Source organism: Methylobacterium sp. BE186 (assembly GCF_031457035.1).
Classification (GTDB): domain Bacteria; phylum Pseudomonadota; class Alphaproteobacteria; order Rhizobiales; family Beijerinckiaceae; genus Methylobacterium; species Methylobacterium segetis.
Genome location: NZ_JAVDVV010000005.1, coordinates 55,097 through 166,984 on the forward strand (window position 1 = coordinate 55,097; position 111,888 = coordinate 166,984).

The following is a 111,888-nucleotide window of genomic DNA, read 5'->3' on the forward strand; positions in this document are numbered from 1 at the left end:
GCCGTATCGGCCTTCTCGACGAGGAGCTTCGAGAATTCGAGGCTGCCGAGTTCCTTGAACCGGTCGGGGATCGGCACCCAGGCGAACATCGAGGCCGAGGGCGCAGGGACCTTCCAGCCGGCCTTGGCGAAGGACTCGATCATCACGTCGCGCCGCTTCTTGTAGATCGCGCGCATCTCCGCGATGCAGGAATCCGGGCCGTTGATCGCGGCCGTCGCCGCCACCTGGATCGGCGTGAAGGCGCCGTAATCGAGGTAGGATTTCACGCGCGTCAGTGCGGCGAGCAGTCGCTCGTTGCCCACCGCGAAGCCCATCCGCCAGCCCGCCATCGAGTAGGTCTTCGAGAGGGAGGTGAACTCGACCGTGCAGTCGATCGCGCCGGGCACCTGCAGGACCGAGGGCGGCGGCTCGCCGTCGAAATAGACCTCCGCGTAGGCGAGGTCCGACAGGATGATGATCTCGTGCCGCTTCGCGAAGGCGACCAGGTCCCGGTAGAAATCGAGGGAGGCGACGTAGGCCGTCGGGTTCGACGGGTAGCAGACGACGAGGGCCACCGGCTTCGGGATCGAGTGCTGCATCGCCTTCTCGACGGCCGGGAAGAAGGCCGGCGTCGGCTCGGCCGGCACGGAGCGGATCACGCCGCCCGCCATCAGGAAGCCGAAGGCGTGGATCGGGTAGCTCGGGTTCGGCACCAGCACCACGTCGCCCGGCGCCGTGATGGCCTGCGCCATGTTGGCGAAGCCCTCCTTCGAGCCGAGCGTCGCCACGACCTGCGTGTCGGGGTTGAGGCTCACGCCGAACCGGCGCTGGTAATAGGCCGCCTGCGCCCTCCGGAGGCCGGCGATTCCCTTCGAGGCGGAGTAGCGGTCGGTCCGCGGGCGTCCGGCGGTCTCGACGAGCTTGGCGATGACGTGGCGCGGGGCATCCAGGTCGGGATTGCCCATGCCGAGATCGACGATGTCGGCGCCGTTGGCGCGCGCGGCGGCCTTGATCCGGTTCACCTGCTCGAAGACGTAGGGCGGCAGTCTCTTGATGCGGTGGAAGTCGGTCATGATCTTCGCGTTGTCCATCGGCGCGGGTCCCGTGTGATTCGCGCGTGCAGCGTCATCGAACAGCGGGATCGGCCTGTCTAGCACCTCGGGGTGCGTCCGCCGACCCGAAAAATATCACTCGGGGCCGGCCCCCTGGCTCGCCCCCTTGCCCGCACCTTTGGCGGCGCCCTCCGCGGCGCGCCCGCGGGCCTCGTTGCGGTTGCGGGCGCCTTCGAGCTCGGCCTCCAGGGCCTTCTGGCTCTCGGCCGATTTCGCCCGCGCCGGCCGCCTCGGCGCCGAGACGCCCACGGGCAGGTAATCCCCACCCGTGCGGGACTGGGCGACGAAGTCGGGCGTTGTCACTGGCTTGGGCTCGGATCCCGCCAGACGCAGCGGGCTCGTGTCGGCCGAGCAGGCCGCCGTCAGCGCCGTCCCGGCGACGGCGAGGGCGCGCAGGACGTGTCGGGCTGAGTCCATGGGCTTTCTGTAGCGGTAAACAGATCCGGCGGGCTGGCGAAACTTTGAGGTGAAGCGTTAATTTGTCGGAAACGAGGCCCCCGGAACAGTCGCGGCGGGCGAGCGTGTCGCGGGACCCGGAACCCCGCGGCGACAGGGAGAGACAAGCGCGTGACGGAGCACAAGACGCCGGCGCAGATGCCCGATTTCGAGGCTCTGTCGCGCAATGCGAGCCTGTTCGTCGAGGAGTTCGGCCGGACCGCCGCCACCTATTTCAAGCCTCTCGACGGCGATGGCGCGAAGGCGGGCGGGTCCGACGAGGTCGGCGACGTCGTCAAGACGCTCGGCACGGTGGCCGAGAAGTGGCTCTCGGACCCGCAGAAGACGCTGGAGGCGCAGACGGCGCTGAGCGAGGCCTTCGTCAATCTTTGGGGCTCGACGTGGTTTCGGATGCAGGGCGAGAACCCGCCGCCCGTCGCCGTGCCCGAGCCGAAGGACAACCGCTTCGCCCACGCAGAATGGTCCACGAACCCGGTCTTCGACTTCCTCAAGCAGAGCTACCTGATCACGTCGCGCTGGGCGGAGGGCCTCGTCGAGCGGGCGGAGGGGATCGACGAACACACCCGCCACAAGGCGCAGTTCTACCTGCGGCAGATTACCGGGGCGCTCTCGCCCTCGAATTTCGTGATGACGAACCCGGAGCTGATCCGGCACACCCTGGAGGAGAACGGCGCCAATCTCGTGCGCGGGCTGAAGATGCTCGCGGAGGATATCGAGGCGGGCAAGGGCGAATTGCGGGTGCGCCAGACCGACCCGTCGGGCTTCGAGGTCGGCGTCAACGTCGCCGTCACCCCGGGCGAGGTCGTGTTCCGCAACGACCTGATGGAGTTGATCCAGTACGCACCGCAGACCGAGACGGTGCTCAAGCGCCCGTTCCTGATCGTCCCGCCCTGGATCAACAAGTTCTACATCCTCGATCTGAACCCTCAGAAGAGCCTGATCAACTGGATGGTCTCGCAGGGCCTGACGGTGTTCTGCATCTCCTGGGTGAACCCGGACGAGCGCCACGCCGACAAGGATTTCGAGAGCTACATGCGGGAGGGCATCGAGGCGGCGATCGACGCGATCGGTGCGGCCACCGGCGAGACCGAGGTCGCCGCGGCGGGGTACTGCGTCGGCGGCACGCTGCTCGCCGTGACGCTCGCCATGCAGGCGGCGACCGGCAACCGGCGCATCAAGAGCGCGACGCTCCTGACCACCCAGGTCGACTTCACGCATGCGGGCGACCTGAAAGTGTTCGCCGACGAGCCGCAGATCCAGGGCATCGAGGCGCACATGAAGCAGCGCGGCTATCTCGACGGCTCGCGCATGGCCAACGCCTTCAACATGTTGAGGCCGAACGACCTGATCTGGTCCTACGTCGTCAACAATTACGTGAAGGGCAAGGCGCCGATGGCCTTCGACCTTCTCTACTGGAACGCCGACGCCACCCGGATGCCGGCGGCCAACCACTCCTTCTACCTGCGCAACTGCTACCTCGAGAACAACCTCTCCAAGGGGAAGATGGTGCTCGGCAACGTGCGCCTCGACTTGAAGAAGGTGAAGGTGCCGGTCTTCAACCTCGCGACCCGCGAGGACCACATCGCGCCCGCCCGCTCGGTCTTCGAGGGCTCGGCCCGGTTCGGCGGCAAGGTCGATTACGTGCTGGCGGGCTCCGGCCATATTGCGGGCGTCGTGAATCCGCCTGCGAAGCCGAAATACGGCTTCTGGACCGGTGGCCCCGCCAAGGGGCGCCTGGAGGACTGGATCGAGGCGGCGACCGAGACCAAGGGGTCCTGGTGGCCCTACTGGTTCGCGTGGCTGGAGAAGCAGGCGCCCGAACGCGTGCCGGCCCGCAAGCCCGGCAGCGGCGCCCTCCCCTCACTCGGGCCGGCGCCCGGCACCTACGTCCGCATGAAGGCGTGACGGACGGCAGAACTCTGCCTTGCCGGGCGAGCCTCGGCGGACATTGCCGGTGCCGCAGGGCGCTCTCTAAGCCGCATCGCCTCGCCCGTTCAGGCGAGGCGATGCGTGGTGCACGTCGATCCCGGCGTTCTCAGTACTTGCGCACCAGGGGCGTGGCCGCGATTGGCGCGGCCGGCTCGCCGAAGACGTAGCGGAAGCCCACCGACACGATGTCGGCGCTGCCGTCGGCGACACCCGCGAAGGTGATCGGGATCGCGGGCGCGGCGATGTAGCGGCTGTCGTAGTCCCGGCCCGGTCCAGCGAGCAGGCGGCCGCGATCGACGAACAGGTGCGAGTAGGCCGCGTTGAGCGTCAGCTTCTCGCTCCAGCGATAGCTCGCGCCGATGGCCACGTTCACGCGGTCGGCGTCGGGCAGACGGGCCGAGCGGTTCGAGAAATCGATGGGGGATTCCTCGTAGGACACGCCGGCGCGCAGGGTCAGGGCCGGCGACCAGTCGTACTCGGCGCCGACCGAGTAGGTGAAGCCGTCCTTGTAGTTCAGCGGCAGGGCCTGAACGGCCGCGCCCGTGACGAGCGAGCGCACGGGGACCACGCCGAGCCTCGACCAATTGTCCCACTCGAAGCCGAAATTCACACGCGCGACCGGGCTCAGCGCCTGCGTGATGCCGAAGCTGACCTTGTCGGGGGTGTCGAGGATCGCCTTGACGGCGGTTCTCGGCGCGATGAGCGGGTTGATCGGCGGCAGGAGCAGCAGGCCCTCGATGCCGTGATTGACCGAGGAGCGGTAGCCGACGCCGACCTGCGTGCCGGCCCAGGGCGTGACGAGCACGCCTGCCGTGAAGCCGACGCCCCAGGACTCGCCCTTCAGGATGGCGGTCGGCAGGTTGGCGGGCGGAATCAGCGGGCTGAACGGAAATGCCGACTTCAAGTTGAGCTTGAAGTATTCGAAGGTCGGGCCGGCGGCGACCGACAGCCACTCGTTGACCTTGTAACCGATCACCGGGTTGATGTTCAGCGAGAAGATGCGGCTCGACCGGGCATAGACCTCTCCGGCCCAGACCGGATTCGGCTTGGTGACGAGGCCGAACGGCGCGCCGGTCTGCAGGCCGACCCAGAGCCGGTCGTTCAGCTGGTAGGAGGTCGCACCGGAGGGCACGACCGCGCCCTGCCCGATGTCGCCCGAATCGCCGAGCGCCGCGAAGCCCGGCGTCGTGCCCGGCTGCGTGCGGATGTCGCCCGACAGGTTGATGAAGGTGAAGTTCTGCTCGCTGACCCAGCCCGGCCGCATCGTCACCGTGGCGGGGTTCCAGAACATCGACGAGACGCCGCCGGCGCCGGAGGCGGCACCGGCATCCGCCAGGCCCGCCGCGATCGTGCTCTGTTCCCGGATGCCGAAGGCACCCGCCATCGCGTCTCCCGCTCCGAGGGCGAGCACCGCCCCCGATACACCAGCCAGCGCGAGCGCGCGCAGATTCCCCATCATGGTCGTCCCAGCCTTGTTTGCGGCGCTCGATTGTCCCGTCCCCAGAACGGGCACGACGCCTTAAAACGAAGATTGCCCTGCGCGGTGAGACTTCGCAATCCCGCGTTGTGTGCGGTTACGAACGCAACTATACTATACGAATACACGGACAGTGCGAAAAAATTGCTAATCGATAGTGAGGATTCGCGCAATGGCGAGATTCGTTCACATCTAAACCTTCTGCATGATTATGCAGGTCGCGGTCGCTGAAACGCCGGGTTCTGCGTTTTTGTGCAGGGCATGTGTGGTTTGCGCAACATCCCGAAACCTGGCCCCCACAGACCTCGCTTGACCGGCCCGCTGCGGGAACCACTTGGCTCCGCCAGGAGTCACGATCGGGTTCGGAGGGCGTGTGCGATGAAGCTGGTGCGTCATGGTGAGATCGGTGACGAGAAGCCTGGCCTGATCGACCGGGACGGGGAGCTTCGCGACCTCTCGGGCGTGCTCCGCGACCTGTGCGGGGCGGCCCTGGCGCCCGCAGCGCTCGACCGGCTGCGCCTGATCGACCCGGAGACGCTGCCGCTGCTGCCCCCGGAGACGCGGCTCGGCCCCTGTGTCGGTGGCACCCGCAACTTCATCGCGATCGGCCTCAACTACGCGGACCATGCGGAGGAAACCGGGGCGCCGATCCCAGCCGAGCCCATCGTCTTCAACAAGGCGCCGTCCTGCCTGTCCGGACCGAACGACCCCGTGATCCTGCCGAAGGGCTCCGCGAAGACCGACTGGGAGGTGGAGCTCGCCATCGTGATCGGGACGCGGGCCTCCTACGTCCACGCCAACGAGGCGCTGAACTACGTGGCCGGGATCTGCGTCTGCAACGATCTCTCGGAGCGCGAGTACCAGTTCGATCGCGGCGGCACCTGGACCAAGGGCAAGGGGTGCCCGACCTTCGGGCCCCTCGGCCCCTGGCTCGTTACCCTCGACGAGGTGCCGGACCTCAAGAACCTGAATCTCTGGCTCGACGTGAACGGCGAGCGGATGCAGACGGGCTCGACGGGGACGATGATCTTCGACGTGCCGCAGATCGTCGCCTACCTCTCGCATTTCATGATGCTGGAGCCCGGCGACGTCATCACCACGGGCACGCCGCCCGGCGTCGGGCTCGGGCGCAAGCCGCCCCGCTACCTCCAGAGCGGTGACGTGGTGACGCTCGGCATCGACGGTCTCGGCGAGCAGCGCCAGGAAGTCGTCGCCTTCGACGACTGGACGGCCAAGGTCGCGGCGGGCGAACCGACGAACTGAAGGGAGTTGGCGCGGCGCGTGCCCGTGCGGTGAGGGATGCGGCCAGAGGCGGCTTGATTTTCCGGCCGAGTTCCGCTCGATGGGGCCATGACGCTGTCTCCGGCCCCCCTGCCCGCTTCCCCGAACCCCGCGATCCGGCACGACTGGACGGTCGCCGAGATCCAGGCGATCCATGACCTGCCGCTGCTCGATCTCGTGTTCCGGGCGGCCGAGGTGCACCGGACCCACAACGACCCGGCCGACATCCAGCGGGCGAGCCTGCTCTCGATCAAGACGGGTGGCTGCCCCGAGGATTGCGCCTATTGTCCGCAATCGGCCCACCACAAGGGCGCTGGGCTGGCGCGCGAGCGGCTGATGCCGGTGGACGCCGTGCTGAAGGAGGCGGCCGCCGCCAAGGCTGCCGGCGCCCACCGCTTCTGCATGGGTGCCGCGTGGCGCCAGCCGAAGGACGGGCCGGAATTCGATGCCGTGCTCGCCATGGTGCGGGGCGTGCGCGGCCTCGGCATGGAGGCTTGCGTGACGCTGGGCATGCTGACGCCGAGCCAGGCGCAGCGCCTCGCCGAGGCGGGGCTGACCTCCTACAACCACAACCTCGATACCGGGCCGGACTTCTACGGCGACATCATCTCGACGCGGACCTACGAGGACCGCCTGCGGACTCTGGAGAACGTGCGCGAGGCCGGCATTGGCGTCTGCTGCGGGGGCATCGTCGGCATGGGCGAGGGCGTGAAGGACCGCGCCGCCATGCTGCAGGTCCTGGCCAACCATGCGCCCCATCCGGAGAGCGTGCCGATCAACGCCCTCGTCGCCGTCGAGGGCACGCCCCTGGAGGGGCAGGCGCCGGTCGATCCGCTCGACCTCGTGCGCATGTGCGCCACCGCCCGCATCGTGATGCCCCGCGCCCGGGTGCGCCTGAGCGCCGGCCGCCGCGGGCTCACCCGGGAGGCGCAGATCCTGTGCTTCCTCGCCGGTGCCAACTCGATCTTCTACGGCGAGCGCCTCTTGACGACCGCGAACAACGAGACGGATTCCGATGCCGAACTCCTGCGCGACATCGGCGTGCCCGTGCCCGGGATCACCCTCGCCGCGGCCGAGTGAGCGGGCCTTAAGCGGCCTCCGTCGGGCCGGGGATCCAATCGGGCACCGTGATGCGGAAGCTCGCGCCGGGCACACCGTCCTCGAGGCGCAGGGTCCCCCCGTTGAGCTGGACGAGCTCGGCGGCGATGGCGAGGCCGAGGCCGGTGCCGCCGGCGCGCATCGAGCCCTGGAAGGGCGCGAACAGGTGAGCCTTGGCCCGCTCGGGCAGGCCCGGCCCGTTATCCGCCACGAGGATCGTCACGAACCCTGAGCCGACGCCGCCATGGCGCGAGGCCGTCACCCGCACTTCCGGCGCCTCGCGGCCCGCTCCGGCGGCATCGAGCGCCTGGACCGCGTTGCGGACGAGGTTGGTGAGTGCGCGCGAGAGCTGTTCCGGGTCGGCGCAGATCTGAAGGCCGGGCTGAACCTGCTCGCGCACCGAGACGCGCGAATCCGTGGAGAGGCCGGCAAGCTCCGGCAGCTCCGCCAGGATCGGTCCGAGCAGGACGAGGCGGCGCTGCGGATGACGCTCCGTCGCCCGGCCGTAGGCGAGCGTCGCCTCGCAGAAGCGGATCGCCCGGCCGAGGGTCGCCACGAGGCGGGGCGCTACCCGTTGGACGGTCGGATCGGCGGCGCCCTCCAGGCGGTCGACGAGGAGTTGCGCCGTGGTGAGGAGATTGCGCAGTTCGTGGTTGATCTTGCTCACCGCGAGGCCGAGTTCGGCAAGCCGGCGCTTCTCGCGCAATTCCCCCGCGAGCGCCTGTTCCATCTTCGCCAGCGCCGTCTCGGCATGGCCGATCTCGTCGGTGCGCCGCGAGGGCGCGATCACGCGTTCCAGGCTTTCCGGATCGTCGGCGAAGGCGGTGATGTTGTGGGCGAGCCGGCGCACGGGCGCGACGATCACCCGCTGCAGCACGATGAAGACGAGGCCCGCCGCCGCGGCCGCGATGATCAGCGAGGACAGGAGGAGGCGGATCGAGAAATCGACGATCGCGGCGCGCAGCGGCGCCTCGTCGATCAGGATCTCGACCACGTCGAAGCCGTCGCGGCCCTGCCCCACCACGCGCAGCGGCTCCTCGCCGGGCGCGATCAGCGTGCGCCAGGACCCGTGGATCGATTCCCACCAGGAATCCTCGCGCAGGTCGACCGTCTCGACGACGGCCTCGGGCATCGCGGCGTTGGAGAGCAGGCGCCGGGTGCCGCCGCCGCTCACCACGATGGCGCGGGCGCCGACCCCCCCGAGCAGGCGCCGGGCGAGATCCTCCGAGACCGGCTGCCCCGGAGACGCATCGAGCACCGTGGCAGCCACCTGCGCGGCCGCGATCCGGTCCGAGAGCCAGCCCAGGCGGTAATTCGCGACCGCCGGCACGTAGATCAGGATCTCGGCCGCAGCGACGAAGGCGACGGTGATCAGGAACAGGCGGCCGGACAGACCGAAATGCCGCCCGAGCCCGCGCGGCGCGGCCGGCGCGACCTCGGCGCCCGAGCCGAGGATCGGCGCCGTCTCGGTCTCCGAACTCGTACTCACGCCCATCCCGATCCCTGTGGATCCTGATCCTGCTCTTGTCGGCGCCTCTTGGCCGAGGCGCCCCGGGACTGCCTGAGATGCGCGCCGTCCGTCGTGGCCCGCGCGAAATCGAGTCGCGCTCGACCGCAAACAAATGACAGATCAACCCCGACCTTCGTACGCGTCCTCAAGCGCGGCGTCGAGAGGCCAGCTTGGCAGGACCAGGGCCGAACACGATCAGAGCGCCCTCTACTGGTATAACCGGAGGTTGATGGTACGATTAGACCATCCCTCAGGGTTGTGATTAGTCGGGCGATCCGAGCCCAATACCGTCCTGCAACGGTATCACATCGTCCGCGGCGCGTCGTCGGGCCGGAAACGGCGGCGCAGCACCACGCTGACGAGGGCGAAGACTGCAAGGCCGCCGAGCCCGGCCACCATCTTCGGGGTGACGAGGGCCGAGATGGCCAGGGCCTCGTCGCAGGCGAGGGTTCCGGCGGCGCGGCAGGCGGCCTTCGCGCTCTCGTGGGCGGCGACCACGTCCTCGATCGCCGCCCCCGTCGCGGCGTAGACGAAGGCGCCGGGCAGCAGGCCGAACATCGTGGCGAGGACGAAGGTCCGCAGCCGCACGCCGCAGGCGGCCGGCGCGAGGTTCGTCATCCAGAACGGGAAGATCGGCAGCAGGCGCAGGAACGCAATGTAGCCGAAGGCGTCGCGCCGGAATCCCTCGGCGAGGCGGCTGAGCCGAGGCCCGGCCGTCCGCCGCAGCAGGTCCGCCGCCGGGCCGCGCCCGATCGAGAACACGATCGCCGCGCCCGTCGTCGCCGATGCGACGGCGAGAAGCGCGCCGGTGACGATGCCGAACAGGAACCCGCAGATGATGGTGAGGACGAGCGAGGCGGGCACCGAGAGCACGACCGCGCAGACGTAGACGAGACCGGCCACGACAATCGCGCGGGACCGGTCCGCCTCGACGAAGCCCTGCAGCCAGGCGCGCGAGGCGAGCAGTCGGTCGAGGCTGAGGAGATGGTAGGCGCCCGAGACCAGAACGGCGAGCGAGGCGAACACGAGAATCGCCAGCGGCAGCCAGCGGAGGACCGCGCCTCGGCGTGCCCGCCCCGATGAGGGCTGCGGCCCCACCGCCCTCAGCCGGCCTTGCGCATCCGCAGGATCTTGAAGAACCCGCCCGGGAAGGTCGGCGCGACGCCGATGAACTCGACGCCGTTGCGCCGCGCCCAGGCCTCGATCCGGGTCGACTTGAAGTCCGACGACCAGCCGATTTTGGTGCAGAGGGGTGCCACGATCTCCTCGACGCGGGCGACAGGCCCTTCCGTCTGCCCGAAATGATTCGCGAGCACGATGCCGCCACCCGGCCGCACCACGCGCAGGAACTCGGAAAGGGCCGCCTCCGGGTCCGGCACCAGCGTGATCAGGAATTGCGCCACCACGGCGTCGAAGGACGCGTCGGCGTAGCCGAGGCGGCAGACGTCCATCACCTGAAGGCCGCGCACCTGGGAGAGGCCCCGGCGCTGCACCTTGCGGCGGGCGCGCCTCAGCATGTCCTCGGAGAGATCGACGCCGCAGACGAAGCTGCCGGCGGGGTAGTAGCCGAGCGACAGGCCCGTGCCGACGCCGGCCTCCAGGATGCGCGGCCCGTGGGAGACGGCAGCCTCGACGGCGGCGCGGGCGGCGGGCTCCGTGAGCTTGTCGTAGACGACGTCGTAGACCGGCGCCCAGCGGGCGTAGGCCTTGCGCATCAGGGCGGTGCTCGGCCCGGCCGCCTGCGGCTCGCTCAGCATGTGCTCTCGGCTTCCTGTTCTGGGGATCGGATCGTCAGGCCGCTCGGGCGGCGCCTGCCTGCAACGCGTCGATGCGCCGGATGGTGCCGCCGCCGAGGACGCGGGCGCGCGGTCCATCGTCGGCGTAGATCGCGCAGGCCTGCCCCGGAGAGACCCCGTCCTCCGGCGTCACGAGGATCACCTCCGTGATGCCGGACGCGGGATCGTGGTGGAGCGTGGCCGGCCGCGGTTCGCGGGTGGAGCGGACGCGGACGGCGACCGGCTCGTCGGCCAGGTTCGCCAGCGGCCCCTCGCCGAGCCAGTTCACCGCGTCGAGACGGATGCGGCTCGTCGCCAGCGCGGCGCGGGGGCCGACCACGACACGCGCGGTCTCCGGCTCCAGGCGGATCACGTAGAGCGGCTCGCCGACCGCGAGACGCAGTCCCCGGCGCTGGCCGACCGTGTAGTGGATGATGCCCTCGTGCCGGCCGAGCACGCGTCCGCCCGCATCGACGATCTCGCCGGGGCGCGCCGCATCCGGGCGCAGCCGCGCGATCACGTCGGCGTAGCGTCCCTGCGGCACGAAGCAGATATCCTGGCTGTCGGGCTTCTCGGCGACCGCGAGCCCGAGCTCGCGCGCGAGGCGGCGCGTCTCGTCCTTCGGCAACTCGCCAAGGGGAAAGCGCAGGAAGTCGAGCTGCTCGGGCGTCGTCGCGTAGAGGAAGTAGCTCTGGTCGCGAGCCGGATCGAGGGCGCGGTAAAGGGCGCGCCGGCTCGATCCCGGCGCCAGGGGCCGGCTCGCCACGTAATGCCCGGTGGCGAGCGCGTCGGCATCGAGGTCGCGGGCGGTGGCGAGCAGGTCCCGGAACTTGATCGAGCGGTTGCACTCGACGCAGGGGATCGGCGTCTCGCCCGCGAGATAGCTCTCGGCGAAGCGATCGATGACGGCGTCGCGGAAACGGTCCTCGTAATCGAGGACGTAGTGCGGGATCCCGAGCCGCTCGGCCACCCGACGGGCGTCGTGGATGTCCTGGCCGGCGCAGCAGGCGCCCTTGCGGTGGGTCGCGGCACCGTGATCGTAGAGCTGCAGCGTGATGCCGACGACGTCGTAGCCCTGCTGCTTGAGAAGGCCCGCGACGACGGAGGAATCGACGCCGCCCGACATGGCGACGACGACGCGCGTCTCGTGTGGGGGCTTCGGAAGGTCGAGCGAGTTCATCGGGCCAAGTTTCGTCGGCGCGCACGACCCGCGCGCTGCCTGCGGGGATCTATAGTGACTGTCGCCGGCAAGTTCCAGGGAGCGGGCGAGAGGTCGACGGGACCGGCAATTTGTGCCCAACGGGCGGCAGCTTCGGCCCGGTGCGACCGTCGGGATGACCGTTGTCCGGGAAAATACCCCGACTTTCCAAAGGTTTGTAGAGGCAGGCCAGTGGCCTGCCGCTTGCTGTTGCCTGGCCCAGGGAGTGTGGCATGGGCTTCACGGCAGCAGATCTGATGGATGCGACGGCGCGCCGGCCGTCGCTGGGCGCGACGCAGGACCTGCGTCAGGCGCGCACGAGCGCGCCGGCGCGGGAGCGCTTCAGCCTCGATCTCGGCCTGCGCGAGCGTCCGGCGGTTCGCGAGACGCCTCGGCCGGCCGAAGGGCGTGCCGCGGACCGTGCGGGCGATCCCAAGGCTACGACACGCCGGGATCTCGAGCCCGGGCGGCCCAAGGCGGCCTCCGCCGATCGCGCGCCGACGGCCGCTATTGGAACTCCGGCGCGTGCCGGCCGGGGCGCGGAGGCCGCGCCGCGCCCTGCCGTCCCGCAAGCGGGCGCAGGGCAGGACGCTCCCATCGCGCCGACCACGGCGAAGGCGTCCGCCGCCGCACAGGCGCCACCCGCTGGCCCGGGCGAGGCGGTGGTCGAGGCGCAGGTTCTGGCCGAAATCGCGATTCCACAGGACGAGACCGAGACGGCCGATGAGGAAGCGGCCGACGAGGACACGGGCCAGCCAGCGGGCGGCCTGCTCACGCTCCTCTCCGCGCTCCAGGCGCCGCCGGTCCCGACGCGTCTAGCGCCCGGCCAGGACGGTGCCGGCTCGAGGGAGCCGACCGGGGAAGGCCTGGAAGCCCCTCGACCCGCGACCGCGGACGGCCTGAATGGGCCGAACCTGCCCGGCCTCGAATCCGAGGCCAAGCTCGGAGCCGCCGCGAACGCTGCCGCTCAAGGCGCGCGCCGTGCCGGTGCTTCCGCCGAGGTGGTGCCGGCCGCGACCGAGACCGAGGCCAATGCGAACCGGCTCGATTTCTCTGCGGACCTCGCGGCAACGCTGCCGCCGGCGCCGCCGGCCGATCCCAAGATCCTGGGAAGGGAGGCCGCGGCATCCGGCGCTCCCGCGCACGCCGCACAGGGCGCCGAGAAGGCCGCGGTCCAACCTCCCTCCCCTCCCGTATCGATCGGGCAGGTGCCGATGACGATCGGCCTGCGGTCCCTCGGGGGATCGAGCCAGTTCGAGATCCGCCTCGACCCGGCCGAACTCGGGCGTGTCGACGTGCGGCTCGAGATCGACAAGGAGCGCGGCACGGTGACGACGCATCTCGTCGTCGAACGCGTCGAGACGCTCGCCATGCTTCAGCGGGACGCGAACGGCCTGCAGCAGGCCCTGACCCAGGCCGGCCTCGACCCGAGCGAGGGCGGCATCAACCTGTCGCTGCGCGGAGACGGGCAGCCGGGCTCCGGCGCTGAGCAGCGCGAGGGGCAGCGCCGCGGCGCCCAGGCCTTCGCGGAGAATCCCGAGATCCGCGCCCTGGACGCGGCGCCCCTGCGCAGCCTGAGGGGCCTCGGCGGCCTCGATATCCGGATCTGAGGAGACGACCATGGCCACCGCCATCAGCAGCGCGACCACCAGTGCCGCCGCGTCGAGCGCGAGCGGCACGAAGACCGACTCGCAGCAGATCGCGGGCAACTTCACGCAGTTCCTGACTCTGCTCACCACGCAGCTCAAGAACCAGAACCCGCTCGACCCGATGGACACGAACCAGTTCACGCAGCAGCTCGTGCAATTCGCGCAGGTCGAGCAGCAGCTCAAGGGCAACGACCGGCTCGACTCCATCCTGAGTAATGCGAAGGCGGCGAGCGCCGCCTCGGCCACGAGCTTCATCGGCCAGACCGTGACCTCGGACGGCAAGACCGCGCAGCTCAAGGACGGGGCGGCGACCTGGAACCTGACCCCGGCCCGCGCGGTCTCGAAAGCGACGATCACGATCCTCGACGCGAAGGGCAACGTCGTCGGAACCCAGACGAAGGCCCTCACAGCCGGCTCGCAGACCTTCAGCTGGAACGGGCGCAATTCGGCGGGGCTGTCCGCGACCGAGGGTCAGTACACGCTGAAGATCGACGCGTTCGACGCGACCGGTCAGAGCGTGACCGTCGATACGGCGGTGAGCGGACGGGTCGATGGCGTCGATCTCAGCGGCAGCGAGCCGGTCCTCACGATCGGCGCGTCGCGGGTTCCCGTGTCGAGCGTACGGTCGATATCATCCGAGTTGTCCACATAGCTGGGGAAAACCGAATCATATCCGAGGGATGCGCTTCAACATATTTTAAGCGGACGCAAGTAGCGTCGGTCATCGATAGGTCAGTCGAGTGTAGAGCGTATCTGATGACCGAACCGCACCGCCCGAGAGTGAAATACGTGATCGGGCCCGATGGCAGCCCCCTGACGATCGCCGATCTGCCGCCGACCACGACCCGCCGCTGGGTCATCCGTCGCAAGGCCGAGGTGGTCGCCGCCGTGAGGGGCGGCCTCCTGAGCCTGGAGGAAGCCTGCCAGCGATACACCCTCACCACCGAGGAGTTCCTGAGCTGGCAGTTCTCGATCGACCAGCACGGTCTGGCCGGTCTGCGCACCACGCGCATCCAGCATTACCGTCACTGAGGCTTCGTCCGCCGGACGGCTCCGCCCGGGCCGGCGCACGGGAGAGATATCCGAAGCCGCGCCCGTTCCCCGGGCGCGGCTTCGCTCGTTCCGGGCTCCGTGAAGCGGGATGTTAACCCGGCGCTAACCACGAACCGGGCAACTTTTGCCGAGCGGAGGCGGCCCGTCGGCTGCGCGGCTTGGGGTGGGTGCGTCGCGTCGTGAAGCCGGTTCTCGATCTCGTGACGAAGCTGGGACCGGCGCGGCTCGCGGCGATGGCGGCGGTGACGCTCACCCTCGTCGGCTTCTTCGCCTTCGTGATCCTGCGGGTCTCGCGCCCCGACATGGGCGTGCTCTTCTCCGATCTCTCGATGCAGGATTCGGGGGCGGTGATCCGTGATCTCGACGCCCGCGGCATCCGCTACGAGGCCCGGGGCGATGCCGGCCAGACGATCCTGGCGCCACGGGCCGACCTCGCGCGGCTGCGGATGGATCTCGCCGGCAAGGGCCTGCCGACGCAGGGCGGCGTCGGCTACGAGATCTTCGACAAGGGCGACGCCTTCTCCTCCACGAACTTCGTCCAGAACGTGAACCATCTCCGGGCGCTCGAAGGCGAGCTCGCCCGCTCGATCCGGGCGATCGGGCGCGTGCAGGCGGCGCGCGTCCACCTCGTCCTGCCGGAGCGCCGCCTGTTCGAGCGCGACCGCGAGGCGCCGAGCGCGGCGATCGTCCTCAAGCTGATGGGCGATCTCGACGCCGGGCAGGTTCGGGCCATCCGCCACCTCGCGGCCTCGGCGGTCGAGGGGCTGAAGCCGGAGCGGGTCTCGATCGTCGACGAGCGCGGGCGGCTCCTCGCCGACGGCGCCCGCGGCGCCGATGCCCGCGCCGGCGCCGATTTCGAGGAGAAGCAATCGGGCCTCGAGCGGCGCCTGCGCCAGCAGATCGAGGAGATCGTCGCCGGCATCGTCGGGCAGGGGCGCGCCCGCGTGCAGGTGAGCGCCGAACTCGACATGAACCGGGTCGAGAGCCGCTCCGAGACGTTCGACCCCGAGAGCCGGGTCGTCCGCTCGAGCCAGACCCGCAACGAATCCTCGCTGACCGGCGGCGCCGAAGGGCAGGTCACCGTGGGCAACGAATTGCCCGGAGCCAACCAGCAGGACAAGGCGCCCGCCCAGAAGGACCAGACCAACAAGACCGAGGAAACCACGAATTACGAGATTTCCCGCGTCACCAAGACCGAGGTGGTGGAGGGCGGGCGCCTCAAGCGCCTCTCGGTGGCGGTTGCCCTCGACGGGATCTACGCGCCGGGCGCCGACGGCAAGGCCGCCTACCAGCCACGCCCCGCCGCCGAGATCGAGCGGATCGCGGCCCTGGTCCGCACCGCGGTCGGCTTCGACAAGGGCCGTGGCGACCAGGTCGAGGTGGTCAACCTGCGCTTCGCCGAAGCGCCGGCCATGGCCGAGTTCGCCGAGCCGTCCCTCGTCCAGTCGCTCCTCGCGCCGACGAAGGAGGACGTGCTGCGGATCGTGGAGCTCGGCGTGCTCGCGCTCCTGACGCTGATCGTCCTGATGGCGGTGGTGCGCCCGCTCCTGCGCCGCGTGCTCGAGGCGGAGCCGGCACCGGCCGCCCTCCTGGCCGCGCCGGCCCTCGCGGGGGCGGAGGGGATGGCCGTCGACATGCCGGTCCTGTCCCGCGACAACCCGACGGCGCGGCTCGTCGAGTTCGCGAAGATCAACGGGCAGGTGCAGGCGGAGACGGTCCAGCGCGTCGTCGACATGGTGCGGGCGAGCCCGACCGAGACCGTCGAGGTGCTGCGTAATTGGATCCAAGAGAACTGAGACGCGGCGCACCGAGAGACCAGAGAGCGGAGGCGGGGTAGAGGACGATGGCGGCGGGGCCGAACATTTCGCGGGCGATCGAGCAACTGGGCGGGACGGCGTTCGCCGCCATGCCCGGACCCCAGCGCGCGGCCGCCCTGCTGCTGCTCCTCGGCGAGACCGAGGGCGCGCCGATCTGGCAGATGCTGGAAGAGGAGGAGGTCAAGAAGGTCTCCCACGCCATGGTCCAGCTCGGCTCCCTCGACGCGGAGGTGGTCGAGAAGCTGATCGTCGACTTCGTCTCGCGCCTGTCCTCGGGCGGCGGCATCACCTCGAATTTCGAGCGGACCGAAACGCTCCTCCTCAAGATCTTCCCGACCGACCAGGTCTCGGCGATCATGGCCGAGATCAAGGGCGCCTCCGGCAAGCGCGTCTGGGCGAGCCTCACCCAGATCGACCCCGAGATTCTCGCCTCCTTCCTGCGCAACGAATATCCGCAGACGGTCGCCGTCGTGCTCTCGAAGGTGCGCTCGGACTACGCCGCCAAGGTGCTGACCATCCTGCCCGAGGAATTCGCCATCGACGTGCTCAACCGGATGCTCCGGATGGAGACGGTGCAGAAGGAGGCGCTCCGCCACATCGAGGAGACGCTGCGCGTCGAGTTCGTCTCGACGATCTCGCAGGCGACGCGGCGCGACGCGCACGAATTGATGGCCGACGTCTTCAACGCCTTCGACCGGCAGACGGAGGGCCGCTTCCTCGCCGCCCTCGACCAGGCGAATCGCGGCTCGGCCAAGCGCATCCGCGAGTTGATGTTCACCTTCGAGGACCTGCTGAAGCTCGATCCGGGCAGCGTCCAGACCCTGATGCGCAAGATCGACAACGACACCCTCTGCCGGGCGCTGAAGGGGGCCGACGAGCGCGTGCGCGGCTTCTTCATGAGCCAGATGTCGACCCGCGCCGCCAAGAACCTGACGGACGAGATGGGCTCGATCGGCCCGATCCGCCTGAAGGAGGTCGATGAGGCTCAGGCCAAGATGACCGAGCTCGCCAAGGACCTCGCGGAGAAGGGCGAGATCATGATCGCCAAGAACAGCGCCGAGGAGGAGCTGGTCTATTGAACGCCAGGCCCTTCCTGTTCGACACGGATTTCCGGCGCCCGCAGGCGAGCCCGGCGGCGACCGCCGCGGCGCAGGAAATCGCCGCCGCCACGGCCGCCGCGCATGCCAGCGGCATGCAGGCGGGTCGCGCCCAGGCCGAGGCGCAGGTGCAGGGGCGCCTGTCCGACGCCCTGACCCGCCTCAGTCTCGCCGCGGCCGGACTCCTCGCGCAGGCCGACGCCCGCGATGCCGAGCGCGAGGCGCAGGCGATCGAGGTGGCGGCGCTGCTCGCCGCCCGCATCGCCGGCGACGCCCTCGACGCGCGGCCCCTCGCGGCAATCGGGGAGGCGGTGCGTGCGGCGCTCCATCACCTGCGCGGCGTGCCCCACCTCGTGGTGCGGGTGAACGACGCCCTCGTCGACGAGACCGAGGCCCTGATGAAGGGGCTCGCCCGCGAGCGGGGCTACGAGGGCCGCCTCGTCGTCCTCGGCGAGCCCGACCTCCTGCCCGGTGACGCGCGCCTCGAATGGGCGGATGGCGGCATCGTCCGCGACCGTGCCCGCATCGAGGCTGCCTGTCTCGACGCTCTCGGGCTCACGCCCGATCCCGCCACCTGATCCTGAAGACGAGCGATGTCCGACGATTTCAACCTGCCGCAGCTCAGCGACGGCGATCACGGCTTCGAGGGCGGCTCGATCCGCGAGGCGCCGACCTCGGCCAAGAGCGCGGGCGACCTCGAGCAGGTCTTCGACGTGCCCGTCGTGGTCTCGGCCGTGCTCGGCTCCTCACGGATGCCGATCGGCGACCTGCTCCGCCTCGGCCCCGGCACCGTGCTGGAGCTCGACCGCAAGGTCGGCGAGGCGATCGACATCTTCGTGAACAACCGCCTCGTCGCCCGCGGCGAGGTGGTGCTCGTCGACGAGCGCCTCGGCGTCACCATGACCGAGATCGTCAAGAGCGATCACTGATCCTGCCGGGGCGCTGCCGCCCCACTTCCGCCTTGAGAGAATGGAGGGCCCGCGATGCGGCTCCTGATGATCGGACGGCTCAACGGCGAGCTCGTCACCGCCTCGAAGATCGCCATGAGCCGGGGGGCCGCGGTGACCCAGGCCGACGGCGTCGACCAGGGGCTCGCGGCATTGCGCGCCAAGGGCGCCGACCTCGTGATGATCGATGTCGGGCTGTCGGTGCGCGATCTCGTCACCGCGCTGGAGGCGGAGCGCATCCGCACGCCGGTCGTGGCCTGCGGCGTCTCCGCCGACGCGCGGGCGGCCGTCGCGGCGATCCAGGCGGGCGCGAAGGAGTACATCCCCCTCCCCCCGGACCCGGAGCTGATCGCGGCGGTTCTGGAGGCGGTGGCGGCGGACGGGCGCAGCTTCGTCTGGCGCGATCCGGCGATGGAGCGGGTCGTGAAGCTCGCCGAGCAGGTCGCCCGCTCGGAGGCCTCCGTGCTCATCACCGGCGAGAGCGGCACCGGCAAGGAAGTCCTGGCCCGCCACGTCCACGCCCGCTCGAACCGGGCGGCCAAGCCGTTCGTGTCGGTCAATTGCGCGGCGATCCCCGAGGCGCTCCTCGAATCCGAACTGTTCGGCCACGAGAAGGGCGCCTTCACGGGGGCCGTCGCCCGGCGCATCGGCCGCTTCGAGGAGGCCAACGGCGGCACCCTGCTGCTCGACGAGATCTCCGAGATGGACGTGCGCCTCCAGTCGAAGCTCCTCCGGGCGCTTCAGGAGCGGGTGATCGACCGCGTCGGCGGCTCGGCGCCTGTCAAGGTCGACATCCGGGTGCTCGCCACCTCGAACCGCAACCTCGTCGAGGAGGTCCGCAAGGGCACGTTCCGCGAGGACCTGTTCTACCGCCTCAACGTCGTGCACCTGCGCCTGCCGGCCCTGCGCGAGCGCCCGGCCGACATCCTGGAACTCGCCGCGCACTTCGCCCGGAAATACGCGGAGGCGAACGGCCTGCCCGCCCGCCCCCTCGGACGCGCCGCCCAGGCGCTCGTTCGCGAGAATCCCTGGCGCGGCAACGTGCGCGAGCTGGAGAACACGATCCACCGCGCCGTTCTCCTCGGGACCGGCACCGAGATCGGTCCCGAAGCGATCCTGACGCCGGAGGGCGAGGCGATCACGGCCGGCGCGGCGGCCGGCCCCGCCGCCCGCGCAGCGGCGACGGCCGAGGCCGCGACACGCGGCCTCGTCGGGCGCACCGTGGCCCAGGTCGAGTGCGATCTCATCCTCGACACGCTCGACCATTGCCTCGGCAACCGGACCCACGCCGCCAAGATTCTCGGCATCTCGATCCGCACGCTGCGCAACAAGCTCAACGAGTATGTCGGGGCGGGCCTCGACGTGGCGGAGCCGGGCAGCGCTCGCGCCGCGGCCGCCTACGGCTAGGGAGCCGGGACGCTCCGCGAGCGGTCTTTCGCGGCCTCAGCCGCGCTCCTCGGCGTGGGCGACGGCCTGGGCCTCGGAGGCTTCGTCGAACTTGCGCAGGGAATGATAGCGCGCGATGTCGCCCTCGACGTCGCGGATCGTCTCCTCGACGAGGTGGCGCTGCAGCGCCACGCGCGCATCTTCCGGCGGGAGCGCCTCGCGCTCCTGCAGGCGCAGCACGGCCTGCCGCACCACGGCGTAGACCTGTTCGCGCTCGGCGCGGCTCATCGCAGGCGTGATCGCGCGGGCGACGAGATCGGCGAAATCGGACATGCTCGGGTCAGGGATTTCCAGGCGGCGGCGGGGTCGCGCTGCGCCCCCGTCCGCATCGGCGCACGAATAGCAGATCCGCGCTCGCGCGATCCAGCCTTCCCTGAGGGATGGCCCTAGAGCCGCTGATCCTTCACGCCGGCGGCGACCAGGGAGACCGAGCTCCAGACCACGAGGAAGCAGAAGAACGCGATCAGGATGCCGTAGCCGCGCTGGGGATAGAGCGAGTAGGTCGGCAGGACCGGCGGAACGAAGGTCGCGAGGTAGATCTGCTGCTTGCCGGCCGAGACGCGGGCCCGGTCGAGGAGCGTGTTGGCGGATTCGTTGAGCTTTTCGGCGATCGTGCGCTCGATCAGCAGGCCCTCGTATTCGAGGAGCGCCTGCGTCATGTTCGGCATGCCGCCCGTGCCGGAATTCTCGCTGGTGAGCTGGTCCTGCAGCTGCTTCATCTGCTGGTCGATCGCCGCGATGTGGGCGACGAGCACTTGAATGCCGCGGGCGTTCTCGTTGAGGCTCGATCCGCGCAGGACCTGAAGGTCGTTCTCGGCCTTGAACTTGTCCTTGCGCAAGCCGGTCAGGGTGATCAGCGTCGATTCCGCGGACTTGATCGGGTCGATGATGCCCCAGCGGTTCCGGTACTGCTGGATCGCGAGGTGGGCCCGCTTCAGCCGTTCCTGCGCTTCGGTCGCATCCTGCTGGGCGTGCGCGACCATGTCGGCCTGAGCGCGCTTCGAGATCTGGTTGATGAGGCCCTCGGACTTCGCCACCACCTCCCGCGCGATGGCGAGGGCATCTCCGGGTGTGAAGGCACGGGCGGTCAGCGTGATCACGCCCGACACCGCCTCGATCTGTGCCTCGACGTGCCGGCGCCAGTAGCGGGACAACTCCTCGATCGGCTGGGGCGGGTTGAAGCGCGCCCAGAAATCCGCCTCGCTGCGGGAGAACATCTTCGAGACGCCGATCTCCTTCTCCGCCAGCTCGACCATCGTCTGGCTGTGGATGAAGTCCCGGACGATGAAGCTGTCCTGGCTGTTGTGCTTCTGGATGAGGCTCGTGAACTCGCCGAGGTTCACGTCGCCCATCGGCTCGACGTTGCCGCGCACGGCGAATTGCGCCTCGGCAACGTACTGGTCGGAGGCGAACACGAAGAGATAGACGGCCACGACCGCGGTCGGCAGCAGGACGAAGAGGGAGAAGCGACGGATGAGGAGCGGGAGAAGGTTCTCCTCCCTGCGCACCCGCGGGCGCAGGCCCGGCACACGCGTCCAGTCGAGCTTCTCCCGGGCCTGCCGCAGCAGAGCGGGAAGCCGTCGATCCGGGATCGGCTCGATGGTCTCGGCATCGCGGCGCAGTTCCGGCACCGAGCGCGGCGCGACGTCGATGATGCCGCGGAGCCGCTCCTCTTGCTTGACCTCGTCGACGTTCATCCGATCGTGTTCCTGGGCGCTGGCGCGCCGGCTTCCTGGGGGGCGCTCGCGCGCCTGCGGGCCGGCGAAGCTCGCGGTCCAAGTCCCGTTCTTTTCGGCCCTTTTTAAGGCATCGCGCGGGGGCAGCCGGCACTGGCACGGCGAGCACAGGGCCGGGGACTGGCATCTCGCGCCGGTCAACCGTGTCCGTCCCGGGCGCGGCCCTGTGCCGCCGGCGCCGCGGTTGCGCGGCCGGGGATCGCGGCCTAGGGCAGGTCGCATGAGCGACCCTCTCCCGGCTTCCGCCCCGCGGCCCCGCACGGCGAAGACCAAGCTGACCGAGATCGTCGCCGTCTGCGCGAAATGCGCCAAGCGCCAGAGCCTCGGCAAGCGCGCGGTTCGCGGTCTCCTGAAGGCCGGCCTGAAGCGCAGCCACCCGAAGCGGAAGATCCGCGTCGTCGAGACCGGCTGCCTCGGCCCCTGCCCGAAACGGGCGCTCGCCGTCGCCACCGGCGCGAGCCTCGCCCGCGGGCGGGTCGTGCTTCTCGATCCTGCGGCCACGCCCGACGAGGCGCTGGCCGCGATCCTCCCCGAATTCGGCCCCAAAGCCGCGCTAGCGGCCGGCTCGGGAGCAGGCGAGAATCCGGCTCCCTGACGCGAACGAAACCAGCCGGCTCCGCGCCGGGCCCGAGGCCTCCGCCATGCCGGCTCATCGAAGACCCGCCCGAATCGCCCCGCTCTCGCGGCGCCTGCGGCGGATGCCGTGCCGATGACCGCCGGAACCCACGACCCGGCGGGCGGCGGCATCGGCCGCGCCCTGATCCGACGCCTGCCCTTGGTCGGGACCGCCCTCGGGCTGGTGCTCGCGATCTGGCTCGTGGCGACGAACGATGTCGGCGCGGTGGCCGCCGCCTTCGGGCGCATCGGGCTCCTCGGGCTCGCGGCGGTGGTCCTGGTGCGGGCGATCATCGTCCTCCTGTGCGGCTTGGCCTGGGCGCGGCTGCTGGCGGGGCTCGCCCCGGCGGAGACCGCCGCCTTCCTCGTGCTGCGCTTCGTGCGCGAGGGCATCAACGTGCTGCTGCCCGTGGCCTCGGTCGGCGGCGACGTGGTCGGCGGGCGTCTCCTCACCTTCTGGGGCGTCACGGGGGCTCTCGCCGCCGCTTCCATCCTCGCCGATCTCCTGATCCAGGCCGGCACCCAGGCGCTGTTCGCCCTCGTGGGCGCCCTGCTCCTGACGCGGCTCGACGGCGCGTCCGCGGCCGCCCTCGCCTCCTGGATGCTCCACGCTTTGGCGGTCGCCGCCCTCGCCCTCTGCGCGTTCTTCGCGGTCCAGCGCAGCGGGGCCGCCCGCTTCATCGAGCGGCACATCGCCGGCCTCGCCCGCCGCTTCGCCCGGGAGGCCGCGCCGTCGGCTGCCGGCGGTGCATCGGGCGTCCAGGACGCCCTCGACACGGTCTGGGGCCGCCGCCGCTGGGGGGCGCTCGCGCAGGGGATCGTCCTGCATCTCCTCGCCTGGGGCCTCGGAGCGGCCGAGATCTGGATCGTGCTCTCCTGCATCGGCGTGGAGGGCGTCACCGTCCCCGAAGTGCTCGTGATCGAGGCTCTGGCGCAGGCGGTGAAGTCGGCGGCCTTCCCGATCCCGAGCGGCCTCGGCGTGCAGGAGAGCGGCTTCGTCGTGGTCGGCGCCCTGTTCGGCATCGATGCGGGGACGGCGCTCGCCGTCTCGCTCGCCAAGCGCGTGCCCGACGTGGTGCTCGGCCTGCCCTCGCTCCTCGTCTGGCAGAGCCTGGAGGCGCGTCGTTCCGCGGTGATCACCGGGTGAGCGGCGTCTTGCGTCCGAACGCGGCCCCGACCACCGTGCCCGCCGCCATGATCCGATCGAATCGACGCTTCCCCCGCCGCGCGGCCGGGCTTGCCGCCGCCGCGCTGCTCCCGGCCCTCGCGGCCGGACCGGCGCTCGCCCAGAGCGTCACAGTCGATCTCGGCGCCGGCGGGGTGACCGAGCGGGCCCTGCAGCTCGTCGCGCTGATCACGGTCCTGGCGCTCGCGCCCTCCGTCCTCGTCATGGCGACCTCCTTCACGCGGATCGTGGTGGTGCTCTCGATCCTGCGCTCGGCGCTCGGGACCCAGACGGCCCCGCCGACCGCCGTGATCGTCAGCCTCGCCCTGTTCCTGACCGCCTTCGTGATGGCGCCGACCGCGCGGGAGGCCTACCGGGCCGGGATCGAGCCGCTGGTCGCGGGCCAGATCACGCAGGGCGTCGCCTTCGAGCGCGCCTCGGCCCCGTTCAAGACCTTCATGCTGCGCAACGTCCGCGAGAAGGACCTCAAGCTCTTCCTCGACATGGCCAAGGTCCCGACGCCATCCGGGCCGGAGGGGGTCGGGCTCGAGGTGGTGACCCCCGCCTTCATGATCTCCGAGCTGCGGCGAGCCTTCGAGATCGGCTTCCTCCTGTTCATCCCCTTCCTGATCATCGATCTCGTCGTCGCCTCGGTGCTGATGGCGGTCGGCATGATGATGGTGCCGCCCGCGACCGTGGCCCTGCCCTTCAAGCTGATCTTCTTCGTGCTCGTCGACGGCTGGACCCTGGTGGCGGGTTCCCTCGTCCAGAGCTACGGCGGCTGACGGACCTCAACCGGGAGGCGATCCGTCGCCGCCGGTCTCGGCCCGGCTCTCCGGCTTGGCCGGGGCCTTGCCGCGGTCCGGCACGCCGGTCTCGGGATAGCGCCGGCGGTACTCGGCGAGGAAGGCGGCGAGCGTCTCGGCGCTGGTGGCCCGCTGCGCGATCTCCCGGAAGCCCGGGTTCCGCAGGGCGTTGGCGGCGGTGAGCAGCGCGAAGGTGCGCGCGTCGGCGCTCTCCGACATCGGGCCCGCGAACTTCCCCTTCAGCCGTTCGAGGCCGATCGTCTCGGCGGAGAGATCGTAGGCGATCGCCGCACGGATCACATCCGCCCGGGCCGCGTCGTCGAGGGGCTTGCGACCGCGCCAGACCTCGCCGAGGAGCGCCTCGTGCGCCTCGCCCGCCTCCCGCCAGCGGCGGGCACCCCACAGGATGTCGGCGCGCAGGCGCTGCGCATCCGGCGCCATGTCGCCCTCGATGGTCTCGAGCGCCAGATCGGTGCGGGAGAGGTCCGACAGGGCGCGGGCGCGGATCAGGCCGCGCGCCCGGGTGAGCCCGGCCGTCAATTCGGGCAGGTGGGTCGCCTCCAGGACCTCGAGCGCCATCAGGGGCTTGCCGTCCATCAGGCGGATCGCGGCAAGGCGCGCGGCGACGCCGGCCCGCGCGGCCCCGGTGAGGCGGTTGTCGACCTGATGCTGCAGGAGCTCGGCCGCCGAGTCGAGCAGGTCGAGCCCCACGAGCCGGTCGGCGAGCCGTCGCACGATCTCGTCGCCGCGCCGGCCGATCGGGGCGAAGTCCTTGAAGTCGAAGTAGAGCGCCACCGCCTCCACGCCCGACATTCTGTCGGCGAGCGGTCCGAGGAAGAGGTCGTCGAACAGGGCCTGTGCCTCGGCATGGAGGCTGCGCGAGACGGCGGAATCGGGTGCCGTCGCGTTGGCCCGCCGCGTCGCCTGGAAGGCCTCGCGGTAGCGGCCGGTCTCGGTGTAGAGATGGGCGAGCCCCGCGGTCATGGCGTCTTCGGTCTCGCCGCCGTGCCACGTGATCGCCTCGCGCTCCAGGCGCTCGATCGCCGCCTTGGCGGGGAGCTTTCCGGTCGCCTGGGCGAGGAGCGTGTTGCGCAGGCTCGCGGCGACCGCGACCGGCCGTTCGCCCTCCGCGCCCAGTCGCTCGTAGGTGGCGAGGGCGGCGACGGTCTGGCCCGTCGCCTCCTCCATCCGGCCGCGCAGGAGAGCGAGCCGGTCCCGGACCAGGGGCGTCGAGGAGAGCCGCCCGACGGCGACGAGCGCCCGGCTCGCGCTCTCCAGGTCGCCCGTCTCGATCGCCGCCTCGATCATGGCCGCCCTGAGCGGGCCCTGCAGGTCCTCGGGATAGCGCTCGACGAGGGTCCCGGCGGCGCGGAAGGCGTTGTCGGCGTCGACCCAGCGCCCCGCCTGGGCCTCCGCGAAGCCGCGCCAGAGCGCGGCCTCGGGGTCCTGGGCGAGGCTGTCCGAGCCGAGGATGCGCTTGGCCTCGGCGGCGCGGCCAATCCGGGCGGAGGCGAGGCCGCTCAGGATCGCGACCTCGCGCTGTCCGGCGAGAACGGGATCGTCGGCGGCCGCCGCGCCGAGCACGGCCAGGGCCTCCGGGTCGAGGCCGTTGGCGAGGAGGGCTCGTGCGAGGTCGAGCCGCGGCGGGCCCCGCATCGCCACGGTGGCGTCGAGGATCGCGCGGGTGCGCTCGCGCAGGGTCTCGCGCACGTCGCCGCGGCGCGCCAGCTCCCAGGCGTTGCGCTCGACGGCGAGCGTCCCGACCGGCCCCACGGCGACCTCCGGGTCGCGCATGACGGTCGAGACGGCGAGGCCGCCCTCCCGGCCGATGCCGACGCCGTCGATGTCCGGGCGCACGACGAGGTCGTCGGCCTGCGCCGCCACCGCGACGCCGAGGCGGCTCGGGAGCAGCTCGAAATCCACGAAGCGCTGACGCTTGGCGACGCCGGCCGGCCTGCGGGCGCGGCTCGTCACCACGGCCACCCGCTCGCCGTCGAGATCGAGCCAGGTGGCGCTGCCGGGCTCGGGCAGCCTGAGCCCGATGCCGAAGCGGGCGCCCGCGCCGGTGCGGGCGGCGACGAGGGATTCGCTCGGGCTCAGGGTCTCGCCGGTGACGAGTTCCCAGCCGCCCGGACCCTGGGCCGGCCCGACGGGCAGCAGGTCGACGAGGCGGCCGGGCGGCGCGGCAAATCTCAGGGCCACCACGCCGCCCGTCCGCTTCGGCTCGCCGAGGAGGGTGAGGCCGAGGCGCGAACCATCGGGGGCGGCCACCGCCTCGTCCGTCTCGAACACGAGGGTCGTGACGCCCGCCCGCTCGAACAGGGCGGCGGGCGGGATCTTGCGAAAGGCGAAGACGAGGCCGTCCCCGGCCGCCCGCACCGGATCCGAGGGCGGGGGGGCGCTCGGGGCCGGGCGGACCTCCGGCTTGGCGGCCTGTTGGACGGCCGCGGTGCCGGGCTCGGAGGGCGAGGCCGGCGCGACCGGCTGAGGCAGCGCCGCGGCCTGACGCGGCGAGGGCGTGCGGGGCGCGAGGTCGATCGTCAGGCCGTCGTCGTCGCGCTCGGTCGTCAGGAGGTAGCCCTCGCCCGGCGTCACGAGGAGGGCGGCGGCGCCCTCCTCCTCCTCGACGGTGACGTTCGACGCGGCGGGTTTCGTGCGCCCGCGGATCTCCGCCCCGTCGATGCGCCAGGGGCCTGCGATGCGGATCCGCGTCGCCGGGCCGGCGGGCTCGGAGGAGGTCTCCGTGCCCGGCGGCAGGCGCAGCGAGAGGCGGGTCAGGGCGGGCAGATGGGCCACCTCGACCGCGAGCGCCTTGCGTACCGGCGCCGGCGTGGCGGCCTTGAGCGCGGCTTCCGCCCGCTGCACCCGGCGGGCGAGTTCCGCCACGACCTCGGGTGGCAACGGGGGCGGCAGGCCGGACCAGCCCTCCGGCAGAAGGTCGATGAAGACCTGCTCGCCGGCCTCCTGAACGTTGACGCGGTAGGATCTCTGGAGGGCGAGCCGCAGGCCGCTGCCGTCGGGGTCGCGCCGCACCGTGGTGACGTAGGCCGGCAATTCGGCCGCCAGGCGTTCCGCCCCGCCCTGCACGCGCTCGCCGTAGCTCAGCACCAGCACCGTGCCGAGCATCTTCGCCCGGACCGAGACCGGCGCGTCGAAGGTGAGCGCGATGCGGCCGTAGCGGTCCGGCTGGCTGCCCTTGGCCGCGAGGAGACGCGCCGCCTCCGCCGCGCCGCCGGGCAGGCACAGGGCGAGGCCGAGCGCGGCCAGAGCCGCGCGCCTCCGCATGCCTGTTGCGAGCCCAGCCGCCATCGCGAACGCCACACCCGAGAGCGGCGGGCACCCCGGCCTGGGGCGCTGCGCCGGAACGTCATTTCGGGTTCGGACTGTGCCTGAGCAGGGATAACGGCGGCTTAATCGCGCCGCGCACGCGCCGCGGGGACGGGCGGCCGCGCGACGTTCACTTCCTGATGATCAGGCCGGGAATCGCCCGACCGGATTCGCCGAAGGTCTCGACAGCGCGCTGGCAGCTCGCTTCCGCATCCTTCTGGTAGATCTCGGTGTAGGCCTTCGCCCGCAGGTGGAGGTCACCCTGCGTCAGCTCGGTCGGATCGATGCCGAGCCGGGTCACGGCCATCTCGAGCTTGTCGGGATCGGCCTTGAGCCCGGGACAGGACGCGTCGACGAAGGCAGCGAGGCCCGCGAGCTTGGCGGCGTTGTTCCGCTGCCGGTCGGCCTTGGAGGGCGGACCCGGCTCGGAGGGCGCCTCCTGCGCCGCCAGAGGCCCGGCGAGCAGCCCGAGCAGGGCGACGATGATCCATCCGCGCATCTGTGTTCACCCTCGTCCGTCGATCGATGTCCGGGCCTCTGCCCGCGTCAGATGGTGAAGGCGATCGCCCGCGCGAAGGCGGCGGCGAAGCCCGCGAGCGGCACCGTGACCACGGTCGGCTCCTGCCCCTCCGGCCGCGGGGCGGTGATCGTGAGCTTCTGCGCCGTCTTCATGGCGTCGGTGGCGAGCGTCGGGAAGCTGATCGGGACGATGCAACCCTCCGACCCGCAGGCGAGGTAGGGCGCGCCCTTGCCGAGCACGGTCTCATCGAGCTTGAACGTGACGCCGGGCTCGATCGAGAGGCCGAACGGCATCAGGATCAGCCCCTCCGAGCGGCCGTCCTTCGGCGCCTTCAGCTCGATGGCGAATTGCCGCCGCCCGGTCTTCCGGTCGCCCTGGCTCTGCGTCATCGTGCATTGCGTGGCCGCGTTCTCGCGGCTGCAGTTCACGGTCCAGTTGTCGTAGGTCTCGCTCACCGCCGCGGCGCCCGCGGGCCAAGCGACCCCGCTCGACCCGGCCGGGGTGTCCACTGGCTTCGGTGCGGCCTCGGCGGGCTTCGGCGCGGGCTTGCGCGGCTGCGGCTTGGGTTTCGGCTTGGCGGCCGGTGCCGGGCTCTCGGGGGCCGGAGCATCCTCCTGCGCCTGAGCGCCCGCACCCATCGCGCAGGGCAGGAGGGCGAGCGCCCCGATCAGGGTGAAGGTGCGGATCGCGCGGATCGGCTTCATACGGCGGGTCCCCCGGCGCGACGCGTGAGAGCGTCGCCACTCGGGAATGCCGCCTAACCGCCCCGGCGCCGCGACGCAATCGCGGGCCGGCGGTTTCCCTCAGCGGCTCGGCGCTTCAGAAAGCCGCGTCGAAGCGGTGCCCCCGAGCCTGGGCGCAGCGCCGCGCGAACGCGGCCTCGTGCCCGCGGCGGAGGGCACGGAGGATCGAGGCGGCGAGGGTGAGGAAGCCGGGATCGCGGTCGAGGGGCTCCTCGACGGGACGGGCAATGTTCGAGACGAGTACCGCGAGCATGGGAGGCTCCATGAGAGAGGGCCGCGCGCGGGCGTTTCCGCCGGATTTTCGGTTTATGTTGCAATGCAATATGCTGTCTGCTGCCCGACCCCGCAACGCGACGGCAGGGAGACCCGCCATGCAGCGGGCTCATGCGTCGGTAACGAAGTCTTCACACCTGCCGGCTTCCCGGCGGTTGACCGCAGGGGTTTGAGGCGCCAGTGAGCGCGTCGCTCATTCGTCATGTCCACTGCTTATGGACGCCGCTTCTCCCGACGAAGCGACGTGAGAGGAAGGATTGCCCGCCCGATGACCGACCCTTCGACCCAGCACCCCGTCCATGGCCGCATCAGCGGTCCCATCGTGATGATCGGGTTCGGCTCGATCGGCCGCGGCACGCTTCCCTTGATCGAGCGTCATTTCGCCTACGACAAGGCCCGTTTCACGGTGATCGACCCCTCCGACAAGGACCGGGCGCTGGCCGAGAAGCACGGTCTGCGCTTCGAGAAGGTGGCGCTGACCAAGGAGAATTACCGGGCGATCCTGACCCCCCTCCTCACCGAGGGCGGCGGCCAGGGATTCTGCGTGAACCTCTCGGTCGACACCTCCTCCCGCGCCATCATGGAGCTCTGCCGTGAGCTCGGCGCGCTCTACATCGACACGGTGGCCGAGCCCTGGCCGGGCTTCTACTTCGACAAGACGAAGAGCCAGGGCGACCGCACCAACTACGCCCTCCGCCAGCAGATCCTCGACGCCCGTGCCGCGAGCCCCGGCGGCCCGACGGCCGTGTCGTGCTGCGGCGCCAATCCCGGCATGGTGTCGTGGTTCGTCAAGCAGGCGCTCCTCAACATCGCGGCCGATACCGGCCTGTCCCGTCCGGAGCCGACGAGCCGCGAGGAATGGGCGGCTCTGATGAGGGATCTCGGCGTCAAGGGCATCCACATCGCCGAGCGCGACACCCAGCGCGCCAAGTCCGAGAAGCCGATGGGGGTCTTCGTCAACACGTGGTCGGTCGAGGGCTTCGTCTCCGAGGGCAACCAGCCGGCCGAGCTCGGCTGGGGCACCCACGAGACCTGGAAGCCCGACAACGCGCGCGAGCAGGAGAAGGGCACGCGCTGCGCGATCTACCTGCTCCAGCCGGGCGCCGATACCCGCGTGCGCTCCTGGACCCCGACCGCCCAGTCGCAGTTCGGCTTCCTCGTGACCCACAACGAGGCGATCTCGATCGCCGACTATTACTCGGTGACGGAGGGCGCGACCGTCGTCTACCGGCCGACCTGCCACTACGCCTATCACCCCTGCAACGAGGCGGTGCTGTCCCTGCACGAGATGTTCGGCAATGCCGGCAAGGTGCAGGAGGAGCACCACATCCTCGACGAGAACGAGATCGTGGACGGGATCGACGAGCTCGGCGTGCTCGTCTACGGCCATGCCAGGAACGCCTACTGGTACGGCTCGCAGCTCTCGATCGAGGAGACGCGCCGGGTCGCCCCCTATCAGAACGCCACCGGCCTTCAGGTGACGAGCGCCGTGCTCGCCGGCATGGTCTGGGCGCTGGAGAACCCGGAGGCCGGCATCGTCGAGGCCGACGAGATCGACTTCCGCCGCTGCCTCGAGGTCCAGACGCCGTATCTCGGCCCCGTCGTCGGCGTCTACACGGACTGGACGCCGCTCACCGACCGGCCGGGCCTCTTTCCCGAGGACATCGACGCGAGCGACCCCTGGCAGTTCCGCAACGTGCTGGTGCACGGCTGAGGCCGAACGGACTGGCGGGGCGCGGCGCGCACCCCGCCAGCCGCGAATGCCTGTCGCGCATTCGCAGCGAGTGATAAGCTCCCGCCGAGGATCGGGAGAGTGCGATGGTGCTGGCCGTCCGACGCGATGCGCGTCTGCGGATCGACGGTTTCCTGGCGATGCTCGAAGCGGCGCCCGAGGGTGATCGCTGGGAGCTGATCGACGGCGAGGCCCTCCTGATGTCGCCCCCTTCCGAGCGGCATCGGCAGATCACGGCGGATCTGATCCGCCGCTCCGGCGCGACATGGGCCTTCGTCTCGGCCGGCCTCGATGGCACGATCGATCTGCCCGAACCGGCCGCGAGCCTCCCGGTTTCCGCGATCGACGCGGGCCTTGATCCCTGACCGCTGCGCAAACCCAGGTCCCTGCCCTTGCCCCACTTCGAAGATTTCTACGCCGACAAGCTGCGCGGCTCCCTCGGCCTCACCGACGCGGAATCGGTGCTCGACCTGCGGGGCACCAATCGCCCGACCGCGGAAGCGTCGCTCAAGGACATGCTGGAGCGAAGCCGCTTCGCGAAGGGAAAGACGGTGGCGATCCGTCTCGACCCACCACCGGAGGGCGGCGGCGAAACCCTGTTCCAGCCGGCAGGCCGCCTCCTCCTCGACGCGAAGAAGCGCGGCCTGATCGAGCGGCTCCAGACGCTTCCCGCGCAGGACGGGCTCGGCTTCTACGTATCGCTCGCCGGCAAGGCCGCCCGCGCGGCGGATTAGCCCGTTTCAGGCCGTCGCGCGCGCCAGCGCCGCGAGCCCGTCTCGGGAGGTCGCCGCCGGTGTCCAGCCGAGCGCCGTGAGCCCGTCCGACCGGGCGACGAGGCTCGTGGAGAGGCTGGCATAGGCGTCGGGGCGCCCCGCCATCCGGCAGGCGAGGCCGAGGAGCGGCGCCGGCATCGGCAGCAGGCCGGGGCCGCGCCCGAGCCCGTGGCGGAGCGCCGCGATCATCTCAGGGAGCGAGAGGGCGTCGGGATCGGCGACGATCATCGGCCGCCGCAGCGGCGCGCCCGTCCGCAGCACGGTCTCGACCGCCCCGGCGAGGCTCTCGACCGAGACGAGCGAGCGCCGCTCGCGCAAGCCGCCCAGCGGGAGCGGATAGGGCAGCCTGGCGAGCCGCAGGAGCTCGGCCATGTTGCCCTTCACGCCGGCGCCGTAGACGAGGACCGGGCGCAGCGCCACCCAGTCGAGGTCGGCCTCCGCGAGCGCCCGCTCCGCATCGAGCTTCGAGCGCCCGTAGGCCTCGGTCGGCGCGGCCTCGTCGGCCTCGGTGACGATGCCGCTCGCGCCGGCCCCGCACTGCGCCCGGATCGAGGAGAGGAAGACGAAGCGGCGCACCTTCGCGCGGGCGGCGGCCTCGGCGAGGCGGCGCGTCGCCTCCGTGTTGAGGGTGCGGTAATCGTCCTCGGGTGCCCCCGACATCGGGTGGGCGATGCCGGCCGAATGCACCACCGCGTCGACGTCCGAGAGCGCCGCCGCCATGTTCATCGGCCGGGTGAGGTCGCCGACGACGGCGCTCGCCGCGCCGTCCGGCACCTCGACCGGCCGCCGCAGGAGCACCCGCACCCGGAAGCCCCGGGCCGAGAGCGAGCGCAGCAGGTGACGGCCGATGAACCCGGTTGCCCCGGTCAGTGCGACGAGCGGTGCGCTCAAGGCCCGGACCTCACCCTCTCCGCTTTCATCGCCGACCGCGGCGCCCCGTCAGTAGACCTGGGCCGCGCCCTCGCCGGTGCGGGCTTGGCCGTCCTGGCGGCGGGACTTGGCGGTGTCGAGGGACTTCTCCACGACCTTGGCGAGGCCGACCATGATCCGGTCGATGGCGTAGTCCTTCGGCGTGTAGACCGCCTGCACGCCCATGTTCTTGAGGACCAGTTCGTCCTCCGGCGAGATGATGCCGCCGACGACCACCGGAACGTGGTCGAGCCCGGCCTCGCGGAGCTTCGCCTTCACGTCGCGCACCAGCGGCACGTGGCTTCCGGACAGGATCGAGAGGCCGACGACGTGGGCACCCGTCTCCTTCGCCTTGGCGACGATCTCGGTCGGCGTCTGGCGGATGCCGTCGTAGGTCACGTCGAAGCCGACGTCGCGGGCGCGCAGCGCGATCTGCTCGGCGCCGTTCGAGTGGCCATCGAGGCCGGGCTTGCCGACGACGAGCTTCGGGGTCTCGCCGAGGCGCTCGCCGAGATCGGCGATGAGCAGGCGCGCCTCCTCGGCCGCGCCGGCCGAGACCGTCTCCAGGGTCACGCCGGTCGGCGCCCGGTACTCGCCGAAGACCTGCCGCAGCCGCTCGCCCCACTCGCCCGTGGTGACGCCGGCCTTCGCCGCGGCGATCGAGACCGGCATGATGTTGGCGCCCGAGCGCGCGGCCTGCTCCAGATCCGCCAGCGCCCTGTCGACGGCTCCCTGGTCGCGCTCGGCGCGCCAGGCGCGGATGCGCTGCTCGGCCTCCATCTCGACCGTCTCGGAGACGGTGAAGATCGCGCCCTCGCCCGCCGTCAGCGGCGAGGGCTCGCCGCTCTGCCACTTGTTGACGCCGACGACGATCTGCTCGCCCGCCTCGATCGCCGAGATGCGCTTGGCGTTCGATTCGACGAGCGCGCGCTTGAGCGCCCCCGTCTCCACGGCCGCGACCGCGCCGCCGATGCCGCCGATCCGCTCCAGCTCCGCCCGGGTCTCGGCCTTCAGGGCCTCGACCTTCGCGTCGATCACGCGCGAGCCGTCGAAGATGTCGTCGTATTCGAGGAGATCGGTCTCGAAGGCGAGGATCTGCTGCATGCGCATCGACCATTGCTGGTCCCAGGGGCGCGGCAGGCCGAGTGCCTCGTTCCAGGCGGGGAGCTGCACGGCGCGCGCCCGCGCGCGCTTCGAGAGCGTCACCGCCAGCATCTCGATCAGGATGCGGTGGACGTTGTTCTCCGGCTGCTGCTCGGTGAGCCCGAGGGAATTCACCTGCACGCCGTAGCGGAAGATGCGCTTCTTCGGGTCGGTGATGCCGTAGCGCTCCTGCGCGATCTCGTCCCAGAGCTCGGAGAACGCCCGCATCTTGCAGATCTCGGTGACGAAGCGCAGGCCCGCATTCACGAAGAACGAGATGCGCCCGAACACGTCGGCGAAGCTCGCCTCGTCGAATTCGGGGTCGTCGCGCACCGTATCGAGCACGGCGATGGCGATGGCCAGCGCGTAGGAGAGTTCCTGGACCGGCGTCGCCCCCGCCTCCTGCAGATGGTAGGAGCAGACGTTCATCGGGTTCCACTTCGGCACTTCCTTGGTCGTGAACAGGATCACGTCCTTGGTCAGCCGCAGGCTGGGAGCCGGCGGGAACACGTAGGTCCCGCGCGACAGGTACTCCTTGATGATGTCGTTCTGCGTCGTGCCCTGCAGGGCCGAGATCGGCGCGCCCTGCTCCTCGGCCACCGCGAGGTAGAGCGACAGCAGCCAGGGCGCCGTCGCGTTGATGGTCATCGAGGTGTTCATCTGCGCGAGCGGGATCTGGTCGAACAGGGTCCGCATGTCGCCGAGATGCGCGATCGAGACGCCGACCTTGCCGACCTCGCCGCGGGCGAGCTCGTGGTCCGGGTCGTAGCCGGTCTGGGTCGGCAGGTCGAAGGCCACCGAGAGGCCGGTCTGCCCCTTGGCGAGGTTGCCGCGGTAGAGCTTGTTCGAATCCGCGGCCGTCGAGTGCCCGGCATAGGTCCGGATGATCCACGGCTTGTCGCGCTTCACCTCGGCGATCGCTGCCTGCCCGCTCATCCGCTCCAACTCCGATTCCCTGAGACCGTGGCGCGGCATACGCGTGACGCGCCTTTGCGCGCACCGTAGCCGAGGGCGCCGCCCCCGTCATCCGCCCCGAAGGTCCGAGAGGGGCGCGAAGGCGCCGGGGGATTCGGAGAAAAATTCACGCGGGGTCTGAACCGGATTTGCCTCCGCCGCGACGGACGCTCCGGGGGCCGCGCGGCGTGGTCCTTCTTGAAGGGAGCCCGGCCACGTCCCCGACCCTGCGCATTCTCCTGGCTGCCGTCGCCCACGATGGCGCCGCGCTCGCAGCCTCCCTGGCCTCGGCCTCGCGAACGGCGGCGAGAGCGAGCCCCCGCTCCCGCACGGGAGGGGTGGGTTGCGCCCGATTCATGGGGCGCCGATGCGGTGCACCCGGCAGGTCTCGAGGCCCCGCTCGCAGGTCGGCGGAAGGCGGGCCAAGATCGGAATATTGTATACAAGAACCGTCGTGATGAGCCGGCGTCCTTTTTTCGTGGAAAGAGCCGCGACACTAGCCTTTGGTGCCACTTGGAGCGCAGAAACATCGTCGCTATAGGGGCCGAACGACAGTGTCAGGGAGAGCTCAGATGGCTGCGAGTGCGGCGGTGCAGGCGGAGACCGAGGTCAAGGACCTCTACGAGATGGGCGAGATCCCGCCCCTCGGTCACGTGCCGGCCAAGATGTATGCCTGGGCGATCCGTCGCGAGCGCCACGGGCCGCCGGAGCAGTCGCACCAGCTCGAAGTGCTGCCGGTCTGGGAGATCGGCGACGACGAGGTGCTGGTCTACGTCATGGCCGCCGGCGTCAACTACAACGGCGTCTGGGCCGGCCTCGGAGAGCCGATCTCGCCCTTCGACGTGCACAAGGGCGAATACCACATCGCTGGCTCGGACGCGTCCGGCATCGTCTGGAAGGTCGGCGCCAAGGTGAAGCGCTGGAAGGTCGGCGACGAGGTCATCGTCCACTGCAACCAGGACGACGGCGACGACGAGGAGTGCAACGGCGGTGACCCGATGTTCTCGCCGACCCAGCGCATCTGGGGCTACGAGACCGGGGACGGCTCCTTCGCGCAGTTCTGCCGGGTGCAGTCCCGCCAGCTGATGGTGCGCCCGAAGCACCTCACCTGGGAGGAGGCGGCCTGCTACACGCTGACGCTCGCCACCGCCTACCGCATGCTGTTCGGCCACGCGCCGCACACCGTGCGCCCGGGCCAGAACGTGCTGATCTGGGGTGCGTCCGGTGGCCTCGGCGTGTTCGGCGTGCAGCTCTGCGCGGCGTCCGGCGCCAACGCCATCGCGGTGATCTCGGACGAGTCGAAGCGCGACTACGTGATGAGCCTCGGCGCTAAGGGCGTCATCAACCGCAAGGATTTCAACTGCTGGGGCCAGCTCCCGAAGGTGAACTCGCCGGAATTCCACGCCTGGACCAAGGAGGCGCGCAAGTTCGGCAAGGCGATCTGGGACATCACGGGCAAGGGCAACGACGTCGACATCGTGTTCGAGCATCCGGGCGAGGCGACCTTCCCGGTCTCGGCGCTGGTCGTGAAGCGCGGCGGCATGGTGGTGTTCTGCGCCGGCACGACCGGCTTCAACATCACCTTCGACGCCCGCTACGTCTGGATGCGCCAGAAGCGCATCCAGGGCTCGCACTTCGCCCACCTGAAGCAGGCCTCGGCCGCCAACCAGTTCGTGCTCGACCAGCGCATCGACCCCTGCATGAGCGAGGTCTTCCCCTGGGACAAGATCCCGGCGGCCCACACCAAGATGTGGAAGAACCAGCACCCGCCGGGCAACATGGCCTGCCTCGTCAACTCGCCGCGCGCGGGCCTGCGCACGGTCGAGGACGTGATCGAGGCCGGGCCTCTGAAGCGCTGACACGGTCGCCCCTCCCCGCATCGGGGAGGGGCTCGCCCATCACGGGCTAACGTGGCGGGCTAACGTGACGGGCTAACGGCCCTTCGGCGGATCCTGCGGCAGGTGCCGGCCGTAGGTCTCCTCCTTCTGCTCCCGCTCCTGAATCATCTTCGCGTAGGCCTCCCGCATCTCGGGCGAGACGGCCACGCTCTTGCCGCGCATCGGCTTGCGCTTGGGCGCCTTCTTGAAGGTATTGCTCGGCTCACTCATCCCGCCTCGCCTCGTCGGACCGTACCGGTGGCACCATAGGCTGCGCGCACGACATCGGCGAGACGCGCTGGCGAGGCTTTGAGACCTTTCCGGCGGCTGCTAGAACCCCGGCATCGCGCCGGTTCGCGGGAACCCGGCCCCATCCTCACGGCACCGACCATGGACAAGTTCACCACCCTGGAGGGCGTCGCGGCGCCCATGCGGATCATCAACGTCGACACCGACCGCATCATTCCGAAGCAGTACCTGAAGACCATCAAGCGCACGGGACTCGGCAAGGGCCTGTTCTCGGAGATGCGCTACCACGACGATGGCTCCGAGAACCCGGATTTCGTGCTCAACCAGCCGGCCTATCGCAACGCCAGGATCCTCGTCGTCGGCGACAATTTCGGCTGCGGCTCGTCGCGCGAGCACGCGCCCTGGGCGCTCGCCGATTTCGGCATCCGCTGCGTGATCTCGACGAGCTTCGCCGACATCTTCTTCAACAACTGCGCCAAGAACGGCATCCTGGCGATCGTGGTCTCGCCGGAGGATCTGGAGAAGCTGTTCGAGGATGCCGAGCGGGGCGCCAACGCGACGCTGACCGTCGATCTCGCCGCGCAGACCATCAAGGGGCCGGACGGCGGCACGCTGCATTTCGACATCGACGAGGGCCGCAAGCACAACCTGCTGAACGGGCTCGACGAGATCGGCCTGACGCTGGAGCGCGCGCCGAAGATCGACGCCTTCGAGGCGCGGCTCGCGGAGCGCGGCTGGGCCTGATCACCGGACCGTCGTCACGGTTCGTTTACCATCAGGGCGCCTTAAAGATGGGGAATCGCTCGGATTCCCCAGGAGACGCCCCATGACGTCGCGCGCGAAGACCACCGCCCTCCTCTGCCTCGCGAGCCTCGCGGCGACGGGGAGCGCCCGCGCCGACTTCCAGTCGTGCCTCGCCGGCATCCAGGCGCAGGCGGCCGGCGCGGGTGTCTCGGCCCAGACGTTCCGGGCGGCGACGAGCGGCATCAGCTACGACGACAAGGTGATCGAGCTCTCGCAGGCGCAGCCCGAGTTCAAGACGCCGATCTGGGACTACATGGCGGCCCTCGTCGACGACGAGCGGGTCGACGACGGCAAGGCCGCGATGCGCCAGCACGCGCAGGCGCTCGCCGCCGCGGAGGCCAAGTACGGCGTCGACCGCTACACGATCGCGGCGGTCTGGGGCGTCGAATCGAATTTCGGCAAGAACCTCGGCAAGATGCCGCTCGTGCAGTCGCTGGCGACGCTGGCCTGCTCGAGCAATCGCCGCCGCGACTTCTTCCGGGGCGAGTTGATCGCCACCCTGAAGATCATCGAGCGGGGCGACATCGACGCCTCGCGCCTCTACGGATCCTGGGCCGGCGCCTTCGGCCAGACCCAGTTCATGCCCTCGACCTACCAGCGCCTCGCGGTCGACCTCGACGGAGACGGGCGCCGCGACGTGGTCGATTCGGCCGCCGACGCGGTGGGCTCCACCGCGAACTTCCTGCGCGTCGCCAAGTGGTCGAACGGGCATGGCTGGGGCTATGAGGTCCGCCTGCCGCGCGGCTTCAACACGGCCGCCGCCGGCCGCAAGAACAAGAAGCCGGTGGCGCATTGGGCGAGCCTCGGCGTCACCCGCATCGACGGGCGCCCCCTGGCGGCGGAGGGGCCGGTGGGCATCCTGGCGCCGGCCGGCGCGGACGGCCCGGCCTTCCTCGTGACGAGGAATTTCGACGCGATCTACTCCTACAACGCCGCCGAATCCTATGGGCTCGCCATCGCCGTCCTGTCGGACCGCCTGCGCGGCCGTCCCGGCATCCAGGCCGAATGGCCGACCGACGACCCGCCGCTGTCGCGCGCCGAGCGCCGCGATCTCCAGGCCCGCCTCGCCCGCCGCGGCTACGACGTCGGCGAGCCGGACGGAAAGGTCGGCGCCAAGACCCGCGAGGCGATCAAGGAGATCGAGGCTCAGCTCGGCATGCCGCGCACGGGCCGGCCGGGCGCGAAGGTGCTGGAAGCGTTGCGGCGGGGGTGAGGCCGTTGCGGACTGGTCCGATTCGAATTATGTACATTATCCTGTACAGATCGGATGTTGGTCATGTCGCATGTCAGCTTCACCGAGTTGCGCCGTAACCTCGCCAGCCACCTCGACAGGGTCGAGCACGACCGCTCCGAACTGGTGGTGACCCGCCAGAATCATGCCGACATGGTGATCCTCCCGCTCGCCGAGTGGGAAAGCCTGCACGAGACGCTGCATCTTCTCGGGACGCTCGCGAATGCGCGCCGCTTGCAGGAATCGATCGCGCAACTCGATGGCTCCGAGGGACACGAACGCGGCTTGATCGAGGAGTGAGGCTGATCTGGTCGGATCACGCCTGGGAGGACTACCTGTCCTGGCAAACGAGTGACGCGGTGGTGCTGCGCCGGATCAACGATCTCATCAAGGAGACGATGCGCACGCCCTTTGCCGGGATGGGCAAGCCCGAGCCTCTACGCGGCAATCTTAAGGGCTTCTGGTCACGCCGGATCAACGGCGAGCACCGGCTCGTGTACCGGGTCAGCGGAAAGGGAGCCGAGCAGGCACTCGAAATTGCGCAGTGTCGGCGGCACTACGAACAATAGGTTCTCTGAAGCGCGATCGACGCCGGCCGGGTGGCCGATGCTGCACGCTGCCGATTGATGCATGACGGCGCGCGAGTGCGGTATCCCGGTCCCGAACCGGCCGCATCGGGCCTTCAGGATTGCGCCGCCGGATCGGGCAAAGAAAAAACCCGCCGCGACGCTGTCGGGGCGGGTTCTCACGAGCGGGCGAAGACGGTGCCCCATCGGACTCCGGCTTCGCAAAAAGGGTCACTCCGCGGCGGCGGGGGCCTTCTCGGCCTTGGCGGGGCGATCGTTCCGCTCGACAATGCGGGCCGACTTACCGCGGCGGTCGCGCAGGTAGTAGAGCTTGGCGCGGCGGACCTTGCCGCGGCGGGCCACCTTGATCGAGTCGATCATCGGGGAATGCACGGGGAAGACGCGCTCGACGCCCTCGCCGTAGGAGATCTTGCGGACGGTGAAGCTCTCGTTGAGGCCGCCGCCGGAGCGCGCGATGCAGACGCCCTCGTAGGCCTGCACGCGGGTGCGGTCGCCTTCCTTCACGCGGACGTTGACGATGACGGTGTCGCCCGGCTCGAAATCGGGGATCGTCTTGGCAAGACGAGCGACCTCTTCCTGCTCAAGCTGCTGGATGATGTTCATGGCAAAGCTCCGGCCGTTGCGCCCGCGCCCCGAGACGGGAATCGAGCGTCAGGATTTCGGCATCCTGTTGTGAGTTGGCGCTGCCCCTACACGAACCCGGCCCGCTTGTCGATTGCCCCTGCGCAGTTTTCGGCCCGCCGCCGCCGGGTGGACCCGTTGAGAAAATCCGCCCGGCGGTCCACATGGGACGGGGCGCCCCCGCGCGCCGTTCCCGGCCGGCCTTGAACCGGCGCAGAGGACGAGGATCCAGCCAAGCCATGTTCATCCAGACCGAAGCCACCCCGAACCCGGCCACCCTGAAATTCCTGCCCGGCCGCGTCGTGCTGCCGGAATCGACCTTCGAGGCGCGCGATGCCGAGGCCGCCGCCCGCTCTCCGCTGGCCCAGCGCCTGTTCGACGTGCCGGGCGTGACCGGCGTCTATTTCGGCCACGATTTCATCTCGGTCACCAAGGCCGAAGGCGGCGACGGCTGGCCCCAGGTGAAGCCCGCCGTGCTCGGCGCGATCATGGAGCATTTCCAGTCGGGCGCTCCGGTCCTCGCCGAGGGTGCCTCCGCCGCCGAGGCGGACACGGAGGAGTTCTTCGACGAGGCCGATGCCGATACGGTCGCGACGATCAAGGACCTGCTCGAGACCCGCGTCCGGCCGGCCGTGGCGGGCGATGGCGGCGACATCACCTTCCGCGGCTACAAGGAGGGCGTCGTCTACCTCGAGATGAAGGGCGCCTGCTCGGGCTGCCCCTCCTCCACCGCGACGCTCCGGCACGGCGTGCAGAACCTGTTCCGCCACTTCCTGCCGGACGTCCGCGAGGTCCAGGCGGTCTGACCGCCCTGGGCCGCCGCGAGCCCGGGGCGACGCAAGTCGGCAACACTCGCCGCCCGCCTGACGCCTCGGGGGCCGCGCCGCGCTGACGGGGCGGCCCTTTTGCCATACCATTCCCTGCGCGCCCGCAGCGCGTGCGCCATCGAGGGAACGACCGCCCGGCCCGTCGCCGGCGGCAGCTGGAGTGAGCGTGCGTATCCTGGCCATCGACACGGCGCTCGACGCCTGCTCAGCCTGCGTCGCGACGGACGCGTCGGACGATCTTCTGGCCGAGGAGAGCATGGTGCTGTCCCGCGGGCACGCTGAGGCGCTGCTGCCCCTCGTCGAGCGGGTGATGTCGCGGGTCGAGGGCGGCTTCGAGAGCCTCGACCGGGTGGCGGTCACGGTCGGGCCGGGCAGCTACACGGGCCTGCGCGTCGGGCTCTCGGCGGCCCGGGCCGTGGGCCTCGCCGCGGGCATCCCGGTCGTCGGCGTCACCACCCTCTCGGCCCTGCTCGCGCCGCTCCTGGCGCTCAACGGCGACGGGCTGATCGCGGCCGCGATCGATGCCCGCCACGGCGCCGTCTACCTCCAGGCGATGAGCGTCGGCGAGGGCATCGTCGTGCCGCCGAGCCACCTCCCCGTCGAGGCGGCGCTGGACCTTCTCGGCGATGGTCCCCTCACCCTCGTCGGCTCCGGCGCGCCCGCCCTCGCCGCCGCCGCGAAGGCCCGCGGCGTCGCGGCGGAGATCGCCGGCACCCACCCGCCCGAGATCGCCTGGGTCGCCTCCCTCGGCCTGCTCGCCGATCCGGCCCAGGCGCTCGCCCGGCCCCTCTACCTGCGCGGCGCCGACGCCCAGCCGCAGGATCATGCGAGGCTCGCCCGCCGATGACGCGCCCGGTCTCCCCGTTCTGGCCCCTCGAATGGTGGCTCGCCTGGTGGGATGCCTGGGGCCCCGAGCCCTACGTCGCCCCCTTGCGCGATTCCGGGCAGGCCCGGACGCTCGCCCGCATCCACGCCACCGCCTTCGCCCGCCCCTGGGACGCGCACGAATTCGAGCGGATGCTGTGCGAGCGCTCGACCGAGGCGCATGCCCTCTGGCGGGCGGGCGCGGTGCAGGGCTTCATCCTCTCCCGCCGGGTCGCGGACGAGGCCGAGATCCTCACCCTGGTGCTCGCCCCCTCCGCCCGCGGCGGTGGGCTGAGCCGCCGGCTCCTGCGCGAGCACCTGACGCATCTCGCCCATGCGGGCGTGCGCCACGTGCATCTCGAGGTGGACGAGGGCAACGGCCCGGCTTTGCGCCTCTACGCGCGCCAGGGCTTCACGCAGGTCGGCGAGCGCACCGGCTACTACACCCGCGCCGATGGCAGCCGGACGACCGCGCTCACCATGCGCGCGACGCTGGCGTGAGCGGGCCCGCGCGCGCCGGGCGATGACCGGCCTCCTCACGGCCCTGCGGCTCGCCGTCTGCGCCCTCGCCTTCCTGGTGCTGATCGGCCCGCACTGGCTGAGCCTGCGCTTCGGGCGCGGCCGCGTCGCGGCCCATGCGCCGGCCCTGTTCCACCGGGTCGCCCTGCGCATGTTCGGAATCCGCGTGACGCAGAGCGGCACGCCGCCGGCCGCCGGAGAGCCCGCCCTCGTCCTGTCGAACCACATCTCGTGGCTCGACATCGTGGCCCTCGGCTCGCTCCGGCCGCTCTCCTTCGTGGCGAAATCCGAGATCGCGGGCTGGCCCCTGATCGGCACCTTCGCGCGCCTGCAGCGCACCGTCTTCATCGACCGGGCTCGGCGCGCGGCCACCGCGAGCGTCAACGCGACGGTGGGCACGCGCCTCGCCGCGGGCGACCTCATCGTGCTGTTTGCCGAGGGCACGACGGGTGACGGCAACCGCATCCTGCCCTTTCGCTCCTCCCTCGTCGGCGCCGCCCGCGCCGCGATCCAGGCCGAGGGCGCGCGGCTCGACCGGATCCGCCTGCAGCCGCTGGCCATCACGTACCCGCGCCGGAACGGCCTGCCGCTCGACCGGAAGGAGCGGCCGGAAGTGGCGTGGTACGGCGACATGGACCTCGCGCCCCACCTCGCCCGGTTCGTGCGCCGCGGCCCGATCGACGTGCACGTGGTCTGGGGCGCACCGATCGCCTTCGAGGCCGGCACCGACCGCAAGGCCGCGACGGCGCTCGCGGAGGCCGAGGTTCGCGCCGCCCTGCGTCGGGCCGTGACCGGGCGGCCGGAGGCGGCGCCGCCGCGCGGGGAGCGCGCGCCATCGGGCTCGCGAGCGGCAGCCCCGCCGGATTTCGAGGCGGCGGACCTGCCCGCCGCCTGAACGGGAACGGGCCGCCACCTCGCGGCGACGGCCCGTTCCGGACGTGAGGGCGCGGCCTTCGCGGCCCGCGCCCCGTCTTTTCGATCAGGCCGCCGCCTTCGAGGCGGTGTCGGTCGGCACCGACGCGATCGTCTTCAGGACCTGCGAGGCGATCTGGTAGGGGTCGCCCATGGAGTTCGGGCGGCGATCCTCAAGGTAGCCCTTGTAGTCGTTCTTGACGAAACTGTGCGGCACGCGGATCGAGGCGCCGCGATCGGCCACGCCGTAGCTGAACTTGTTCCAGGGCGCGGTCTCGTGCTTGCCGGTCAGGCGCATGTGGTTGTCCGGTCCGTAGACCGCGATGTGCTCCTCGATGTTCTTGTCGAAGGCGGCCATCAGCGCCTCGAAATACGCCTTGCCGCCGACCTCGCGCATGAACGTGGTCGAGAAGTTGCAATGCATACCCGAGCCGTTCCAGTCGGTGTCGCCGAGCGGCTTGCAATGGTACTCGATGTCGATCTCGTACTTCTCGCAGAGGCGCTGCATCAGGTAGCGCGCCATCCACATCTCGTCGGCGGCTTTCTTGGAGCCCTTGCCGAAGATCTGGAACTCCCACTGGCCCTTCGCCACCTCGGCGTTGATGCCCTCGTGGTTGATGCCCGCGGCGAGGCAGAGGTCGAGGTGCTCCTCGACGATCTGGCGCGCGATCGAGCCCACGTTCGAGTAGCCGACGCCCGTGTAGTAGGGACCCTGCGGGGCCGGGAAGCCGGTCTCGGGGAAGCCGAGCGGGCGGCCGTTCTTGTAGAAGAAGTATTCCTGCTCGAAGCCGAACCACGCGCCCTCGTCGTCGAGGATGGTGGCGCGCTTGTTAGACGGGTGCGGGGTCGTGCCGTCCGGCATCATGACCTCGCAGAGCACCAGCACGCCGTTGCTGCGGGCCGGGTCGGGGAAATGGCGCACGGGCTTGAGCACGCAGTCGGACGAGCTACCCTCGGCCTGCTTGGTCGAGCTGCCGTCGAAGCCCCAGAGCGGCAGCTGATCGAGCGCCGGGAAGCTGTCGAAGTCCTTGATCTGGGTCTTGCCGCGCAGATTCGGGGTCGGCGTGTAGCCGTCGAGCCAGATATATTCGAGTTTGAATTTCGTCATTGGGGATCTCTCGTCACTTGCTCATGCGATTATTGCGTTGATTCTGACGATCTGTCGCAGCCTCCGGCCGAGCCCTCGTTAGCATGAATTATGCCAGCCCCGTCCCGTGGCCATCTCCTCCGGCGGCGTCCGCCCGCACCCGCGCTTCTGCCCGCAGGCCCGTTAACGAAGGCTGTGGCGCTCACCGAACAGGCTGCCGGACGGAACGCCTCGTTCGTCGGCAGGCTTCCTGCACGAATCGGATGCAGGTCAAAAATGCGCCATGAGCCTATGCCGAGCGAATTGGCAATAGCTTGGCTGCGCAAATTACTGGCAAAGCGTGATTTTTCTGGAAGCAGGCCGTGCAAACACTGTGCAGCGCCGATATCTTGAACCGGAGCCTCGGTTCGAGGTTGTCGCGTCACAGGGAGATACGGTCCGATGACAGCGAGCCCCCGTCGCGAGACGGCCAAGATCTACCCCTTCCCCGTCCGGCCCCGGGTCGCGGCCGGCTGGCAGCCCGGCAGCCCGAAGGGCGGCGCGGCGTCCTACCCCGTCGTGGAGACCGGCGCGGGCGCGTGGTACCACGAGGCGGCCATCCAGGAAGCCGAGCGCTCCCGCAAGCCCTGAGCCGCCTAGACCCCGAAGATCGACCAGCCCATCCGCCGGGTCAGCGCCTCGAGCGCGATCCGGCCGAGATGCGAGTTGCCGGCCGCGTCGAGGCCCGGCGACCACACCGCGATCGACGCCTTGCCGGGCGCGACCGCGAGGATGCCGCCGCCGACCCCGCTCTTGCCGGGAAGGCCGACGCGGTAGGCGAATTCGCCCGAGCCGTCGTAATGGCCGCAGGTCAGCATGATCGCGTTGATGCGGCGCGCCCGCTCCGGCTGCACCACGGAGAGGCCGGTCGCGGGGTTGCGTCCGGAATGGGCGAGGAAGCGCCCGGCTCTGGCGAGCTGGCGGCAGGTCATCGCGATGGCGCAATGGTGGAAGTAGACGCCGAGCGTGTAGTCGACCGGGTTCTCGATCACGCCGAAGGACTTCATGTAGTTGGCCAGCGCGCTGTTGCGGAAGCCCGTGCGCTGCTCGGAGGCCGCCACCGCCTCGTCGATCGCGATCGACGGGTCGTCGGCCACGAACTGCATGAAGCGCAGGATCTCGCCCAGCGCCTCCCGCGGCCGGTGGCCCGACAGGATCACGTCGGTCACCGCGATCGCGCCCGCGTTGATGAAGGGATTGCGCGGGATGCCGCGCTCGCGCTCGAGCTGCACGATCGAGTTGAACGGGCTGCCCGAGGGCTCGCGCCCGACGCGCCGCCACAGCCGGTCGCCGACCGTGCCGAGGGCGAGGGTGAGCGTGAACACCTTCGAGATGCTCTGGATCGAGAAGGCGACGTCGCTGTCGCCGCCCGCCGCCACGTTCCCGTCCGCGTCGATGACGACGAGGCCGAAGGCCTGCGGATCGACCCGCGCCAGCTCCGGGATGTAGGTGGCCACCTCGCCCCGGTCCGGCCGTTGCCGCATCTCCTCGGAGATCTCCTGCACGGCACGCTCAAGCTCGGTCACGGGCATCCTCGTCGTTGCGGCCTCGCCGGCAAGCAAGCCCGGCGCCAGCGCCGAGGTCATCAGGCCGCGCGACGATCGGCGAAAACTGTGGTAGACGCGCGCCCTCGAAGATCCATTCCGGCCTCCGCGACGCGCGAACGGGGCCGCAGACCACGCCGTCCGGGACCCGAATCGTTGAAGAAAGCCTTCGTCCGATCCTACGGATGCCAGATGAACGCCTACGACGCGGCCCGCATGGCGGACGTGCTCGGGCAGCAGGGCTACGCGGCGACGGATTCCGTGGAGGACGCGGACGTCGTCATCCTCAACACCTGCCACATCCGCGAGAAGGCCGCCGAGAAGGTCTATTCGGAGCTCGGGCGCCTGCGCGTGCTGAAGGGCGAGCGCCGGGCCGAGGGGCGCGACACCCGAATCGTCGTGGCGGGCTGCGTCGCCCAGGCCGAGGGCGCCGAGATCCTCGCGCGTGCCCCTGCCGTCGACGTGGTGGTGGGCCCCCAGAGCTACCACCGCCTGCCGGAGCTTCTGGAGCAGTCGCGGGGCAAGCGCGTCGTCGACACCGAGTTTCCGGTCGAGGACAAGTTCGACCACCTCCCCGTCCGCCGGAACAAGGGCGTCTCCGCCTTCCTCACCGTGCAGGAGGGCTGCGACAAGTTCTGCGCCTTCTGCGTCGTGCCCTATACCCGGGGGGCCGAGGTCTCGCGCTCGGTCCCGGCCGTGCTCGCGGAGGCGCGGGCGCTCGCCGAGGGCGGCGTGCGCGAGATCACGCTGATCGGGCAGAACGTGAACGCCTATCACGGCGCCGGTGCGGACGGTGAGCCCGCCACCCTCGCCGACCTGATGCGGGCGGTGGCCGGGATCCCCGGCATCGCGCGCATCCGCTACACGACGAGCCACCCGAATGACATGGGCGAGGACCTGATCCGGGCGCATGCCGAGATCCCGGCCCTGATGCCCTACCTGCACCTGCCCGTGCAATCGGGCTCGGACCGGGTGCTCGATGCGATGAACCGGCGCCACACCGGCGACGCGTATCGCCGCCTGATCGACCGAATCCGGGCGAGCCGGCCCGACATCGCCCTCTCCTCCGATTTCATCGTCGGGTTCCCCGGCGAGACCGACGCGGATTTCGCGGACACGATGCGGCTCGTGGCCGATATCGGCTTCGAGAGCGCCTTCTCCTTCAAGTACAGCCCGCGCCCCGGCACACCCGCGGCCGAGCGTGCCGACGCCGTGCCGGAATCCGTGAAGAGCGAGCGCCTCGCCGCGCTGCAGGCGCTCCTCGACCGGCAGCGCCACGCCTACCAGAACGCGGCGGTGGGCCGGACGACCGAGATCCTCGTCGAGAAGCCCGGCCGCCATCCGGGTCAGGTCGCCGGCAAGACGCCGCACATGCTTGCCGTGCAGGTCGATGCGCCCGCCGCCAGCATCGGCACGATCCTGCCCGTGCGCATCGTCGAGGCCGGCGCCAACAGCCTGTTCGGCGAGATCCCGGCCGAAGCGGCCGCCGCGTGAGACCCGCGATCAGAAGGACATCCGCGTGAGCCCGAGTGACGGAGCCTCCGGCCGTGGGGGTGCCCTACGCGGGCGCGGACCCGCCTCCCGGCCCGGCGAGATCATGGAGACGGTCGAGGTGTCGCTGACCTTCGACGACAACCGCCTCGCGAGCCTCGTCTTCGGCCAGTACGACCAGAACGTCGCCCATATCGAGCGCCGCCTCGGCGTGACGGCGACGGCGCTCGGCAACCACCTCGTCGTCAAGGGCGCGCCGGATGCGGCCGAGCGGGCGCGCCGCGTCTTCGAGCGGCTCTACGCCCGCGTGCAGGGCGGCGGCACCGCGCTGACGCTCGGCGACGTCGACGGCGCCATCCAGGAGGCGACGGTCCAGGGCAGCCTCTTCCCCACGGCCGAGATCGCCGCCGAATCGGACCGGCCGCAATTCGAGCAGATCGCCACTCGCCGCCGGGGCGCCGTGCGCGCCCGCAACGCCGCGCAGGACGCCTACATCAAGGCCCTGCGCACGAACGAGCTCGTCTTCGCGGAGGGGCCCGCCGGCACCGGCAAGACCTGGCTCGCCGTCGGCCACGCGGTCTCGCTCCTGGAGCAGGGGCATGTCGAGCGCCTGATCCTGTCGCGCCCGGCGGTCGAGGCCGGAGAGCGGCTCGGCTTCCTGCCCGGCGACATGCGCGAGAAGGTCGACCCGTACCTGCGCCCGATCTACGACGCCCTCTACGACTTCATGGAGGCGCGCCACGTCGATCGCGGCCTGCAGACCGGGCAGATCGAGATCGCGCCGCTCGCCTTCATGCGCGGGCGCACGCTGACGAACGCCGTGGTGCTGCTCGACGAGGCGCAGAACACGACCTCGATGCAGATGAAGATGTTCCTGACGCGGCTCGGCGAGAATTCGCGCATGATCATCACCGGCGATCCGAGCCAGATCGACCTGCCGCCCGGCCAGCGCTCCGGCCTCGTCGAGGCGGTCTCGATCCTCGACGGCGTCGAGGGGATCGGCCGCGTGACCTTCAAGGACGTGGACGTGGTCCGCCACGACCTCGTCCGCCGCATCGTCACGGCCTACGAGCGGGCCTCCCACGGCGAGACGGAGGCCGACCGCAACCCGAACCCGCGCCGCCGGCCGCTCGCCTGACCATGCCCCTCGACATCGACGTCGCCGTAGAGGATCCGCGCTGGGAAGGGGTCTCGCCCGACCTCGAGGCGCTGGTGATCCGCGCGGTCGAGGCGGGGTACGCCGCCGCACCCGAGGCGCCCGCGGGGCCGGCCGAGATCAGCGTGCTGCTGACCGACGACGCCTCCGTGCAGGCGCTCAACCGGACCTGGCGGGGCAAGGACAAGCCCACCAACGTCCTGTCCTTCCCGGCCCCGCCGCAGCCCGTCGTCGCCGGGATGGCGGCGCCGCTCGGCGATGTCGTCCTTGCGTATGACACGATGCTGCGCGAGAGTGCCGAGCAGTCGAAGCCGCTCGCCGATCATCTCGCGCACCTGCTCGTTCATGGCACGCTGCACCTTCTCGGCCAGGACCATGAGACCGGCGAGGCCGAGGCCGATTCGATGGAAGCCCTCGAAGTGGCGGCCCTGCGCACCCTCGGCGTGCCCGACCCCTACGCCGATTGAGGCGGACGCCCGGCGCCTATCCCAGACCCGAGAGACATGACGAACGATCGAAGTCGCGGCGCGGCCCAGGCCGCGCTCCCCTCCGCGGACGGTGAGGCCGGCTCCCGCGAGCCCTGGTACGACCGCCTGCTCCAGGCCCTGCACTTGAAGCCGCGCGATTCCCTGCGCGACGACATCGAGGGCGCCCTGTCCGAGCCCGACAACGGCGAGAACGCCTTCTCGCCCCTCGAACGGGCCATGCTCAAGAACGTGCTCGGCCTGCACAAGGTGCGCGTCGACGACGTGATGATCCCGCGGGCGGACATCGTCGCGGTGTCGATCGAGACGAGCCTCGGCGACCTGCTCAAGCTGTTCCGCACGGCCGGCCATTCGCGCCTGCCCGTCTACGGCGAGACCCTCGACGACCCCCGCGGCATGGTCCACATCCGCGACTTCGTCGACCATATCGCCGCCCGCGCCGAGGCCGGGACGCGCCGCGCGGCGGCGGGCGCCGCGATTCCCGAGCCCGTCGTCGCCGAGGAGAAGCCCGCCCCCCGCGGCCGGCGCAACGGCGGCGCGCGGGCGCTGCGCTCCCTCAACCTCGCCCATGTCGACCTCTCCGCGACGCTTGCGGCGACGCGCATCCAGCGGCCGGTCCTGTTCGTGCCGCCCTCGATGCCGGCGATCGACCTGCTCGTGCGGATGCAGGCGACGCGCACCCACATGGCCCTCGTCATCGACGAGTACGGCGGCACCGACGGCCTGATCTCGATCGAGGACCTGATCGAGATGGTCGTCGGCGACATCGAGGACGAGCACGACGTGGCCGAGGGCCGGCTCGTGCAGCGGCTCGACGGCGAGGGGGAGGTCTTCGTCGCCGATGCCCGCGCCGGCCTCGCCGAGGTCTCGGAGGCGACCGGCGTCGATCTCGTCGCCGCCGTCGGCGAGATGGCCGAGGAGATCGACACGATCGGCGGCATGATCGTGACGCTCGCGGGTCGCGTGCCCTCGCGCGGCGAATTGATCGCCGGGCCGGGCGACCTCGAATTCGAGGTGCTCGACGCCGACCCGCGCCGCCTCAAGCGCCTGCGCTTCCAGCGCGGGCCGGCCAAGATCGAGGCGGTCGTCCCCCTCGCCCTGCCGCCGCCGAAGCCCGCCCCGAGCGTCGAGACCCACGGCTCGTGACCGCGGGCGAGGCGTATCTCCGGGCGGACCTGCCCCCGCGCGACCATGCGGGCGGCCCCCTCGCGGCGCCGGTCCGCTGGCTGGCGCTCGCCCGCGGCTGGCGCCGGGTCTGCGTTGCGATGCTGGCCGGCGCGCTGGGCGCGCTCGCTATGCCGCCCTTCGGGCTGGTGCCGGCGCTCGTCGTCTCGCTCACCGTCGCGGTCTGGCTGATGGACGGGGCGGCCGCGAGCCGGGCGGGCCTCGCGCGCACGCTCGGACCCTGCTTCCTCGTCGGCTGGGCCTGGGGCTTCGGCTACCTCACGGCCGGGCTGTGGTGGCTGGGCGCCGCCTTCCTCGTCGAGGCCGACGAGTTCGCCTGGGCGCTGCCGCTGGGCGTCGTCGGCCTGCCCGCCGTGCTCGCCATCTTCTACGGCGCGGGCTTTGCGGCCGCGCGCCTGCTCTGGTCGCGCAAGGCCGGCCGCATCGCCGCGCTCGGCGTCGGCCTCGCCGGGGCCGAATGGCTTCGGGGCCACCTGTTCACGGGCTTTCCCTGGAACACGCTCGGCATGGCGCTCGGCCAGGATCTCTGGCTGATGCAGGCGGCGGCCTATATCGGCCTCTACGGGCTGACGCTCCTCGCGGTCCTGATCTGCGCCGCCCCCGCGACGCTCGCCACCGGCACGCTTCCGCGCGCCCGCTACGGCCCCACCGCCGCGGCCGCGATCGGGCTCGCGGCGCTTGCCCTGTGGGGCGCCGAGCGCGTGCCCCCCGCCCCCTCGGCGCCGGTCGCGGGCGTGCGGCTGCGCCTCGTCCAGCCGAACCTGCCCCAGGACGCCAAGTTCCGCCCCGAGAACCGGGAGGACATCGTCGACCGCTACGTCGAGCTGAGCCAGCGCCCGGCCGAGGCCGGCGCGCCGGCGCCGACCCACGTGATCTGGCCCGAATCCGCCTTCCCCTTCCTGATCCAGCGCGATCCCGCCTCGCTCGCCAAGGTCGGCTCCGGCCTGCCGCCGGGCGCCCGGCTCGTCACGGGCGCGGCGCGGGCCGAGGAGCCCCTGCCCGGCGAGCGCCTGCGCTTCTTCAACGCGATCATGACGATCGAGGCCCCCGCCCGCATCAGCGACACCTACGACAAGGTCCACCTCGTGCCCTTCGGCGAGTACCTGCCCGGGCCCCTCGACGCGGCGCTGCGGGCCGTGGGCCTGCGCCAGTTCGTGTCGGTGCCGGGCGGCTTCTCGGCCGGGAGCCGGGAGGGGCAGCGCATCCTCACCGTGCCCGGCCTGCCCCCCGCCGCCGCCACGATCTGCTACGAGGCGATCTTCCCCGGAGGTATCGTGCCCGCCGCCCATCCGGGCGCCGCGGAGCCGGTGCCGGGCCTGATCCTGAACGTCACGAACGACGCGTGGTTCGGCGACACGCCCGGCCCCCGCCAGCACTTCGCGCAGGCGCGGCTGCGCGCCGTCGAGGAGGGCCTGCCCCTGGTGCGCGATGCCAATACCGGCATCTCGGCGGTGGTCGACGCCTATGGGCGCGTCACCGCGAGCCTTCCCCTCGGCCGCGAGGACATCCTCGACGCGGACCTCCCCGCCCCCGTGCCCGGCCGCACCCTCTATGCCCGGCTCGGCGACATCCCCTTCGCCCTGATGCTCGCGGGCGCGCTCCTCTGCGCGCTGGCGGCCTGGCGCCGGGCGTGAGCCCGGGCGAGAGCCGGCCGCCCACCCTCCTCCTCGGGGCCGGCCTCCTCCTCGTCGCGTTCAACCTGCGCCCGGCCCTGACCACGGTCGGGCCGCTGCTCGCCGGCATCCGCGCCGAGACGGGGCTCGGCGCGGCGGGTGCCGCGTTCCTCACCACCCTGCCGGTCCTGTTCCTGGGGCTCGCCAGCGCGCTCGGGCCGGCGATCAGCCGCCGCCTCGGCCCCGACCGCGGCGTGCTGCTGGCGATCCTCGTCGTGGCGGCGGGCCTGGCCCTGCGGGCGCTCGGCGGCCTCCTCCCCCTGTTCCTCGGCGCCTGCGTCTCGGCCGCCGGGATCGGCCTCGCGGGCGGCCTGCTGCCGGGCCTCGTCAAGCGCGACTTCCCCGGCCATGTCGGGCTGGTGACGGGCCTCTACACCATGACGCTCTGCCTCGGCGCCGCGGCGGGCTCGGGGCTCACCGTGCCGCTCCTCGACATCCTGCCCGGCGGCTGGGCGATGGCGCTCGCGGCCTGGGCGGTCCCGGCGCTCCTCGCGAGCCTCGCCTGGGCGCCGCTGGCGCTGGCCCGCACGCACGGCGCCGCCTCCGCAGCCGGCGGCGCGATGATCCAGGGAATCGCCCGGCACCGCCTCGCCTGGCAGGTGACGGGCTTCATGGGCCTGCAATCCTCGCTCGCCTACATCGCCTTCGCGTGGCTGCCGAGCGTGCTGCTGGACCGCGGGCTCGGGCCGGCCGAGGCAGGCTTCGTCGCCTCGCTGATGAGCCTGGGGCAGGCGCCGAGCGCCCTCCTCGTGCCGACGCTGGCCGCGCGGGCTCGGGAGCAGCGCGCCTTCGTCGCCGCCCTCGTGAGCCTGACGCTCGGCGCCTTCCTCGGCATCCTGCTCGCCCCGGTCGCGCTCGTCGCGCCCCTCGCCGTCGCCCTCGGCTTCGGCCTCGGCGGCACGTTCGGCCTGGGGCTCACCCTCATCGTGCTGCGCGCCCGCGATCCCGGCAGCGCCGCCGCGCTCTCGGCGCTGGCGCAGGGCGTCGGCTACGCCATCGCGGCGCTCGGCCCCTTCGGCTTCGGCCTCGCCCACGAGGCGGGCGGCTGGAACCTGTCGGCTTGCGTCTTCGCCACCTTCGCCCTCGGCGCCCTGCTGTTCGGCCTGCACGCGGGCAAGGCCCGGACGATCGCCGCGGGCTGAGGCCCGCTCGCGGCCCTCAATCGACCTCGCTCCAGCCCCCGAACCCTTCCAGCGGCTCCTGGTCGTAGCGGCGCATCAGCCGCTCCATCGCCGCCTCGTCCGCGAGCCTGTTCTCGGCCGCGAGCTTGGCGAGCCCCTCGAAGAAGCCCTCCCGCTCCAGGGCGGGCGTGAAGCTCAGGGTGAAGCGCACGGCCGCCTCCGAGCGGTTGGCGAAGGCGTGGGGCTGCCCGGGCGGGATCAGCACGAAGTCGCCGGGCCCGAGATCGACGTCCCGGCCGTCGATGCGCATGGCGAGCGTGCCCGCATGCACCTCGAAGGTCTCGGTGAGCCGGGCATGCCGGTGCAGGCCCGCGCCCGGGGAATGCGCCGCGAGCGTGACGCCGTAGATCCCCATCGCGTCGTGGGTAGAGCCGCTGCGGGCGAGATAGGTGATCTCCATCCCGTTGATGCGGACATGCGCGCCCTCCCCGGCCCTGAGGATCTGGCCCATGGCATCTCTCCCGGATCGATGGCCGGCCCCGGCGGGGCCCTCCCGCCCCATGTGCGCATCGGCCTGCCAAACGAAAACCCCGCCCGGTCGGGGACCGGGCGGGGCGTGAATCGTCTCGGATCCGGAGTCCGCCTTACTCGGCGGCGACCTTGTGGGCCTGCGAGCCGTCCGTGTAGGTCTCGGCCGTCAGGCGCTTGCCCGGGGCCGCGCGGCCCGGCAGCGGCGGAAGGGCCTTGGCCTTCTCGAGGTCGATCCCGGCGCCTTCCGCGACGCGGCGGCCGTAATCCTCGTCCGCGTGCCAGAAGTGCCAGACCATCCGGAGCTGGATGGGCTCGGGGCACTGCTTCATGTCGGCCACGAGGTTGGCGATCAGGTCCTCGCGCTCCCAATCCTCGAAGGAGCGGTAGCGGATTCCGGCCTGGGTGTAGTCGTCCTCGGTCCGCGAGGTCTGGTAGCGGCCGAGATTGCCGCTCACGGGCTGGTGGTAGTCCTTCGCGGGCTTGGGCGCCTCGCGCAGGCCCTCGGCCAGCGTCGAGGGCTCGTAGTTGATGTGCCGGTTCGGCCCCGTACCGTCGACGCCGTAGGTCATCTGGCCGTCGCGCTGGTTCGAGTAGACCTTCACGCCGGGCTGCGGCGCGTTGATCGGCAGCTGCAGGTAGTTCGCGCCGACGCGGTAGCGCTGCGTGTCCGAGTAGGACAGCGTCCGGCCCTGCAGCATCTTGTCGTCCGAGAAGTCGATGCCGTCGACGAGCACGCCCGTACCGAAGGCCGACTGCTCGACCTCGGCGAAGAAGTTGTCCGGCACGCGGTCGAGCACCATGCGGCCCACCGGCAGCAGCGGGAACTGGTCGACGGGCCACAGCTTGGTGTCGTCGAGCGGGTCGAACGACAGGTGGTCGTTCGGGCCGTCCGGCATGATCTGCACGCACAATTCCCACTCGGGAAAATTGCCGGCCTTGATGTTGTCGTAGAGGTCCCGCGTCGCGTGGCCGACATCCTTGGCCTGGATCTCGGACGCCTGGGCCGAGGTCAGGTTGCGCACGCCCTGCTTCGGCTCCCAGTGGAACTTGCAGAGCACCGCCTCGCCCTGATCATTGACGAGCTTGTAGGTGTTGACGCCCGAGCCCTCCATCTCGCGGTAATTCGCGGGGATGCCCCAGGGCGACTTCAGGTGCGTCACCATGTGGATCGATTCGGGGTGCTGGGCCACGAAGTCGAAGAAGCGCCACGCCTCCTGGCGGTTCGTCACCGGGTCCGGCTTGAACGCGTGGATCATGTCCGGGAACTTGATCGCGTCGCGGATGAAGAAGACCTTCAGGTTGTTGCCGACGAGGTCCCAGTTGCCGTCGACGGTCTTGAACTTGACCGCGAAGCCGCGCGGGTCGCGCTCGGTCTCGGGGCTCTCCTTGGCGCCGGCGACGGTGGAGAAGCGCACGAACATCGGCGTCTTCACGCCGGTCTCGGTGAGCACGCGGGCGCGGGTGTACTTGGAGGCCGGCTCGTCGCCGATCTTGCCATAGGCCTCGAAGTAGCCGTGGGCGCCGGCGCCGCGGGCGTGGACCACGCGCTCGGGAATCCGCTCGCGGTCGAAATGGGTGATCTTCTCGATGAACTGGTAGTTCTCGAGGGTCGCCGGGCCCCGCTCGCCGACCGTCCGCGTGCTCTGGTTGTCGCGGACCGGATGGCCCTGGCGGGTCGTCAGAATGGGACGTTGGTCGCTCATGCGTCGCGCCTCTCTGGGAATTCGGGTGAGATGTGCAGGATGCCAGGGCAACGCCCGGCAAGCTGGAACTGTTCTGGGCTGCCGTTATGACCGCGGCGTGACCCATTGGCAAATGCATCGTCGCAAAGATCGTGATAGACGGCGTCTATGAATGTCGCCGGTCTGTCCCTTCGCGATCTCGAATACGTGGTGGCGATCGCCGACGAGGGCCATTTCGGCCGGGCGGCCGATCGCTGCAATGTGAGCCAGCCGACCTTGAGCGTTCAGGTCCGCAAGCTGGAGGAGGCCCTGGGCCTTGCCCTGTTCGAGCGCTCGAACCGGCGGGTCCTGCAGACGCCCGCCGGTCAGGTCATCGTGCGGCAGGCCCGGGCGGTGCTGGCGGAGGCGCAGCGCCTGCTGACCCTGGCGAGCGAGGGCCGCGGCGCCCCGCTCACCGGCCGCCTCGTCCTGGCCGCGATCCAGACGCTCGGCCCCTATTTCTTCCCCCTGGTGCTACGCCTGCTGCGCCAGGAATTCCCCCTCCTCTCGCTGGCGCTCAGCGAGGCGCGCACCGCCGAGATCCTCGAGGGCCTGCGGGACGGGCGCATCGACGCCGCCCTCGTCTCGCTGCCGCTGGCCTCGGCCGGGCTCACCGTCTCGCCGCTCTTCGTGGAGCCGTTCTGGCTCGCCTGCCCGGCCGACCACGCGCTTGCCCAGGGGGGCGCCCTGCGCGCCACGGACATCGCGGGGCCGGGCCTGCTGCTCCTCGACGAGGGCAATTGCCTGCGCGACCAGACGGTGGCCGCCTGCGGCGCGGGCAGCGGCGTCGGCCGCCACGCGACGAGCCTCGAGACCCTGCGCTCGATGGTGGCGGCGGGCTCCGGCTACACCCTTCTGCCGGCGCTCGCCGTGCCCGCCGGCCCGGACCCGAGCGGCCTCGTGGTGACGCGGGGCTTCGACGCGGACGGCCCCGGCCGCACCATCGCGCTGGCCTGGCGCTCCAGCGACCCCCGCGCCGCCGGCCTCTCGCACCTCGCCGCGTTCTTCAGGGCGCACGCGCCGCCGAGCACGGCGGCCTGCCGGGACGACGAGGGCCTCCCCTAGCCGCAGAGCCTTCTCGCCGGTCCATCGGTCGGGGAGACGGCGACGCCGGCCTGTCGAGCACGGGTCCCCTCTCGTTCCGAGAGGGACAGCGTGAGGGGTGCGCCGTATCCGGAGAGGTCGCACCCCTCACCCGGTCGGCTGCGCCGACTCGACCTCTCCCGGCCGGGAGAGGTGATGCGGGCTCGGTTTTGGGAGCGCGGTAGCGACGCCGTACAGGGCTCGGCGGGCGCCGACGCGCGGTCGCCCGGCGGCCTCACACCGTGACAGGCCGGCCATTCCGGTGTAGCGCCGCGCCTCGGTTCGCACGGCGCGCGGGCCCCCAGGAATCATAGCCCCGCCTTGCCCGCACCCCGTTCCCTCGGCCGCAGCCTCGGTCTCTGGGCGCTGCTGATCGCCGCGTCCGGCATCCTCGCCTACGGCCTCGCCCTCGCCCGCTTCCCCGCAGCCCTCTTGCTCGGGCCGATGCTCGCCGCCATCGCCTTCGGCGTGCGCGGTGCCGGAATCACCCTGCCCAAAGCCCCCTTCCAGGCCGCCCAGGCCCTGATCGGCTGCCTCGTCGCCCACGCCGTCAATGCCGAGATCACCGGCACCCTGCTGGATGACGGGTTCCTCATCCTCCTCGTGGTGCTCGTGACCGTGGCGGCGGGCGCGGTGGTCGGGGTCATCCTGACCCGGATGCGGGTCCTGCCCGGCACCACCGCCGCCTGGGGCTCCTCGCCCGGAGGCGCCGCCGCCATGGTGGCCATGGCCGAGGAATACGGCTCCGACCCGCGCCTCGTCGCCTTCATGCAATATGTGCGGGTCGCGGCCGTCGTCCTCTCCGCCTCGCTCGTGGCTCGCCTCCTCACCGATGCCGAGTTGCCGGCCGGAGCGGCCCAGGCCGCATCCCCGGCCGCGCCCCTGGGCGCCGTCCTGGCGACGCTCGCGGTCGCCGCCGTCGGCGCGGGCGTCGCGCTGGCTCTGCGCCTGCCGGCGGGCGCCCTCGTCGGCCCGATGCTGCTCGGCTCGGCGCTGCACGCGACGGGGCTCGCCAGCATCAGCCTGCCGCCCTGGCTCCTCAACGGGGCCTACGCCGTGATCGGCTGGTATGTCGGCCTGCGCTTCACCCGCGAGACCCTGGCGGAGACCCTGCACGCCTTCCCCGGCATCGCGGTGGCGACGCTCGCCGTCATCGCCCTCTGCGCCGCCTGGGCCTTCGGCCTGACCCGCATCCTGCCGATCGACTTCCTCACCGCCTTCCTGGCGACGAGCCCGGGCGGGCTCGATTCCGTCGCCATCATCGCGGTGGGGTCCAAGGCCGACGTCTCCTTCGTCCTCGCCGTGCAGACCCTGCGGCTGTTCGTGGTGCTGGTGACCGGGCCGATCCTGGCCAAGTGGATCGCGCGGGCCGCGCCCCCCGATCCGGCCCCGCGGGGGTGAGGCGGTGCGCGCGCTCCTCCTCGCCTTCCTCAATTCCTGGCGCGGCCTCCTGCACGGCGCCCGCACCGAGCGGGCGGTGCGCCAGGAACTCCTGCTCCTCGGCCTCGGCATCCCCGTCGCGCTGGTCCTCGGCGCGAGCCTCTGGGTGCGGGTGGCGCTGGTGGCGAGCCTCCTCCTGATGCTCGCCGCCGAGTTCCTGAACACCGCGATCGAGAAGCTCTGCGACCACCTCCACCCGGACCGGCATCCGCGGATCGGCGCCGTGAAGGATCTCGCGTCGGCGGGCACCTTCCTGGCGCAGGTGATCGCGATCCTCGTGTGGATCGCCGCGCTGATCGATCGCGCGGGCTAAGATGCGGCAGGCGCTCGCTTCTTGCGCCGCGAAGGACTATGTCGCGATCAACGTCCCGACGTCCCGATTCATGATCGCTCCGGCCCGTGACAGATTACATCCGCAAGATCCTCACCGCCCGCGTCTACGACGTCGCGATCGAGTCGCCGCTTGATCCGATGCCGCGCCTCTCGGCCCGCTACGCGCGGCCGATTCTCCTGAAGCGCGAGGACCTGCAGCCGGTCTTCTCGTTCAAGTTGCGCGGCGCCTACAACAAGATGTCGGGCCTCGACGCGGACCAGCTCGCCCGCGGCGTCATCTGCGCCTCGGCCGGCAACCACGCCCAGGGGGTCGCGCTCTCGGCCGCGAAGCTGAACGTCCGGGCCGTCATCGTGATGCCCCGCACCACGCCGGCCATCAAGGTCGATGCCTGCCGGGCCCGCGGCGCCGAGGTCGTGCTGCACGGCGACACCTTCGACGAGGCCCTCACCGAGGCCCGGCGCCGCGAAGCGGAAGAGGGCCTGACCTTCCTGCACCCGTTCGACGACCCCGACGTCATCGCCGGCCAGGGCACGATCGGCATGGAGATCCTGCACCAGCACAGCGGGCCGATCGAGGCGATCTTCGTTCCCATCGGCGGCGGCGGCCTCGCGGCGGGCGTCGCGACCTTCGTGAAGTACCTGCGCCCCGAGACGAAGGTCATCGGCGTCGAGCCGGACGATGCGGCCTGCATGGCGGCGGCGCTCGCCACCGGCGAGCCGACCACGCTCAACAGCGTCGGCCTCTTTGCCGACGGCGTCGCGGTGCGGCGCGCCGGCGAGGAGACCTTCCGCCTCTGCCGGGAGAGCCTCGACGAGGTCATCACGGTGGACACCGACGCCATGTGCGCCGCGGTGAAGGACGTGTTCGACGACACCCGCGCCATCTCCGAGCCCTCGGGCGCGCTGGCGCTGGCTGGCGCCAAGCTCTACGCCGAGCGCGAGGGCGGAGCCGGCACGCTGGTGGCCGTCTCCAGCGGCGCCAACCTCAATTTCGATCGTCTGCGCCACATCGCCGAGCGGGCCGAGATCGGCGAGCAGCGGGAGGTCCTCCTCGGCGTCACGATCCCGGAGAGGCTGGGCGCCTACCGCGCCTTCATCGGCACGCTCGGCCCCCGCGCCATCACCGAGTTCAACTACCGCTACGCAAAGGACGCGGACGCGCAGATCTTCGTCGGCGTGAACCTTGCCGGGGGGCTGCCCGAGAAGCGGGCCCTCATCACGTCGCTGCGCGAGGCCGGCTACGCGGTGCTCGACATGAGCGACAACGAGATGGCCAAGGTCCATATCCGCTACATGGTGGGCGGCCGCGCCACGGGGCTCGCGGACGAGCGCCTCTACCGCTTCCAGTTCCCGGAGCGCCCGGGCGCGCTGCTGCGCTTCCTCGACGGGCTCGGCGAAGGCTTCAACATCACGCTGTTCCACTACCGCAACCACGGTGCCGATTACGGTCGCGTGCTCGCGGGCATCGCGGTGCCTCCCTCCGAGCGCGAACGCTTCCAGAAGGCGGTGGACGAGCTCGGCTTCCCCTGCACCGACGAGACCGACAACCCGGCCTACCGGCTCTTCCTCGACAATGGCGGGAAGGCCGCAGCCTAGCGATTACAGGAAGACGGCCCGGAGGCGGGACCGGGCCGCCGCGCCACATCGGGCGCCCCGGCGGCCGGTGGAATCCGGGTCAGGCCGGCCCGAGCGCGGCCTTCTCGACCTCGTAGGCCGCGCGCACGGTGGCGATGCCGTAGGTGCGCTCCAGGCGCCGCACGGTGAAATGCCCCCGCGCCGTCGACTGGAAATGATTCATGAAGGCCGTGTTGACGGCGGCGCCGCCGACGGCCCCGAGGATCGGCACGGCCTGCGCCGCCACCTTCTGCGAGACGATGACGCCGAAGCGCGCGGCGATCTGCGCGGAGAAGCGGATCAGAGCCGGTGCCGTCTCGTCGACGAGGGCGCGGCTTCCGGCGTAGCGGGCTGCCTCGCTGAGCGTCTTGGCGAGCGCCGCCCGCACGGCGAAGTAGCCGCTCTCGGCCAAGCCCGTCTCGCCGCCGCGGCCACCGAGGGCGAAGACCTGGACGCAGGCGAGCGCCCCTTCCGGCGTCGCGATGTCCTCCCCCTCCTCGCGGGCGATCTCGGCGATCGAGCGCAGCATCAGCGTGGTCGAGAGCGGCAGCTCGACCGCGAGCGTCGCGAGGCCGAAGGCGCCGCCGATCGCGCCCGAGACGGCGGCGAGCGCCTTGTGGGTGGCCTCGCTGGAGCCGAGGAGCCGCCCCATCAGCCCCTCGCGCGGGAGCGCGACGGGCGCGACCTCCCGGCCCTCCGCGACGACGGCCTTCTTGGGCAGGGTGGCGAGCGCCACGCGCAGCGCGCCGCGCATCGCCGTCTCGGTCGAGCGCGCGACGGCATCCGTCACCGGAGCCGGGAGGGAGCGCCCGATGATGTCGAGGGGGGCGCCGGCCGCCGCCGAGAGGCGGGCGGCGAGGCCGGGCCGCTCCAGGGCACGCACCGCCCGGCGCAGCGCGGCGAGATCCTCGTCGCTGAGCGCGCGCGGCTGGGCATCGACCGGGGTGGGCAGGGTCTCGCCGGCGAGGGTGATGTCGCTCACGTCTGAGGTCCCTTGTCTGGTGTCGGGGAGGTGGGTCTCGCGGAAAGTCCGGTCAAGGCAAGCGCCGGGCCCTTCCCTTGGTTCCGGGATCGGGACCCGCCGCTCACGCCTTCGCGGCGATGACCTCCTCTTCGGGCAGCGGGGCGGGCTCCGCCTCGTCGTCGGCGCCCTCCCGTAGGGCGATCAGGGCGAGGCAGAGAAGAGCGACCGGGATGCCGATCGCCGCCGAGGCCGCGAAGAAGGTCGGGTAACCCATCGCGTCGACCATGAAGCCGGAGAACCCGCCGACGAACTTGCCGGGCAGCGCGTAGAGCGAGGAGAGCAGCGCGTACTGCGTCGCCACGAAGGCCGGGGAGGTGAGGCTCGACATGTAGGCGATGAGCGCCGTGCCGGCGAAATTACCCGCGAAATTGTCGATCGAGATGCTTGCGACGAAGAGCCAGGTGTCGTGCCCCGAAACCGCGAGCCACGAGAACATCAGGTTCGAGGCGGCCGCGACGATGCCGCCGAACAGGAGCGAGGCCTGCAGCCCGAAGCGGATCACCGCGAAGCCGCCTGCCAAGGCCCCCACGATCCCGACGATCACGCCGTAGACCTTCGTGACGTTCGCGATCTCGGTGAGCGAGAACCCCTGCTCGATGTAGAAGGGCTGGGCCATCACGCCGGAGATGATGTCGGGCAAGCGGTAGAGCATGATCAGGGACAGGATCAGGATCAGCCGCGCCCCCTTGCGGCGGATCAGGTCGCCGAAGGGCTCGACGACGGCGATCTGGAGGGTGCGGCCCACGGAACGGTGCTCGTCCGGCACCGGGACCGGATCCTGGCGCGGCGCGAGCAGCGCGGCGACGATGCCGACGAGCATCAGCAGCGCCATCGCCCCGTAGGCCAGCGACCAGCCCGCCCCTTGGGCGATGTAGAGGGCGCCCGCCCCCGCGAAGGCCCGCGCCACCGCGTAGCCGAGCTGGTAGGCGGCGAGCATCATGCCCTGCCGCTCGGTCGGGGCGGCGTCGATGCGCCAGGAATCGACGACGATGTCCTGCGTCGCCGAGGCGAAGGCGGTGATGAGCGCGCAGATCACCATGAAGCTGAGGGAGGCCGACGGGTCGCCCTGGCTCATGCCGACGAGACCCGCCGCCACCGCGACCTGGGAGAGCAGCATCCAGGCCCGGCGCCGCCCCAGGAGGCGCGCCAGCACCGGGAGGTCGAGCCGGTCGATCACCGGCGCCCAGATGAACTTCAGCGAGTAGGCGAACGAGACGTAGGACAGGAGCCCGATGCTGGTGCGCTGGATCCCGGCGGTGGCGAGCCACGCCGAGAGCGTGGAGAAGACGAGCAGGATCGGCAGGCCGCAGGCGAAGCCGAGGGCCAGCATCAGGGCGATCCGCGAATCCTCCAGGATATCGCGCATCCGGAGCCGCGGGCGGGCCGCTTTCGCAGAGGCGGACGGGCGCTCGAGCTTGGCGGGCATGGCGGTGGAACTCCTCGGGCTCGCGGCCTCTTGTTCAGCAAAAATCGTGGCAGCCTTGCGCTCACCCGCGAGGCGCGGACGCCGAATCGCGAGATCTCAGGCGTGGGGGGAAGATGGTCGACGATTTCTTAACGTGCTCGCCCCAACTTGGCGGTGGACAAGGCGGCGCAGGCGGGAACCGCGGCCCCAGCTTCCTGTTCGGAACCCAGGGTGCTTCGGGCACCCCGTGTGCACGCTCGGTCCGGCCCGCGTTCCTGGGCCGCGACGAGGATCGGCGGTCGGCGATGGCATGACGGACGACGACAGATCGGCCTTCGACGCATTCAGTCTCGCGGACGGCATCTTCGCGGCCGCCTTCAGCGCCAGCCCGACGCCGATGGTGGTCACCGACGCGCGCCAGCCCGACAACCCGATCGTCTGGGCGAACACCGCCTTCGTCGCTCTGACCGGCTACGGCCTCGATGAACTGCGCGGGCATAATTGCCGGATGCTGCAGGGACCCGATTCCGATCCCGCCGAGATCCGTCGCATCGGCGGGGCGATCGCCGCCGCGCGGACAATCGAGTGCGAGCTGTTCAACTATCGCAAGGACGGGACGCCGTTCTGGAACGCGATGACCATCGCGCCGGTTCGCGACGCCTCCGGCGAACTCGCTTATTTCTTCGCCGCCCAGGCCGACATGACCGACAAGCGCCGTTTCGAGATGGCGATGCGCGGCACGAACGACGAGCTCGAGCGACAGGTCGACGCCCGAACCGCCGACCTGCAATCGGCCCTGGAGCAGAAGACCGCCCTCCTCCACGAAGTCGACCACCGGGTGAAGAACAACCTCCAGGTGATATCCTCGCTCATGCTGCTCAAGGCCCGGCGCACGCCGGAAGGCGAGGCCCGGGACGCGCTGCAGAGCATGGCCGAACGTGTCGGCGCCCTCTCGACGGCCCACCGCATGCTGTACTCGGCCGGCGACGTCTCGCGCTTCAACCTGCAGGACTTCGCCGCCGATCTCCTGGCCGATCTGAGCGTGGGCCTCGAGGAGGATCGGACGAGGCTCGAATCGGAGGTCGATCCGATCGCGGTCTCCGCCGCGATGGCGGCGCCTCTGGCCCTGATGATCCACGAACTCGCCACCAATGCGGTTCGCCACGCGTTCCCGGGCGGCCGGGCCGGCCGGATCTCCGTGACGGCGCGCAGGGACGGGGAGGCCCTTCATCTCGTCATCGAGGACGACGGCGTCGGCATGAGCGCGACCGGGACGAACCCGGCGGGATTCGGCCGCAGCCTCGCCGAGATGGTGGTGCGCCAGCTTCGGGGCACGATCCGCTGGGACGACGCGTCGCCCGGGACCCGCGTCGACATCAGCGTTCCGCTGGAGAGCGGGATCTAGCGGGTTTCCGAGCGGGGCGGCTTCCCGTTCGCTCGAAGATCATCCGCTGCATCGAAAGGTTGGAGCGTGGTCCAGGGAACATGGAACACGCTCTCGGGACAACGTGCGTTTTGGTTTGCAGGCCGCCGGGACGATCCCCCGAGACGTTCGGCCCGGCGCAACACGAGCGGGAGAAGGCATGACCGTGGCGCCGGCGATGCGCATCCTCGTCGTCGAGGACGAGGTGCTCATCGCGCTCGAACTCGAATACCTGCTGCAGGATCTCGGTTACCAGACGGTCGGCGTCGCCGGGAGTTCGGCCGAGGCGATCGCCCTCGGACGCTCGATGAGCCCGGACGTCGCGCTCGTGGACATCCACCTCGTCGACGGGCCGACCGGCGTCGACGTCGCCCGGGCGCTCAGCGCCGACCCGCGCACGACGGTCGTGTTCATGACGGCCAACAGCAAGCGCATCCCTGAGGATTTCGCGGGCGCCTTCGGGGTGATCGCCAAGCCCTATTCCGAGCGCGTCGTGGCCAGTGCCCTCACCTACGTCGCCGAGCGCAGGGCCGGGGCCGGGCCCGGCGCAGCCCCGGACGGGTTGAGCCTCGCCCCGAATGCCTGAGTCGGCTCAGCGCCGCGCCGCACGCTCCCGCTTCAGGCCGTAGAGCGCCTCAAGCGCCTCGCGCGGTGTCATCGCGTCGGGATCGATCGCGTCGAGCATCTCGCCGAGAGCGTCGTCCGCGACCGGTGCCGGAGGCTCCGGCGGCGGAGGCGGGCTGAGGCTCGCGAACAGCGGCAGATCGTCGATGCGGGGGCGGCCCGGCCGGTCGCGCTCAGCCTTCTCCAAGCCCTTGAGAATGGCACCGGCACGGGCGATCACCCCCGGCGGCAGACCGGCGAGGCGGGCAACCTGCAACCCGTAGGAGCGTTCAGCCACGCCCGGAACCACCTCGTGGAGGAAGACGACCTCGCCCCGGTGCTCGGTCACCCTCAAGGTCGCGTTGTCGAGCCGCGCGAGGCGTTGGCTCAGGGCGGTCAGCTCGTGGAAATGGGTGGCGAAGAGAGACCGGCAGGCATTCGCCTCGTGCAGGTGTTCCAGGCAGGCCCAAGCGATCGAGAGTCCATCGAAGGTCGCGGTGCCGCGCCCGATCTCGTCGAGGATCACGAGGGAGCGGCGGCTCGCCTGGTTCAGGATCGCTGCCGTCTCCACCATCTCGACCATGAAGGTCGATTGCCCGCGGGCGAGGTCGTCGGCGGCGCCGACGCGGGAGAACAGACGGTCGACGAGGCCGATATGGGCGCGCGCGGCCGGCACGAAGGCGCCCATCTGCGCCAGCACGGCGATGAGGGCGTTCTGGCGCAGGAAGGTCGATTTGCCGCCCATATTCGGCCCGGTGATCAGCCGGATGCGGCCCCGCCCCTCGCCCGACAGGTCGCAATCGTTGGCGATGAACGGCTCACCCGTGCGCCGCAACGCCGCCTCGACCACGGGATGACGACCGCCTTCGACCGCGAAGGCGAGGCTGTCGTCCACGTGCGGCCGCGCCCAGCTCTGCTCGACCGCGAGTTCCGCGTGGCTTCCCGCCACGTCGAGCCCGGCGAGCGCCTCCGCGACCTGTGCCACGGTCTCCGTCTGGGCGAGCACCCGGGCCGCGAGATCCTCGAACACCGCGCCTTCGAGCGCGAGGGTGCGGTCGGAGGCGCCCGAGATCTTCGTTTCCAGCTCGCCCAGCTCGACGCTCGTGAAGCGCATCGCGTCGACCATGGTCTGGCGATGCACGAAGGTCTCGCGCATCAGCCCCTTCAGGCAGGACTCGCCCACGGCCTGCGGCACCTCGATGTAGTAGCCGAGAACGTTGTTGTGCTTGATCCGCAGCGTGCGGCAGCCGGTCTCCTCGGCGTAGCGGGCCTGGAGCGCGGCGATCACCTTTCGCGAATCCTGGCCGAGGAGGCGGGCCTCGTCGATCTCCGGGTGATAGCCCGCGCGCACGAAATTGCCGTCGCGCCGGTTGAGCGGAAGCTCGTCGGCGAGCGCGGCCCTCAGGGTCTCGACGAGATCGGCATCGGCTTCCGCCAAGTGCCTGGCGAGGCGCCCGAGGCCGTCCGGCAGCGCCTCGGCCTCGTCGAGCCGCCCGGCGATGATGCCGGCCGCGTCGAGCCCGTCGCGGATCGCGGCGAGGTCGCGAGGGCCGCCGCGCCCGAGGCCGAGGCGCGAGAGGGCGCGGGCGAGGTCGGGCGCGCGGGCGAGCGCGTCGCGCAGGGCTCGGCGCAGCACGTGATCCTCGGCGAGGAAGGCGACCGCCTCCTGGCGCCGCACGATGGCCTTCAGGTTCATCAGCGGCCCGGCGAGATGCTCTGAAAGGAGCCGCGCCCCACTCGCCGAGACGGTGCGGTCGATCGCGTCGAGAAGGCTGCCTGTCCGCTCGCCCGAGAGTGTCCGGGTGAGTTCGAGGTTGGCCCGCGTCGCCGCGTCGATCGAGAGGGTGGCGCCGCTCGCCTCGCGGGCGGGAGGGCTCAGGGGCGGGCGCGCCCCGATCTGGGTGCGCTCGATGTAGAGAAGGGCGGCGCCCGCGGCTGCGATCTCGGCCCGGGAGAAGCTGCCGAAACCCTCGAGCGTCGAGACGCCGAACTGCTCCTTGATGCGCCGCTCGGCGGAGGCCGGCTCGAGCTCGGCCTGCGCCAGCGGCGTCACCGGCGCCGTCACGTCCTGCCAGAGCCGCGCGAGGCCGGGATCGGCGTGGATCGTCTCCGACAGGACGATCTCGCGCGGGTCGTGGCGGGCGATGGCGCCGGCAAGCTCCGCGCCAGCCATCTCGCTCAGGGAGAAGCGCCCCGTCGAGATGTCGAGCGCCGCGAGCCCGTAGGCGAAGGAATCCTCCGAGAGCTTGCGGCGGCCGACGGCGAGAAGGAGGTTCGCACGGCCCGGGTCGAGGAGCCGGTCCTCCGTGATGGTGCCGGGGGTGACGAGGCGCACGACCTCGCGGCGCACCACGGATTTCGGGCCGCGCTTCTTCGCCTCGGCCGGATCCTCGGTCTGCTCGCAGACCGCGACCCGGTGGCCGAGCGCGATCAGCCGGCTCAGGTAATCGTCGGCCCGGTCGATCGGCACGCCGCACATCGGGATGTCGGCGCCCGCATGCTTGCCGCGCTTCGTGAGCACGATGCCCAGCGCCCGGGATGCGATCTCGGCGTCCTCGAAGAACAGTTCGTAGAAATCGCCCATCCGGTAGAACAGCAGGCAGTCCGGATTGGCGGCCTTGATCTCGATGTACTGGGCCATCATCGGCGTCGCGCCGGCCGCAGACGCAGACGTGGCGGACGCGCTCACGGCCTCGTCCGCGGGGTGGGCTCTCGCGATCGTTCGGACTGCAGCTTGGGCCATGTCCGCTTCATAGCAGAGCGGGCCGGCCGAATCAGGGCGGCGGATGGTTTCGGCTGGGGAGAAGGGAGCCGACGATGCGCCTCTCCTGTAACCGGGCCGTCGGCCTGGCCGCGAGCGCGATCTTGAACGATTTGTGCACGATCGATAGGCGGCCTCCCGAGGAGGAGCCCATGACCGAGCCGACGAACCCGCAGAAGCGCGCCAAGCGCCCGACCTTCACCGACGACGAGGCCCTGCATTTCCACGCACAGGGGCGGCCGGGCAAGCTGGAGGTCGTCGCCACGAAGCCGATGGCGACGCAGCGCGACCTGTCGCTCGCCTACTCCCCGGGCGTCGCCGTCCCGGTTCTGGCCATCGCCGAGGACCCCTCGCGGGCCTACGACTACACGGCCAAGGGCAACCTCGTCGCGGTGATCTCGAACGGCACCGCGATCCTCGGCCTCGGCAACCGCGGCGCCCTCGCCTCGAAGCCGGTGATGGAAGGCAAGGCGGTGCTCTTCAAGCGCTTCGCCGACATCGATTCGTTCGACCTCGAAGTCGGCACCGAGGATCCGGAGGCCTTCATCAACTGCGTGCGCTACCTCGGGCCGACCTTCGGCGGCATCAACCTGGAGGACATCAAGGCCCCGGAATGCTTCATCATCGAGGACCGGCTGCGGGAAGTGATGGACATCCCGGTCTTCCACGATGACCAGCACGGCACGGCGATCATCGCCACGGCGGGGCTCATCAATGCGCTCCACCTCACGGGCCGCGATATCGCCAGCGCGAAGCTCGTGGTCAACGGCGCGGGGGCTGCCGGCATCGCCTGCATCGAGCTCCTCAAGGCGATGGGCTTCGGGCACGAAAACGTCATCCTCTGCGATACCAAGGGGGTCGTCTACGAGGGCCGCACCGAGGGAATGAACCAGTGGAAGTCGGCCCATGCAGTGCGCACCGACAAGCGGACGCTCGCACAGGCGATGGAGGGCGCCGACATCGTCTACGGGCTTTCGGTCAAGGGGGCCTTCTCGGCGGACATGATCCGCTCGATGGCGCCGAACCCGATCATCTTCGCCATGGCGAACCCGGACCCCGAGATCACCGTCGAGGAGGTCGGCCAGATCCGCACCGACGCGATCGTGGCGACGGGCCGCTCGGACTACCCGAACCAAGTCAACAACGTTCTGGGCTTCCCCTACATCTTCAGGGGCGCGCTCGACGTCCATGCCAGCTCGATCAACATGGAGATGAAGATCGCTGCGGCCGAGGCTCTCGCGCATCTCGCCCGTGAGGACGTGCCGGACGAGGTCGCGGCCGCCTATCAGGGCGAGCGCCCGCGCTTCGGGCGGGATTACATCATCCCGGTCCCGTTCGACCCGCGCCTCATCCACACCGTTCCCCCCGCCGTGGCGAAGGCCGCGATGGCGACCGGGGTCGCCCGCAAGCCCATCGAGAACATGGCCGCATACCGCGACCGCCTCTCGGCGCGCCGGGATCCCGTCGCGGGCATCCTCAACCGGGTCTTCGAGGAAGTGCGCAAGGCTCCGAAGCGCGTCGTCTTCGCGGAGGGGGAGGAAGGGCTCGTGATCCGAGCGGCGCTGACCTTCGCCGACCAGGGCCTCGGGACCGCGATCCTGGTCGGGCGCGAGGATCGTGTCACGGCCAACGCGGCCGCGATGGGGATCGATCTGTCGCGGCGCGACACCATCGAGATCCACAACGCGGCGCTCTCCCACCGCAACGCCGAGTACGCGCAGGCCCTCTACGGACGGATGCAGCGCCACGGCTACCTGTTCCGCGACTGCCAGCGCCTGATCAATCAGGACCGCAACCATTTCGCGGCGACGATGGTGGCCCTCGGCGACGCCGATGCGATGGTGACGGGCGTGACCCGCAACTACTCGATCGCGCTGGAGGACGTGCGCCGCGTCATCGACGAGAAGCCGGGCCACCGGCTGATCGGCCTCTCGGTCTGCCTCGCCCGCGGCCGCACCGTGATGGTCGCCGACACGGCGATCACCGAGATGCCCTCGGCCGAGGAACTCGCCGAGATCGCCATCGAGGCGGCCGGCGCCGCGCGTCGGCTCGGCACCGAACCGCGGGTGGCGCTGCTCTCCTTCTCGACCTTCGGCCATCCGCGCGGGGAGCGCATGGAGAAGGTGCGGGAGGCCGTGCGCATCCTCGACCGGCGCGGCGTCGATTTCGTCTACGAGGGCGAGATGGCGGCGGATGTGGCGCTCGATAAGGAGCTGATGGCCCAGTACCCGTTCAGCCGCCTCAAGGAGCCGGCGAACGTGCTGGTGATGCCCGCGTTCCATTCCGCCGCGATCTCGACCAAGATGCTCCAGGAACTCGGCGGCGCCATGGTGCTCGGCCCCCTTCTCGTCGGCTTCGACAAGGCGGTGCAGATCGTGCCCCTCGGCGCGACCGATGCCGACCTCGTCAACATGGCCGCACTTGCCGCCTTCGACATCGGGGTCTGATCAGCCGAGACAGGGCCGGCGCGGGACGCCGGCCCTTCGAACCGACGGGCTTTGTCGACCGCTCAGTAGCGCGGGCCGCCCGACGTGGTGCCGCGCTGCTGCATGTAGCCGGGCCGCTCGGGGTTGCGGGCGTTCGGATCGCCGTAGCGCATGCGGTGCCGGTTGACCTGCCGGCGGTACATCCGGTGATGCTTCTTCCAATGATGATACCGGCTGTGGGCGACCGTCTCCGTCGCCGGTTCGCCGGCGACGAGCCCGGAGGCGGGCATGCCGGGCGCCGCGGTGGCGGCGGTGAGGCCGAGGCCGCCGAGCATCACGCCGGCCGCGAGGGTGAGAGCAAGCTTCGTCATCAAGTCCTATCCGTTAGGGCACGCCCGCGGCGCATAGACCCGACAAGCTGTCTCGACTATTTAGGTTCCGGATAGACCTGAGTTTTCGGTGGAATATACGCTTTTCATGACAGAGGAATATAAATTCCTCTCGGACGTGGCGTGGATATACAAGTACAAACGTGCATAGTCATAAAGCCCCTCTATTTCTGGTTGCAAAACGTGCCCTGCGGCCGCATGCGCTGGCGTGATGCCCGCCTCTGCAACCTTCGCCGCCGCTCCCTTGCCGATCGACGCCGTGCTGCCCGCCCTGACGGGGGCGCTGCGCGGCCGGAACGCGGCCGTGCTCGTCGCTCCGCCCGGAGCCGGCAAGACCACGCGGGTGCCTCTCGCCCTCCTCGACGAGCCGTGGCTCGCAGGGCGGAAGATCGTGCTCTTGGAGCCGCGTCGCCTCGCGGCCCGCGGGGCGGCGGAGCGGATGGCGTCGACGCTCGGCGAGCGCGTCGGGGACACGGTGGGCTTGCGGGTGCGGCTCGGCTCGAAGATCTCGGCCCGCACCCGCATCGAGGTCGTCACGGAAGGTGTTTTCACGCGCATGATCCTCGACGATCCGGAATTGTCCGGTGTCGGCGCGGTACTGTTCGACGAGTTCCACGAGCGATCGCTCGACGCCGATCTCGGGCTTGCCCTCGCCATCGACGCGCAGGGGGGGCTCCGCGAGGATCTCCGTCTGCTCGTGATGTCGGCGACCCTCGACGGCGCGCGCGTGTCCCGCCTCATCGGCGAGGCGCCGATCCTCGAATCGGAGGGCCGCGCGTATCCCGTCGAGACCCGTTACGCCGATCGCGATCCGAACCGCCGGATCGAGGACGCCATGACGGACGCCATCCTGCGGGCGCTTCGCGCCGATCCCGGCTCCATCCTCGCCTTCCTGCCTGGCCAGGGGGAGATCCGTCGGGTCGCCGAGGCGCTCGCCGGCCGCGTCGGGGCCGAGACCGAGATCGCGCCCCTCTACGGCGCCCTCACCCAGGCCGAGCAGGACCGGGCGGTGGCGCCCGCGCCGCCCGGCCGCCGCAAGGTCGTGCTGGCCACGAGCATCGCCGAGACCTCGCTGACCATCGAGGGCGTGAGGATCGTGGTCGATGCCGGCCTGTCGCGGGTTCCCGTCTACGAGCCCGGCATCGGCCTCACCCGTCTCGTCACGGCCCGGGCGTCGCGCGCTTCCGTCGACCAGCGCCGCGGCCGCGCCGGCCGGACCGAGCCCGGCATCTGCTGGCGCCTCTGGTCGGAGGCGGCGACGAACGCCCTCGACCCGTTCGGGCGCCCCGAGATCCTGGCGGCGGACCTTGCCGGCCTCCTCCTCGACTGCGCCGCCTGGGGCGTCGCGGATCCCGCGACCCTCGCCTTCCTCGACCCGCCTCCGGCGCCTGCCCTCAAGGAAGCGCGGGACATGCTGCGCGCCCTCGCCGCAATCGACGACGACGGGCGCCTGACGCCGGTTGGCGCGCGGCTTCGCGCCCTGCCCCTGCCGCCACGCCTCGCTCGAATGGTGGTGAGCGCGGCCGAGGCCAATCATGCGCAGGCCGCGGCCGATCTCGCCGCGGTTCTCGTCGAGCGCGGCCTCGGCGGAGATGGCACCGACCTCGCGGAGCGGGTCGACCGATTCCACCGAGAGCGGGGCGGACGCGCCGCCGACATGCGGCGCCTCGCCGAGGGTTGGGCCCGGCAGGCGGGCGCCGGATCCCGGGACGGAGCGGCGCCGGGGACGGGAGCGCTCCTGGCGCTGGCCTATCCCGACCGGATCGCCCGCGCCCGCGGCCGGGACGGCGAGTTCGTGATGGTGAACGGCCGGGCCGGGCGCCTCGATCCCGCCGCCTCCCTCGCCCGCGAGCCCTTCATCGTTGTGGCGGATCTCGCGGGTGCGGCAGCCAATGCGCGCATCCTGTCCGCGGCCGCGATCGACGCCGATACGATCGAGACGCTGTTCGCCGATCGGATCGAGGCCTCGACGAACGTGGTGTTCGATCCCGCCTCGCGTGCCCTGCGTGCGCGCGCAGCCCGGCGTCTCGGTGCTATCACGCTCGGCGAGCGCACCCTGCCGGTGCCGGCCGACGAGACGAGCGCGGCCATCCTCGCCCGCGGCCTCGGCGAGACCGCACTCGACGCCTTGCCGTGGACGCCGGCACTCCGGCAACTCGTCGCGCGCATCCGCTTTCTGCGCGGTGCCGAGGGCGAGGACTGGCCGGACCTCTCGGACCGGCACCTCGCGCAGAGTGCTGCCGACTGGCTGGCGCCCGCGATCCTCGGGCGGACGAGCCTCGACGCGGTGACGGCCGACGATCTCGGGCGCGCCCTCGACGCGCTCCTGCCCTGGACCCTGCGCGCCCGCCTCGACGCGGAAGCGCCGACCCACGTCACCGTGCCCACGGGTTCACGCGTCCCGATCACCTACGAAGCGGAGGCCGAGCCGGTCCTCGCCGTGCGTGTCCAGGAATTGTTCGGTCTCGACCGGCATCCGGTGATCGGAGGCGGACGCGTTCCCCTCGTCCTGCACCTGCTCTCCCCGGCCTCCCGCCCCATTCAGATTACCCGTGACCTGCCGGGGTTCTGGCGCGGCTCCTGGGCGGCGGTCCGCGCCGAGATGCGCGGGCGATACCCGCGTCACCCCTGGCCGGAGGACCCCTTGAGCGAGGCCCCGACGCGTCGCGCGAAGCCGCGGGGGACCTGAACGCCGCTCGCCCGCCCGGAGATCGCGGCCGGCGCCGGCCGGGCCCGTATCGGTCTCAGTGCGGCCGGCGCCGATCGATCACCTGCTTGGCGGCCTCGAATGCCTCGTCCGCGTCGAGCTCCGTCGTGTCGAGCACCACGGCGTCGGCGGCGGCCTTCAGGGGCGCCGTCGCGCGCGAGGCGTCGCGGGCGTCGCGCGCCTCGATATCGGCGAGGATCACGGCAAGCGTCGTCTCTTCGCCGCGCAGAACCAGCTCGCGGTGGCGGCGGCGGGCGCGCTCAAGGGCCGAGGCCGTGATGAAGAGCTTCACCTGCGCGTCGGGACAGACCACCGTGCCGATGTCGCGTCCGTCGAGTACGGCCCCGACCGCGTTCCCGGCGAAGCGCTGCTGCCAAGCGAGGAGCGCCGCGCGCACGGCCGGCACCGCCGAGATGCGCGAGGCGGCCTCGCCCATGGCGCGCTCGCGAAGCCGCGGATCTGCGAGCCTGTCCGCGATCAGCGAGGCGGCGGCGTGGGCGGCCGCAGCCTCGTCGTCGAGGGCGCGCCCTGCATCAAGCATCGCCAGCGCGACGGCGCGGTAAAGAAGGCCGGTATCGAGGTGGGGCAGCCCGTAATGAGCGGCGAGGCGCTTGGCGAGCGTACCCTTGCCCGACGCGGCCGGCCCGTCGATCGCGATCACCATCGGTCCGCTCACGCCACGACCTCTCCGCGGATCTCGGCCCCAAGCCCCCTCATCGTCGGCAGGAAGCTCGGGAAGCTCGTGGCAATCATGGCACCGTCATCGACCGTTACGGCTTCGCGGGTGGCGAGGCCGAGAACCAGGAAGGCCATGGCGATGCGGTGGTCGAGATGCGTCGTCACCTTGCCGCCGCCCTTCGGGGGGAGGCCGTCGCCGGTGACGATGAGGTCGTCGCCCTCGATCGCGTAGGCAATGCCGTTCTGCGCAAGCCCGTCGGCCACCGCGGCGAGGCGGTCGGATTCCTTCACCCTCAGCTCGTGGAGCCCGTTCATCCGGGTCGGGCCATCGGCAAAGGCCGCCGCCACGGCCAGAATGGGATATTCGTCGATCATCGCGGGCGCGCGCTCGGCCGGCACATCGACGCCCTTCAGGCGGCTCGCGCGCACGCGCAGATCGGCAACCGTCTCGCCGCCCTCCTCGCGCTCGTCGAGCCGCTCGATCTCCGCGCCCATCTCGAGGAGGGTAGTGAAGAGGCCGGTCCGCAGCGGGTTCATCATGACGCCGCGGATGGTCACGTCCGAGCCCGGCACGATCAGCGCCGCGACGAGCGGGAAGGCCGCAGACGACGGGTCGGCCGGCACCACGACGTCGGTGCCGCGGAGTGTCGGCTGGCCGGTCAGCGCCACGGCGCGCCCATGCCCGCCCGGCCCGTGCGGGGTCACCGCGACCTCGGCCCCGAACAGGCGCAGCATCCGCTCCGTGTGATCGCGCGTGGCCTCGCGCTCGATCACCGTGGTGACGCCCGGCGCGTTGAGGGCGGCGAGCAGCACGGCCGACTTGATCTGCGCCGAGGCTGCGGGCGTCTCGTACGTGATCGGGATCGCCTCGCGCGGGCCGCGCAGGGTCAGGGGCACGCGGCCGCCCTCCGCCTCGCCCAGCACCTCGGTGCCCATGCGCACCAGCGGGTCGAGGATCCGCCGCATCGGCCGCTTCCGCAGCGAAGCGTCGCCGTCGAAGGTGGCGGTCACGGGCTGCCCGCCGACGACGCCCATCATCAGTCGCGAGCCTGTGCCGGCATTGCCGAAATCGAGCGTCTCGGCCGGGTCGCTCATGCCGCCGATGCCGACACCGCGCACGAGCCAGCGGCCCTCGCCGAGGCGCTCCATGCCGGCGCCGAGCGCGCGTGCGGCAGCGGCGGTTCGGAGCACGTCGTCGCCCTCGAGCAGGCCCTCGACGCGTGTCTCGCCGATCGAGAGAAGGCCGAGGATCATCGCCCGGTGCGAGATCGACTTGTCGCCCGGCGGCCGGAGCGAGCCCGTCAGGGGCTTGCCCGGAGCGGCGGTGAGGGGCTGTGGCTCGGAATCGTGGGACACGGGTATCGGCCTCGCTGGAGGGCGGTGGCGGGCCGTTATCATGCGCGCCGCCCGGCGTCATCCGGCAGGTTCTGCGCGCGGCTCCGAACGGCGCCGGCCCGCGTGCGAAAATCCGCCGAAGCCCCGCGGGCGCCTCGGGAAACGGCCCCATTTGACACGGGCGCGCCGCGCGACTAACGGGGCCCCTCTCCCAGACCCCACCGTCAGAGGTTTTCGCCCGTGGCCAGACCGGAACTCGGCATCAAGCGCCAATGCATGAGCTGCGGCGCGAAATTCTACGATCTCGACCGCGATCCCGCGATCTGCCCGAAATGCGGCACTGTCTATCAGGCCGTCGCCACGAGCCGCGTCGCCGCCCCGGCGCTCGCCGCCCGCTCGACCGACGAGGATGACGACGCGGAAGAGAAGAGCGGCCCGGAGATGGTCTCCCTCGACGAGGTCGAAGCGGCCGAGGACGAAGCCGACACCACGACGGACGACGATTCCAGCGACGACGCGGATGCCGGCGACAGCGACGACGATACGTTCCTCGAGGAGGAGGATACGGGCGATGACGACGTCTCCGACCTGATCGACGGCGACATCGAGAACGACGAGGAAAGCTGAGGCGCGCCAGCCCCGCGCCCCTCTCCCCGCACCCTGAGGCGGCCGGCGAAAAACGGCTCCGCTCGGTGAAAAAAGGGGTTGAGTCCGGGCCGGGAGCCGCCTATAGAACCGGCCTCGCCGGCGGGCTCTACGGACCCGGCGGCGAGACGAACTCCGCGGGCGCTTCCAGCCGCCGCGGTGGATAGAGTGGGGCCTTAGCTCAGCTGGGAGAGCGCTTCCATGGCATGGAAGAGGTCATCGGTTCGATCCCGTTAGGCTCCACCATCCCCTCCTTCTCGACGAATTCCTGAACCTGGATCTTTTCGCCGACAGCTTCTATCGCGGTGCATCATCACCTGCGAAGGTACGCGCGTGAGACGGGCTGCCTATATCCGAGCTGCGATGGCGATGCTTGTTCCGGCCGTTCCCGTCCATGCCGAGGCGCCCGGCGCATCGTCGGACGAGGTCGTCCGACCCACTCCCGACGCGGCTGAGGCGGCGATCCTGATCGAGACGCTGAAAGCCCGGCTGCTCACGGGGCCGAGCGCCACCTCCGTCCTGGAGGCTTGGTGCGCGGAGCGCGGACTCGCGGCGGAGCCGCGGCTCGTCGCGCGCCGGGAAAGCGGGCCGGAGAAGCCGTTGAGCGCGGCGCAGGCCCGGCGCCTCGACCTCGCGCCCGGCGAGCCCGTGCGCTACCGCCGCGTCAGGCTCACCTGCGGCGAGCACGTGCTCTCCGAGGCCGACAATTGGTACGTACCAGGCCGCCTCACGGCCGCGATGAACGCCGCGCTTGCCGACAGCGACACGCCGTTCGGACGCGTGGTGCGGCCGCTGAGCCCGAGTCGGCGTAATCTGGGGGTCCGCATGATCTGGCAGGCTGCCTTCGGGCGGGTGCCCGGGCCGGACGAAGCGCTCTTCGCCGTGGAGGCCGTGCTCTCGACCGGCGACGGCGTCCCGTTCTGCGAGGTCGCCGAGACCTACCGGGGTGCCGTCCTCGGACGCCGCTGAGGCATCGGCCTCACCTGCACGTGCATACCGGAAGTCCGAAAACCGTCGCCGAGCCCTCCGCAACGCGATTGCGCCACCGGGCGCCGATCTTGCCGGGGCACTCTTGCCGAAGCCAGACCGGGAACGCTAAAGCTCGACGAAGGTCCATAAGGATACCAACGGGAGGAACCACCATGACGATGCCTCGCGCGCCGCGCCTCATCCCCACCCTCCTGCTCGGTTTCCTTGCTCTCGCACCGGCCGCTCAGGCCGCCCCCGATGCCACCGGCGTCTGGCTGACGGAGACGGGGGATTCGAAGGTGCGGCTCAGCCGCTGCGGCGGCGGCATGTGCGGCACGATCGTCAGCACGTCGGGCAAGGGCATCGACGAGAACAACCCGAACCCCGCGCTGCGCAGCCGCAGCGTCGTGGGCGTTCAGATCGTCAACGCGACGACGCCGACCGCGGACGGCTACGAAGGCACGCTCTACAATCCGAAGGACGGGAAGACCTATTCCGGGAGCCTGAAGGTGACCGGCCCGAGCACCCTCGAGGTCGCAGGCTGCGTGATGAGCGTGTTCTGCAAGCGCCAGACTTGGAAGCGGGTGAACTGAGGCGCCATCACCCACACAAGCAATCGTCGGCCCCGGCTGCGGAAGCCGGGGCCGGGAACCGTCAGGCCGCCGCGGCGAGAGCGTCCGCGATGGCGGCGAGCGCCGCCTCCGCGCCCGCCCCGTTGGGGCCGCCAGCCTGGGCCATGTCCCGGCGTCCGCCGCCGCCCTTTCCGCCGAGGTGACCGGCACCGGCCCGCACCAACCCGACCGCGTCGTAGCGTTCCGTCAGATCCTCGGTGATGCCGACGACGAGGCCGGCCTTGCCGTCTGCGGCGACGCCGACGATCGCGACGATGCCAGAGCCGAGGCGGCTCTTGCCCTCGTCGGCGAGGCTCTTGAGATCGCGCATCTCGACCCCCTCGACCACGCGAGCCATCAGCTTGACGCCGTTGACCTCGCGGGCCGCATCATCGCCCTGGGTGCCGCCGCCCATGGCGAGCTTCTTGCGGGTCTCGGAGAGCTCCCGCTCCAGGCGGCGGCGGTCCTCCATCAGTGCGGAGAGCCGATCGGCCGCGTCAGAGACCGGCGCCTTCAGGAGGCCGGCCAGCGCACTCAAGGCGCGGCTCTCCTCGGCCCGGTGACGACGCGCGGCATTGCCCGTCATCGCCTCGATGCGACGGACGCCGGCGCCGACCGCGCTCTCGCCCACCACCGTGATCTGGCCGATGTCGCCGGTGCGGGCGGCGTGCGTGCCGCCGCAGAGCTCGATCGAGAAGTTCGGCAGGCGTCCGCCCTCGGTCTCGATGCCGGCATCGTCCACAGGCCGGCCCATCGAGACCACCCGCACCTCGTCGCCGTACTTCTCGCCGAACAGGGCGCGGGCCCCCGACTCGATCGCCTCGTCGACCGCCATCAGCTTCGTGACGACGGGCGCGTTCTGCAGGAGAACGGCGTTCGCGATATCCTCGACGGCGCGGAGCTCGGCCTCCTCCATCGGCTTCGGATGGCTGAAGTCGAAGCGCAGACGCTCGGGCGAGACGAGCGACCCCTTCTGGGCGACGTGGTCGCCGAGCACTTGGCGCAGCGCCTCGTGCAGCAGATGGGTCGCCGAGTGGTTGGCACGGATCGCGCTGCGCCGGGCGTGCTCCACCTGCAACTCGACGGCCTGACCCAGAGCGAGGCTGCCCTCCTCGACGGTTACGTGGTGGACGAAGAGGTCGCCGAGCTTCTTCTCGGTGCCGGTGACGCGCGCCTTCAGGCCGGCCGCGACGATGAGGCCGGTATCGCCGACTTGGCCGCCCGATTCCGCGTAGAACGGCGTCTGGTTCAGGAGGACGAGACCGCTCTCGCCGGCCTTCAGCGTCTCGATCTCGGCGCCCTCGCGCAGAAGGGCGGTCACGATGCCCTCGGCGGTCTCGGTCTCGTAGCCGAGGAACTCGGTCGCGCCGACCCGCTCCCGGATCGCGAACCAGACCGTTTCGGTCGCGGCCTCACCCGAGCCCGACCAGGCGGCGCGTGCCGCCTGCCGCTGACGCTCCATCGCCGCGTTGAAGGTCGCCGTGTCGACGCCGATGCCGCGGTTCTTGAGGGCGTCCTGCGTCAGGTCGAGGGGGAAGCCGTAGGTGTCGTAGAGGGTGAAGGCCGTCTCGCCCGAGAGGTTCTGGCCTTCCGTCAGATCGCGGCTCTCCGCGTCGAGGATGGCGAGGCCCCGCTCCAGCGTGCGCCGGAACCGCGTCTCCTCAAGCCGCAGCGTCTCGGAGATCAGGCTCTCGGCCCGCATCAGCTCGGTGTAGGTCGGGCCCATCTCGCGGACCAGCGTCGGCACGAGGCGATACATGACGGGCTCACGGGCGCCGAGGAGCTCGAGGTGGCGCATCGCCCGGCGCATGATCCGCCGCAGCACGTAGCCGCGGCCCTCGTTCGAGGGCAGCACCCCGTCCGCGATCAGGAAGGAGGTCGAGCGCAGGTGGTCCGACACGACCTTGTAGGAGGCCGCGGTCTCAGGCGTCGGCGCGCGGCTGACGGCATGGGCCACTGCATCGATCAGGGCGCGGAACAGGTCCGTCTCGTAGATCGTCGGAACGCCTTGGAGGATCGACGCCATGCGCTCCAGGCCCATGCCGGTGTCGATCGAGGGCCGCGGCAGCGGCTGGCGCTCGCCCGGCGTCACCTGATCGTACTGCATGAAGACGAGGTTCCAGAATTCCAGGAACCGGTCGCCGTCCTCGTCGAGGGAGCCGGGCGGGCCGCCCGCGAAGCCCGGCCCGCGGTCGATGAAGATCTCCGAGCAGGGACCGCAGGGGCCGGTATCGCCCATCTGCCAGAAATTGTCGGAGGTGCCGATGCGGATGATCTTGTCGTCCGAGAAGCCGGCGATCTTCCGCCACAGACCGGCCGCCTCGTCGTCGTCCGCGTAGACGGTGACGAGCAGAGTCTCGGGCGAGAGACCGAACTCCTTGGTGATCAGAGTCCAGGCGAGTTCGATCGCCTCGGCTTTGAAGTAGTCGCCGAAGGAGAAATTCCCCAGCATCTCGAAGAAGGTCAGGTGCCGCGCCGTGTAGCCGACATTGTCCAGGTCGTTGTGCTTGCCACCCGCGCGGACACATTTCTGCGCCGTGGTCGCCTTGGTGTAGGGCCGCTTCTCGACGCCCGTGAAGACGTTCTTGAACTGCACCATGCCGGCGTTCGTGAACATCAGCGTCGGGTCGTTCTTCGGCACGAGCGAGGAGGAGGGCAGCACGGCGTGGCCCGCCTTCGCGAAGGTGTCGAGGAAGGTCGACCGGATCTCGTTGACGCCGCTCATCGAAATAGACTCTGTCCTGATCGGATCCTGCGCCACGCGCCTCACGGCGAAGCCTGGCTATCGTTCTTCGTCCTCATAAGGAGAGGCGCGGCGCAAGTCACGGGTGGTTTCTCGCGGGCGGTTTCGTGCCGGGGCTGCCTCGGGCTAGGAACGGCCGAGGTTCCACACATTTCCCGCCGAGGGTCCCGCCCATGCCGATCGAAGTCCGCCTTCTCGCCGTCGCCTGCCTGCTCGGCCTCGTCCACATCGTGGCGGCCTCCGCGAGCGGGCTGAGGCAGCGCGGCGGCCTCGCCTGGGCGGCGAGCAACCGGGAAGGCAAGGCGCCGGAAGTGACCGGCGCGGCCGCGCGTCTCGAGAAAGCGTCCAAGAACTTCTTCGAGACCTTCCCGCTCTTCGCCGCCCTCGTCCTCGCCTGCGCCGTCATCGGGCGGCACAACACGGCCGTAATCGCCGGGGCCTACCTCTACGTGATCGGCCGGGCCGCCTACCTGCCCATCTTCGCGTTCGGCATTCCCGTCATGCGCACGCTCGCCTGGGGCGTGTCGATGCTCGGCATCCTGCTGGTGCTCTGGGGCCTGTTCCTCAAGATTTTGCCCTTCGGCGGTTGACGCGAACGTGATGAGGCCCGCCGCGATCTCTCGCGGCGGGCCTCGGGATCCGTCCGGCGTAGCCTGCTGAGATCAGGCCTCGCCCTCTTCGAGATCGTCGGCGGTGGGTGTCGCGTTCTCGAGGATCCGCTCCGCGACCAGGCCGGAATTCTGGCGGATCGACGTCTCGATCTTGGCCGCGATGTCCGGATTGTCGCGCAGGAAGCCCTTGGCGTTCTCGCGGCCCTGGCCGAGCCGCTGGCTCGCGTGAGAGAACCACGCGCCCGACTTCTCGACGATGCCGGCCTTCACGCCGAGGTCGATGAGTTCGCCGACCTTCGAAACGCCCTCGCCGAACATGATGTCGAACTCGACCTGCTTGAAGGGCGGCGCGACCTTGTTCTTGACGACCTTCACGCGGACTTGGTTGCCGATCGCCTCGTCGCGGTCCTTCAGCGTCGAGATGCGTCGGATGTCGAGCCGCACCGAGGCGTAGAACTTCAGCGCGTTGCCGCCCGTGGTGGTCTCGGGGCTTCCGTACATCACGCCGATCTTCATCCGGATCTGGTTGATGAAGATGACCATGCAGTTCGAGCGCGAGATCGAGCCCGTCAGCTTGCGCAGGGCTTGGCTCATCAGGCGGGCCTGCAGGCCGGGCTGCGACTCGCCCATCTCACCCTCGATCTCGGCCCGGGGCGTCAGCGCGGCCACGGAATCGACGACGAGCACGTCGATAGCGCCCGAGCGGACGAGGGTGTCGGTGATCTCGAGCGCCTGCTCGCCGGTATCGGGCTGCGAGATCAGGAGGTCGTCGAGGTTCACGCCGAGCTTGCGTGCGTAGACGGGATCGAGGGCGTGCTCCGCGTCGACGAAGGCGCAGACACCGCCCTTCTTCTGGGCCTCGGCGATGGTGTGGAGCGCGAGCGTGGTCTTGCCCGACGATTCAGGGCCGTAGATCTCGATCACGCGCCCGCGCGGCAGGCCGCCGACGCCGAGCGCGATGTCGAGGCCGAGCGAGCCGGTCGAGATGGTCTCGACCTCCTGCACCTTGTCGGTCTTGCCGAGGCGCATGATCGAGCCCTTGCCGAAGGCGCGCTCGATCTGGGACAGCGCGGCGTCGATCGCCTTGGCCTTGTCCTTATCCATGCTCGGAGTGTCCACCACTTTCAGTGCGGCCTGGGCCATGCGTCGGCATCCTTATGCGTGGAAAGGGCGCGGTTCTCAATGCGCCCGGTTGCCGATTTGTGTACCTGTTTTGTTCTCATTCCGCAAGGGAGAGCACTTCCGTTCACCCGCATTTCTCACGGTGGTGACGGAGGTCGGCGTCCCGATCTGAGAGCCGTGCCGGCCTTCACGCCGACATCGTCTTCTTCACGGTCTCGACGAGTTGCTTCAGGCTGAAAGGCTTGGCCAGGAAGTTGAAAGCCTCGCCCTCCGGCAGATTTTTGCGGAAGGCGTCCTCGGCGTAGCCGGAGACGAAGATGACCTTCAGGCCGGGCTTGTGCTTCCGGATCTCTCGCAGCAGGGTCGGCCCGTCCATCTCCGGCATGACGACGTCGGACACGACGAGATCGATCTCACTCGCGCCCTCCTCCACGATCCGCATCGCCTCGGCACCCGAGGCGGCCTCCAGCACCGTGTAGCCGCGGGCCGATAGCGCCCGGCTGTTGACGGCCCGGACGGGGTCCTCGTCCTCGACGAGGAGGATGGTTCCCTGGCCCGTGTGGTCGGCGGACGGCTTTCGCACCTCCTTCGGCACCGCCGGCGCGGCCTCGGCCGGCTCGGCCGGGGCCGTTCCGACCGCGTCGGACGTGGCTGCCTGACCCGGCGGAACGAGCTTGGCGGAGGGGCTCGCGATGGCGATCGGCTCCGGGGCCGCCTCCTCGGCGGGCTCGTGGCGCGGCAGGTAGATCCGGAAGGCGGTGCCCTCCCCCACGGTCGACTGGACGTCGATCGTGCCGCCGCTCTGCTTGACGATGCCGAACACCGTGGAGAGACCGAGGCCCGTGCCCTTGCCGATATCCTTCGTGGTGAAGAACGGCTCGAAGATCTTCTCCATCAGCTCGGGCGGAATGCCTTCGCCCGTGTCGAGAACCTCGATCAGAACGTGGTCTCCGGCCGGCGCGCCGCCGCGCGCATCCGCTTCGGCCTGACCCGGCACGTTCGCCGTTCGCACGAGCAGGCGGCCGCCATTGGGCATGGCATCGCGGGCGTTGACCGCGAGATTCACGATCACTTGCTCGAACTGGTTCACGTCGGCCTTGACCGGCCAGATGTCGCGGCCGTGCTTCAATTCGAGGTCGACGCGCTCGCCCAGGAGGCGCTTGAGGAGGAGCGTCAGCTCGGAGAGCGATTCGCCGACATTCATTACCTCGGGCCGCAGGGTCTGGCGGCGGGAGAACGCGAGGAGCTGGCGCACGAGGCCGGCCGCCCGGTTCGCGTTCTGCTTGATCTGCATGATGTCCTGGAAGGCGGGATCGGTCGGCTTGTGGCTCGCCAGGAGCAGGTCCGAGTAGCCGATGATCGCCTGGAGGACGTTGTTGAAGTCGTGCGCGATGCCGCCGGCGAGCTGGCCGACCGTGTCCATCTTCTGGGTCTGCGCGACCTGCTGTTCGAGCTGACGCTGAGCGGTGGTGTCGAGGGCGTAGAGGATCACCCGCTCGCGATCGGCTTCGTCGAGGCTCTGGTCGGCGGCGGCGCCCTCGCCGCCCGCCGGGCTGAGCCAGACGCGCGCCGACCGATTGCCCGCGCCCTGCAGCGCGACCTCGATCGGCTGCACGTCGCTGAGGCCGCTCGCCGCCTTGGCCAGAGCGGCCTCGAGCGCCGCGCGGTCGCGCTCCGTCACGGTCTCGCCCATGCTCGGCTCGGGACCCGCCTCGGCCGCCCCGACCTCGATCGCCTGCCGGGGCATGGCCCCGAAGAGCCTGGCGAAGGAGGCGTTCGCGCGTGCGATCCTGCCCGTCCGGTCGAGGGTCGCGATGGCGATCGGCGAATTGTTGAGGAAGCGGGCGAGCCGCACCTCGGCCGCCCGCTGCGGCTCGTCGAACTCGGCGCCGGCCGAGCGGTTGATGACGAAGGTGCGCGAGGAGCCGGGCTTGCCGTCCTTGCCGAAGGCGACCCGGTGATAGAGGCGCGCGGGGAGCGAGTGACCGTTGCGCCGACGCAGATCGAGATCGAACCGGTCGGTACGAACCTCGCCGGGCATGCCCGCGGCACTCGTCAGGACGTCGGCGCCGGGCGCGATCTCCGACAGGTGGGGACCGCCGGGACCGACGGTGGCGAGGTCGTAGCCGAGCCAGGAGGCAAGCGTCGCGTTCATGTAGACGATCGAGCCGGCCGGATCGATCGAGAGGAAGCCCGCCGGCGCGTGGTCGAGGTAGTCGATCGCGTGCTGAAGTTCCTGGAAGACGTTCTCCTGCCGCTCGCGCTCATGCGTGATGTCGCCGACGGTCCACAGGGAGGATTGCCGACGCGGACGGCTCAACGCCCGGACCGAGATGCGGAACCACGCGAATTCCCGCTCCGCCGTGCCGCTCGGCGGCGGCGCCATCCGGATCTCCTCCGTGTGGCTGCGGCCCTCGCGCGCCGCTTGCGCGAGACGATAGACGGCCTCCGAGACCTCCGGCGAACCCACGAAGATCCGCTCCACCGAGCGCAGGTTCGAGAAATTGTCGCCGCCGGCGATCCGCAGATACGCCTCGTTGGCGTAGATCAGGCGTCCGCCCTCCTCGACCACCACGGTCGCCTCCGGTGCCGCGTCCACGATCGCCTTGGTGATGTCGTCGCGCGCGCCCTGCCCGCTCAGCTGGATCGCGCCGATGGCGAGGGCGAACAGGAAGAACACGCCGGCCATGGCCAGCAGCGCCAGCAGCCACACGATCAGGGACTGCGCCTGCTCGTTGGCGACGAACGAGAGGCCGATCGCGGCGCCGACGAGCAGGCCCGCCAGGACGAGGAGGAGCCCGACGCGGCCCGGACGCTCGGACCGGTCGATCGAGCCCGACACGGGCGCCGGTGATCCCATCAGCTCAGCCATCAGGCCTCAATCCACCCGTACGCGAACCGGTTACGCCCGAGCCTCCCCGGGCAGCAAGGGATTTGTCTCCGGAAGCTGCGGCGGACTTTCCCGAATAAAGGTGGACAAACAGTGGCTTTTCGGGATCGGCCGGCACGAATCACGTCCATAGCGGATCGGCATCCATCGCGGTCAGGCGGCGCGGCGGCGCAACCTCAGAACGAAGCCGATCACCTCGGCCACGGCCTTGTAGTGCTCGGCCGGGATCTCGTCATCGATGTCCACGGTGGCATGCAGCGCGCGCGCGAGCGGCGGGTTCTCGAGGACGGGAACGTCGTGTTCCGCCGCGACGGCGCGGATGCGCAGGGCCAGCGAATCCACGCCCTTGGCGACACAGACCGGCGCCTGCATGCCAGCCTCGTAGCGAAGCGCCACGGCGTAGTGGGTTGGGTTCGTCACGACGACGGTCGCGGTCGGGATCGCGGCCATCATGCGCTTCTTCACCCGTGCGGCGCGGAGCTGCCTCATGCGGCCCTTCACCTCCGGGCTGCCCTCGCTCTCCTTCATCTCCTGTTTCAGCTCCTCCTTCGACATGCGCAGGCGCTGGCGCCAGCGGTGGCGCTGATACAGCGCGTCGCCGAGTGTGATCACGAGGAACACGGCCAGGACCCCGCCCAGAAGCTTCAGGGCGAGCGAGAGGATGGCCGGCAGGCAGGAGCCTGGGTCGAGGCGGGCGAAGACCTCGAGCCGGTCGCGATCGCTCCACAGGATCGTACCCGCGACGACGCCGACCACCGTCATCTTGGCGAGGCCCTTGCCGAACTGGAACAGGGCTTCGGTGCCGAACATCCGCTTCAATCCCGCCATCGGCGAGAGGCGGTCGAGTTTCGGCATGATTGTCTCGGTGGTGAAGACGAGCGGATGCTGCAGGAGGCCGGCTGCCAGGATCGCCACGACGATGGCGCCAGCCGGAATTGCGAGCGCCTTGGCCCAGATCAGCAAGCCGCGGCCCGCGATCCCCGAATAAGCGTGTGGGTCGGAGGGCACGGCGTGCGCGTTCATCAGGAAGCCGCGCATCTCGCCGAGCGCCGCCTTGGCGAGTGGTCCGCCCGCCAGGAGCAGGACCAGGGTGAAGGTGCCCAGGATGAAGAAGGTGTTGATCTCGACGCTGTTGGCGACGTCGCCGCGCTCGATCGCCTGGTCGAGGCGCCGTTGTGTCGGCTCCTCCGTACGATCCTCGTCCTCGGTGCCCTCGGCCACGGTTCAGGCCTCCATTCGCGCGAGGCGGCTCAGCGACCGGTGAACTCCGCGAGGTAGCGGCCGAGATCGTCCAGGAAGACGCCCATCATCACGCCGAGGCTGCCGAGCAGGATCGCCATGCCGATCAGGATCGAGGCCGGTACCGCGACGAAGAAGACCTGCAATTGCGGCATCAGGCGCGACAGCACCCCGAGCCCGAGGTTGAACAGGATCCCGAAGGCGATGAAGGGCGCAGAGATCTGCACCGCGAGCGAGAAGCCGCGCCCGATCGCCTTCAGCGCCAGCATCGCGGCCTCGCCCATCCCGGGCGCCCCGCTCGGCGGCAGCACCGCGTAGCTGCGCCCGATCGCGTCGAGGGCGAGATGGTGCAGGTCCGCCGCGAGGATCAGGGTGACGCCGAGCAGCGTCAGGAAGTTGCCGAGCGCCGCCTGCTGCCCGCCCATCGTCGGGTCGACGGTCATGGCGTAGGAGAGCCCGAGCTGCTGCGAGACGATCAGCCCTGCGGTTTGGAGGGCGGCGATCACCATGCGGACGGCGAGGCCGAGCACCAGCCCGATCAGCGTCTCGCCGAACAGGAGCGCGATCAGGCCGGGACCCGCGAGCGACCCGTTCTGCAGCGGCAGGAGTGGGCGCACCGTCGGAAACAGGACCAGCGAGACGAGAAGCGCGAAGGCGAGACGCAAGCGCGCCGAGACGAGCTGCTCGCCGAGTCCCGGCATCAGCATGATCAGCGTGCCGACGCGCGCGAAGGTCAGGAGGTAGGCCGCCGCGATGCCCGGCAGGAGCAGGTTCATGCCGCTTCATAGCAGGGCGCGACGGCACCGTCTCAGCCACCCGCCGCGATGCGCGCGGCGATGCGCGTCATGTAGCCCGCCAGCGCGTCGCCCATGAAGGGCAGCATCAGGAGGAGGGCCGCGAAGACCGCGACGATCTTCGGGACGTAGATCAGCGTCTGTTCCTGGATCTGCGTCAGCGCCTGAACGAGGGAGACCGCGAGGCCGACGATGAGGGCGACGATCATCAGCGGGCCGGCGACCTTCAGGAACACGAAGATGCCGTCGCGGGCGACGTCGAGGATGGCAAGGCCGGTCATGGATGCTCTCGGAGGTGCGGCAGCACGGCGTCAGATCTGCATCCGCATGATCTCTTCGTAGGCCGAGATCATGCGATCGCGCACGGCGACGAGGGTCTGGAGGGCGGTCTCGCTCTCGGCGACGGCGGTGACGACGTCGACGACATTGGCCTTGCCCGCCGCGACGGAAAGCGCCTGCCCGTCGGCCCGTCGGCCCGCCTCGCCGACCGTGTCGAGGGCGGAGGACAGGAGCGAGGAGAAATTGCCGGCGCCCTGCGGCGCCTGAACGGATTGGGGAGCCTTGATGCCCCCGACATTCTGGACGGCGGCGTAAGCACCCGCCGCGAAGCTGCTCGTCGCCATGGCGGCCTCCCTACTTCAGGATCTCGAGGGTGCGGGAGATCATCCGGCGGGTCGCCGTGACCATGTTGAGGTTCGCCTCGTAGGAGCGCTGCGCCTCGCGCATATCCATGTTCTCGATGAGCGCGCTCACGTTGGGCATCCGCACCTCGCCCTTGGCGTCCGCGGCCGGATTGCCGGGGTCGTACTTCGCGCGGAACGGGGTCGTGTCCCGCCGGACCCGGCCCGCCTCGACGAGCGTCGCGCCCGTCTCCCGGTCGAAATGCTGGCTGAAGGTGGGGATCTTGCGCCGATAGGGCTCGGCGCTGGGGCTCGTGGGCGCCGAATCGGCATTGGCGATGTTCTCGGCGATGATCCGCATGCGTCCGGACTGCGCCTTCAGCCCAGAGGCCGCGATGGTGAGCGATTTCAGGAAATCCATGGCGCAGCCTCCTCAGCGATCAGCCCGCGGATCATCGCTTGCCGACCGCGATCTTCAGGGCGTCGAGGCTTTTCTGGTAGAGCGAGGCGGCGAGCTGATAATCCGACTGGTTGTCGCCGGCCTTCATCATCTCCTCCTCGAGGTTCACGCCGTTCCCGCTCGGGCGGATCTCGAAACCCTTGACCCGGCGCGGATCGGTACCCGCCCCCTCGGCGCCTGCCGGCACGATGTGCGCCTCGGAGGTCCGTGCGAGGCCGACGCCGCCGCTCCTCGCCTCGCCGGTCGTCCGATCGAAGTCGAGGCCCGCGAGATCGCGCGGGCGGAAGCCCGGCATGTCGGCGTTGGCGACGTTCTCGGCGATCAGCTTCTGGCGCGCCTGATGCCACTGCATCTTGGTCCGCAGCATGCCGAGGATCGGAAGATCGGTGACGGCCACGGCACGCCCTTGCAGGAACTCCGCCGGACAGGCTCCGCACGGTCGGCAAAATCTGCCGGGCTCATGGTTAACGTCGAGTTAAGCAACGATCCGAGGCTGCACTGCCGGGCCATGGCAAAGCTGTTAACGAAATCTTAAGGTTGATTGCCCGGTACCGCACCCGCCGTGATATTGGAGACGGATGTCGGATGGGGCGCTCCGCCCCGGCAACGAGAGAGTTTCGCTTTGTCAGCGTTCTTCGGCTCGGATGGCTCGTTCGTCCTCCAGTTTGCCATCATCTTCGTCGTCATCCTCGTGGTGCTGACGGGTATCGTCCTGCTCGGGAGGCGCTTCCTCGGCGGTAGTGGCCTCTCGGCCTCGGCGAAGGCCGGCGGGCGCGGCCGGCAGCCGCGGCTCGGCATCGTCGACGTGTACGAACTCGACCGCCAGCGCCAGCTCATCCTGCTGCGTCGGGACAATGTGGAGCACCTCCTGCTCGTCGGCGGCCCCAACGACGTCGTGATCGAGCGACATATCCAGCGCGGCCTGCGCGGCGAGACCGCGTTCCGGCCGGAGCCGATCGCGGAGGCGCCTTCCGAGATCGAGGCGCAACGCGGCGAGCCGCTGTTCGAGCCCGCCTTCGAGATGCCGGTGATCGTGCCCGGCCCGGATCGGGCGCCGCCCGTTTCGGTTCCCGTCGACGAGGCGGGCTTCGTACCGGCGCCGGAAGGGCCGCAGGGCGACCCGGCGACGCTTCCGCTCCCGCCGGAGGCGCCACCCCGTAGACCGGACGCTGCGCCGAAGCGGTCCCTGAGCCGCACCACGCCGCCCCTGATCAATCCGCGCCCAGACGTCGCGTCCGAGCGCGCGCGCACCGAGCCCGAATTCACCGCCACGTCGAGCGAGCCGCCGAGCCGTGGTCCAGAACCGGCCACCCCGCCCACTCCCGCCACTCCGGCCGTGCCGCCGCCGGTCTCGGCGCCGTCCGAGCCGCGCACCATCGACGCCAACATCCTGTCGGATATGGCACGCCAGCTTGAGATCGCGCTCTCGCGCCCCTCCTCCGGCGTGACCCCGCCGCCCGCCGCACCCGTGCAGCCGCGCCCGGCATCCCCGGCCGAGGCCGCCCCGAAGCCCCGGCCGCCGGCGCCGCCGTCCGCATCCGCGATCGACCCGATGGCGGCCGCGATGGCAGCCTCCCAGGAGGCTCCTGTCGGCGAGCCTGCGCAAACGCCGCAATCCAAGTCTTCCGAGCCTGCGGCGGTTGGGCCGGCTGATCCGAAGCCGTTCCTGCCCGAGCCCCCGCCGGCTGCCCCTCCGCCGTCAGCCCCTCCACCGGCGCCGCAGCCGGTGCCGGAGGCACCGCCGGCTACGAAGCCGACACAGGCCGCGACTCCGGCTCCTGCACAGAAGCCGGCCGCCGCGAACAACCCGTTCTCCGTCGAGGAGATCGAGGCCGAGTTCGCCCGCCTGCTCGGGCGGCCTCTCGACAAGAAAAATTGAGATCGACGCATCCGCTGGATCGGAGTGCAGCCCTCAAACGCTCATGGGTGAGGACAGGAGGGGGCTTCAGACGCCGGTATCCGCCGTCTCCGGCATGAGCGCCACCGCCAGGAGGCTGATCGCGGCAGCGGCGGCCAGATAGGCGCCGACGAGGCCGATGCCGCCCCACTCGACGAGCCGCTGGGCGAGGTAGGGCGCGCCGGAGGCGCCGATGATCCCGGCGAGATTGTAGGTGACCGAGGCGCCCGTGTAGCGAACACGGGTCGGGAAGAGCTCGGGCAGGAGGGCTCCCATCGGTCCGAACAGCCAACCCATCGCCAGGAGACCGAGGCAGAGGAACCCGAGGACCAGGGTTCCCTCTCCGCTGCCGAGCATCGGCCCGAGCAGGAGCCCGAGCCCCATCGTCGCGAAGAGCCCCGTGATCAGGACGGGCCTGCGCCCGAACCGGTCCGCGGCTGCGCCCGAGAGCGGGATGCCGAGTCCCATGAAGCAGACCGCCACGCACTCGAACATCAGGAAGACGGGACGCGAGAAGCCGAGGGACGTCGTGCCGAAGCCGAGCGCGAACACGGTCGAGAGATAAAAGACGGCGTAACAGGCCACCATCGCGAGCGTGCCGAGGATCGTGGCCCGGCGGTGCCGTGTCAGGATCGTGGCGAGCGGCACGCGCTCGGGCTCCGCCTGGGCCAGGGCCTGCCGGAAGAGCGGCGTCTCGGTGAGCTTCAGCCGCACGTAGAGCCCGACGCCGACGAGGGCGGCCGAGGCCAGGAACGGGATGCGCCAGCCCCAGGCCTGGAAACTCTCGGCGTCGAGGCTGAGGCTGAGCGTCAAGAAGGCGAGGTTCGCCGAGACGAACCCGACCGGCGCCCCGAGTTGCGGGAAAATGCCGTACCACGCTCGGCGTCCCGGCGGCGCGTTCTCGACGGCGAGTAGCGCGGCTCCGCCCCACTCGCCCCCAAAGCCGAGCCCCTGGCCGAACCGAAGCAGGCAGAGCGCGGCCGGAGCGAACCAGCCTGCCTGCGCGTAGGTCGGCAGACAGCCGATCAGCACGGTGGAGATGCCCATGATCAGCAGCGATGCGACGAGGGTCGCCTTGCGGCCGATCCGATCACCGAAATGGCCGAACAGCGCCGCCCCGATCGGGCGGGCGACAAAGGCGATGGCGAAGGTGGCGAATGCGCTGAGAAGCTGCACGCCGGGCTCCCCAGCCGGGAAGAAGCTCGGACCGATCACCAGGGCTGCGGCCGTGGCGTAGACGTAGAAATCGTAGAACTCGATCGCGGTGCCGACGAAGCTCGCGACAAGGATGCGGCGGGCGCCGGGTTGTGGAAGGTCGGTCATGGTCGCGGCTGACGCTGTGGGAGCGCGCCTCGTTAGACCGGAGCACAGGCTTTGCCCAGAGCGTGGCCGAGAGCGCCGTCGCGCACGCCGACGACGTGTCTTAATCTAGATCAACCCGAGTATTTTCCTTGAAACCTGAGCGCTTCCCACGGGTTCGTTGAGCAGAACCGCCCGGACCGGGCGAGCGGAGGAAGCGGACATGCGCGCACTCGTCTGGCACGGAACGCAAGACATTCGATGCGATACCGTTCCCGATCCCGAAATCGAGCACGAGAGGGATGCGATCATCAAGGTAACGGCCTGCGCCATCTGCGGCTCGGACCTGCACCTCTATGATCACTTCATGCCCGGCATGAAGAGCGGCGACATCATGGGCCACGAGACGATGGGCGAGGTCGTCGAGGTGGGCAAGGGCATCAACGGCGCGCTCAAGAAGGGCGAGCGGATCGTGATCCCTTTCACGATCATCTGCGGCGAGTGCGACCAGTGCAAACGCGGCTTCTACTCGGTCTGCGAGCGCTCGAACCGCAACAAGCACATCGCCTCGAAGGCCTTCGGCCACACCACCGCGGGGTTGTTCGGCTATACGCACCTCACGGGCGGCTACGCCGGCGGGCAAGCCGAGTACCTGCGCGTGCCCTTCGCCGACAAGACCCACATCAAGGTGCCGGATTCGCTCACGGATGAGCAGGTGCTGTTCCTGTCGGACATCCTGCCGACCGGCTGGCAGGCCGCCGTGCAATGTGACATCGAGCCGACCGACACGGTAGCGATCTGGGGGGCCGGCCCGGTCGGTCAGATGGCGATCCGCTCGGCGATCCTGCTCGGCGCCAAGCAGGTCGTCTGCATCGACCGCGTTCCGGAGCGTCTCGACATGGCGCGCGCCGGCGGCGCGATCACCATCAATTTCGCCGAGGAGAGCGTGATCTCCCGCCTCAACGAACTGACCGGTGGCAAGGGGCCGGAAAAGTGCATCGATTCCGTCGGCATGGAGGCGCACGCAAGCGCGACGATCGACTCGATGTACGACCGCGCCAAGCAGGCGATGATGCTGGAAAGCGACCGGCCGCACGTCCTGCGGGAGATGATCTATGTCTGCCGCCCGGCGGGCACGCTCTCGGTGCCCGGCGTCTACGGCGGCCTCATCGACAAGGTTCCCTTCGGCGCGCTGATGAACAAGGGCCTGACCCTGCGCACCGGGCAGACACATGTGAACCGCTGGACTGACGACCTCGTGCGCCTGATCGACGAGGGCAAGATCGACCCGTCCTTCGTCATCACCCACCGCGTCGGGCTCGAGGACGGCCCTGAAATGTACCGCACCTTCCGGGACAAGAAGGACGGCTGCATCAAGGTCATGATCCGTCCCTGAGGAGAGATCCATGCGCTACGAAGGAGCCAAATCCCGTCGCCGCGGGCATCCGGACCAAGCGACCGACCGCTTGGCCCGCGGTCTCGGCTGGTTCTCGATCGGTCTCGGCCTGTTCGAGGTCGCGGCCGCCCGCAGCCTGACCCGCAATCTCGGCCTCGATGGGCGAGAGGACCTCGTGCGCGCCTATGGCGTGCGAGAGATCGGGACGGGCGTGGGAATCCTCACGTCCGAGGATCCGGCCCCGTGGATCTGGGGCCGGGTCGCGGGCGATGCCCTCGATCTCGCGACCCTGGCGACGGGGCTGCACGGCCGCAATCGCCATCGCGACAACCTGCTGCTCGCGATGGCGGCGGTGGCGGGCGTGACCGCTCTCGACGTGATCTGCGCCGAGACCCTCCGCCAGGAGACGCGGGAGCCCCTGCGCCCGCTCGCCGACTATCGCGGCCGAAGCGGCTTTCCGAAGGCGATCCGGGCCTCGCACGGCGCTGCGCGCGACCTCGACGTTCCGCGAGCCTTCCGCCAGCCGGACGCGCTCAGGCCCTTCGCGGCCTGACGCGAGGGAAGCTCAGGATCGGTGTCCTCACCGCTCTGCTGCCGCTGCTCGCCCTCTGTGCTGATCCGAAGGGTCGCATGACGATCGCGCGGCACTCTTCCATCTGGGGAGAGCAGCCTCGCGATCTCCAGGAAAGGTCGGAGGGCCGGATGTTTCGTTCGGCCCTCCGACGACTCTCGCTCGATTGGCGTCCTGCGGGCGCGACCTTTCCGCTTGGAGAGGGTGGGGAGCCTCATGACCCGGGAGTCTCTCTCGGATCGAGGGAGGCTCCAGCCCGGACGTGCCGTTGGTCCTCTGCCCAACTTTTGTGCGCAGCAGCATGTTGCACGCTCAATCGGCCATGCCGTGGCTCCGTTCGAGGTGCTTCGTAGGCGATCCCGGTGCCCGATCCGATTGGCACGGTTCCTGCTGCTCCGTTCCTGCCCGCCAATGGCGACGGGCAGCCTCCGCCAGCACCGCCGCTGAACGACGCTCCGCAGCCGCGCTCGCATGCGGACGGGGCGGTGCGTTCGCGCGGCCGCAAGCCAGGCGCCGGTCGGGACTCGAGAGCAGGACTAGGTATCGATGCACAAGGGTGAGATGAAAACCCGGCGCAGCCTCCTCAAAGGCGCCGCTGCGGCCCTCTCCGTCACGGCCGCCGCGCGGCTCGCGTTGCCGGGAGGTGCTTTCGCGCAAGGTGCGGGGCCGGAGGTGAAGGCCGCCAAGCTCGGCTTCATCGCGCTCACCGACGCGGCTCCCCTGTTCATAGCGAAGGAGAAGGGCCTCTTTGCCAAGTACGGCATGCCGGATGTCGAGGTCGTCAAACAGGCGTCCTGGGGTACCACGCGCGACAATCTCGTCCTCGGCTCCGAGGGCAACGGCATCGACGGCGCCCACATCCTGACCCCGATGCCCTACCTGATCAGCGCGGGGCGGGTGACGCAGAACAACGTGCCGGTGCCGATGTACATCTTGGCCCGGCTCAATCTCGCCGGGCAGTGCATCTCGGTCTCCAAGGAGCATATGGGTGACAAGGTCGCCCTCGACGCCAAGCCCTTCAAGGCGGCTCTTGAGAGGAAGAAGGCCGCCGGCAAGTCGGTGAAGGCCGCCATGACCTTTCCCGGCGGCACCCACGACCTCTGGATCCGATACTGGCTCGCCGCGGGCGGCATCGACCCCGACAAGGACATCGAGACCATCGTCGTGCCGCCGCCCCAGATGGTGGCGAACATGAAGGTCGGCACGATGGATTGCTTCTGCGTCTGCGAGCCGTGGAACGCCCAGTTGATCAGCCAGGGCATCGGCTACACCGCCCTGACCACGGGCGAGCTGTGGAAGGACCATCCGGAAAAGGCCTTCGCGATGCGGGCCTCCTTCGTCGACAAGTACCCGAACGCGTCCAAGGCGCTGCTGATGGCGGTGATGGAGGCGCAACAATGGTGCGACAAGCCCGAGAACCGGGACGAGCTCGCCGGCATCGTCGCCAAGCGCCAGTGGATCAACGTCGCGGTCAACGACGTCGTCGACCGCATGAAGGGCAATTTCGACTATGGCGATGGCCGGAAGGTCGAGAACAGCCCGCACATCATGAAGTATTGGGCGGACAACGCGTCCTATCCCTATCAGAGCCATGATCTCTGGTTCCTCACCGAAGACATCCGTTGGGGCAAATTCGACCCGACGACCGACACCAAGGCGCTGATCGGCAAGGTGAACCGCGAGGATCTCTGGCGCGACGCGGCCAAGGCGCTCGGGCTCGCCTCGATCCCGACCTCAACCTCCCGCGGCAAGGAGACGATGTTCGACGGCAAGGTCTTCGACCCTGCCGATCCAGCCGCTTACCTCGCCAGCCTCGGCATCAAGAGGGTCGCGTGATGGCCTCTCCCGCAACCCTCGCCGGCAAGGTCAGCCTCGGCACGTCCGGCCGCGATGCGGCCGGAATCAAAGCCCGCAGCCTGCCCAGGATCTCGGGCAAGGGGCTCTCGCGGCTCGCCGCGCAGATCCTGCCGCCGCTGGTGGTGCTCACGGCCTTCCTGCTGTTCTGGGAGGTGGCGTGCTCGCGTCCCGGCGCCGGCCTGCCCGCGCCCTCCCGCGTCTTCTCGGAGGCGTGGCCGATCATCTCGGATCCGTTCTTCGACAACGGCGGCACGGACAAGGGCCTGTTCTGGCACATCATCGCGAGCCTGCAGCGCGTGGCCCTGGGTTTCGCGCTGGCCACCATCGCCGGGATCCTGCTCGGCACCCTCGTCGGCCAGTCCGAATGGGCGATGCGGGGCCTGGACCCGATCTTCCAGGTCCTGCGCACGATCCCGCCCCTCGCTTGGCTGCCGCTCTCCCTCGCCGCCTTCCGCGACGGGCAGCCATCCGCGATCTTCGTGATCTTCATCACCTCGATCTGGCCGATCATCATCAACACGGCAGTCGGCATCCGGAACATTCCGCAGGATTACCGCAACGTCGCGGCGGTGGTGCGGCTCAACCCGGTCGAGTTCTTCGTGAAGATCATGCTCCCCTCGGCCGCGCCCTACATCTTCACGGGCCTGAGGATCGGTGTCGGCCTGTCCTGGCTCGCGATCGTGGCGGCCGAGATGCTGATCGGTGGCGTCGGGATCGGGTTCTTCATCTGGGACGCCTGGAACTCCTCGCACATCAGCGAGATCATCGTGGCGCTCGTCTATGTCGGCGTCATCGGCTTCATCCTCGACCGCGTCGTGGCAGGGCTCGGACGGCTCGTCACCCGCGGCACCAGCGCGGCCTGAGGAGGGCACCATGGCACATCTCGATCTCTCTCAGGTCGGCATCAGCTTCACGCGCGCCGGCAAGACGACGGAAGTCCTGCGGGACGTGAATCTCAAGATCGCCAAGGGCGAATTCGTCTCGATCATCGGTCACTCGGGCTGCGGCAAGTCCACGGTGCTCAACATCGTGGCGGGCCTGCTCAAGGCGTCGACCGGCGTCGTGCTCCTCGACGGCAAGGAGGTGTCGAGCCCCGGCCCCGAGAGGGCCGTCGTCTTCCAGAACCACTCGCTCCTGCCCTGGCTGACGGTGCGGGAGAACGTGGCGCTGGCCGTCGACAAGGTGCTGGCCCGTACCAAGTCGCGGGCCGAACGGGCGGCCTGGATCGAGCACAACCTCGCCCTCGTGAACATGATGCACGCGGCCGACAAGCGCCCGAACGAGATCTCGGGCGGCATGAAGCAGCGCGTCGGCATTGCCCGGGCGCTCGCGATGGAGCCGACGGTGCTGCTCATGGACGAGCCGTTCGGCGCCCTCGATGCGCTGACCCGCGCGCATCTCCAGGATCAGCTCATGGAGATCCAAGTGCGCCTGAAGAACACCGTCATCATGATCACCCACGACGTCGACGAGGCGGTGCTCCTCTCCGACCGCATCGTGATGATGACCAACGGCCCCTCCGCCACGATCGGCGAGGTGCTCACCGTCCCGATGTCGCGGCCGCGCAAGCGCCTCGAACTCGTCGAGGACAAGGATTACGTCCATTGCCGAGCCGAGGTGCTGGAGTTCCTCTACGCCCGCCACGCGCGACCCGCGCTCGCGGCCTGACCGCCCGGGGACTCTCGCATGTCGATGCGGTCCTTCATCCGTGCCGCCGAAGTCTGGTTGCCCAGCCCCGACGGCACGGAACTCGTCTTCGGGGACGGCCTCTATGGCGACCTGACCGCCTTTGCCGAGACGAGCCGCGGCATCCGATTCCGCATGGGGGAAGGGTTACCCGGAGAGGCCTGGGCGGCCCGGCACCCGATCGTCATCAAGAGCCTGAAGGACTCGTCCTTCCGGCGCATCGAGGCGGCGGCGGAGGCCGGGCTCACCTCCGGCATCGCGATGCCGATCTTTTCGGGCGACACCGTCCAGGCCGTGGTCGTGTTTCTCTGCGGCGACGACGCGCGCCATGTCGGAGCGATCGAGGTCTGGAAGCACGATCCCGAAGCCGACGCGCAGATCGGTCTCGACGACGGCTATTACGGTGGGGCCCAGCTGTTCGAGACGGTCTCGCGGCTGAAACGCTTCGGCCGCGGCTTCGGGCTTCCGGGCAGCGTCTGGGCCTCCGACATGCCGATGGTGTTCCGCGAGATCTACCGCTCTGAGCGTTTCCTGCGCCACGAGGAGGCGCTGCAGGTCGGGCTGAGCCTCGGGCTCGGACTGCCCTGTAACTACGACCCTGGCCGGATCTGGGTGATGCTGTTCCTCTCGGCCCTCGGCACGCCGCTCGCCGGGCGTTTCGAGATCTGGATCCCCGCTGCCGAGGGCGGCGGCCTCGTCTACGATGCCGGTCTCTCCGAGGAGAGCGACACGCCGCGCCCCCGCCTGATCGGGCCGGAGGCCGGGCTCCTCGGCAGGGTCCTCGCGACCGGCCTCCCCGCGATCACCGGGAATTGCACGGTGGATGCGCCTTGGCTCGTCGGACCCGCCGAACGGGGTGTCGCCCACGCGGCGATCGCGATCCCGACCCTGTCCGGCTACGGGAACCTGAAGGCTGTCACGGCCTGGCGGTTCTGAGCAAAGCCGGGGGACTGGACTGCGCTCGACCCCCAGCCTCCAGCTGCGAGACCGGGATTGGGATCAGTAAAGTGCGCCAGGGGGCTCTCACGCCGTCAGGGCCGCGTCGAGATCCTCGATCAGGTCCGCCGGATCTTCGAGCCCGATCGAGAGGCGCACCACCTCGGGCCCGGCGCCCGCCGCGGTCTTCTGAGCGTCCGTGAGCTGGCGGTGGGTCGTGGAGGCCGGGTGGATGACGAGCGAGCGGGTGTCGCCGATATTGGCGAGATGCGAGAAGAGCTGCAGGTGCGAGACGAGCTTTACGCCCGCCTCGTAGCCGCCCTTCAGCCCGAAGGTGAAGACGGCACCCGCCCCGTTCGGCGTGTAGCGGCGGGCGAGCTGGTGGTACTTGTCGGACTCGAGGCCCGGGTAGCTCACCCAGTCAACCGCCGCGTGGTTGGCAAGGTGCGTCGCGACCGTCAGCGCGTTGTCCGAGTGGCGTTGCATGCGCAGGGGCAGGGTCTCGATGCCGTTCAGGATCAGGAAGGCGTTGAACGGCGACAGCGCCGGCCCGAGATCGCGCAGTCCGAGGACCCGGCAGGCGATGGCGAACCCGAAATTGCCGAACGTCTCCGAGAGCACCATGCCGGCATATTCCGGCCGCGGCTCGCTCAGCATCGGGTAGCGCGCGTCGCCCGCCCAGTTGAAGCTGCCGCCGTCGACGATCAGGCCGCCGATCGAGTTGCCGTGACCGCCAAGGAACTTGGTGGCCGAGTGCACGATGATGTCGGCGCCGTGCTCGAAGGGCCGGATCAGGTACGGCGTCGCCATCGTGTTGTCGACGACGAGCGGGATGTTGTGGCGCTTCGCGATGGCCGAGATCGCGGCAATGTCCGTGATGACACCGCCCGGATTCGCGATCGACTCACAGAAGATCGCCTTCGTGCGCGGCGTGATCGCCCGCTCGAACGAGGCGGGATCGTCGGTGTCCGCCCAGACTACCGACCAGCCGAAGTTCTTGTAGGAGTGGTTGAACTGGTTGATCGAGCCACCGTAGAGCTTGTTGGCCGCCACGAACTCGTCGCCCGGCTGCATCAGGGCGTGCATGGTCAGGAACTCGGCCGCGTGGCCGGAGGCCACGGCGAGCGCCGCGGTACCGCCTTCGAGCGCCGCGATCCGCTCCTCCAGCACCGCATTCGTCGGGTTGGTGATGCGCGTGTAGATGTTGCCGAAGGCCTGGAGCCCGAACAGCGAGGCCGCGTGGTCCACGTCGTCGAAGACGAAGCTCGTGGTCTGGTAGATCGGCGTCGCCCGCGCGCCCGTGGCCGCGTCGGGCGCCGCGCCCGCGTGGATCGCCAGGGTGTTGAAGCCGGGCAGGCGGTCGGTCATCGGTCTCTCCTCGGGCATACGCTGCCCGGTTGCGTTTACGCCCCTGCGCGAGAGCAGCGCAAGGCAGCCCGGGACATGCGAATGGCGGGGCCGTCGCTCACGCGCGGCGATGGAGCGCGCCGTGCGGCACCGCGCATTCGCCCGCACACGCTTTCGCCGGCCGGGGCCCGTCCCTAAAAAAGTCGAACCCGCATGATGTCCCGCCCATTGAGGCCGTCGGACCGCGCGGCCACAGGTCGTGATCCTCCATGCTGAAAACCGCCTTCGTTGCCGCGCGCGATCGCCAGCGCCTCTCGGAGATCGCCACGATCCTGATCGGCTTCGGCGTGAACAAGGTCGTCGACCGCCTGGGGCTCCGATACATCCCCCTCCTGCCCAAGCGCGGTCCTCGGGTCGACGTCACGCGCCTGTCGCAGCCGGAGCGGCTGCGTCGGGCCATCGAAGCCCTGGGTCCGACCTTCATCAAGTTCGGGCAGGTGCTGGCAAGTCGCCCGGATCTCCTCGCGCCCGCCTGGACCGAGGAACTGGAGAAGCTTCACAGCCAGGTTTCGCCCGTCCACTGGGATCAGATCCGCCCGCAGCTGGAAGCCGATCTCGGAGCTCCGCCCTCGGAGGTGTTCGCCGAGTTCGACGTGGAGCCGATCGCCTCCGCCTCGATCGCCCAGGTCTACCGGGCGCGCCTGCATTCGGGCGAGGATGTCGTCGTCAAGGTCCTGCGGCCGGGTCTGCGGAAGATCATCGAGGCGGACCTGCGGCTGATGGCTCACGGCGCCCGGATCGTCGAGACCGAATGGCCGGACATGGCCCGCTACCAGCCGCGCGAGCAGATGCGCCACCTCGCGGCCGGCCTGAACGGTGAGCTGGACCTCCTCAACGAGGCGCGCAACTGCGAATTGCTCGCGGCCATCTTCGACGATCGCGACGACATCGTCTTCCCGAAAATCTACTGGGAATGGTGCTCCGAGCGCGTCCTCGTCCAAGAGTTCATCCACGGCATCTCGCCGAACGATGAGGCCGGCCTGCGCGCGGCCGGTGTCGACAAGAAGCTGCTGGCCCAGAAGGGCACCGACGCCTTCCTGCGCATGGCACTGATCGAGGGCGTGTTCCACGCCGATCCGCATCCCGGAAACCTGCTGGCGATGCCCGGCAACCGGATCGGCTTCATCGATTTCGGCATTGTCGGCCGGCTCTCGCAGAAACGGCGCGGCCAGCTCCTCGTGCTCATCGGTGCAATGCTGAAGCAGGATGCGGACGGCCTGATGGCCGTTCTCCTCGACTGGACCGGTACGTCGAACCCCGACCTCACCAAGCTCGAAGCCTCGGCGCAGGCCTTCGTGGAGAGTCACTCCGCGATCCCGCTCAATCTCGGTCTCGTCCTGACGGACTTCATGACGATGGCGCGCGAGAACGACCTCGCCATGCCGACCGATCTCGCGATCCTGTTCAAGGGGCTCGTCACCGCCGACGGCGTGATGCGCCACCTCGATCCGAACTTCGACCTCTTCGCCGCGGCCGGCCCGACCGTCCGCTCGACCATGCAGACGCAGTTCTCGCTGCGCGGCATCAGGCGGAAGGCCGAAGCCCTCGGCGTCGGCCTGTTCGGCGCGGCGTCCGAGTTGCCGACCCTGATTCACCTCATGCTGGTGCGCCTCAAGCAGGGTCGCGTGACGGTGGAGATCGAGGTGAAGGGCCTCGACAAGGTGACCCGCGGCATCGAGCGGGCTGCCGCCCGCGTCGCCGTCGCACTGGTGGTGGCGGCCTTCGCCACGCAGCTCGCGCCGCGCCTGATCGATCTCGGCACGCCGGTCTTCATCACCATCGGTCTGATGGTCTTCACCCTCGGCGTCGGCTGGCTGGTGCTCCTCGGCCGCAACAAATGATGGCACGATCCGGTACGCCCTTAGGCAAGTTTTCGGACCGCTGATTTCTTCTGGGCATTTTTATCGTTACTTGCCGATCGTGATCCGGCCCGATACGGTCGATTCACCACCGAATCGCGAGACGTCGAGCCGTCGTCGAGAGCGAGAAGCGGGCAAACCGCCGGTTCCCGTCGATGAATTGACGCTGAAGTCGCCACGGCTCGCCGGTCGGCGGGGAGAGGCGTCATGTCCGGCTGCTCACGGGGCGACCTGCGAGCGACCGGTGCTCGGCGCGGACGGGGAGCGCGAGGGTGTATACGAGCACCATTTCCAATTCCGCAGCGAACGAGCCGCGCCTGACGGCGCTGGAGGCCGAGAACGCCCGCCTGCGCGCGCTGCTCGGCCACGCCCGCCGCCAGACCGTGATGATCGCTCAGCGCCACGAGCGTCTCGGCCGATTCTTCCTGGCCGAGCGCGACGCAAACCGTGCCGCAGCGGACCGGGTCGCCGCCGAGAATCTCCGCATCCGCCGCGAGGCGGAGCGGGCCGCGGAGGTCTACGAGCTCGATCTCGATGAATTGAAGGAGACCGAGGCGCGCCAGACCCTGCTGATGCAGGAACTCTCGCACCGGGTGAAGAACACGCTCGCCATGGTCCAGGCCATCGCCGCGCAGACCCTGCGCAATGCCGTCTCCCTCGATGCGGCGGCGGAAGCCCTCGGCGCGCGTCTCGCCGCTCTCGCGCAGGCGCACGATGTGCTGATCCAGGGCTCGTGGTCGAGCGTCGATCTGCACGGCCTCGTCGAAGGGACGATCGAGCTACACGGGGACGGGGAGCGTTTCCGCGTCACTGGGCCGAACCTGACGCTCGGCCCCCGCCCGGGCCTGACCTTTGCCCTGATGCTGCACGAACTGGGCACGAACGCCGCGAAGTACGGCGCCCTCTCGACGGCATCCGGCCATGTGGCGATCGAGTGGGATGTCGAGGAGTACGGCGGGGAAGCGCAGCTGCGCTTCCGCTGGGAGGAGCGCGGCGGCCCCCCGGTCGCGCCGCCGACCCGCAGCGGCTTCGGCTCGCGGCTGATCGAGCGCAGCCTGGTCCAGGGCTTCGGCGGGTCGGTCAGCCTGACCTATCCGGAGACGGGCGCCATCCTCGCCCTGCGGGCGCCGCTCTCGGCGGTCCTAGCTGGAACCAGCTGAGCGCCCGGGCCGGGTTCATGCTGCGCCGCGTCAAACCGACCGAGAGCGGTTCGACCGCGCTCCTTGACGCCGGGGAGCATGGGGAATAGGCCGCGGGTTCCGGTTCAAGGGATCACCTCAGGCCTGATGACTGATACCCCCGAGCAACCCGTCGTGCTTCTCGTCGAGGATGACGGCCTTCTCCTGATGGAAGCCTCCGACACGCTCGCGGATGCCGGCTTCACTGTCGTCGAGGCGACCCACGCCGACAAGGCTTTGAAGGTACTGGAGAATCGCGATGATGTCGGCGTCCTGATGACGGACGTGGACATGCCGCAGGGCTCGATGGACGGCTTCGCCCTCGCCCGCCTCGTCGCCGACCGCTGGCCCCGGATCCCGGTTCTCGTCGTGTCCGGCATGGGCACGCCCGGCCCCAACGACATGCCGGACGGCGCCCGCTTCATCCCGAAGCCCTACGAGCCGACCACCCTCGTGCGGACGCTGCGTGCCTTCGTGCGCCGCGCCGCCTGACGCCCTCGCCCGAGACAAGCGCGAGTCCCCATCGATGTCCGCCGAATCCCGTACCCCCCGTTTCGCGACCCAGGCGATTCATGCCGGCGCCGCTCCGGACCCCGCGACCGGCGCGCGGGCCCAGCCGATCTACTTCACGAACGGGTTCGTCTTCGACTCGACCGAGCAGGCGGCCGACATCTTCGCGATGCGCCGCACCGGCTTCTCCTACTCGCGCGGCTCGAATCCGACGGTCGCCGCGCTCGAGCGGCGCGTCGCCGCGTTGGAGGGCGCGAAGGCTGCGGTGGCGGTCTCCTCCGGCCAGTCGGCGGTGCTGCTCGTCCTGATGACGCTGATGAAGAGCGGGGACGCCTACGTCGCATCGCCGCGGCTCTTCGGAGGCTCGCTCGGATTGATGCGCCGGCTCGACGGGCGCTACGACCTCAAGCCGCAATTCGCGAAGGGCCTGTCACCGGCGGATTTCGAGGCGGCGATCACGCCGGAGACGCGCGCGATCGTCTGCGAGTCCATCGTCAATCCCTGCGCCACGGTGATGGACCTCGAGGGGATCTCCGCGGTGGCGCGCCGGCACGGCTTGCCGCTCGTCGTGGACAATACGCTCGCCTCGCCGGCACTCATCCGGCCGATCGAGTACGGCGCCGACATCGTAGTGCACTCCACCTCGAAGTTCCTCGGCGGATCGGGACAGACGATCGGCGGCGTCATCTGCGATGCCGGCTCGTTCGATTGGACGAAGACCAGCGCCTACAACCTCATCACCGATCCCTGGCCCGATTACGACGGGCTCGTGATCACCGAGCGCTTTCCGGAGATCAGCTTCGCGGTGGCCTGCCGCCTCTTCGGCCTGCGGGATCTGGGACCCGGGCTCTCGCCGATGAACGCGTTCCTCACGCTCACCGGCATCGAGACATTGCCGCTTCGCATGGAGCGGCACTGCGCCAACGCCCGCGCGGTCGCGGCCTACCTGAAGGACCATCCGAAGGTCGATTGGGTGAGCTATCCCGGCCTCCCCGGCCAACCCGGCGAAGCCCTCGCCAAGCGCTACGTCCCGCAGGGTCCGGGCTCGATCTTCACCTTCGCCCTCAAGGGCGGCGAGGCGGCCGCGATCCGTTTCATCATGAGCTTGGAGCTCGTCTCCCATCTCGTGAACATCGGCGAGATCAAGTCGCTGGCGATCCATCCCGCCACCACGACGCACCGGCAACTTGCCGACGACGAGAAGGCCGCTGCCTGCGTCGGTCCGGAGACGGTGCGCCTCTCGATCGGCCTCGAATCCGTCGAGGATCTCATCGCCGACATCGAGCAGGCCCTGGTCAAGGTCGGCTAACGGGCGCGTTCAACTGACCCGGGCGAGGAGGTGTGCCGGCTCCCGGTCTCGCGCGTCTTGGGCGAGGAGCCAGGGCACGCGGCTCCCCGCGACAGGTTTTCCATACAGGTAGCCCTGCGCGAAGGTGCACCCGCCGCCGCGCAGGAACTCGACCTGCTCGGGCGTCTCGATCCCCTCCGCCGTGACCGCGAGGCCGAGGCTGCGCCCGAGTTGCAGCACGGCAGTGACGATCGCAGCGTCGTTCGCGTCGTGGGTCAGGTCGTTGACGAAGCTGCGATCGACCTTGATCTCGTCGACCGGGAATCTCTTGAGGTGCGTCAGCGAGGCGTAGCCCGTCCCGAAATCGTCGAGGGCGACCCGCACGCCGGCCGCGTGCAGGCGCTCCAGCGTGCCGGCGACGCGGTCGCCCTGGCCGCCGATCAGGACCGTCTCGGTGACCTCGACGCCGAAGCGCGATTGGTCCACGCCCGCCGCGGCGAAGATCGCGAGGAGGCGTCCGGCGAGATCGTCCTCCGCGAATTGTGCGGTCGAAAGGTTCACGAAGACCCGGCCGGGATCGAGGCCGAGGCCGATCCAGCGGCGGATGTCCCGAGCCACCTGCTCCGCGATGCGGAAGCCGAGCTGTGCGCCGATCTCGGCGTCGTCGAAGACGGAGGCGAAGGCGGCGGGCGAGAGGAGGCCACGGCTCGGATGGCGCCAGCGCGCGAGCGCTTCGAAGCCGACGATATGTCCCGTCTCCAGGCAGACCTTCGGCTGGTAGAAGGGCACGATCCAGCCCTCGTCGAGGGCTGCCCGCACCTCGCGCGCGACCGTGACCCGCTCCTCGATGCTGGCGCGCAGAGCCGGCGCGAACACGGTCACCCGGTTGCGCCCCGCGGCTTTGGCCGCGTAGAGCGCGAGATCGGCGTCTGTCAGAAGATCGGCCGCGCTGCGGGCGTGCTCGGGGAAGAGCGCGACCCCGAGGCTTGCCCGGGGCGAGACGCTGCGGCCGCCGATCGCGATCGGAGTGGTGAGCCCGTCGAGCACAGCCTGCGCCAGATCGTGCACGCGCCGGCTCGGCTCCGCCAGATCGGGTTCGCCGGCGGCGATGACGACGAACTCGTCGCCGCCGAGCCGCGCAACAAGATCGCCCGGTCCGACGAGGCTCGACAGGCGCCGTCCCACCTCCTTCAGAAGCAGGTCGCCCGCATCGTGGCCGAGCGTGTCGTTGACTTCCTTGAAGGCGTCGAGGTCGAGGAGGATGAGCCCGACGCGCGAGCCGTGCGTCTCCGCGCGTCGCAGGGCGTTGTCGAGCGTCGCCTGGAACAGGGCACGGTTCGGTAGCCCGGTGAGCACGTCGTGGTTGGCTGCCTCGCGGATCGCCTCCTCGACGGCCTTGCGGCTCGTGATGTCCACGAGGCTCGCGATCACCCCGGCGCGACCTCCGATCTCGACCCGATCGGCGAAGAGCAGGACATCGCGCGCCTCGCCCCCGACGGTCCGAACGGACGTCTCGAGATCGCGCACGGAGGCGTTCCGCTCGAGCTCGTCCCGGATCTGACGTCGTTCCGACAGGGCGATGAGGTCCCGCGTCGTGCAGCCTGACGGGTCGCTGCCCTCGTCGATGCCAAAGAAGCGCAGGGCCGCATCGTTCATGCTGATGATCCGCCCGTCGGGCAGATCGGTCACGCTGACGGGGATCGGGACGGCCTTGAACAGGGTTTCGAAGAGCTGGCGGCTCTCGTCGAGCTTCTCATGAGCGTGCCGTTCGGCCTGCATGGCCAGCCATTCCAGGCGCCGCAGCCTGTTGGATCGCACGACGACGAGGAGAAGCGCAGCGTTGGCGATGGCTGCGGCGAGCGCGAGGCCGAGCGCGGTGGCCGGCAGCGGCGGAGGCAGCATGTAACTCGCCAGCAGCAAACTCGACGTGCCGGTGCCGACCAGAATCGTCCAGCGAAAGCTCGTCGGGACGACGAGAAGGAAGATCGCCGGCAGGAGGAGCACCACGTAGAGGGCGATGTCGGAGCGGGACGAGACGAGGAGCGCGACGCCGAGCGCCGTCACCGCCTCCCAGCCCAGCAGAAGCCGTTGCAGGGCCGGGAAGCTGCGCATGTAGGGGGCGCCGCCGAGGCAGAGGATCGAGGTGATGACGAGGGCGAGCCGGGCCGGCACCGCCACGAGGAAGTGCGGATCCCCGTAGAACCGCCAGTCGCTCGCCAGGAACATGAAGTTCAGGACCACCGACAGGCCGAACAGGAGGCGGGCGTGTCGTAGCGTCTCCGGCAGGCGCGCCGCCTGGAAGGCCGCCTCGCGCTCCGCGCAGGCGAGCTCTCCGCTGATGCTCTTCAGGTTTCTACGATCCATGGCGGCCCGGAGTGTCCGGTGGAAATCCTAGAGGCCGCGTTAATGCCGGGCGTTAATCCCCGTCCCGCCCGCGTTCGTCGGAGCGTCCGCTCCTTCGCGGCAGGGTCAGCGCGCGAAGGGCACCCCGCAGGGTGCGCACGTCCTGCTCGGTCATGGACATGCGGTGGAGTATGTCGCGCATGTTGCGGGCCATGATCTCGCGCTTGTCGGCCGGGTAGTAGCCAGCTCGGCCGAGCGCCGCCTCCAGGCTGTCGAACAGCGACAGCAGGGCTTCTCGGGTCGCCGGCGGCGACAGCATCTCACCGGAGAAGGGCAGACGGGCGCGCCCCGCCGCGCGCCGCCACTCGTAGCCGGTGAGGAGCACGCCCTGGGCGAGGTTGAGGGAGGGAAATTCCGGCGAGACCGGGAAGGTGACGATGGCATCGGCCAGCGACACTTCCTCGTTGCTGAGGCCGACACGCTCGCGGCCGAACAGGATGCCGACGCGCTGCCCGTCGCGCGCGACGACCTCGCGCATGGCCTCGTCCGGTCCCATCACCCGCTTCATCTGTCCGCGCTCGCGGGCCGTCGTGGCGAGCACGTAGTTCAGGTCCGCGATCGCCTCCGGAACGTCCGCGTAGATCCGGGCCGCGTCGAGGACGTGCGTGGCGCCCGAGGCGGCTTCACGCACGCCCTTCTTGGGCCAGCCGTTCTTCGGATTGACGAGGCGAAGCTCCGACAGCCCGAAATTCGCCATGGCGCGGGCGGTCATGCCGATATTCTCGGCGAGTTGCGGCTCGACGAGGATGATGACGGGGGCGATCCCGGGCGGGATCTCGGTTGAGGTCTTTCGTGGCATGGGCGGCGTGGACGGGATCGTAGGCGCCCTCCGGCGCCTTGGCAGCGACCTTCTGCGCGCTCCCGCTCGACGAATCCAGAGGCTGCCGCGCCTGGCCCGCGTGTGCTGCCGTGCCAAGAGCGATTTTTGCTCATTTCAGGGTGGCTCAAGCGGCGTACAATTCGATTTTGTGCAATCTGACCGGTTTTTCCCAGTGAACCGGCGGAATGTGGGCGCGCGGCTGACCGCTCTATCAATCCATGTCGCTCAATCTGAGAAGCGGTCGTCCGGGGCCAAGGGGCTCGCATGGCGCGGATCTGCAGGGACTGCATCCGATCTCAGGTCCTGTCACGATGGGGCACACCTTGCTCGATGGATCGGCGCATGCCGCGACCTTCGCCGGGAGCGAGGGGGCGGCACCGCGCTCCAATTCGCCCGCGTCTTGCCGATCCTCTTCCTGGCTCTCCTCGAGATCATGTAGGCGGGGCTCTTCCTTTACGCCTATGCCGGCCTGGAGCGCGCTGCTGCGACATCCGCACGCCGGATCATGGTCGGTGCGCTCGGTACCGATTCGGCGACAGCAGACGGCTTCCGCTCGGCTGAAATCCGCCCCCAGCTCGGGATCGGACTCACCTGCGCGAACATCGTGACGAGCCTCAAGACGGCGGATCCTTCGGCCGGGGGCTACTACGCCTTCGTGAAGCCTGACGAGAGCGGGCTCGTGGCCGTGCCGATGAACACCGGCGCGACGGCCTACTGCCCCGGCAAGCCCGGCTCGTACGAATATCTGCAGATCTTCTACGCCCTGCCCGTCTTCAGCCCGATCTGGCGCCTGTTCGTGAGCTACATGGCTGTGGCGGGCGACTCGACGAACGATCTCGACAGCCTCAAGAGCGCGGCGTCCAATCGTAAAAACTACATGGACGTCGGTGATTCCACGAAACCGCAGGGCAGCGGCGGAACACACTTCGAGAACGTGCTGCCCGCGATCAACAAGAAGATCACTCGGATCGGCAACGGCACCAGTTCCGCCGCGCCGATACCGTTCGTGTTCCTCGTGACCGACGGGCTGCAGAACGACCAGTACTGGGACAACGGGACGGGCTGGACGGGCTCGCAGCCGAAGCAGATCTAAACGGCCAATTGCGCGGCTCTGAAGGCACGCGGGGTGACGATCTCGATCCTCTACATCCCGTACGAGCAGTTGGTCACAACGCACAACCAGAACGTCGCATACGAGAACGTAAAGGTGAACGCTCTTATCCCCGGCCTGCCGAAGATACTCCAGAGTTGCGCCTCTCCCGGCTTCTACCGCTCGGCAAGCACCGACACGGAGATCAACGACGCGCTCCAGGCCATGTTCGTGCAGGCGACCGCCGTAGCCCGTCTCACGCAGTAGCGACCGGCCCTCATCGTCGGCGGCGGGTCGGCCGGATCGGGGATGACAACGGCCGCTGCTTGTCAGAGGGAGCGGCCCCGGCCCAACCTTCCACGATGCGCTGCAGCGCGCTATGGACGGCGCCGAGCGCGGCATCCCGCTTGCGAGGGCGCCGCCCGAGGGCTCAGGGCCAGTCTCAGGACCAGGAAGGCGCAGGCGACCATGAACAAGATCAAGGTGGCGAAACCCGTCGTCGAACTCGACGGCGACGAGATGACCCGGATCATCTGGTCAGAGATCAAGAACAAGCTGATCCACCCCTACCTCGACATCGATCTCGACTATTACGACCTCGGTGTCGAGCATCGGGATGCCACCAACGATCAGGTCACGGTCGATGCCGCCAACGCCATCAAGCGCCACGGCGTCGGCGTGAAATGCGCCACCATCACTCCCGACGAGGCGCGGGTGAAGGAGTTCGGCCTCAAGGAGATGTGGAAGTCGCCCAACGGCACGATCCGCAACATCCTGGGCGGCGTCATCTTCCGCGAGCCGATCATCTGCCGGAACGTGCCGCGTCTGGTGCCCGGCTGGACGCAGCCGATCGTCGTCGGCCGCCACGCCTTCGGCGACCAGTATCGCGCCACCGATTTCAAGGTGCCCAGCAAGGGCCGGCTGACCATCAAGTTCGAGGGCGACGACGGCACCGTGATCGAGAGGGAGGTGTTCAAGTTCCCCGAGGCCGGCGTCGCGATGGCGATGTACAACCTCGACGATTCGATCCGCGATTTCGCCCGCGCGTCGATGAATTACGGCCTGAACCGGAAGTTCCCGGTCTATCTGTCGACGAAGAACACCATCCTCAAGGCCTATGACGGCCGCTTCAAGGACCTGTTCCAAGAGGTCTACGACAACGAGTTCAAGTCGCGCTTCGAGTCCGCGGGTATCCTCTACGAGCACCGCCTGATCGACGACATGGTGGCCTCGGCGCTTAAATGGTCCGGCGGCTACGTCTGGGCGTGCAAGAACTACGACGGCGACGTGCAGTCGGACACGGTGGCGCAGGGCTTCGGCTCGCTCGGCCTGATGACCTCGGTGCTGCTCACCCCCGATGGACAGACCGTTGAGGCCGAGGCCGCCCACGGCACCGTGACCCGGCATTATCGCGAGCACCAGAAGGGCAAGGAGACCTCGACGAACTCGATCGCCTCGATCTTCGCATGGTCGCGCGGCCTGAGCCACCGGGCGAAGCTCGACGACAACGCGGCGCTCGCGACCTTCGCGACGACGCTGGAGACGGTCTGCGTCGACACGGTCGAGGCGGGCTTCATGACGAAGGACCTCGCCCTCCTCGTCGGTCCGGATCAGCGCTGGCTCTCGACGACGGGCTTCCTCGACAAGATCGACGAGAACCTGCGCGTAGCGATGACGAAGTGAGGCGCGGCGATCCCGCCTGAACAGGCGCCGGGTCCTCTCACGCCTGCGCGCGGGGACCCGTGCTTGGCGATCCGTCCGCATGCCGGCCACCCGCGAGCCGGGGTCGATCTTTTCGCGGTTTGCGCTAAACCCGCGCCAACCCTCAGACCCCGGCGAGCGTTCGGACAGCGATGATCTCCTCCCCTCTCATGACCGTGATGGTCGATGCCGTGCGCAAGGCCGCGCGCGGGTTGAAGCGCGACTTCGGCGAGGTCGAGAACCTGCAGGTCTCCCGCAAGGGGCCCGGCAACTTCGTCTCGGCCGCCGATCGCAAGGCCGAGGAGGTGCTGCGCGACGCGCTGATGAGGGCGCGCCCCGGCTACGGCTTGGTGCTGGAGGAGAACGGGATCATCGAGGGCCAGGACAAGAGCCATACGTGGCATGTCGATCCCCTCGACGGCACCACCAACTTTCTGCACGGCATCCCGCATTTCGCGATCTCGGTCGGTCTCGAGCGTGACGGCCAGATCGTGGCGGGCGTGATTTACGACCCGATCAAGGACGAGCTGTTCGTGGCCGAGCGCGGCAAGGGCGCCTACCTGAACAACCGGCGCCTGCGCGTGTCCGGGCGGACCGACCTTGCCGACGCCCTCGCGGCCTACGGCACGCCCTATCTCGGCCGCGGCAATCATCCCCGCCTCCTGCGGGAGGTCGCCGCCGTGATGGCGGTGACGGGCGGTACGCGCCGCCTCGGCTCGGCAGCCCTCGACCTCGCCTACGTCGCCTGCGGCCGGCTCGACCTCTACTGGGAGCGGGACCTCCAGACCTACGACATGGCAGCCGGCGTGATCCTGGTGCGCGAGGCCGGCGGCTTCGTCACCTCCGCCGACGGCGCCACCGAGCCGCTGGCGTCGCGCTCGGTGGCCGGCGGCAACGAGATCCTGCATCGCGAACTCGTCGGCATCCTGCGCAAGTGCGGCGCCGCCTGAGGCGCCAAACACCCCTCCGGTCAGGCGGCCCTCGGCGTCATCCTGCAGGCGGAGATGCCGACGGCCGGCGAATAGATCCGCGGCCAGCCGATCCGCGTCATCGACCACGAGCGAGGGGCCGATGGTGCGTGCCGCTGCGAAGCTGGTCAGCGAGCGCGGCATCTGCCAAAACCCGCGCTGCCGACCGCTGAGAGAGCCTGCCGCATGGACGCCCGTCGCCACGTCGCCCTGAAGGAATCGATCCGCTCGATTCCCGATTACCCGAAGCCCGGGATCATCTTCCGCGACATCACCACGCTGCTCAGCGACCCGCGGGCCTTCCGCCGCGCCGTCGACGCACTGGTGCACCCCTATGCGGGCGGGAGGATCGATCAGGTCGCGGGGATCGAGGCACGGGGCTTCATCCTGGGCGGCGCGGTCGCCCACCAGCTCTCCTCGGGCTTCGTGCCGATCCGCAAGAAGGGCAAGCTCCCGCACAAGACCGTCTCGATCGCCTACGCGCTCGAGTACGGCACCGACGAGATCGAGATCCACGTCGACGCCATCAGGCCGGGCGACCGGGTGGTGCTGGTCGACGATCTGATTGCGACGGGCGGCACAGCGACGGCGGCGGTGACCCTGTTGAGACAGGCCGGCGCCGAGGTGGTGGCCGCCTGCTTCGTCATCGACCTCCCGGAGATCGGCGGCGCTCAGCGGCTGCGCGACCTCGGCGTCCCGGTGCGGACCCTGATGGAATTCGAGGGGCATTGAGCCGGGTCCGCGGCTCGCGGAAAGCCTCCCGCGCCTTGCCCTGAACCCTGCCCTGAACGTTGACTCCCGAAACCCCTTCCGCCATAAGCCGCCTCGTCGCGACGTGGCGCCCCGTTTGGGCGCCCTTCGCGCTTGCAGACAATTTCAGGACGCGAAGGTCCGGCGCGGAACCTGCCGCCCGCGATCGCGCCTCGACCTTTGGAGGCCTTGAGCCATGAAGAGAACCTATCAGCCGAGCAAACTCGTGCGGAAGCGCCGTCACGGCTTCCGCGCCCGCATGGCCACCGCTGGCGGCCGCAAGGTCATCGCGGCCCGGCGCGCTCACGGCCGCAAGCGCCTCTCGGCGTAATCCGATCGGCGCGCCCGTTGCGGCGCGCTCGACGGCCGCGCGCCGGTGGCAACGATCGAACGGCTGCGGCGACGGGCCGATTTCCTGGCGGCGGCCGCCGGCCGCCGCTTCCATACCGAGCGGATGACGGCTCAGGGCCGGATCCGCGAATCGGGTGAGCTGCGCGACGGTGTGCCCGCCACGGGACTGCATCTCGGCTTCACGATCACGAAGCGGGTCGGCCACGCCACCGAGCGCAACCGCATTCGGCGGCGCCTGCGTCAGGCCGTCGATGCCGTGGCCGAGGAAGCACCGGTGACCTCCGCCGATATCGTCCTGATCGCGCGCCGCCCGGCGCTCACCGCCCCCTTCGAGACCCTGAAGGACGACCTGCGTCGCGCGCTTGCAGCGGTCACGAAGCCGCGCGGGCCGAAGCCCGGCGGGTCGCAGGGCCGCGCCCCTGGTGCGGGCGATCGTGGATCCACACCTACCCGCCATAGCGGTCCCCGGGCGGACGCTCGGCCGATGACGGAGGCGGAGCGCCGCCTCCCCTCCCCCGATACTCACGCGTGCGACGGATCCAGCGATGGGCAATGACAAGACCAACATGATCGTGGCGATCGCGCTGTCGCTCGTGGTCCTGCTCGGCTGGAACTACTTTGTCGCGGCGCCCCGCGTGGAGCAGCAGCGGCAGGCGACGGCGCAGAACGCCGCCGCTCAGCAGAGCCCCGGCGTGACGCCGGACGGCATTCCCTCTCCGAGCCCGAAGGAGGGCGGCCCCGCCGCACCCGCTCCCGGAACCCTGCCGAACCAGGGTGCACCCGAGCCGCGCGAGGCCGCGCTCGCCCGTTCGCCCCGCATCCGGATCGAGACCCCGGCTCTCAGCGGATCGGTCGCCCTGAAGGGCGGTCGCATCGACGATGTCTCGCTGAAGAACTACCACGAGACCGTGGACGACAAGAGCCCGCGCATCGTCCTCTTCTCGCCCGCCGG

General features: G+C 70.2%; 104 protein-coding genes and 1 tRNA gene (2 of these 105 only partly in view). 65 read left to right on the forward strand and 40 right to left on the reverse strand.

Annotated features, from left to right (window positions below; genetic code table 11):
• Window positions 1-1,052 carry the 5' portion of an LL-diaminopimelate aminotransferase gene (locus tag J2X36_RS07385; protein ID WP_310348328.1) on the reverse strand. The gene continues 166 nt to the left of window position 1, outside the view, so the window shows 1,052 of its 1,218 coding nt (coding positions 1-1,052); the start codon lies at window positions 1,050-1,052; its stop codon lies beyond the left edge, outside the window.
• Between the two features lie 114 nt (window positions 1,053-1,166).
• On the reverse strand, window positions 1,167-1,508 hold the full coding sequence (locus J2X36_RS07390) for a hypothetical protein (RefSeq protein WP_310347715.1): 342 nt from the start codon (window positions 1,506-1,508) through the stop codon (window positions 1,167-1,169).
• A gap of 177 nt (window positions 1,509-1,685) precedes the next feature.
• Here J2X36_RS07390 and J2X36_RS07395 point away from each other — a divergent pair, with 177 nt between their 5' ends.
• Complete coding sequence (locus J2X36_RS07395; protein WP_310348331.1) at window positions 1,686-3,452, forward strand: class I poly(R)-hydroxyalkanoic acid synthase; 1,767 nt, start codon at window positions 1,686-1,688, stop codon at window positions 3,450-3,452.
• A gap of 130 nt (window positions 3,453-3,582) precedes the next feature.
• Here J2X36_RS07395 and J2X36_RS07400 read toward each other — a convergent pair whose 3' ends face one another.
• Complete coding sequence (locus tag J2X36_RS07400) at window positions 3,583-4,935, reverse strand: OmpP1/FadL family transporter (RefSeq protein ID WP_132250403.1); 1,353 nt, start codon at window positions 4,933-4,935, stop codon at window positions 3,583-3,585.
• 396 nt (window positions 4,936-5,331) lie between these two features.
• On the opposite strand from J2X36_RS07400, the gene J2X36_RS07405 reads away from it, so the two are divergent.
• Together J2X36_RS07405 and bioB are read left to right on the forward strand one after the other, a co-directional pair.
• Window positions 5,332-6,216: a fumarylacetoacetate hydrolase family protein gene (locus J2X36_RS07405; protein ID WP_132250401.1), complete on the forward strand. Its 885-nt coding sequence runs from the start codon at window positions 5,332-5,334 to the stop codon at window positions 6,214-6,216.
• A gap of 87 nt (window positions 6,217-6,303) precedes the next feature.
• Window positions 6,304-7,314 (forward strand): biotin synthase BioB, encoded by a 1,011-nt coding sequence (gene bioB, locus J2X36_RS07410; protein ID WP_132250399.1) that lies wholly within the window; start codon window positions 6,304-6,306, stop codon window positions 7,312-7,314.
• 7 nt (window positions 7,315-7,321) lie between these two features.
• Here bioB and J2X36_RS07415 read toward each other — a convergent pair whose 3' ends face one another.
• From J2X36_RS07415 to mnmA, 4 genes are all read right to left on the reverse strand, one after another.
• Window positions 7,322-8,827: a HAMP domain-containing sensor histidine kinase gene (locus J2X36_RS07415; protein ID WP_132250397.1), complete on the reverse strand. Its 1,506-nt coding sequence runs from the start codon at window positions 8,825-8,827 to the stop codon at window positions 7,322-7,324.
• Between the two features lie 318 nt (window positions 8,828-9,145).
• Window positions 9,146-9,949 (reverse strand): VTT domain-containing protein, encoded by an 804-nt coding sequence (locus tag J2X36_RS07420; RefSeq protein ID WP_310348337.1) that lies wholly within the window; start codon window positions 9,947-9,949, stop codon window positions 9,146-9,148.
• The gene (locus tag J2X36_RS07425) at window positions 9,946-10,599 is read right to left on the reverse strand and encodes a class I SAM-dependent methyltransferase (RefSeq protein WP_132250393.1); all 654 of its coding nucleotides are present in this window, start codon (window positions 10,597-10,599) and stop codon (window positions 9,946-9,948) included. Before J2X36_RS07425 ends, J2X36_RS07420 begins: the two co-directional genes overlap by 4 nt.
• Before the next feature lie 34 nt (window positions 10,600-10,633).
• The gene (gene mnmA / locus J2X36_RS07430) at window positions 10,634-11,797 is read right to left on the reverse strand and encodes a tRNA 2-thiouridine(34) synthase MnmA (RefSeq protein WP_310347721.1); all 1,164 of its coding nucleotides are present in this window, start codon (window positions 11,795-11,797) and stop codon (window positions 10,634-10,636) included.
• 251 nt (window positions 11,798-12,048) lie between these two features.
• Between mnmA and J2X36_RS07435 the strand changes: the two genes are divergently transcribed.
• The 8 genes from J2X36_RS07435 (at window position 12,049) to J2X36_RS07470 (ending at window position 19,785) form a co-directional block, all read left to right on the forward strand.
• A complete protein-coding gene (locus J2X36_RS07435) occupies window positions 12,049-13,425 on the forward strand; it encodes a flagellar hook-length control protein FliK (protein ID WP_310347723.1) in 1,377 nt (458 codons plus the stop codon).
• Between the two features lie 10 nt (window positions 13,426-13,435).
• The gene (locus J2X36_RS07440) at window positions 13,436-14,116 is read left to right on the forward strand and encodes a flagellar hook assembly protein FlgD (protein WP_132250387.1); all 681 of its coding nucleotides are present in this window, start codon (window positions 13,436-13,438) and stop codon (window positions 14,114-14,116) included.
• Between the two features lie 104 nt (window positions 14,117-14,220).
• Window positions 14,221-14,496, forward strand: coding sequence for a DUF1153 domain-containing protein (locus tag J2X36_RS07445; protein WP_055885701.1), 276 nt, complete (start codon window positions 14,221-14,223; stop codon window positions 14,494-14,496).
• A 200-nt stretch (window positions 14,497-14,696) separates the two neighbouring features.
• On the forward strand, window positions 14,697-16,313 hold the full coding sequence (fliF, locus tag J2X36_RS07450; protein WP_132250385.1) for a flagellar basal-body MS-ring/collar protein FliF: 1,617 nt from the start codon (window positions 14,697-14,699) through the stop codon (window positions 16,311-16,313).
• A 47-nt stretch (window positions 16,314-16,360) separates the two neighbouring features.
• Window positions 16,361-17,413, forward strand: a complete 1,053-nt coding sequence (locus J2X36_RS07455; protein ID WP_132250383.1) for a flagellar motor switch protein FliG — start codon at window positions 16,361-16,363, stop codon at window positions 17,411-17,413.
• The gene (locus J2X36_RS07460; RefSeq protein ID WP_310347740.1) at window positions 17,410-18,009 is read left to right on the forward strand and encodes a FliH/SctL family protein; all 600 of its coding nucleotides are present in this window, start codon (window positions 17,410-17,412) and stop codon (window positions 18,007-18,009) included. The genes J2X36_RS07455 and J2X36_RS07460 overlap by 4 nt, the downstream gene beginning before the upstream one ends.
• Window positions 18,010-18,024: 15 nt before the next feature.
• The gene (gene fliN, locus J2X36_RS07465; protein ID WP_310347745.1) at window positions 18,025-18,360 is read left to right on the forward strand and encodes a flagellar motor switch protein FliN; all 336 of its coding nucleotides are present in this window, start codon (window positions 18,025-18,027) and stop codon (window positions 18,358-18,360) included.
• Between the two features lie 54 nt (window positions 18,361-18,414).
• Complete coding sequence (locus tag J2X36_RS07470; RefSeq protein WP_310347747.1) at window positions 18,415-19,785, forward strand: sigma-54 dependent transcriptional regulator; 1,371 nt, start codon at window positions 18,415-18,417, stop codon at window positions 19,783-19,785.
• A 36-nt stretch (window positions 19,786-19,821) separates the two neighbouring features.
• Here the strand turns inward: J2X36_RS07470 and J2X36_RS07475 are convergent, their stop codons facing one another.
• Together J2X36_RS07475 and J2X36_RS07480 are read right to left on the reverse strand one after the other, a co-directional pair.
• On the reverse strand, window positions 19,822-20,097 hold the full coding sequence (locus J2X36_RS07475; RefSeq protein ID WP_310347748.1) for a hypothetical protein: 276 nt from the start codon (window positions 20,095-20,097) through the stop codon (window positions 19,822-19,824).
• Window positions 20,098-20,210: 113 nt separating this feature from the next.
• On the reverse strand, window positions 20,211-21,521 hold the full coding sequence (locus J2X36_RS07480; protein WP_132250373.1) for a capsule biosynthesis protein: 1,311 nt from the start codon (window positions 21,519-21,521) through the stop codon (window positions 20,211-20,213).
• A 259-nt stretch (window positions 21,522-21,780) separates the two neighbouring features.
• Here J2X36_RS07480 and J2X36_RS07485 point away from each other — a divergent pair, with 259 nt between their 5' ends.
• From J2X36_RS07485 to fliP, 3 genes are all read left to right on the forward strand, one after another.
• Window positions 21,781-22,155: a (2Fe-2S) ferredoxin domain-containing protein gene (locus J2X36_RS07485; protein ID WP_245516406.1), complete on the forward strand. Its 375-nt coding sequence runs from the start codon at window positions 21,781-21,783 to the stop codon at window positions 22,153-22,155.
• A 114-nt stretch (window positions 22,156-22,269) separates the two neighbouring features.
• The gene (locus J2X36_RS07490) at window positions 22,270-23,322 is read left to right on the forward strand and encodes a lysylphosphatidylglycerol synthase domain-containing protein (protein WP_310347752.1); all 1,053 of its coding nucleotides are present in this window, start codon (window positions 22,270-22,272) and stop codon (window positions 23,320-23,322) included.
• Between the two features lie 47 nt (window positions 23,323-23,369).
• Window positions 23,370-24,125, forward strand: coding sequence for a flagellar type III secretion system pore protein FliP (gene fliP / locus J2X36_RS07495; protein ID WP_132250419.1), 756 nt, complete (start codon window positions 23,370-23,372; stop codon window positions 24,123-24,125).
• Between the two features lie 6 nt (window positions 24,126-24,131).
• Here fliP and J2X36_RS07500 read toward each other — a convergent pair whose 3' ends face one another.
• The 4 genes from J2X36_RS07500 to J2X36_RS07515 form a co-directional block, all read right to left on the reverse strand.
• Window positions 24,132-27,431, reverse strand: a complete 3,300-nt coding sequence (locus tag J2X36_RS07500) for a tetratricopeptide repeat protein (protein WP_310347754.1) — start codon at window positions 27,429-27,431, stop codon at window positions 24,132-24,134.
• Window positions 27,432-27,603: 172 nt separating this feature from the next.
• The gene (locus tag J2X36_RS07505) at window positions 27,604-27,972 is read right to left on the reverse strand and encodes a hypothetical protein (protein WP_310347758.1); all 369 of its coding nucleotides are present in this window, start codon (window positions 27,970-27,972) and stop codon (window positions 27,604-27,606) included.
• A gap of 47 nt (window positions 27,973-28,019) precedes the next feature.
• Complete coding sequence (locus tag J2X36_RS07510) at window positions 28,020-28,697, reverse strand: invasion associated locus B family protein (protein ID WP_405029748.1); 678 nt, start codon at window positions 28,695-28,697, stop codon at window positions 28,020-28,022.
• Between the two features lie 115 nt (window positions 28,698-28,812).
• Complete coding sequence (locus tag J2X36_RS07515; protein ID WP_165937762.1) at window positions 28,813-28,989, reverse strand: hypothetical protein; 177 nt, start codon at window positions 28,987-28,989, stop codon at window positions 28,813-28,815.
• A gap of 288 nt (window positions 28,990-29,277) precedes the next feature.
• On the opposite strand from J2X36_RS07515, the gene J2X36_RS07520 reads away from it, so the two are divergent.
• From J2X36_RS07520 to J2X36_RS07530, 3 genes are all read left to right on the forward strand, one after another.
• The gene (locus J2X36_RS07520; RefSeq protein ID WP_310347761.1) at window positions 29,278-30,723 is read left to right on the forward strand and encodes a saccharopine dehydrogenase NADP-binding domain-containing protein; all 1,446 of its coding nucleotides are present in this window, start codon (window positions 29,278-29,280) and stop codon (window positions 30,721-30,723) included.
• A gap of 104 nt (window positions 30,724-30,827) precedes the next feature.
• Window positions 30,828-31,106, forward strand: coding sequence for a Uma2 family endonuclease (locus J2X36_RS07525; RefSeq protein ID WP_132250361.1), 279 nt, complete (start codon window positions 30,828-30,830; stop codon window positions 31,104-31,106).
• A 27-nt stretch (window positions 31,107-31,133) separates the two neighbouring features.
• A complete protein-coding gene (locus tag J2X36_RS07530; RefSeq protein ID WP_132250359.1) occupies window positions 31,134-31,475 on the forward strand; it encodes a hypothetical protein in 342 nt (113 codons plus the stop codon).
• A gap of 6 nt (window positions 31,476-31,481) precedes the next feature.
• Here the strand turns inward: J2X36_RS07530 and J2X36_RS07535 are convergent, their stop codons facing one another.
• Both J2X36_RS07535 and J2X36_RS07540 read right to left on the reverse strand, forming a co-directional pair.
• Window positions 31,482-32,405, reverse strand: a complete 924-nt coding sequence (locus J2X36_RS07535) for an NAD-dependent epimerase/dehydratase family protein (protein WP_310347766.1) — start codon at window positions 32,403-32,405, stop codon at window positions 31,482-31,484.
• 48 nt (window positions 32,406-32,453) lie between these two features.
• On the reverse strand, window positions 32,454-34,502 hold the full coding sequence (locus tag J2X36_RS07540; RefSeq protein ID WP_310347769.1) for a methylmalonyl-CoA mutase family protein: 2,049 nt from the start codon (window positions 34,500-34,502) through the stop codon (window positions 32,454-32,456).
• Between the two features lie 590 nt (window positions 34,503-35,092).
• On the opposite strand from J2X36_RS07540, the gene ccrA reads away from it, so the two are divergent.
• Window positions 35,093-36,379, forward strand: coding sequence for a crotonyl-CoA carboxylase/reductase (gene ccrA, locus J2X36_RS07545; RefSeq protein ID WP_310347772.1), 1,287 nt, complete (start codon window positions 35,093-35,095; stop codon window positions 36,377-36,379).
• Between the two features lie 72 nt (window positions 36,380-36,451).
• Here the strand turns inward: ccrA and J2X36_RS07550 are convergent, their stop codons facing one another.
• Entirely contained in the window at window positions 36,452-36,628 is a 177-nt protein-coding gene (locus J2X36_RS07550) for a hypothetical protein (protein ID WP_165937761.1), read from the reverse strand.
• Between the two features lie 159 nt (window positions 36,629-36,787).
• Here J2X36_RS07550 and leuD point away from each other — a divergent pair, with 159 nt between their 5' ends.
• From leuD to J2X36_RS07570, 4 genes are all read left to right on the forward strand, one after another.
• Window positions 36,788-37,390 carry a 3-isopropylmalate dehydratase small subunit gene (gene leuD, locus J2X36_RS07555; protein WP_132250353.1) on the forward strand — a complete coding sequence of 201 codons (603 nt, stop codon included), beginning with the start codon at window positions 36,788-36,790 and terminating at the stop codon, window positions 37,388-37,390.
• An 82-nt stretch (window positions 37,391-37,472) separates the two neighbouring features.
• On the forward strand, window positions 37,473-38,663 hold the full coding sequence (locus J2X36_RS07560) for a lytic murein transglycosylase (RefSeq protein ID WP_132250351.1): 1,191 nt from the start codon (window positions 37,473-37,475) through the stop codon (window positions 38,661-38,663).
• A gap of 63 nt (window positions 38,664-38,726) precedes the next feature.
• The gene (locus J2X36_RS07565) at window positions 38,727-38,981 is read left to right on the forward strand and encodes a type II toxin-antitoxin system prevent-host-death family antitoxin (RefSeq protein ID WP_310347780.1); all 255 of its coding nucleotides are present in this window, start codon (window positions 38,727-38,729) and stop codon (window positions 38,979-38,981) included.
• The gene (locus J2X36_RS07570) at window positions 38,978-39,250 is read left to right on the forward strand and encodes a Txe/YoeB family addiction module toxin (RefSeq protein WP_132250347.1); all 273 of its coding nucleotides are present in this window, start codon (window positions 38,978-38,980) and stop codon (window positions 39,248-39,250) included. The genes J2X36_RS07565 and J2X36_RS07570 overlap by 4 nt, the downstream gene beginning before the upstream one ends.
• A gap of 228 nt (window positions 39,251-39,478) precedes the next feature.
• On the opposite strand, the gene rplS is transcribed toward J2X36_RS07570, so the two are convergent.
• Window positions 39,479-39,871, reverse strand: coding sequence for a 50S ribosomal protein L19 (gene rplS / locus J2X36_RS07575; RefSeq protein ID WP_310347786.1), 393 nt, complete (start codon window positions 39,869-39,871; stop codon window positions 39,479-39,481).
• Between the two features lie 257 nt (window positions 39,872-40,128).
• Between rplS and J2X36_RS07580 the strand changes: the two genes are divergently transcribed.
• From J2X36_RS07580 to J2X36_RS07595, 4 genes are all read left to right on the forward strand, one after another.
• Window positions 40,129-40,695 (forward strand): NifU family protein, encoded by a 567-nt coding sequence (locus tag J2X36_RS07580; RefSeq protein ID WP_132250343.1) that lies wholly within the window; start codon window positions 40,129-40,131, stop codon window positions 40,693-40,695.
• Window positions 40,696-40,882: 187 nt separating this feature from the next.
• Complete coding sequence (gene tsaB, locus J2X36_RS07585; RefSeq protein ID WP_310347790.1) at window positions 40,883-41,563, forward strand: tRNA (adenosine(37)-N6)-threonylcarbamoyltransferase complex dimerization subunit type 1 TsaB; 681 nt, start codon at window positions 40,883-40,885, stop codon at window positions 41,561-41,563.
• A complete protein-coding gene (locus tag J2X36_RS07590) occupies window positions 41,560-42,081 on the forward strand; it encodes a GNAT family N-acetyltransferase (RefSeq protein WP_132250339.1) in 522 nt (173 codons plus the stop codon). Before tsaB ends, J2X36_RS07590 begins: the two co-directional genes overlap by 4 nt.
• 22 nt (window positions 42,082-42,103) lie before the next feature.
• Complete coding sequence (locus J2X36_RS07595) at window positions 42,104-42,994, forward strand: lysophospholipid acyltransferase family protein (protein WP_310347795.1); 891 nt, start codon at window positions 42,104-42,106, stop codon at window positions 42,992-42,994.
• A gap of 84 nt (window positions 42,995-43,078) precedes the next feature.
• Here J2X36_RS07595 and J2X36_RS07600 read toward each other — a convergent pair whose 3' ends face one another.
• Entirely contained in the window at window positions 43,079-44,119 is a 1,041-nt protein-coding gene (locus J2X36_RS07600) for a glutamine synthetase beta-grasp domain-containing protein (RefSeq protein WP_310347797.1), read from the reverse strand.
• A 420-nt stretch (window positions 44,120-44,539) separates the two neighbouring features.
• On the opposite strand from J2X36_RS07600, the gene J2X36_RS07605 reads away from it, so the two are divergent.
• Window positions 44,540-44,728 carry a DUF2735 domain-containing protein gene (locus J2X36_RS07605; RefSeq protein ID WP_132250333.1) on the forward strand — a complete coding sequence of 63 codons (189 nt, stop codon included), beginning with the start codon at window positions 44,540-44,542 and terminating at the stop codon, window positions 44,726-44,728.
• A 5-nt stretch (window positions 44,729-44,733) separates the two neighbouring features.
• Here J2X36_RS07605 and J2X36_RS07610 read toward each other — a convergent pair whose 3' ends face one another.
• Window positions 44,734-45,663 carry a glutaminase gene (locus J2X36_RS07610; RefSeq protein ID WP_132250331.1) on the reverse strand — a complete coding sequence of 310 codons (930 nt, stop codon included), beginning with the start codon at window positions 45,661-45,663 and terminating at the stop codon, window positions 44,734-44,736.
• Window positions 45,664-45,837: 174 nt separating this feature from the next.
• Between J2X36_RS07610 and miaB the strand changes: the two genes are divergently transcribed.
• From miaB to J2X36_RS07640, 6 genes are read left to right on the forward strand one after another with little or no spacing between them, the layout of a single operon-like run.
• Complete coding sequence (gene miaB / locus J2X36_RS07615; protein WP_310347801.1) at window positions 45,838-47,175, forward strand: tRNA (N6-isopentenyl adenosine(37)-C2)-methylthiotransferase MiaB; 1,338 nt, start codon at window positions 45,838-45,840, stop codon at window positions 47,173-47,175.
• A gap of 25 nt (window positions 47,176-47,200) precedes the next feature.
• Window positions 47,201-48,310 (forward strand): PhoH family protein, encoded by a 1,110-nt coding sequence (locus J2X36_RS07620; RefSeq protein ID WP_310347805.1) that lies wholly within the window; start codon window positions 47,201-47,203, stop codon window positions 48,308-48,310.
• A 2-nt stretch (window positions 48,311-48,312) separates the two neighbouring features.
• On the forward strand, window positions 48,313-48,795 hold the full coding sequence (gene ybeY / locus J2X36_RS07625; protein ID WP_310347808.1) for an rRNA maturation RNase YbeY: 483 nt from the start codon (window positions 48,313-48,315) through the stop codon (window positions 48,793-48,795).
• 36 nt (window positions 48,796-48,831) lie between these two features.
• Window positions 48,832-49,959 (forward strand): hemolysin family protein, encoded by a 1,128-nt coding sequence (locus J2X36_RS07630; RefSeq protein ID WP_310347811.1) that lies wholly within the window; start codon window positions 48,832-48,834, stop codon window positions 49,957-49,959.
• Between the two features lie 29 nt (window positions 49,960-49,988).
• On the forward strand, window positions 49,989-51,632 hold the full coding sequence (gene lnt, locus J2X36_RS07635) for an apolipoprotein N-acyltransferase (protein WP_310348344.1): 1,644 nt from the start codon (window positions 49,989-49,991) through the stop codon (window positions 51,630-51,632).
• Entirely contained in the window at window positions 51,629-52,813 is a 1,185-nt protein-coding gene (locus tag J2X36_RS07640) for an MFS transporter (protein WP_132250321.1), read from the forward strand. Before lnt ends, J2X36_RS07640 begins: the two co-directional genes overlap by 4 nt.
• Before the next feature lie 16 nt (window positions 52,814-52,829).
• On the opposite strand, the gene J2X36_RS07645 is transcribed toward J2X36_RS07640, so the two are convergent.
• Window positions 52,830-53,303, reverse strand: coding sequence for a cupin domain-containing protein (locus J2X36_RS07645; protein ID WP_310347816.1), 474 nt, complete (start codon window positions 53,301-53,303; stop codon window positions 52,830-52,832).
• A 133-nt stretch (window positions 53,304-53,436) separates the two neighbouring features.
• Window positions 53,437-55,026, reverse strand: a complete 1,590-nt coding sequence (locus J2X36_RS07650) for a catalase (RefSeq protein ID WP_310347819.1) — start codon at window positions 55,024-55,026, stop codon at window positions 53,437-53,439.
• Window positions 55,027-55,173: 147 nt separating this feature from the next.
• Between J2X36_RS07650 and J2X36_RS07655 the strand changes: the two genes are divergently transcribed.
• From J2X36_RS07655 to ilvA, 4 genes are all read left to right on the forward strand, one after another.
• Window positions 55,174-56,109, forward strand: a complete 936-nt coding sequence (locus J2X36_RS07655; protein WP_310347823.1) for a LysR substrate-binding domain-containing protein — start codon at window positions 55,174-55,176, stop codon at window positions 56,107-56,109.
• Between the two features lie 339 nt (window positions 56,110-56,448).
• Window positions 56,449-57,528, forward strand: a complete 1,080-nt coding sequence (locus J2X36_RS07660) for an AbrB family transcriptional regulator (protein WP_310347826.1) — start codon at window positions 56,449-56,451, stop codon at window positions 57,526-57,528.
• 4 nt (window positions 57,529-57,532) lie between these two features.
• Window positions 57,533-57,880, forward strand: a complete 348-nt coding sequence (locus J2X36_RS07665) for a diacylglycerol kinase (protein WP_310347828.1) — start codon at window positions 57,533-57,535, stop codon at window positions 57,878-57,880.
• An 86-nt stretch (window positions 57,881-57,966) separates the two neighbouring features.
• Window positions 57,967-59,496, forward strand: coding sequence for a threonine ammonia-lyase, biosynthetic (gene ilvA / locus J2X36_RS07670; RefSeq protein ID WP_310347830.1), 1,530 nt, complete (start codon window positions 57,967-57,969; stop codon window positions 59,494-59,496).
• Window positions 59,497-59,575: 79 nt separating this feature from the next.
• Here ilvA and J2X36_RS07675 read toward each other — a convergent pair whose 3' ends face one another.
• The gene (locus tag J2X36_RS07675) at window positions 59,576-60,496 is read right to left on the reverse strand and encodes an EcsC family protein (RefSeq protein WP_132250307.1); all 921 of its coding nucleotides are present in this window, start codon (window positions 60,494-60,496) and stop codon (window positions 59,576-59,578) included.
• A gap of 103 nt (window positions 60,497-60,599) precedes the next feature.
• Complete coding sequence (locus J2X36_RS07680; RefSeq protein ID WP_245516404.1) at window positions 60,600-61,964, reverse strand: AmpG family muropeptide MFS transporter; 1,365 nt, start codon at window positions 61,962-61,964, stop codon at window positions 60,600-60,602.
• Window positions 61,965-62,253: 289 nt separating this feature from the next.
• Here J2X36_RS07680 and J2X36_RS07685 point away from each other — a divergent pair, with 289 nt between their 5' ends.
• Both J2X36_RS07685 and J2X36_RS07690 read left to right on the forward strand, forming a co-directional pair.
• The gene (locus tag J2X36_RS07685) at window positions 62,254-63,348 is read left to right on the forward strand and encodes a histidine kinase dimerization/phosphoacceptor domain -containing protein (protein WP_310347838.1); all 1,095 of its coding nucleotides are present in this window, start codon (window positions 62,254-62,256) and stop codon (window positions 63,346-63,348) included.
• A gap of 178 nt (window positions 63,349-63,526) precedes the next feature.
• Window positions 63,527-63,952, forward strand: coding sequence for a response regulator (locus J2X36_RS07690; RefSeq protein ID WP_310347841.1), 426 nt, complete (start codon window positions 63,527-63,529; stop codon window positions 63,950-63,952).
• Between the two features lie 6 nt (window positions 63,953-63,958).
• Here J2X36_RS07690 and mutS read toward each other — a convergent pair whose 3' ends face one another.
• Window positions 63,959-66,712 (reverse strand): DNA mismatch repair protein MutS, encoded by a 2,754-nt coding sequence (gene mutS, locus J2X36_RS07695; protein ID WP_405029749.1) that lies wholly within the window; start codon window positions 66,710-66,712, stop codon window positions 63,959-63,961.
• A gap of 170 nt (window positions 66,713-66,882) precedes the next feature.
• On the opposite strand from mutS, the gene J2X36_RS07700 reads away from it, so the two are divergent.
• Complete coding sequence (locus tag J2X36_RS07700) at window positions 66,883-69,177, forward strand: NADP-dependent malic enzyme (RefSeq protein WP_310347843.1); 2,295 nt, start codon at window positions 66,883-66,885, stop codon at window positions 69,175-69,177.
• A 62-nt stretch (window positions 69,178-69,239) separates the two neighbouring features.
• Here J2X36_RS07700 and J2X36_RS07705 read toward each other — a convergent pair whose 3' ends face one another.
• A complete protein-coding gene (locus J2X36_RS07705; protein WP_310347848.1) occupies window positions 69,240-69,527 on the reverse strand; it encodes a hypothetical protein in 288 nt (95 codons plus the stop codon).
• 229 nt (window positions 69,528-69,756) lie between these two features.
• Between J2X36_RS07705 and hrpB the strand changes: the two genes are divergently transcribed.
• The gene (gene hrpB, locus J2X36_RS07710; RefSeq protein ID WP_310347851.1) at window positions 69,757-72,234 is read left to right on the forward strand and encodes an ATP-dependent helicase HrpB; all 2,478 of its coding nucleotides are present in this window, start codon (window positions 69,757-69,759) and stop codon (window positions 72,232-72,234) included.
• 55 nt (window positions 72,235-72,289) lie between these two features.
• Here hrpB and cmk read toward each other — a convergent pair whose 3' ends face one another.
• On the reverse strand, window positions 72,290-72,916 hold the full coding sequence (gene cmk / locus J2X36_RS07715) for a (d)CMP kinase (protein ID WP_310348349.1): 627 nt from the start codon (window positions 72,914-72,916) through the stop codon (window positions 72,290-72,292).
• Window positions 72,917-72,924: 8 nt separating this feature from the next.
• Complete coding sequence (aroA, locus tag J2X36_RS07720) at window positions 72,925-74,286, reverse strand: 3-phosphoshikimate 1-carboxyvinyltransferase (RefSeq protein ID WP_310347854.1); 1,362 nt, start codon at window positions 74,284-74,286, stop codon at window positions 72,925-72,927.
• A gap of 219 nt (window positions 74,287-74,505) precedes the next feature.
• On the opposite strand from aroA, the gene J2X36_RS07725 reads away from it, so the two are divergent.
• The 4 genes from J2X36_RS07725 (at window position 74,506) to J2X36_RS07740 (ending at window position 76,472) form a co-directional block, all read left to right on the forward strand.
• Window positions 74,506-74,892, forward strand: a complete 387-nt coding sequence (locus tag J2X36_RS07725; protein ID WP_132250291.1) for a TIGR02300 family protein — start codon at window positions 74,506-74,508, stop codon at window positions 74,890-74,892.
• Window positions 74,893-75,080: 188 nt separating this feature from the next.
• Window positions 75,081-75,156 (forward strand) — tRNA-Ala (locus J2X36_RS07730).
• 117 nt (window positions 75,157-75,273) lie between these two features.
• Entirely contained in the window at window positions 75,274-75,879 is a 606-nt protein-coding gene (locus J2X36_RS07735; RefSeq protein ID WP_310347857.1) for a hypothetical protein, read from the forward strand.
• 173 nt (window positions 75,880-76,052) lie between these two features.
• Window positions 76,053-76,472: a DUF2147 domain-containing protein gene (locus J2X36_RS07740; protein WP_165937760.1), complete on the forward strand. Its 420-nt coding sequence runs from the start codon at window positions 76,053-76,055 to the stop codon at window positions 76,470-76,472.
• Window positions 76,473-76,533: 61 nt separating this feature from the next.
• Here the strand turns inward: J2X36_RS07740 and alaS are convergent, their stop codons facing one another.
• Window positions 76,534-79,215, reverse strand: a complete 2,682-nt coding sequence (gene alaS / locus J2X36_RS07745; RefSeq protein ID WP_310347860.1) for an alanine--tRNA ligase — start codon at window positions 79,213-79,215, stop codon at window positions 76,534-76,536.
• A 191-nt stretch (window positions 79,216-79,406) separates the two neighbouring features.
• On the opposite strand from alaS, the gene J2X36_RS07750 reads away from it, so the two are divergent.
• Window positions 79,407-79,823, forward strand: a complete 417-nt coding sequence (locus J2X36_RS07750) for an MAPEG family protein (protein ID WP_310347862.1) — start codon at window positions 79,407-79,409, stop codon at window positions 79,821-79,823.
• Between the two features lie 72 nt (window positions 79,824-79,895).
• Here J2X36_RS07750 and recA read toward each other — a convergent pair whose 3' ends face one another.
• The 8 genes from recA to flgB form a co-directional block, all read right to left on the reverse strand.
• Window positions 79,896-80,987, reverse strand: coding sequence for a recombinase RecA (recA, locus tag J2X36_RS07755; protein WP_310347865.1), 1,092 nt, complete (start codon window positions 80,985-80,987; stop codon window positions 79,896-79,898).
• Window positions 80,988-81,153: 166 nt separating this feature from the next.
• Complete coding sequence (gene cckA / locus J2X36_RS07760) at window positions 81,154-83,838, reverse strand: cell cycle histidine kinase CckA (protein ID WP_310347868.1); 2,685 nt, start codon at window positions 83,836-83,838, stop codon at window positions 81,154-81,156.
• A gap of 171 nt (window positions 83,839-84,009) precedes the next feature.
• The gene (gene flhB, locus J2X36_RS07765) at window positions 84,010-85,077 is read right to left on the reverse strand and encodes a flagellar biosynthesis protein FlhB (RefSeq protein WP_310347871.1); all 1,068 of its coding nucleotides are present in this window, start codon (window positions 85,075-85,077) and stop codon (window positions 84,010-84,012) included.
• A gap of 29 nt (window positions 85,078-85,106) precedes the next feature.
• On the reverse strand, window positions 85,107-85,871 hold the full coding sequence (gene fliR / locus J2X36_RS07770; RefSeq protein ID WP_310347874.1) for a flagellar biosynthetic protein FliR: 765 nt from the start codon (window positions 85,869-85,871) through the stop codon (window positions 85,107-85,109).
• A 32-nt stretch (window positions 85,872-85,903) separates the two neighbouring features.
• A complete protein-coding gene (fliQ, locus tag J2X36_RS07775; protein ID WP_132252873.1) occupies window positions 85,904-86,170 on the reverse strand; it encodes a flagellar biosynthesis protein FliQ in 267 nt (88 codons plus the stop codon).
• A gap of 30 nt (window positions 86,171-86,200) precedes the next feature.
• The gene (fliE, locus tag J2X36_RS07780) at window positions 86,201-86,512 is read right to left on the reverse strand and encodes a flagellar hook-basal body complex protein FliE (RefSeq protein ID WP_132252876.1); all 312 of its coding nucleotides are present in this window, start codon (window positions 86,510-86,512) and stop codon (window positions 86,201-86,203) included.
• A gap of 10 nt (window positions 86,513-86,522) precedes the next feature.
• Complete coding sequence (gene flgC, locus J2X36_RS07785; RefSeq protein WP_132252879.1) at window positions 86,523-86,930, reverse strand: flagellar basal body rod protein FlgC; 408 nt, start codon at window positions 86,928-86,930, stop codon at window positions 86,523-86,525.
• A 31-nt stretch (window positions 86,931-86,961) separates the two neighbouring features.
• Entirely contained in the window at window positions 86,962-87,366 is a 405-nt protein-coding gene (gene flgB, locus J2X36_RS07790) for a flagellar basal body rod protein FlgB (protein WP_132252883.1), read from the reverse strand.
• Window positions 87,367-87,591: 225 nt separating this feature from the next.
• Between flgB and J2X36_RS07795 the strand changes: the two genes are divergently transcribed.
• A complete protein-coding gene (locus J2X36_RS07795; RefSeq protein WP_310347884.1) occupies window positions 87,592-88,848 on the forward strand; it encodes a hypothetical protein in 1,257 nt (418 codons plus the stop codon).
• 66 nt (window positions 88,849-88,914) lie between these two features.
• Here the strand turns inward: J2X36_RS07795 and J2X36_RS07800 are convergent, their stop codons facing one another.
• The gene (locus J2X36_RS07800) at window positions 88,915-90,189 is read right to left on the reverse strand and encodes an MFS transporter (protein ID WP_310347885.1); all 1,275 of its coding nucleotides are present in this window, start codon (window positions 90,187-90,189) and stop codon (window positions 88,915-88,917) included.
• 199 nt (window positions 90,190-90,388) lie between these two features.
• Between J2X36_RS07800 and J2X36_RS07805 the strand changes: the two genes are divergently transcribed.
• From J2X36_RS07805 to J2X36_RS07830, 6 genes are all read left to right on the forward strand, one after another.
• A complete protein-coding gene (locus J2X36_RS07805) occupies window positions 90,389-91,561 on the forward strand; it encodes a zinc-dependent alcohol dehydrogenase (RefSeq protein ID WP_132252891.1) in 1,173 nt (390 codons plus the stop codon).
• Between the two features lie 10 nt (window positions 91,562-91,571).
• Window positions 91,572-92,114: a cyclase dehydrase gene (locus tag J2X36_RS07810; RefSeq protein WP_310347888.1), complete on the forward strand. Its 543-nt coding sequence runs from the start codon at window positions 91,572-91,574 to the stop codon at window positions 92,112-92,114.
• 579 nt (window positions 92,115-92,693) lie between these two features.
• A complete protein-coding gene (locus J2X36_RS07815) occupies window positions 92,694-93,968 on the forward strand; it encodes a CmpA/NrtA family ABC transporter substrate-binding protein (RefSeq protein WP_310347891.1) in 1,275 nt (424 codons plus the stop codon).
• Window positions 93,968-94,852 (forward strand): nitrate ABC transporter permease, encoded by an 885-nt coding sequence (gene ntrB / locus J2X36_RS07820; RefSeq protein ID WP_310347895.1) that lies wholly within the window; start codon window positions 93,968-93,970, stop codon window positions 94,850-94,852. The genes J2X36_RS07815 and ntrB overlap by 1 nt, the downstream gene beginning before the upstream one ends.
• 10 nt (window positions 94,853-94,862) lie before the next feature.
• On the forward strand, window positions 94,863-95,657 hold the full coding sequence (locus J2X36_RS07825) for an ABC transporter ATP-binding protein (protein WP_132252907.1): 795 nt from the start codon (window positions 94,863-94,865) through the stop codon (window positions 95,655-95,657).
• A 57-nt stretch (window positions 95,658-95,714) separates the two neighbouring features.
• Window positions 95,715-96,611 carry a GAF domain-containing protein gene (locus tag J2X36_RS07830; RefSeq protein ID WP_310347897.1) on the forward strand — a complete coding sequence of 299 codons (897 nt, stop codon included), beginning with the start codon at window positions 95,715-95,717 and terminating at the stop codon, window positions 96,609-96,611.
• A gap of 87 nt (window positions 96,612-96,698) precedes the next feature.
• On the opposite strand, the gene J2X36_RS07835 is transcribed toward J2X36_RS07830, so the two are convergent.
• Window positions 96,699-97,979 (reverse strand): O-acetylhomoserine aminocarboxypropyltransferase, encoded by a 1,281-nt coding sequence (locus J2X36_RS07835; protein WP_132252915.1) that lies wholly within the window; start codon window positions 97,977-97,979, stop codon window positions 96,699-96,701.
• A 248-nt stretch (window positions 97,980-98,227) separates the two neighbouring features.
• On the opposite strand from J2X36_RS07835, the gene J2X36_RS07840 reads away from it, so the two are divergent.
• The 4 genes from J2X36_RS07840 to J2X36_RS07855 all read left to right on the forward strand — a co-directional run bounded on the left by J2X36_RS07840 (window position 98,228) and on the right by J2X36_RS07855 (window position 102,874).
• Entirely contained in the window at window positions 98,228-99,859 is a 1,632-nt protein-coding gene (locus J2X36_RS07840) for an AarF/ABC1/UbiB kinase family protein (protein ID WP_132252918.1), read from the forward strand.
• Between the two features lie 290 nt (window positions 99,860-100,149).
• On the forward strand, window positions 100,150-101,037 hold the full coding sequence (locus J2X36_RS07845) for a sensor histidine kinase (protein WP_310347905.1): 888 nt from the start codon (window positions 100,150-100,152) through the stop codon (window positions 101,035-101,037).
• A 126-nt stretch (window positions 101,038-101,163) separates the two neighbouring features.
• The gene (locus J2X36_RS07850) at window positions 101,164-101,547 is read left to right on the forward strand and encodes a response regulator (protein ID WP_147027922.1); all 384 of its coding nucleotides are present in this window, start codon (window positions 101,164-101,166) and stop codon (window positions 101,545-101,547) included.
• Between the two features lie 34 nt (window positions 101,548-101,581).
• Window positions 101,582-102,874 (forward strand): aminotransferase class I/II-fold pyridoxal phosphate-dependent enzyme, encoded by a 1,293-nt coding sequence (locus J2X36_RS07855; protein WP_310347911.1) that lies wholly within the window; start codon window positions 101,582-101,584, stop codon window positions 102,872-102,874.
• Window positions 102,875-102,883: 9 nt separating this feature from the next.
• On the opposite strand, the gene J2X36_RS07860 is transcribed toward J2X36_RS07855, so the two are convergent.
• Window positions 102,884-105,217: an EAL domain-containing protein gene (locus J2X36_RS07860; protein WP_310347914.1), complete on the reverse strand. Its 2,334-nt coding sequence runs from the start codon at window positions 105,215-105,217 to the stop codon at window positions 102,884-102,886.
• 52 nt (window positions 105,218-105,269) lie between these two features.
• On the reverse strand, window positions 105,270-106,055 hold the full coding sequence (locus J2X36_RS07865) for an RNA methyltransferase (RefSeq protein WP_310347917.1): 786 nt from the start codon (window positions 106,053-106,055) through the stop codon (window positions 105,270-105,272).
• Window positions 106,056-106,680: 625 nt separating this feature from the next.
• Here J2X36_RS07865 and J2X36_RS07870 point away from each other — a divergent pair.
• From J2X36_RS07870 to yidC, 8 genes are all read left to right on the forward strand, one after another.
• Entirely contained in the window at window positions 106,681-107,169 is a 489-nt protein-coding gene (locus tag J2X36_RS07870) for a hypothetical protein (protein ID WP_310347920.1), read from the forward strand.
• 33 nt (window positions 107,170-107,202) lie between these two features.
• Complete coding sequence (locus J2X36_RS07875; RefSeq protein ID WP_310347923.1) at window positions 107,203-107,433, forward strand: hypothetical protein; 231 nt, start codon at window positions 107,203-107,205, stop codon at window positions 107,431-107,433.
• Between the two features lie 201 nt (window positions 107,434-107,634).
• Window positions 107,635-108,849 carry an NADP-dependent isocitrate dehydrogenase gene (locus tag J2X36_RS07880; protein WP_310347926.1) on the forward strand — a complete coding sequence of 405 codons (1,215 nt, stop codon included), beginning with the start codon at window positions 107,635-107,637 and terminating at the stop codon, window positions 108,847-108,849.
• A 170-nt stretch (window positions 108,850-109,019) separates the two neighbouring features.
• Window positions 109,020-109,817 carry an inositol monophosphatase family protein gene (locus J2X36_RS07885; RefSeq protein ID WP_310347929.1) on the forward strand — a complete coding sequence of 266 codons (798 nt, stop codon included), beginning with the start codon at window positions 109,020-109,022 and terminating at the stop codon, window positions 109,815-109,817.
• 204 nt (window positions 109,818-110,021) lie between these two features.
• Window positions 110,022-110,567, forward strand: coding sequence for an adenine phosphoribosyltransferase (locus J2X36_RS07890; RefSeq protein WP_132252943.1), 546 nt, complete (start codon window positions 110,022-110,024; stop codon window positions 110,565-110,567).
• 214 nt (window positions 110,568-110,781) lie between these two features.
• Window positions 110,782-110,916, forward strand: coding sequence for a 50S ribosomal protein L34 (gene rpmH, locus J2X36_RS07895; RefSeq protein ID WP_012253788.1), 135 nt, complete (start codon window positions 110,782-110,784; stop codon window positions 110,914-110,916).
• 45 nt (window positions 110,917-110,961) lie between these two features.
• Window positions 110,962-111,492, forward strand: coding sequence for a ribonuclease P protein component (gene rnpA / locus J2X36_RS07900; protein ID WP_310348001.1), 531 nt, complete (start codon window positions 110,962-110,964; stop codon window positions 111,490-111,492).
• On the forward strand, window positions 111,482-111,888 hold the start of the coding sequence (gene yidC, locus J2X36_RS07905) for a membrane protein insertase YidC (protein ID WP_310348005.1). The gene runs 1,438 nt beyond the window's last position; 407 of the gene's 1,845 nt are visible here — the first part of the coding sequence; its start codon is at window positions 111,482-111,484; its stop codon lies off the right edge, out of view. Before rnpA ends, yidC begins: the two co-directional genes overlap by 11 nt.

What these genes read in the sequence shown, in the direction of transcription:
- J2X36_RS07390 (WP_310347715.1), bottom strand. Translation starts at nt 1,508, where the DNA reads ATGGACTCAGCCCGACACGTCCTGCGCGCCCTCGCCGTCGCCGGGACG.
- J2X36_RS07395 (WP_310348331.1), top strand. Translation starts at nt 1,686, where the DNA reads ATGCCCGATTTCGAGGCTCTGTCGCGCAATGCGAGCCTGTTCGTCGAG.
- J2X36_RS07400 (WP_132250403.1), bottom strand. Translation starts at nt 4,935, where the DNA reads ATGATGGGGAATCTGCGCGCGCTCGCGCTGGCTGGTGTATCGGGGGCG.
- J2X36_RS07405 (WP_132250401.1), top strand. Translation starts at nt 5,332, where the DNA reads ATGAAGCTGGTGCGTCATGGTGAGATCGGTGACGAGAAGCCTGGCCTG.
- bioB (WP_132250399.1), top strand. Translation starts at nt 6,304, where the DNA reads ATGACGCTGTCTCCGGCCCCCCTGCCCGCTTCCCCGAACCCCGCGATC.
- J2X36_RS07415 (WP_132250397.1), bottom strand. Translation starts at nt 8,827, where the DNA reads ATGGGCGTGAGTACGAGTTCGGAGACCGAGACGGCGCCGATCCTCGGC.
- J2X36_RS07425 (WP_132250393.1), bottom strand. Translation starts at nt 10,599, where the DNA reads ATGCTGAGCGAGCCGCAGGCGGCCGGGCCGAGCACCGCCCTGATGCGC.
- mnmA (WP_310347721.1), bottom strand. Translation starts at nt 11,797, where the DNA reads ATGAACTCGCTCGACCTTCCGAAGCCCCCACACGAGACGCGCGTCGTC.
- J2X36_RS07435 (WP_310347723.1), top strand. Translation starts at nt 12,049, where the DNA reads ATGGGCTTCACGGCAGCAGATCTGATGGATGCGACGGCGCGCCGGCCG.
- J2X36_RS07440 (WP_132250387.1), top strand. Translation starts at nt 13,436, where the DNA reads ATGGCCACCGCCATCAGCAGCGCGACCACCAGTGCCGCCGCGTCGAGC.
- J2X36_RS07445 (WP_055885701.1), top strand. Translation starts at nt 14,221, where the DNA reads ATGACCGAACCGCACCGCCCGAGAGTGAAATACGTGATCGGGCCCGAT.
- J2X36_RS07455 (WP_132250383.1), top strand. Translation starts at nt 16,361, where the DNA reads ATGGCGGCGGGGCCGAACATTTCGCGGGCGATCGAGCAACTGGGCGGG.
- fliN (WP_310347745.1), top strand. Translation starts at nt 18,025, where the DNA reads ATGTCCGACGATTTCAACCTGCCGCAGCTCAGCGACGGCGATCACGGC.
- J2X36_RS07470 (WP_310347747.1), top strand. Translation starts at nt 18,415, where the DNA reads ATGCGGCTCCTGATGATCGGACGGCTCAACGGCGAGCTCGTCACCGCC.
- J2X36_RS07475 (WP_310347748.1), bottom strand. Translation starts at nt 20,097, where the DNA reads ATGTCCGATTTCGCCGATCTCGTCGCCCGCGCGATCACGCCTGCGATG.
- J2X36_RS07480 (WP_132250373.1), bottom strand. Translation starts at nt 21,521, where the DNA reads ATGAACGTCGACGAGGTCAAGCAAGAGGAGCGGCTCCGCGGCATCATC.
- J2X36_RS07485 (WP_245516406.1), top strand. Translation starts at nt 21,781, where the DNA reads ATGAGCGACCCTCTCCCGGCTTCCGCCCCGCGGCCCCGCACGGCGAAG.
- J2X36_RS07490 (WP_310347752.1), top strand. Translation starts at nt 22,270, where the DNA reads ATGACCGCCGGAACCCACGACCCGGCGGGCGGCGGCATCGGCCGCGCC.
- fliP (WP_132250419.1), top strand. Translation starts at nt 23,370, where the DNA reads ATGATCCGATCGAATCGACGCTTCCCCCGCCGCGCGGCCGGGCTTGCC.
- J2X36_RS07500 (WP_310347754.1), bottom strand. Translation starts at nt 27,431, where the DNA reads ATGCGGAGGCGCGCGGCTCTGGCCGCGCTCGGCCTCGCCCTGTGCCTG.
- J2X36_RS07505 (WP_310347758.1), bottom strand. Translation starts at nt 27,972, where the DNA reads ATGCGCGGATGGATCATCGTCGCCCTGCTCGGGCTGCTCGCCGGGCCT.
- J2X36_RS07510 (WP_405029748.1), bottom strand. Translation starts at nt 28,697, where the DNA reads ATGAAGCCGATCCGCGCGATCCGCACCTTCACCCTGATCGGGGCGCTC.
- J2X36_RS07515 (WP_165937762.1), bottom strand. Translation starts at nt 28,989, where the DNA reads ATGCTCGCGGTACTCGTCTCGAACATTGCCCGTCCCGTCGAGGAGCCC.
- J2X36_RS07520 (WP_310347761.1), top strand. Translation starts at nt 29,278, where the DNA reads ATGACCGACCCTTCGACCCAGCACCCCGTCCATGGCCGCATCAGCGGT.
- J2X36_RS07525 (WP_132250361.1), top strand. Translation starts at nt 30,828, where the DNA reads ATGGTGCTGGCCGTCCGACGCGATGCGCGTCTGCGGATCGACGGTTTC.
- J2X36_RS07540 (WP_310347769.1), bottom strand. Translation starts at nt 34,502, where the DNA reads ATGAGCGGGCAGGCAGCGATCGCCGAGGTGAAGCGCGACAAGCCGTGG.
- ccrA (WP_310347772.1), top strand. Translation starts at nt 35,093, where the DNA reads ATGGCTGCGAGTGCGGCGGTGCAGGCGGAGACCGAGGTCAAGGACCTC.
- J2X36_RS07550 (WP_165937761.1), bottom strand. Translation starts at nt 36,628, where the DNA reads ATGAGTGAGCCGAGCAATACCTTCAAGAAGGCGCCCAAGCGCAAGCCG.
- leuD (WP_132250353.1), top strand. Translation starts at nt 36,788, where the DNA reads ATGGACAAGTTCACCACCCTGGAGGGCGTCGCGGCGCCCATGCGGATC.
- J2X36_RS07560 (WP_132250351.1), top strand. Translation starts at nt 37,473, where the DNA reads ATGACGTCGCGCGCGAAGACCACCGCCCTCCTCTGCCTCGCGAGCCTC.
- J2X36_RS07565 (WP_310347780.1), top strand. Translation starts at nt 38,727, where the DNA reads ATGTCGCATGTCAGCTTCACCGAGTTGCGCCGTAACCTCGCCAGCCAC.
- rplS (WP_310347786.1), bottom strand. Translation starts at nt 39,871, where the DNA reads ATGAACATCATCCAGCAGCTTGAGCAGGAAGAGGTCGCTCGTCTTGCC.
- J2X36_RS07580 (WP_132250343.1), top strand. Translation starts at nt 40,129, where the DNA reads ATGTTCATCCAGACCGAAGCCACCCCGAACCCGGCCACCCTGAAATTC.
- J2X36_RS07590 (WP_132250339.1), top strand. Translation starts at nt 41,560, where the DNA reads ATGACGCGCCCGGTCTCCCCGTTCTGGCCCCTCGAATGGTGGCTCGCC.
- J2X36_RS07595 (WP_310347795.1), top strand. Translation starts at nt 42,104, where the DNA reads ATGACCGGCCTCCTCACGGCCCTGCGGCTCGCCGTCTGCGCCCTCGCC.
- J2X36_RS07600 (WP_310347797.1), bottom strand. Translation starts at nt 44,119, where the DNA reads ATGACGAAATTCAAACTCGAATATATCTGGCTCGACGGCTACACGCCG.
- J2X36_RS07605 (WP_132250333.1), top strand. Translation starts at nt 44,540, where the DNA reads ATGACAGCGAGCCCCCGTCGCGAGACGGCCAAGATCTACCCCTTCCCC.
- ybeY (WP_310347808.1), top strand. Translation starts at nt 48,313, where the DNA reads ATGCCCCTCGACATCGACGTCGCCGTAGAGGATCCGCGCTGGGAAGGG.
- J2X36_RS07630 (WP_310347811.1), top strand. Translation starts at nt 48,832, where the DNA reads ATGACGAACGATCGAAGTCGCGGCGCGGCCCAGGCCGCGCTCCCCTCC.
- J2X36_RS07645 (WP_310347816.1), bottom strand. Translation starts at nt 53,303, where the DNA reads ATGGGCCAGATCCTCAGGGCCGGGGAGGGCGCGCATGTCCGCATCAAC.
- J2X36_RS07650 (WP_310347819.1), bottom strand. Translation starts at nt 55,026, where the DNA reads ATGAGCGACCAACGTCCCATTCTGACGACCCGCCAGGGCCATCCGGTC.
- J2X36_RS07655 (WP_310347823.1), top strand. Translation starts at nt 55,174, where the DNA reads ATGAATGTCGCCGGTCTGTCCCTTCGCGATCTCGAATACGTGGTGGCG.
- J2X36_RS07680 (WP_245516404.1), bottom strand. Translation starts at nt 61,964, where the DNA reads ATGCCCGCCAAGCTCGAGCGCCCGTCCGCCTCTGCGAAAGCGGCCCGC.
- J2X36_RS07685 (WP_310347838.1), top strand. Translation starts at nt 62,254, where the DNA reads ATGACGGACGACGACAGATCGGCCTTCGACGCATTCAGTCTCGCGGAC.
- J2X36_RS07690 (WP_310347841.1), top strand. Translation starts at nt 63,527, where the DNA reads ATGACCGTGGCGCCGGCGATGCGCATCCTCGTCGTCGAGGACGAGGTG.
- mutS (WP_405029749.1), bottom strand. Translation starts at nt 66,712, where the DNA reads ATGGCCCAAGCTGCAGTCCGAACGATCGCGAGAGCCCACCCCGCGGAC.
- J2X36_RS07700 (WP_310347843.1), top strand. Translation starts at nt 66,883, where the DNA reads ATGACCGAGCCGACGAACCCGCAGAAGCGCGCCAAGCGCCCGACCTTC.
- J2X36_RS07705 (WP_310347848.1), bottom strand. Translation starts at nt 69,527, where the DNA reads ATGACGAAGCTTGCTCTCACCCTCGCGGCCGGCGTGATGCTCGGCGGC.
- hrpB (WP_310347851.1), top strand. Translation starts at nt 69,757, where the DNA reads ATGCCCGCCTCTGCAACCTTCGCCGCCGCTCCCTTGCCGATCGACGCC.
- cmk (WP_310348349.1), bottom strand. Translation starts at nt 72,916, where the DNA reads ATGGTGATCGCGATCGACGGGCCGGCCGCGTCGGGCAAGGGTACGCTC.
- J2X36_RS07735 (WP_310347857.1), top strand. Translation starts at nt 75,274, where the DNA reads ATGGCGATGCTTGTTCCGGCCGTTCCCGTCCATGCCGAGGCGCCCGGC.
- J2X36_RS07740 (WP_165937760.1), top strand. Translation starts at nt 76,053, where the DNA reads ATGACGATGCCTCGCGCGCCGCGCCTCATCCCCACCCTCCTGCTCGGT.
- alaS (WP_310347860.1), bottom strand. Translation starts at nt 79,215, where the DNA reads ATGAGCGGCGTCAACGAGATCCGGTCGACCTTCCTCGACACCTTCGCG.
- J2X36_RS07750 (WP_310347862.1), top strand. Translation starts at nt 79,407, where the DNA reads ATGCCGATCGAAGTCCGCCTTCTCGCCGTCGCCTGCCTGCTCGGCCTC.
- recA (WP_310347865.1), bottom strand. Translation starts at nt 80,987, where the DNA reads ATGGCCCAGGCCGCACTGAAAGTGGTGGACACTCCGAGCATGGATAAG.
- cckA (WP_310347868.1), bottom strand. Translation starts at nt 83,838, where the DNA reads ATGGCTGAGCTGATGGGATCACCGGCGCCCGTGTCGGGCTCGATCGAC.
- fliR (WP_310347874.1), bottom strand. Translation starts at nt 85,871, where the DNA reads ATGAACCTGCTCCTGCCGGGCATCGCGGCGGCCTACCTCCTGACCTTC.
- fliQ (WP_132252873.1), bottom strand. Translation starts at nt 86,170, where the DNA reads ATGACCGGCCTTGCCATCCTCGACGTCGCCCGCGACGGCATCTTCGTG.
- fliE (WP_132252876.1), bottom strand. Translation starts at nt 86,512, where the DNA reads ATGGCGACGAGCAGCTTCGCGGCGGGTGCTTACGCCGCCGTCCAGAAT.
- flgC (WP_132252879.1), bottom strand. Translation starts at nt 86,930, where the DNA reads ATGGATTTCCTGAAATCGCTCACCATCGCGGCCTCTGGGCTGAAGGCG.
- J2X36_RS07800 (WP_310347885.1), bottom strand. Translation starts at nt 90,189, where the DNA reads ATGACCGACCTTCCACAACCCGGCGCCCGCCGCATCCTTGTCGCGAGC.
- J2X36_RS07805 (WP_132252891.1), top strand. Translation starts at nt 90,389, where the DNA reads ATGCGCGCACTCGTCTGGCACGGAACGCAAGACATTCGATGCGATACC.
- J2X36_RS07810 (WP_310347888.1), top strand. Translation starts at nt 91,572, where the DNA reads ATGCGCTACGAAGGAGCCAAATCCCGTCGCCGCGGGCATCCGGACCAA.
- J2X36_RS07815 (WP_310347891.1), top strand. Translation starts at nt 92,694, where the DNA reads ATGAAAACCCGGCGCAGCCTCCTCAAAGGCGCCGCTGCGGCCCTCTCC.
- ntrB (WP_310347895.1), top strand. Translation starts at nt 93,968, where the DNA reads ATGGCCTCTCCCGCAACCCTCGCCGGCAAGGTCAGCCTCGGCACGTCC.
- J2X36_RS07825 (WP_132252907.1), top strand. Translation starts at nt 94,863, where the DNA reads ATGGCACATCTCGATCTCTCTCAGGTCGGCATCAGCTTCACGCGCGCC.
- J2X36_RS07835 (WP_132252915.1), bottom strand. Translation starts at nt 97,979, where the DNA reads ATGACCGACCGCCTGCCCGGCTTCAACACCCTGGCGATCCACGCGGGC.
- J2X36_RS07840 (WP_132252918.1), top strand. Translation starts at nt 98,228, where the DNA reads ATGCTGAAAACCGCCTTCGTTGCCGCGCGCGATCGCCAGCGCCTCTCG.
- J2X36_RS07850 (WP_147027922.1), top strand. Translation starts at nt 101,164, where the DNA reads ATGACTGATACCCCCGAGCAACCCGTCGTGCTTCTCGTCGAGGATGAC.
- J2X36_RS07855 (WP_310347911.1), top strand. Translation starts at nt 101,582, where the DNA reads ATGTCCGCCGAATCCCGTACCCCCCGTTTCGCGACCCAGGCGATTCAT.
- J2X36_RS07860 (WP_310347914.1), bottom strand. Translation starts at nt 105,217, where the DNA reads ATGGATCGTAGAAACCTGAAGAGCATCAGCGGAGAGCTCGCCTGCGCG.
- J2X36_RS07865 (WP_310347917.1), bottom strand. Translation starts at nt 106,055, where the DNA reads ATGCCACGAAAGACCTCAACCGAGATCCCGCCCGGGATCGCCCCCGTC.
- J2X36_RS07880 (WP_310347926.1), top strand. Translation starts at nt 107,635, where the DNA reads ATGAACAAGATCAAGGTGGCGAAACCCGTCGTCGAACTCGACGGCGAC.
- J2X36_RS07885 (WP_310347929.1), top strand. Translation starts at nt 109,020, where the DNA reads ATGATCTCCTCCCCTCTCATGACCGTGATGGTCGATGCCGTGCGCAAG.
- J2X36_RS07890 (WP_132252943.1), top strand. Translation starts at nt 110,022, where the DNA reads ATGGACGCCCGTCGCCACGTCGCCCTGAAGGAATCGATCCGCTCGATT.
- rpmH (WP_012253788.1), top strand. Translation starts at nt 110,782, where the DNA reads ATGAAGAGAACCTATCAGCCGAGCAAACTCGTGCGGAAGCGCCGTCAC.